The 112,665-nt window shown below is 61.7% G+C and carries 109 protein-coding genes, 1 other RNA gene and 1 riboswitch (1 of these 111 only partly in view); of the genes, 71 read left to right on the top strand and 39 right to left on the bottom strand.

Annotation, left to right across the window (positions count from 1 at the left end; all coding sequences use genetic code 11):
* Together leuS and ACR0BA_RS11235 are read right to left on the bottom strand one after the other, a co-directional pair.
* Nucleotides 1–208, bottom strand: partial view of a leucine--tRNA ligase gene (gene leuS / locus ACR0BA_RS11240; protein ID WP_480727980.1) — the 5' portion only. 2,330 nt of this gene lie to the left of the window's left edge; 208 of the gene's 2,538 nt are visible here — the first part of the coding sequence; the start codon lies at nt 206–208; its stop codon lies beyond the left edge, outside the window.
* Nucleotides 209–280: 72 nt separating this feature from the next.
* A complete protein-coding gene (locus tag ACR0BA_RS11235; protein WP_480727979.1) occupies nt 281–769 on the bottom strand; it encodes a DUF3576 domain-containing protein in 489 nt (162 codons plus the stop codon).
* Nucleotides 770–1,049: 280 nt separating this feature from the next.
* Here ACR0BA_RS11235 and ACR0BA_RS11230 point away from each other — a divergent pair, with 280 nt between their 5' ends.
* Nucleotides 1,050–2,138 carry a porin gene (locus tag ACR0BA_RS11230; protein WP_170439309.1) on the top strand — a complete coding sequence of 363 codons (1,089 nt, stop codon included), beginning with the start codon at nt 1,050–1,052 and terminating at the stop codon, nt 2,136–2,138.
* Between the two features lie 103 nt (nt 2,139–2,241).
* Nucleotides 2,242–2,901 carry a YggS family pyridoxal phosphate-dependent enzyme gene (locus ACR0BA_RS11225; RefSeq protein ID WP_480727977.1) on the top strand — a complete coding sequence of 220 codons (660 nt, stop codon included), beginning with the start codon at nt 2,242–2,244 and terminating at the stop codon, nt 2,899–2,901.
* Here the strand turns inward: ACR0BA_RS11225 and ACR0BA_RS11220 are convergent.
* Together ACR0BA_RS11220 and ribA are read right to left on the bottom strand one after the other, a co-directional pair.
* Nucleotides 2,885–3,385: a L,D-transpeptidase family protein gene (locus tag ACR0BA_RS11220; RefSeq protein WP_480727975.1), complete on the bottom strand. Its 501-nt coding sequence runs from the start codon at nt 3,383–3,385 to the stop codon at nt 2,885–2,887. The two genes, ACR0BA_RS11225 and ACR0BA_RS11220, sit on opposite strands and share 17 nt — an antisense overlap.
* Entirely contained in the window at nt 3,382–4,476 is a 1,095-nt protein-coding gene (gene ribA, locus ACR0BA_RS11215) for a GTP cyclohydrolase II (RefSeq protein ID WP_170364252.1), read from the bottom strand. The genes ACR0BA_RS11220 and ribA overlap by 4 nt, the downstream gene beginning before the upstream one ends.
* Before the next feature lie 162 nt (nt 4,477–4,638).
* Between ribA and ACR0BA_RS11210 the strand changes: the two genes are divergently transcribed.
* From ACR0BA_RS11210 to ACR0BA_RS11190, 5 genes are all read left to right on the top strand, one after another.
* Nucleotides 4,639–5,325 (top strand): response regulator transcription factor, encoded by a 687-nt coding sequence (locus ACR0BA_RS11210; protein ID WP_093964262.1) that lies wholly within the window; start codon nt 4,639–4,641, stop codon nt 5,323–5,325.
* A gap of 193 nt (nt 5,326–5,518) precedes the next feature.
* On the top strand, nt 5,519–6,307 hold the full coding sequence (locus tag ACR0BA_RS11205) for an exodeoxyribonuclease III (RefSeq protein ID WP_170341309.1): 789 nt from the start codon (nt 5,519–5,521) through the stop codon (nt 6,305–6,307).
* A gap of 88 nt (nt 6,308–6,395) precedes the next feature.
* Complete coding sequence (locus ACR0BA_RS11200) at nt 6,396–7,313, top strand: thioredoxin family protein (protein ID WP_170360825.1); 918 nt, start codon at nt 6,396–6,398, stop codon at nt 7,311–7,313.
* A gap of 27 nt (nt 7,314–7,340) precedes the next feature.
* Nucleotides 7,341–7,982 (top strand): LON peptidase substrate-binding domain-containing protein, encoded by a 642-nt coding sequence (locus tag ACR0BA_RS11195; RefSeq protein ID WP_093964265.1) that lies wholly within the window; start codon nt 7,341–7,343, stop codon nt 7,980–7,982.
* Nucleotides 7,979–8,164: a Trm112 family protein gene (locus ACR0BA_RS11190; protein ID WP_093964266.1), complete on the top strand. Its 186-nt coding sequence runs from the start codon at nt 7,979–7,981 to the stop codon at nt 8,162–8,164. Before ACR0BA_RS11195 ends, ACR0BA_RS11190 begins: the two co-directional genes overlap by 4 nt.
* On the opposite strand, the gene ACR0BA_RS11185 is transcribed toward ACR0BA_RS11190, so the two are convergent.
* Nucleotides 8,161–9,423, bottom strand: a complete 1,263-nt coding sequence (locus tag ACR0BA_RS11185) for an FAD-dependent monooxygenase (protein ID WP_480727973.1) — start codon at nt 9,421–9,423, stop codon at nt 8,161–8,163. The genes ACR0BA_RS11190 and ACR0BA_RS11185 overlap by 4 nt on opposite strands.
* A 57-nt stretch (nt 9,424–9,480) precedes the next feature.
* On the opposite strand from ACR0BA_RS11185, the gene ACR0BA_RS11180 reads away from it, so the two are divergent.
* The 4 genes from ACR0BA_RS11180 to ACR0BA_RS11165 all read left to right on the top strand — a co-directional run bounded on the left by ACR0BA_RS11180 (nt 9,481) and on the right by ACR0BA_RS11165 (nt 15,653).
* A complete protein-coding gene (locus tag ACR0BA_RS11180) occupies nt 9,481–10,809 on the top strand; it encodes an amidase (protein WP_480727971.1) in 1,329 nt (442 codons plus the stop codon).
* A 109-nt stretch (nt 10,810–10,918) separates the two neighbouring features.
* Nucleotides 10,919–12,100: an aminotransferase class I/II-fold pyridoxal phosphate-dependent enzyme gene (locus ACR0BA_RS11175; RefSeq protein ID WP_480727970.1), complete on the top strand. Its 1,182-nt coding sequence runs from the start codon at nt 10,919–10,921 to the stop codon at nt 12,098–12,100.
* 13 nt (nt 12,101–12,113) lie between these two features.
* Nucleotides 12,114–15,017, top strand: coding sequence for a DNA translocase FtsK (locus ACR0BA_RS11170; RefSeq protein WP_480727968.1), 2,904 nt, complete (start codon nt 12,114–12,116; stop codon nt 15,015–15,017).
* Between the two features lie 39 nt (nt 15,018–15,056).
* Complete coding sequence (locus tag ACR0BA_RS11165) at nt 15,057–15,653, top strand: LolA family protein (RefSeq protein ID WP_170433996.1); 597 nt, start codon at nt 15,057–15,059, stop codon at nt 15,651–15,653.
* Between the two features lie 12 nt (nt 15,654–15,665).
* Here the strand turns inward: ACR0BA_RS11165 and ACR0BA_RS11160 are convergent, their stop codons facing one another.
* Entirely contained in the window at nt 15,666–16,247 is a 582-nt protein-coding gene (locus ACR0BA_RS11160) for a transglycosylase SLT domain-containing protein (protein ID WP_093964271.1), read from the bottom strand.
* A 187-nt stretch (nt 16,248–16,434) separates the two neighbouring features.
* On the opposite strand from ACR0BA_RS11160, the gene hspQ reads away from it, so the two are divergent.
* On the top strand, nt 16,435–16,761 hold the full coding sequence (gene hspQ / locus ACR0BA_RS11155) for a heat shock protein HspQ (RefSeq protein WP_170341320.1): 327 nt from the start codon (nt 16,435–16,437) through the stop codon (nt 16,759–16,761).
* A gap of 24 nt (nt 16,762–16,785) precedes the next feature.
* On the opposite strand, the gene ACR0BA_RS11150 is transcribed toward hspQ, so the two are convergent.
* From ACR0BA_RS11150 to ACR0BA_RS11140, 3 genes are all read right to left on the bottom strand, one after another.
* Complete coding sequence (locus ACR0BA_RS11150; protein WP_480727967.1) at nt 16,786–18,363, bottom strand: gamma-glutamyltransferase family protein; 1,578 nt, start codon at nt 18,361–18,363, stop codon at nt 16,786–16,788.
* Nucleotides 18,364–18,551: 188 nt separating this feature from the next.
* Complete coding sequence (locus ACR0BA_RS11145) at nt 18,552–19,013, bottom strand: ATP-binding protein (protein WP_480727966.1); 462 nt, start codon at nt 19,011–19,013, stop codon at nt 18,552–18,554.
* Nucleotides 19,014–19,033: 20 nt separating this feature from the next.
* A complete protein-coding gene (locus ACR0BA_RS11140; RefSeq protein ID WP_170342291.1) occupies nt 19,034–19,372 on the bottom strand; it encodes an STAS domain-containing protein in 339 nt (112 codons plus the stop codon).
* Between the two features lie 100 nt (nt 19,373–19,472).
* Between ACR0BA_RS11140 and ACR0BA_RS11135 the strand changes: the two genes are divergently transcribed.
* A complete protein-coding gene (locus ACR0BA_RS11135; protein WP_170600123.1) occupies nt 19,473–20,645 on the top strand; it encodes an acetyl-CoA C-acyltransferase in 1,173 nt (390 codons plus the stop codon).
* Between the two features lie 73 nt (nt 20,646–20,718).
* Nucleotides 20,719–21,174, top strand: coding sequence for a GAF domain-containing protein (locus ACR0BA_RS11130; RefSeq protein ID WP_170342295.1), 456 nt, complete (start codon nt 20,719–20,721; stop codon nt 21,172–21,174).
* A gap of 5 nt (nt 21,175–21,179) precedes the next feature.
* Here ACR0BA_RS11130 and ACR0BA_RS11125 read toward each other — a convergent pair whose 3' ends face one another.
* Together ACR0BA_RS11125 and ACR0BA_RS11120 are read right to left on the bottom strand one after the other, a co-directional pair.
* Nucleotides 21,180–22,076, bottom strand: coding sequence for a cation diffusion facilitator family transporter (locus tag ACR0BA_RS11125; protein WP_480727964.1), 897 nt, complete (start codon nt 22,074–22,076; stop codon nt 21,180–21,182).
* Between the two features lie 50 nt (nt 22,077–22,126).
* Nucleotides 22,127–22,387 carry a DUF1294 domain-containing protein gene (locus tag ACR0BA_RS11120; RefSeq protein WP_480727963.1) on the bottom strand — a complete coding sequence of 87 codons (261 nt, stop codon included), beginning with the start codon at nt 22,385–22,387 and terminating at the stop codon, nt 22,127–22,129.
* 115 nt (nt 22,388–22,502) lie between these two features.
* Between ACR0BA_RS11120 and ACR0BA_RS11115 the strand changes: the two genes are divergently transcribed.
* From ACR0BA_RS11115 to rarD, 10 genes are all read left to right on the top strand, one after another.
* The gene (locus ACR0BA_RS11115) at nt 22,503–23,072 is read left to right on the top strand and encodes a helix-turn-helix domain-containing protein (protein WP_480727961.1); all 570 of its coding nucleotides are present in this window, start codon (nt 22,503–22,505) and stop codon (nt 23,070–23,072) included.
* Entirely contained in the window at nt 23,072–23,695 is a 624-nt protein-coding gene (locus ACR0BA_RS11110) for a LysE family translocator (protein WP_480727960.1), read from the top strand. Before ACR0BA_RS11115 ends, ACR0BA_RS11110 begins: the two co-directional genes overlap by 1 nt.
* A gap of 4 nt (nt 23,696–23,699) precedes the next feature.
* Nucleotides 23,700–24,080, top strand: coding sequence for a GFA family protein (locus ACR0BA_RS11105; protein ID WP_170342302.1), 381 nt, complete (start codon nt 23,700–23,702; stop codon nt 24,078–24,080).
* A gap of 15 nt (nt 24,081–24,095) precedes the next feature.
* Nucleotides 24,096–26,543 carry a GcvT family protein gene (locus ACR0BA_RS11100; protein ID WP_480727959.1) on the top strand — a complete coding sequence of 816 codons (2,448 nt, stop codon included), beginning with the start codon at nt 24,096–24,098 and terminating at the stop codon, nt 26,541–26,543.
* A gap of 15 nt (nt 26,544–26,558) precedes the next feature.
* Nucleotides 26,559–27,035 (top strand): cupin domain-containing protein, encoded by a 477-nt coding sequence (locus tag ACR0BA_RS11095; protein WP_093964282.1) that lies wholly within the window; start codon nt 26,559–26,561, stop codon nt 27,033–27,035.
* A gap of 12 nt (nt 27,036–27,047) precedes the next feature.
* Entirely contained in the window at nt 27,048–28,100 is a 1,053-nt protein-coding gene (locus ACR0BA_RS11090; RefSeq protein ID WP_480727957.1) for an alcohol dehydrogenase family protein, read from the top strand.
* Nucleotides 28,101–28,112: 12 nt separating this feature from the next.
* Entirely contained in the window at nt 28,113–29,006 is an 894-nt protein-coding gene (locus ACR0BA_RS11085) for a homocysteine S-methyltransferase family protein (RefSeq protein ID WP_480727956.1), read from the top strand.
* Between the two features lie 9 nt (nt 29,007–29,015).
* A complete protein-coding gene (locus tag ACR0BA_RS11080; RefSeq protein WP_480727955.1) occupies nt 29,016–29,999 on the top strand; it encodes a GlxA family transcriptional regulator in 984 nt (327 codons plus the stop codon).
* 87 nt (nt 30,000–30,086) lie between these two features.
* Complete coding sequence (locus ACR0BA_RS11075; protein WP_480727954.1) at nt 30,087–32,540, top strand: GcvT family protein; 2,454 nt, start codon at nt 30,087–30,089, stop codon at nt 32,538–32,540.
* Between the two features lie 245 nt (nt 32,541–32,785).
* Nucleotides 32,786–33,691 (top strand): EamA family transporter RarD, encoded by a 906-nt coding sequence (gene rarD, locus ACR0BA_RS11070; protein WP_170457390.1) that lies wholly within the window; start codon nt 32,786–32,788, stop codon nt 33,689–33,691.
* Here rarD and ACR0BA_RS11065 read toward each other — a convergent pair.
* Entirely contained in the window at nt 33,682–34,389 is a 708-nt protein-coding gene (locus ACR0BA_RS11065) for an SGNH/GDSL hydrolase family protein (protein ID WP_342355335.1), read from the bottom strand. The genes rarD and ACR0BA_RS11065 overlap by 10 nt on opposite strands.
* 7 nt (nt 34,390–34,396) lie before the next feature.
* A complete protein-coding gene (locus ACR0BA_RS11060; protein WP_093964288.1) occupies nt 34,397–34,807 on the bottom strand; it encodes a nuclear transport factor 2 family protein in 411 nt (136 codons plus the stop codon).
* Between the two features lie 94 nt (nt 34,808–34,901).
* Here ACR0BA_RS11060 and ACR0BA_RS11055 point away from each other — a divergent pair, with 94 nt between their 5' ends.
* From ACR0BA_RS11055 to ACR0BA_RS11040, 4 genes are all read left to right on the top strand, one after another.
* On the top strand, nt 34,902–35,549 hold the full coding sequence (locus ACR0BA_RS11055; protein ID WP_480727951.1) for an RluA family pseudouridine synthase: 648 nt from the start codon (nt 34,902–34,904) through the stop codon (nt 35,547–35,549).
* A gap of 129 nt (nt 35,550–35,678) precedes the next feature.
* Complete coding sequence (locus tag ACR0BA_RS11050) at nt 35,679–36,350, top strand: YiaD family glycine zipper/OmpA-like lipoprotein (protein WP_170341353.1); 672 nt, start codon at nt 35,679–35,681, stop codon at nt 36,348–36,350.
* A 137-nt stretch (nt 36,351–36,487) separates the two neighbouring features.
* Nucleotides 36,488–37,030 carry an NADPH-dependent FMN reductase gene (locus ACR0BA_RS11045; RefSeq protein WP_170360860.1) on the top strand — a complete coding sequence of 181 codons (543 nt, stop codon included), beginning with the start codon at nt 36,488–36,490 and terminating at the stop codon, nt 37,028–37,030.
* Nucleotides 37,031–37,068: 38 nt separating this feature from the next.
* Nucleotides 37,069–37,881 (top strand): HTD2 family dehydratase, encoded by an 813-nt coding sequence (locus ACR0BA_RS11040; protein WP_480727949.1) that lies wholly within the window; start codon nt 37,069–37,071, stop codon nt 37,879–37,881.
* Here ACR0BA_RS11040 and ACR0BA_RS11035 read toward each other — a convergent pair.
* Complete coding sequence (locus ACR0BA_RS11035; protein ID WP_480727947.1) at nt 37,873–38,907, bottom strand: NAD(P)/FAD-dependent oxidoreductase; 1,035 nt, start codon at nt 38,905–38,907, stop codon at nt 37,873–37,875. The two genes, ACR0BA_RS11040 and ACR0BA_RS11035, sit on opposite strands and share 9 nt — an antisense overlap.
* 55 nt (nt 38,908–38,962) lie before the next feature.
* Here ACR0BA_RS11035 and mnmC2 point away from each other — a divergent pair, with 55 nt between their 5' ends.
* Nucleotides 38,963–39,628, top strand: coding sequence for a tRNA (5-methylaminomethyl-2-thiouridine)(34)-methyltransferase MnmC2 (gene mnmC2 / locus ACR0BA_RS11030; RefSeq protein WP_480727945.1), 666 nt, complete (start codon nt 38,963–38,965; stop codon nt 39,626–39,628).
* A complete protein-coding gene (locus ACR0BA_RS11025; protein WP_170529725.1) occupies nt 39,625–40,494 on the top strand; it encodes a DMT family transporter in 870 nt (289 codons plus the stop codon). The genes mnmC2 and ACR0BA_RS11025 overlap by 4 nt, the downstream gene beginning before the upstream one ends.
* Here ACR0BA_RS11025 and ACR0BA_RS11020 read toward each other — a convergent pair.
* Nucleotides 40,468–42,441, bottom strand: coding sequence for a lytic transglycosylase domain-containing protein (locus ACR0BA_RS11020; RefSeq protein ID WP_480727943.1), 1,974 nt, complete (start codon nt 42,439–42,441; stop codon nt 40,468–40,470). The two genes, ACR0BA_RS11025 and ACR0BA_RS11020, sit on opposite strands and share 27 nt — an antisense overlap.
* A gap of 133 nt (nt 42,442–42,574) precedes the next feature.
* Between ACR0BA_RS11020 and dapA the strand changes: the two genes are divergently transcribed.
* Nucleotides 42,575–43,447 (top strand): 4-hydroxy-tetrahydrodipicolinate synthase, encoded by an 873-nt coding sequence (gene dapA, locus ACR0BA_RS11015; protein ID WP_480727942.1) that lies wholly within the window; start codon nt 42,575–42,577, stop codon nt 43,445–43,447.
* Between the two features lie 74 nt (nt 43,448–43,521).
* On the opposite strand, the gene ACR0BA_RS11010 is transcribed toward dapA, so the two are convergent.
* The 6 genes from ACR0BA_RS11010 to pdxR form a co-directional block, all read right to left on the bottom strand.
* Nucleotides 43,522–44,394 (bottom strand): dimethyl sulfoxide reductase anchor subunit family protein, encoded by an 873-nt coding sequence (locus tag ACR0BA_RS11010; protein WP_480727940.1) that lies wholly within the window; start codon nt 44,392–44,394, stop codon nt 43,522–43,524.
* Between the two features lies 1 nt (nt 44,395).
* Nucleotides 44,396–45,145, bottom strand: coding sequence for a 4Fe-4S dicluster domain-containing protein (locus tag ACR0BA_RS11005; protein WP_170342337.1), 750 nt, complete (start codon nt 45,143–45,145; stop codon nt 44,396–44,398).
* Nucleotides 45,146–45,257: 112 nt separating this feature from the next.
* Complete coding sequence (locus ACR0BA_RS11000; protein ID WP_480727938.1) at nt 45,258–48,077, bottom strand: molybdopterin oxidoreductase family protein; 2,820 nt, start codon at nt 48,075–48,077, stop codon at nt 45,258–45,260.
* 90 nt (nt 48,078–48,167) lie between these two features.
* Nucleotides 48,168–49,175, bottom strand: a complete 1,008-nt coding sequence (gene pta / locus ACR0BA_RS10995) for a phosphate acetyltransferase (protein ID WP_480727936.1) — start codon at nt 49,173–49,175, stop codon at nt 48,168–48,170.
* Between the two features lie 21 nt (nt 49,176–49,196).
* Complete coding sequence (gene xsc, locus ACR0BA_RS10990; RefSeq protein ID WP_480727934.1) at nt 49,197–50,972, bottom strand: sulfoacetaldehyde acetyltransferase; 1,776 nt, start codon at nt 50,970–50,972, stop codon at nt 49,197–49,199.
* A 125-nt stretch (nt 50,973–51,097) separates the two neighbouring features.
* Nucleotides 51,098–52,558, bottom strand: coding sequence for a MocR-like pyridoxine biosynthesis transcription factor PdxR (gene pdxR / locus ACR0BA_RS10985; RefSeq protein WP_480727933.1), 1,461 nt, complete (start codon nt 52,556–52,558; stop codon nt 51,098–51,100).
* 166 nt (nt 52,559–52,724) lie between these two features.
* Here pdxR and ACR0BA_RS10980 point away from each other — a divergent pair, with 166 nt between their 5' ends.
* Nucleotides 52,725–53,000, top strand: coding sequence for an ArsR/SmtB family transcription factor (locus ACR0BA_RS10980; RefSeq protein ID WP_480728241.1), 276 nt, complete (start codon nt 52,725–52,727; stop codon nt 52,998–53,000).
* The gene (locus tag ACR0BA_RS10975) at nt 52,993–54,021 is read left to right on the top strand and encodes a permease (protein ID WP_480727931.1); all 1,029 of its coding nucleotides are present in this window, start codon (nt 52,993–52,995) and stop codon (nt 54,019–54,021) included. The genes ACR0BA_RS10980 and ACR0BA_RS10975 overlap by 8 nt, the downstream gene beginning before the upstream one ends.
* Before the next feature lie 41 nt (nt 54,022–54,062).
* On the opposite strand, the gene ACR0BA_RS10970 is transcribed toward ACR0BA_RS10975, so the two are convergent.
* Both ACR0BA_RS10970 and ACR0BA_RS10965 read right to left on the bottom strand, forming a co-directional pair.
* Nucleotides 54,063–54,452 (bottom strand): hypothetical protein, encoded by a 390-nt coding sequence (locus tag ACR0BA_RS10970; protein ID WP_093964306.1) that lies wholly within the window; start codon nt 54,450–54,452, stop codon nt 54,063–54,065.
* 50 nt (nt 54,453–54,502) lie between these two features.
* On the bottom strand, nt 54,503–55,264 hold the full coding sequence (locus ACR0BA_RS10965) for a DUF1013 domain-containing protein (protein WP_093964307.1): 762 nt from the start codon (nt 55,262–55,264) through the stop codon (nt 54,503–54,505).
* 130 nt (nt 55,265–55,394) lie between these two features.
* Between ACR0BA_RS10965 and ACR0BA_RS10960 the strand changes: the two genes are divergently transcribed.
* Nucleotides 55,395–56,036: a ribonuclease T2 family protein gene (locus ACR0BA_RS10960; RefSeq protein WP_480727929.1), complete on the top strand. Its 642-nt coding sequence runs from the start codon at nt 55,395–55,397 to the stop codon at nt 56,034–56,036.
* On the opposite strand, the gene ACR0BA_RS10955 is transcribed toward ACR0BA_RS10960, so the two are convergent.
* Nucleotides 56,033–56,521, bottom strand: coding sequence for a hypothetical protein (locus tag ACR0BA_RS10955; protein ID WP_170341383.1), 489 nt, complete (start codon nt 56,519–56,521; stop codon nt 56,033–56,035). The two genes, ACR0BA_RS10960 and ACR0BA_RS10955, sit on opposite strands and share 4 nt — an antisense overlap.
* Nucleotides 56,522–56,717: 196 nt before the next feature.
* Between ACR0BA_RS10955 and ACR0BA_RS10950 the strand changes: the two genes are divergently transcribed.
* On the top strand, nt 56,718–57,215 hold the full coding sequence (locus tag ACR0BA_RS10950) for a lactoylglutathione lyase family protein (RefSeq protein WP_093964418.1): 498 nt from the start codon (nt 56,718–56,720) through the stop codon (nt 57,213–57,215).
* Between the two features lie 71 nt (nt 57,216–57,286).
* On the opposite strand, the gene recR is transcribed toward ACR0BA_RS10950, so the two are convergent.
* The 3 genes from recR to ACR0BA_RS10935 form a co-directional block, all read right to left on the bottom strand.
* Entirely contained in the window at nt 57,287–57,880 is a 594-nt protein-coding gene (gene recR / locus ACR0BA_RS10945; protein WP_170341385.1) for a recombination mediator RecR, read from the bottom strand.
* A 46-nt stretch (nt 57,881–57,926) separates the two neighbouring features.
* Complete coding sequence (locus ACR0BA_RS10940; protein WP_005980576.1) at nt 57,927–58,271, bottom strand: YbaB/EbfC family nucleoid-associated protein; 345 nt, start codon at nt 58,269–58,271, stop codon at nt 57,927–57,929.
* A gap of 86 nt (nt 58,272–58,357) precedes the next feature.
* Nucleotides 58,358–60,112, bottom strand: coding sequence for a DNA polymerase III subunit gamma/tau (locus ACR0BA_RS10935; protein WP_480727926.1), 1,755 nt, complete (start codon nt 60,110–60,112; stop codon nt 58,358–58,360).
* Between the two features lie 155 nt (nt 60,113–60,267).
* Here ACR0BA_RS10935 and ACR0BA_RS10930 point away from each other — a divergent pair, with 155 nt between their 5' ends.
* A complete protein-coding gene (locus tag ACR0BA_RS10930; RefSeq protein WP_093964312.1) occupies nt 60,268–60,771 on the top strand; it encodes a protein-tyrosine phosphatase family protein in 504 nt (167 codons plus the stop codon).
* A 3-nt stretch (nt 60,772–60,774) separates the two neighbouring features.
* Here ACR0BA_RS10930 and ACR0BA_RS10925 read toward each other — a convergent pair whose 3' ends face one another.
* Together ACR0BA_RS10925 and ACR0BA_RS10920 are read right to left on the bottom strand one after the other, a co-directional pair.
* Nucleotides 60,775–61,182, bottom strand: a complete 408-nt coding sequence (locus ACR0BA_RS10925; RefSeq protein ID WP_480727925.1) for a hypothetical protein — start codon at nt 61,180–61,182, stop codon at nt 60,775–60,777.
* Between the two features lie 86 nt (nt 61,183–61,268).
* Nucleotides 61,269–61,484, bottom strand: a riboswitch (cobalamin riboswitch).
* Nucleotides 61,485–61,514: 30 nt separating this feature from the next.
* Nucleotides 61,515–62,048 (bottom strand): TetR/AcrR family transcriptional regulator, encoded by a 534-nt coding sequence (locus ACR0BA_RS10920; protein WP_480727923.1) that lies wholly within the window; start codon nt 62,046–62,048, stop codon nt 61,515–61,517.
* Between the two features lie 123 nt (nt 62,049–62,171).
* Here ACR0BA_RS10920 and ACR0BA_RS10915 point away from each other — a divergent pair, with 123 nt between their 5' ends.
* Complete coding sequence (locus tag ACR0BA_RS10915) at nt 62,172–63,029, top strand: alpha/beta hydrolase family protein (RefSeq protein WP_480727922.1); 858 nt, start codon at nt 62,172–62,174, stop codon at nt 63,027–63,029.
* 81 nt (nt 63,030–63,110) lie between these two features.
* Here ACR0BA_RS10915 and ffs read toward each other — a convergent pair.
* Nucleotides 63,111–63,209, bottom strand: an RNA gene (gene ffs, locus ACR0BA_RS10910) — signal recognition particle sRNA small type.
* Between the two features lie 39 nt (nt 63,210–63,248).
* Nucleotides 63,249–65,117 carry a 5'-nucleotidase C-terminal domain-containing protein gene (locus tag ACR0BA_RS10905; protein WP_480727920.1) on the bottom strand — a complete coding sequence of 623 codons (1,869 nt, stop codon included), beginning with the start codon at nt 65,115–65,117 and terminating at the stop codon, nt 63,249–63,251.
* A gap of 173 nt (nt 65,118–65,290) precedes the next feature.
* On the opposite strand from ACR0BA_RS10905, the gene nudC reads away from it, so the two are divergent.
* Both nudC and ACR0BA_RS10895 read left to right on the top strand, forming a co-directional pair.
* Complete coding sequence (gene nudC / locus ACR0BA_RS10900; protein ID WP_480727918.1) at nt 65,291–66,274, top strand: NAD(+) diphosphatase; 984 nt, start codon at nt 65,291–65,293, stop codon at nt 66,272–66,274.
* Nucleotides 66,275–66,312: 38 nt separating this feature from the next.
* On the top strand, nt 66,313–66,780 hold the full coding sequence (locus ACR0BA_RS10895) for an SRPBCC family protein (RefSeq protein WP_480727916.1): 468 nt from the start codon (nt 66,313–66,315) through the stop codon (nt 66,778–66,780).
* A gap of 56 nt (nt 66,781–66,836) precedes the next feature.
* Here ACR0BA_RS10895 and ACR0BA_RS10890 read toward each other — a convergent pair whose 3' ends face one another.
* Nucleotides 66,837–67,670 (bottom strand): prephenate dehydratase, encoded by an 834-nt coding sequence (locus ACR0BA_RS10890; protein ID WP_093964319.1) that lies wholly within the window; start codon nt 67,668–67,670, stop codon nt 66,837–66,839.
* 119 nt (nt 67,671–67,789) lie between these two features.
* On the opposite strand from ACR0BA_RS10890, the gene ACR0BA_RS10885 reads away from it, so the two are divergent.
* The 5 genes from ACR0BA_RS10885 (at nt 67,790) to ACR0BA_RS10865 (ending at nt 74,153) form a co-directional block, all read left to right on the top strand.
* Nucleotides 67,790–68,293, top strand: a complete 504-nt coding sequence (locus tag ACR0BA_RS10885; protein ID WP_170341467.1) for a c-type cytochrome — start codon at nt 67,790–67,792, stop codon at nt 68,291–68,293.
* Nucleotides 68,294–68,465: 172 nt separating this feature from the next.
* On the top strand, nt 68,466–70,376 hold the full coding sequence (locus tag ACR0BA_RS10880; protein ID WP_480727914.1) for an extracellular solute-binding protein: 1,911 nt from the start codon (nt 68,466–68,468) through the stop codon (nt 70,374–70,376).
* Nucleotide 70,377: 1 nt separating this feature from the next.
* Entirely contained in the window at nt 70,378–71,472 is a 1,095-nt protein-coding gene (locus ACR0BA_RS10875; protein ID WP_170341405.1) for a microcin C ABC transporter permease YejB, read from the top strand.
* Nucleotides 71,473–72,579 (top strand): ABC transporter permease, encoded by a 1,107-nt coding sequence (locus ACR0BA_RS10870; protein ID WP_480727912.1) that lies wholly within the window; start codon nt 71,473–71,475, stop codon nt 72,577–72,579.
* A complete protein-coding gene (locus ACR0BA_RS10865; protein WP_480727911.1) occupies nt 72,576–74,153 on the top strand; it encodes an ABC transporter ATP-binding protein in 1,578 nt (525 codons plus the stop codon). The genes ACR0BA_RS10870 and ACR0BA_RS10865 overlap by 4 nt, the downstream gene beginning before the upstream one ends.
* Here ACR0BA_RS10865 and ACR0BA_RS10860 read toward each other — a convergent pair.
* Entirely contained in the window at nt 74,150–76,078 is a 1,929-nt protein-coding gene (locus ACR0BA_RS10860) for an elongation factor G (protein WP_480727910.1), read from the bottom strand. The genes ACR0BA_RS10865 and ACR0BA_RS10860 overlap by 4 nt on opposite strands.
* A 211-nt stretch (nt 76,079–76,289) precedes the next feature.
* Complete coding sequence (gene hemN / locus ACR0BA_RS10855; RefSeq protein WP_170434050.1) at nt 76,290–77,645, bottom strand: oxygen-independent coproporphyrinogen III oxidase; 1,356 nt, start codon at nt 77,643–77,645, stop codon at nt 76,290–76,292.
* Between the two features lie 61 nt (nt 77,646–77,706).
* Between hemN and fnrL the strand changes: the two genes are divergently transcribed.
* Nucleotides 77,707–78,450, top strand: a complete 744-nt coding sequence (fnrL, locus tag ACR0BA_RS10850; protein ID WP_170360914.1) for a transcriptional regulator FnrL — start codon at nt 77,707–77,709, stop codon at nt 78,448–78,450.
* On the opposite strand, the gene ACR0BA_RS10845 is transcribed toward fnrL, so the two are convergent.
* Nucleotides 78,447–79,319, bottom strand: coding sequence for a LysR family transcriptional regulator (locus tag ACR0BA_RS10845; protein ID WP_170588688.1), 873 nt, complete (start codon nt 79,317–79,319; stop codon nt 78,447–78,449). The two genes, fnrL and ACR0BA_RS10845, sit on opposite strands and share 4 nt — an antisense overlap.
* A 98-nt stretch (nt 79,320–79,417) precedes the next feature.
* On the opposite strand from ACR0BA_RS10845, the gene ACR0BA_RS10840 reads away from it, so the two are divergent.
* The gene (locus ACR0BA_RS10840) at nt 79,418–80,740 is read left to right on the top strand and encodes an aminotransferase class I/II-fold pyridoxal phosphate-dependent enzyme (protein WP_480727909.1); all 1,323 of its coding nucleotides are present in this window, start codon (nt 79,418–79,420) and stop codon (nt 80,738–80,740) included.
* Nucleotides 80,741–80,798: 58 nt separating this feature from the next.
* Nucleotides 80,799–81,053 (top strand): GlsB/YeaQ/YmgE family stress response membrane protein, encoded by a 255-nt coding sequence (locus tag ACR0BA_RS10835; protein WP_480727908.1) that lies wholly within the window; start codon nt 80,799–80,801, stop codon nt 81,051–81,053.
* Between the two features lie 51 nt (nt 81,054–81,104).
* Here the strand turns inward: ACR0BA_RS10835 and ACR0BA_RS10830 are convergent, their stop codons facing one another.
* Nucleotides 81,105–81,944 (bottom strand): universal stress protein, encoded by an 840-nt coding sequence (locus tag ACR0BA_RS10830; protein WP_170342393.1) that lies wholly within the window; start codon nt 81,942–81,944, stop codon nt 81,105–81,107.
* 196 nt (nt 81,945–82,140) lie between these two features.
* Between ACR0BA_RS10830 and ccoN the strand changes: the two genes are divergently transcribed.
* From ccoN to ccoP, 4 genes are read left to right on the top strand one after another with little or no spacing between them, the layout of a single operon-like run.
* Nucleotides 82,141–83,748 carry a cytochrome-c oxidase, cbb3-type subunit I gene (gene ccoN / locus ACR0BA_RS10825; protein WP_093964421.1) on the top strand — a complete coding sequence of 536 codons (1,608 nt, stop codon included), beginning with the start codon at nt 82,141–82,143 and terminating at the stop codon, nt 83,746–83,748.
* Between the two features lie 14 nt (nt 83,749–83,762).
* A complete protein-coding gene (gene ccoO / locus ACR0BA_RS10820; protein WP_093964330.1) occupies nt 83,763–84,491 on the top strand; it encodes a cytochrome-c oxidase, cbb3-type subunit II in 729 nt (242 codons plus the stop codon).
* A gap of 11 nt (nt 84,492–84,502) precedes the next feature.
* On the top strand, nt 84,503–84,688 hold the full coding sequence (locus ACR0BA_RS10815) for a cbb3-type cytochrome c oxidase subunit 3 (protein WP_093964331.1): 186 nt from the start codon (nt 84,503–84,505) through the stop codon (nt 84,686–84,688).
* Nucleotides 84,685–85,548 (top strand): cytochrome-c oxidase, cbb3-type subunit III, encoded by an 864-nt coding sequence (gene ccoP, locus ACR0BA_RS10810; protein ID WP_170342399.1) that lies wholly within the window; start codon nt 84,685–84,687, stop codon nt 85,546–85,548. Before ACR0BA_RS10815 ends, ccoP begins: the two co-directional genes overlap by 4 nt.
* A gap of 150 nt (nt 85,549–85,698) precedes the next feature.
* Here ccoP and ACR0BA_RS10805 read toward each other — a convergent pair whose 3' ends face one another.
* Nucleotides 85,699–85,860, bottom strand: a complete 162-nt coding sequence (locus tag ACR0BA_RS10805) for a hypothetical protein (protein WP_170364352.1) — start codon at nt 85,858–85,860, stop codon at nt 85,699–85,701.
* 99 nt (nt 85,861–85,959) lie between these two features.
* On the opposite strand from ACR0BA_RS10805, the gene ACR0BA_RS10800 reads away from it, so the two are divergent.
* The 10 genes from ACR0BA_RS10800 to rplA all read left to right on the top strand — a co-directional run bounded on the left by ACR0BA_RS10800 (nt 85,960) and on the right by rplA (nt 94,668).
* Nucleotides 85,960–86,835 (top strand): LysR family transcriptional regulator, encoded by an 876-nt coding sequence (locus ACR0BA_RS10800; RefSeq protein WP_480727906.1) that lies wholly within the window; start codon nt 85,960–85,962, stop codon nt 86,833–86,835.
* A gap of 101 nt (nt 86,836–86,936) precedes the next feature.
* A complete protein-coding gene (gene ccoG / locus ACR0BA_RS10795) occupies nt 86,937–88,364 on the top strand; it encodes a cytochrome c oxidase accessory protein CcoG (protein WP_480727905.1) in 1,428 nt (475 codons plus the stop codon).
* Nucleotides 88,365–88,367: 3 nt separating this feature from the next.
* Nucleotides 88,368–88,826 (top strand): FixH family protein, encoded by a 459-nt coding sequence (locus ACR0BA_RS10790; protein WP_170364356.1) that lies wholly within the window; start codon nt 88,368–88,370, stop codon nt 88,824–88,826.
* Between the two features lie 4 nt (nt 88,827–88,830).
* Nucleotides 88,831–91,008 (top strand): heavy metal translocating P-type ATPase, encoded by a 2,178-nt coding sequence (locus ACR0BA_RS10785; RefSeq protein WP_480727903.1) that lies wholly within the window; start codon nt 88,831–88,833, stop codon nt 91,006–91,008.
* 5 nt (nt 91,009–91,013) lie between these two features.
* The gene (ccoS, locus tag ACR0BA_RS10780) at nt 91,014–91,172 is read left to right on the top strand and encodes a cbb3-type cytochrome oxidase assembly protein CcoS (protein WP_093964337.1); all 159 of its coding nucleotides are present in this window, start codon (nt 91,014–91,016) and stop codon (nt 91,170–91,172) included.
* A gap of 89 nt (nt 91,173–91,261) precedes the next feature.
* Nucleotides 91,262–91,459 carry a preprotein translocase subunit SecE gene (gene secE, locus ACR0BA_RS10775; RefSeq protein ID WP_093964338.1) on the top strand — a complete coding sequence of 66 codons (198 nt, stop codon included), beginning with the start codon at nt 91,262–91,264 and terminating at the stop codon, nt 91,457–91,459.
* A gap of 247 nt (nt 91,460–91,706) precedes the next feature.
* Entirely contained in the window at nt 91,707–92,240 is a 534-nt protein-coding gene (gene nusG / locus ACR0BA_RS10770; protein WP_093964422.1) for a transcription termination/antitermination protein NusG, read from the top strand.
* A gap of 221 nt (nt 92,241–92,461) precedes the next feature.
* Nucleotides 92,462–93,289: a DUF2189 domain-containing protein gene (locus ACR0BA_RS10765; protein WP_480727901.1), complete on the top strand. Its 828-nt coding sequence runs from the start codon at nt 92,462–92,464 to the stop codon at nt 93,287–93,289.
* Nucleotides 93,290–93,518: 229 nt separating this feature from the next.
* Nucleotides 93,519–93,968 carry a 50S ribosomal protein L11 gene (rplK, locus tag ACR0BA_RS10760; RefSeq protein ID WP_093964340.1) on the top strand — a complete coding sequence of 150 codons (450 nt, stop codon included), beginning with the start codon at nt 93,519–93,521 and terminating at the stop codon, nt 93,966–93,968.
* 1 nt (nt 93,969) lies between these two features.
* Nucleotides 93,970–94,668 carry a 50S ribosomal protein L1 gene (gene rplA, locus ACR0BA_RS10755; protein WP_093964341.1) on the top strand — a complete coding sequence of 233 codons (699 nt, stop codon included), beginning with the start codon at nt 93,970–93,972 and terminating at the stop codon, nt 94,666–94,668.
* Nucleotides 94,669–94,733: 65 nt separating this feature from the next.
* Here the strand turns inward: rplA and ACR0BA_RS10750 are convergent, their stop codons facing one another.
* Entirely contained in the window at nt 94,734–96,005 is a 1,272-nt protein-coding gene (locus ACR0BA_RS10750) for a DUF2254 domain-containing protein (protein WP_480727899.1), read from the bottom strand.
* 332 nt (nt 96,006–96,337) lie between these two features.
* On the opposite strand from ACR0BA_RS10750, the gene rplJ reads away from it, so the two are divergent.
* The 6 genes from rplJ to ACR0BA_RS10720 all read left to right on the top strand — a co-directional run bounded on the left by rplJ (nt 96,338) and on the right by ACR0BA_RS10720 (nt 108,335).
* Nucleotides 96,338–96,856: a 50S ribosomal protein L10 gene (gene rplJ / locus ACR0BA_RS10745; protein ID WP_093964423.1), complete on the top strand. Its 519-nt coding sequence runs from the start codon at nt 96,338–96,340 to the stop codon at nt 96,854–96,856.
* Nucleotides 96,857–96,935: 79 nt separating this feature from the next.
* On the top strand, nt 96,936–97,313 hold the full coding sequence (rplL, locus tag ACR0BA_RS10740) for a 50S ribosomal protein L7/L12 (protein WP_093964343.1): 378 nt from the start codon (nt 96,936–96,938) through the stop codon (nt 97,311–97,313).
* Nucleotides 97,314–97,564: 251 nt separating this feature from the next.
* Nucleotides 97,565–101,701, top strand: a complete 4,137-nt coding sequence (rpoB, locus tag ACR0BA_RS10735) for a DNA-directed RNA polymerase subunit beta (RefSeq protein WP_093964344.1) — start codon at nt 97,565–97,567, stop codon at nt 101,699–101,701.
* A gap of 50 nt (nt 101,702–101,751) precedes the next feature.
* Nucleotides 101,752–105,993, top strand: a complete 4,242-nt coding sequence (gene rpoC / locus ACR0BA_RS10730) for a DNA-directed RNA polymerase subunit beta' (protein WP_170391105.1) — start codon at nt 101,752–101,754, stop codon at nt 105,991–105,993.
* 234 nt (nt 105,994–106,227) lie between these two features.
* A complete protein-coding gene (locus ACR0BA_RS10725) occupies nt 106,228–107,298 on the top strand; it encodes an HlyD family secretion protein (RefSeq protein ID WP_480727897.1) in 1,071 nt (356 codons plus the stop codon).
* Between the two features lie 167 nt (nt 107,299–107,465).
* Nucleotides 107,466–108,335 carry a DMT family transporter gene (locus tag ACR0BA_RS10720; protein ID WP_093964424.1) on the top strand — a complete coding sequence of 290 codons (870 nt, stop codon included), beginning with the start codon at nt 107,466–107,468 and terminating at the stop codon, nt 108,333–108,335.
* Here ACR0BA_RS10720 and ACR0BA_RS10715 read toward each other — a convergent pair.
* Entirely contained in the window at nt 108,320–109,126 is an 807-nt protein-coding gene (locus tag ACR0BA_RS10715; RefSeq protein WP_480727895.1) for a putative rhamnosyl transferase, read from the bottom strand. The two genes, ACR0BA_RS10720 and ACR0BA_RS10715, sit on opposite strands and share 16 nt — an antisense overlap.
* A 374-nt stretch (nt 109,127–109,500) precedes the next feature.
* On the opposite strand from ACR0BA_RS10715, the gene rpsL reads away from it, so the two are divergent.
* The 4 genes from rpsL to ACR0BA_RS10695 all read left to right on the top strand — a co-directional run.
* Nucleotides 109,501–109,872 carry a 30S ribosomal protein S12 gene (gene rpsL, locus ACR0BA_RS10710; RefSeq protein WP_005980675.1) on the top strand — a complete coding sequence of 124 codons (372 nt, stop codon included), beginning with the start codon at nt 109,501–109,503 and terminating at the stop codon, nt 109,870–109,872.
* A gap of 15 nt (nt 109,873–109,887) precedes the next feature.
* Nucleotides 109,888–110,358, top strand: coding sequence for a 30S ribosomal protein S7 (rpsG, locus tag ACR0BA_RS10705; RefSeq protein WP_093964348.1), 471 nt, complete (start codon nt 109,888–109,890; stop codon nt 110,356–110,358).
* Between the two features lie 18 nt (nt 110,359–110,376).
* On the top strand, nt 110,377–112,494 hold the full coding sequence (gene fusA, locus ACR0BA_RS10700; RefSeq protein WP_170360942.1) for an elongation factor G: 2,118 nt from the start codon (nt 110,377–110,379) through the stop codon (nt 112,492–112,494).
* Nucleotides 112,495–112,554: 60 nt separating this feature from the next.
* A partial coding sequence (locus ACR0BA_RS10695) for a GTP-binding protein (protein WP_170744588.1) occupies nt 112,555–112,665 on the top strand: 111 nt, incomplete at its 3' end.

Below are 112,665 nucleotides of genomic sequence, written 5' to 3'. Positions count from 1 at the left end.
GCCCGGTGCTCAGCTTGTGGCGCGCGATCACGTCACCCATGGTGTAGTTGCGCACATGCCCCATGTGGATGCGCCCAGAAGGATAGGGGAACATTTCCAGCACATAGTATTTCGGCTTGTCCGCCGTCCGTTTGGCGGTGAAGATCCCGGCCTTGTCCCAGGCCTCTTGCCATTTTGCTTCGATTTCGTTGGCCGAGTAACGCGACATCATGCGGTCCTTCGTGAATGAAAACGCCGGGCAGGGGCCCGGCGTGGTAATATTGTGATTTTCTGCGGGTTGCTAGAGCTTGTTGTCCGCGATCCGCAGCTGACGCGCCCGCGAAAGAATTGCATCTTCGACCGCACGCGTGGTCGCCGCGCTGACCGGAGCGCCTCCGCTGGTCTGCAGAGCCACCGAAAGGGACCGCGCCGCCAGGGCCGGATCACTGATGTGCACCGTTGCCCGATAGGACCGCCCACCGCCCGGCGGTTTGCCGTAACCCGTTATGATAACGCCGGTAAACGGATCCACCTCCTGCACCGGCAGGAAGCTGAGCACATCCAGCGACGCCGCCCATAGGTACCGGTTGACCTGGGTGACCTGTTCCGAGTTGTTGGGGCCGAACACATCCCAGATGGTCGAACGATTCGGATCGTTGAGCTCGCGGGCTTCACTCGAAGTGCCATCCACATTTAAGTACTTTTCATTCGGAGGCGCGCCACGATTCTGCCCGCACGCAGAAACGGAGGCAGTCAAAACGGTCAAACCCATAATCATTAGCAGGCGCATCGTCGGCAGGTCCTGTTTTCACATGTTTTGCTTTGCTAGGAGATACTCCTAGACAACGTACTGTGCTGCAACAACCCTATTCTTGGCTTACTTACCGGTGCCGCTGAAATATCGGGGCGAATTCGACTGTGGCATCCTTGCACCAATTTGGGGCCAAAGAACCGAAGCTGTCCAAGGCATGCTTGCGCAACAGGGGCAAAAAGAGCGAAACGGTCTGCGTGCTGAGACATATGCAGCAGGTATGTGTCGAGTAGAAATTATTGAAACCGAGGGAAACAAGATGAAAAAAGTTCTCTTCGCATCGACCGCACTGATCGCAACCGCATCGGTTGCCGCGGCCGAAGTTAAGTTCAGCGGTTATGGCCGCTTTGGTATCAGCTACCAAGAAGACAACAGCAAGTCGTACGAAGTAACGTTTACCAACCAAAACACTGGTCAAACGCTGACGACTGCCAGCGGTGCTACCATCACCGGCGTGACCACGACCACGACCACTGGTAAAGCGACTGTGTCCGACACTGTCGAAGAAACCATTCTGGTTTCGCGCTTCCGCCTGAACATCGACGGCATCGCGGAAACCGATGGCGGCGTCCGCTTTGAGGCTCGTGTTCGCCTGCAAGCCGACGACACCAACGATGGTGAAGCTGGTGAGGCCGGTCTGAACGGTGCACGCTTCTCGGTCATCTACGGTGGTCTGCGTGTTGACGCCGGCAACATTGCTGGTGCGTTCGACAACTTGGCAAACTACTACGGTAACGAGCCGGGCCTGGAAAACTTCATCGGCCAGTACTCGGGTGTTGACTACAGCTTTGCTGGTTACTCGTCGACTGGCGCCGGTGTGAACGGTGTGTTCTTCCAGTACGCGGTTGGTGACTTCGCATTTGGTGCGTCGTATGATCAGGGTGCGGACACGTGGACCGCTCCGGGTGGCGTGCTGACCAAGACTGATGGTCGCGATCGCTGGGATATCAGCGCAACCTACACCTTCAGCAACATCACTGCAGCAATTGCTTACGGTCAAACCGAGGCAGCACCTGGTGGTGAGAAAGAAACTCTGACCGTTCTGACTTTGGGCGGCGAATGGGGCGACTTCTCGGGCACTCTGTTTGTGGCTGACGACGACGTTTCGAGCGATGCTCTGAACGGCACTGCATACGGTCTGTCGGCTGCTTACAACTTGGGCGCTGCAACCACCCTGACCTTCGCCTACGGTGACGGTTCGGCTGACGACGACACCCAGCAGTACGGCATTGGCGCCATCTACGACCTGGGCGGCGGTGCATCGCTGCGCGGTGGTATCGGCCAGTCGAAAGCCGGTGACGGCGACAGCAAGCTGCGCGCTGACTTCGGTGCTCAGTTCAACTTCTAAGTTGATCTGAACCGCAAGGTTTGAGGGCGGGTCTTCGGACCCGCCCTTTTCTTTTGTCCCGACATGGTGTTTTTCTGCGGACAAATGGAAACAGAGGGAATCCATGTCGCTGCAAGAAATCACCGCCCGCATCGCCAAGGCCGAAGCCGCAGCCGGCCGCCCCAAGGGCTCGGTCCGGCTGATTGCGGTATCCAAGTTGCAGCCCGACGACCGGGTCGAGGCCGTGTTGAAGCAGAGTCACCGGTGTTTTGGTGAAAACCGGGTGCAGGAGGCCGCCGGCAAGTGGCCCGCCTTCCGTGAAAGCTATCCCGAAATTGATCTGCATCTGATCGGTCCACTGCAAACCAACAAGGCGCGGCAAGCGATGGAGCTGTGCAACGCGATCCACTCGGTCGACCGTCCCAAACTGGCTAAAACCCTTGCGCGGCTGGCGCAAGAGCTGGGGCAGTGTCCTGATCTGTTCATTCAGGTGAATACCGGCGAAGAGGCCCAGAAAGCCGGGGTTATGCCCGCCGAGGCCGATGATTTTGTCGCCGAATGTCGATCACTTGACCTGCCGGTGCGTGGGTTGATGTGCATTCCGCCCGTCGACGAGGAGCCCGCGCTGCATTTCGCTCTGCTGGCCAAGATCGCGCGCCGAAACGGTTTGGAAGGCCTGTCCATGGGGATGAGCAGCGATTTTGAAACCGCGATCGCACTGGGTGCAACGCATGTCCGGGTGGGGTCGGCCATCTTTGGTGATCGGGTCAAACCCGCGGAATGATGATCCGGGTTCCGGGTGCAACGCGCCGCGCGATCCAGTGCAGGTGGTCGCGCCGGAAGGCTACGCAGCCTTCGGTCGGATAGCCCGGTCTGCGCCACTGATGCAGAAAGATCGCTGATCCGCTGCCCGGTGTGGCGACGGGCCAATTCCAATCGGTAATCAGAACCAGATCGTACAGCGGGTCTGCCCGACGCAGGCGTTCGTGACTGCATGGATAGGGCGCCCGAACGTGTTGGTTGTAGTCCTGATCCCCATCGTCATCCGACCACAGATCGCCCGGCCCGATGGGCAAAGCCCACGGGGCGGGAGGCGCAATCCGATCCGGGCGGTACAGCATCCCGACAATGTGGTGGTGCCCTGTGGGGGTGGCCCCGTCGCCCTCGCGCTTGTGGTTGCTAAGGCCACCTTTGCCGAGGGTGCAGGGAAACCTGCGGCCGAAGAACCGCACTCCGGTCGGCGTCACCACCAGATCAAGAGGACTCACAGCAGGTGGCCCGATTTCGAGGCCTTGGTCGCCAGATAGGCCCGGTTGTGGGCAGTTTCCCCGACCTTCAGCGGCACACGCTCGGTAACGGCAATCCCGGTCCGTTCCATCATTGCGATCTTCGCCGGGTTGTTGGTCAGCAACCGGACCGAACTGAACCCGAGCGATTTCAGGATGTCCGATCCAAGGCGGAAATCGCGCTCGTCATCTTCAAACCCAAGCCGGTGGTTGGCTTCGACGGTGTCGAAGCCCTGATCCTGCAGGAAATAGGCGCGCATTTTGTTGGCCAGGCCGATCCCGCGACCTTCCTGGTTGAGATACAGCAGAATCCCATGCCCCTCGGCCCCCATCTGGGCCAGGGCACCGCGCAGTTGCGGGCCGCAGTCGCATTTCAGGCTGCCCATAAGGTCACCGGTAAAGCAGGCCGAATGCAACCGAGCCAAAACAGGTTTCGAGCGATCCGGGCGGCCGATTTCGATGGCATAGTGCTCCTCGCCACCGTCCTCTGGGCGGAAGACGTGCAGACGACCGGCCTCGGACACCTCCATCGGCAGGCGCGCGGCCACCACCTCGTGCAAGGGGCTGCGATCCGCCAGATGCGGCGCGGCGCGTGTGTGGTCGATGCAGGTCAGACCGTGTGTCGCCGCAAAGGCCCGGCCGTTTTCGACCGCAACCACCACCGCGGCCGGCAGAAGGCGGGCGGATTTGGTCAGTGCGATTGCGATGCGATGCAGGTGCGCATTGCCCTGGCGCTGTGTCATCAAGGGCCCCTTCATCGGGGCATTCAGGTCGTCGGACGGGTCTGCAACTGCCTGCACCCACCCCAGATCAGCCTCGGCCGGGATCACGACCCGAGCAAGATCACCGTCATAGGCGCGGGCTTTGAGCGTTTCGGCCCGTCGTCCAGTGATGGCAACCACAGGCGTGTCGCCCAGACCCCTCAGGTCCGCCAGACGCTGCGGGTTGAGTGTCTCTGCGGCGACGGCGACAACGCTGAAATCCCCGTCATCCGTCAGCACGACCGGAACGCCCATCCGAAGGTCGGCACGCGCCCGGGCCAGCAACTCGGTGATGTCTGGAATGAGACTCATTGATGTTATCCTGTAACGTTCGACCCTCGTCCTAGCCCGTTCGAAAGGAAATGTGAAACATTTCCGGCCCACCAGACACGAGGGCGTGAGAGCATTGCAGCAAAACTTGTTGATTGCATTTTCCACGCTCAAGTGTTGCAAAAGGTTTAGGAGGACCGGGACATGGCGCAACTCAAGAAAATCCTGCTGGTCGATGACGATGAAGACCTGCGCGAGGCGCTGAGCGAGCAGTTGGTGATGACCGAGGACTTTGATGTATTCGAAGCCTCCGACGGCCAATCCGCGATGGAGCGGGCGCGCGAAGCCATCTATGACCTTGTGATCCTGGATGTGGGTTTGCCCGACACAGATGGGCGCGAGCTGTGCCGCCTGATGCGCAAGCAGGGGGTCAAAAGCCCGATCCTGATGCTGACCGGCCATGACAGCGATGCCGATACGATCCTGGGGTTGGATGCGGGTGCCAACGACTATGTCTCAAAGCCGTTCAAGTTCCCGGTTCTTTTGGCTCGGATCCGTGCGCAGCTGCGCCAGCACGAACAGTCTGAAGATGCCGTTTTTGTCCTGGGGCCCTATACCTTCAAACCCGCGATGAAGATGTTGATCACCGAGGACGACCGCAAGATTCGGCTGACGGAGAAGGAAACCAACATTCTCAAGTTCCTGTATCGCTCGACCGACGGCGTGGTGGCGCGCGATGTGCTGCTGCACGAGGTCTGGGGCTACAACGCCGGTGTAACCACACATACGCTGGAAACGCACATCTACCGCCTGCGTCAGAAAATCGAGCCCGATCCCTCCAATGCGCGCCTTTTGGTCACAGAATCTGGTGGATATCGACTGGTGTCGTAACCATAGGTGGATTGATGTGGATCAAAGTGATACTCTGCAGGCATCTTTAGGATAATCCCATCCCGTGCATGTCCGGGTCATGACATGTACCTCCCTGTTGGACTGCCGGGCCTTTGGCCCGGCTTTTTTTTCGGATGGCACCCCAGCACCTGCCGCGCTAGTTTGCCCGAGTCGCGACAAGGGAACCCCGATCATGCCTTTCACTCTGGCCACCTGGAACATCAATTCCGTTCGCCTGCGCGAGCCCATCGTGCTGAAGCTGCTGCAGGAAGAAGCGCCGGACGTGCTCTGCCTGCAAGAGTGCAAATCGCCGGTCGACAAGATCCCGACCGAGGGATTCGCGGAACTGGGCTACACCCACATGATCGCCCGCGGTCAGAAGGGCTATAACGGCGTGGCCATCCTGTCGCGCCTGCCGATCACGGATCTGGGCGATCAGGACTTTGCCGGGCTGGGCCATGCCCGGCATGTGGCGGGGCGATTGGAAAACGGGGTGATCATCCACAATTTCTACGTCCCGGCAGGCGGCGACGTTCCCGATCGCGAGGTGAACGAGAAATTTGGCCAGAAGCTGGATTACCTGACCGACATGCGCGACTGGTTCCACGCCGAAAAGCCGCAGAAATCCATTCTGGTCGGCGACCTGAACATCGCCCCGCGCGAGGACGACGTGTGGTCGCACAAACAACTGCTCAAGGTCGTGTCGCACACGCCGATCGAGGTCGCGCAACTGGCCGAGACGCAGGATGCGGGCGGCTGGGTCGATATCACCCGGCAGGACATCCCCGAGGGACAGCTCTACAGCTGGTGGTCCTATCGCGCCCGCGACTGGGATGCGGCTGACAAGGGGCGGCGCCTGGATCACGTCTGGGCGACGCCTGATATCTCGAACGCCGGCCATTCCAGCCGCGTCCTGCGCGACGCGCGCGGCTGGGAGAAGCCCAGCGACCACGCGCCCGTCTTTGCCAGTTTCGATCTTTGATCGGTGCGGGATTCCGCAACTCGGCCCTTGGTTTCCCGGTCGGCTGGTTGCATATAAGGCGCAAGACTGAATCCGGAGAGTGAATGCCATGGAACTTCTGAACGGCGCAGGCAGCCCCGCAGCCACCGATCTGATCAAAGACGGAACCGAGGCCACTTTCATGGCCGATGTCGTCGAGGCATCGCAGGAATTGCCCATTATCGTCGACTTCTGGGCGCCCTGGTGCGGTCCCTGCAAGACCTTGGGTCCGGCCTTGGAAGAGGCCGTGACCGCGGCCAAGGGCGCGGTCAAGATGGTGAAAATCAACGTGGACGAGGCGCAGATGATCGCCTCGCAATTGCGTATCCAGTCGATTCCGACCGTCTATGCCTTCTTCAAGGGGCAGCCGGTTGACGGGTTCCAAGGCGCTTTGCCAGGATCGGAGATCAAGGCCTTTATCGACCGTGTGATCGAGGCCGCCGGGGGCCAGAGCCCGGGCGGCCAGCTGGACGAGGCCGTGGAGGCCGCCGAAGAGATGCTGAATGATGGCGCGGCAGTGGATGCGGCCCAGACCTTTGCCGCCATTCTTGGCGAAGACCCCAAACATGCCGCGGCCTATGGCGGCCTGGTGCGGGCGCATATCGCGATGGGTGACCTTGATCAGGCCGAGGCGATCCTGAACGGCGCTCCGGCCGAGATTTCAACGACGGCCGAGTTGGAAGCTGCCCACGCGCAGCTGGAACTGGCCAAGCAGGCCGCAAATGCCGGGCCGGTGGCCGAGTTGACGGCAGCGGTCGAAGCAGATCCCGACAACCATCAGGTCCGGTTCGACCTGGCGCAGGCGCTCTATGCCAACGGCAAGGCCGCCGAGGCGGTTGACCAGCTTCTGGAGCTGTTCCGCCGCGATCGGGAATGGAATGATGGCGCAGCCAAGGCGCAGCTGTTCACCATCTTCGATGCGCTCAAGGCCAATGACCCGATCGTTTTGAACGGTCGCCGCAAACTCAGCTCGATGATATTTGCCTAACCGCGCATCAGAGCTAGAGTCGGAAACATGATGCATCCCGCCGATCTGCCGGACACGGTGTCCGTGTTTCCTCTGCCCGGGGCGCTGTTGCTGCCCCGGTCACGCCTGCCGCTGCATATTTTCGAGCCCCGCTACCTGCAAATGCTGGATGACGCCTTGAAAACCAAAGAGCGGTTGATCGGCATGGTCCAGCCGAACCCTTGTCAGAACGACGACACCAAATTGCATCGGATCGGATGCGCCGGACGTGTCACGCAGTTTTCCGAGACCGAAGACGGGCGCTATCTGATCACTCTGTCCGGTGTGTCCCGGTTTCGCATCCAATCCGAATTGGATGGTTTCACGCCGTATCGTCGCTGCGCCGTTACCTGGGACGGGTTCGACCGCGATCTGGGCAAAGGGGAAATAGACGATACGTTCGACCGGTCCGGTTTCCTGCGTCTGCTGGGGCGTTACTTTTCCGCCCGCCAACTGTCGACCGATTGGGAGTCACTGAACGAGGCGGATGACGAATTGCTGGTCAATTCCCTGTCTATGCTTCTGGATTTCGACCCTGAGGACAAGCAGGCCCTGCTTGAGGCGCCCTGTCTGCGCACCCGGCGCGAAACGCTTGTCACACTGATCGAATTCTCGCTGCGCGGGGGTTCAAACGAGGAACAATTGCAATGACAGAGACGGAACCGGGATTCGACCGCCACATGCTCGAGGCGCTGATCTGCCCACAGACTCATACCACGCTGGAATATGACGCCGAGCGGCAGGAGTTGGTCTCGAAAGCCGCTGGTCTGGCTTTTCCCATCCGCAACGGGATTCCGGTGATGCTGGTGGATGAGGCGCGCAAGCTCGACTAGATCGGGCGGCCCTGCAGCAGCTTGGGCAGGTCGCCTGTCAAACCGGCGGCCTCGCGCACGAAGCCGCGGCGCAGGCTGGGCAGGGAGTCCACGATGCCCATTCCGATGTCGCGCCCCAGCCGCAGTATCGGATTGTCGTTCGAAAACAGCTTGTTGAACACATCCGTCGCCATTGCCAGGGCCGCCGTGTCAAAGCGGCGCCATTCCTGATAGCGCTCCAGAACCAGCACCGAGCCGATGTCCTCGCCGCGCCGCCCGGCCAGCGTCAGAACCTCGGCCAGCGCGCCGACGTCGCGCAGCCCGGCGTTCAGCCCCTGACCGGCGATCGGGTGCATGCCATGGGCCGCATCACCCACCAGCGCCAGCCGCTCGGCGATGAAGGAATTGGCGATGGTCAGGTTCAGCGGATAGGTGAACCGGTCGCCCTGCAGGCGGATGTTACCCAGAAAATCGCCGAATCTGGGCCGCAGAACTTGAAGGTACTCGGCCTCGTCCAGCGCGTTGATGCGCTGCGCGGTGTCAGAGCGTTCGCTCCAGACGATCGAGCTGCGATTGCCGGTCAGCGGCAGGATCGCCAGCGGGCCGGGGGGCATGAAGAACTGATGTGCGATGCCGTGATGCGGCAGGTCGTGTTCGATGGCGCAGACCAGCGCGGTCTGGCCGTAGTCCCATCCGGTCCGCTTGATCCCGGCGCGGGCGGCGGTGCCGCTGCGGCGGCCGTCACATCCCACCAGAAGCCGACCGGACAGCGCCGATCCGTCATCCAGCGTCACGGTCACGCCACCAGGCCCGGTTTCCTGCGCAACCACGGTTTTGCCATCGACCCGAGTGATCGCCGGTTCTGCCTCCATCGCCGCAAGAAACGCGCGCCGCAGGTGACGGTCCTCGACCATATAGCCCATCGGGCCTTCCTCGATCTCGGCATGGTCGAAATGCATGAAAAACGGCGACGGGCCTGCGCCGGCATGGCCATCGGTGACCTTGATCTCCAACATCGGCTGGGCGTGCTCCGCGACCCGTTCCCAGACGCCGATCGCGGCCAGCAATCGTTGCGAGGCCAGCGCCAGCGCATAGGCGCGCCCGTCGAACGCCGCGGTCTTGCGCACCTTCTCGGCCAGTGCGTCGATCACGGTAACGCTGTGCCCGGTCTGCGCCAGCGCCAGCGCGAGGGCGGGGCCGTTCAGCCCGCCGCCCACGATCAAGATATCGGAAACCTGTGTCATGCGGTGCAATATGCGCGCCCTTTCGGGATTGTCCATGTGCAGTCCTGTCGCTACCGTCGCCGAAACACGAATTTTTCCGACAAGGGGGCAAAGATGCAGGACTGGCTGACCATGACGGCATGTGACCTGGGCCGGGGGATCGGCATGGGGCAGATCGATCCCGAGGAACTGACCGAGGTCTATCTGGCGGCCATCGACGCCCATCCGCACCGCGACCGCATCTATGCCCGTGTCACGCATGACCGCGCCCGCGCCGAAGCCCGCGCGGCCAAGGAACGGGCGGCCCAAGGTCTGCGCCGGTCCCTGCTGGACGGGGTGCCGATCAGCTGGAAGGATCTGTTCGACACCGACGGGATCGGAACCGAGGCCGGATCGGCCCTGCTGCGCGGCCGCGTGCCCGAGCATGACGCAACAGTCCTGCGCAACGCGACGGCCATGGGCGCGGTCTGTCTGGGCAAGACGCATATGAGCGAACTGGCCTTCTCGGGCCTTGGCCTGAACCCCGTCACCGCGACGCCGCCCTGCGTGAATGACGAAAAGGCGGTTCCGGGCGGGTCGTCCTCGGGCGCGGCGGCGTCGGTGGCCTTTGGTCTGGCGGCCTGCGGAATCGGCTCGGACACGGGCGGATCGGTGCGCATTCCGGCCGCGTGGAACGATCTGGTGGGGCTGAAAACCACCTCGGGGCGGTTGAGCCTGGAGGGCGTGGTGCCCCTGTGCCTGCGGTTTGACACGGTTGGCCCGCTGGCGCGGTCCGTCGAGGATGCGGCGCAGATGTTGGTGCTGCTGGAGGGCGGAACGCCTGCCGATCTGCGGGGCGCCAGCCTGAAGGGGCGGCGGTTTGCCGATCTGCAGACAATCGCGCAGGACGATCTGCGCGACGCACCACGCCAGGCCTATGCCGAGGCGCTGGACCGCCTGCGAGATGCCGGGGCCGAGATCGTGCCGCTGGAGGTGCCGGAACTGGCCGAGGCGATGGGCCTGTCCGGTGTCCTTTACACCACCGAAGCCTATGGCCTGTGGCGCGACGTGATCGAGGCCAACCCTGAGGCGATGTATCCCGAGATCCTTGAACGGTTCCGCGCAGGCAAGGGGCATTCCGGCCCGGATTACGTGGCCGCGTGGTCTCGGTTGAAGGCCTGCCGATCGGTCTGGGACGCGGCCACCGCCGGATTCGACGCGGTTCTGGCCCCCACGGCCCCGATCATGCCGCCGGATCTGGACCGGCTGATGAACGACAATGACTACTACGTCACCGAGAACCTTCTGGCCCTGCGCAATACCCGGATCGGCAACCTGATGGGGCTGGCGGCGCTGTCGCTACCCACTTCGACACCGTCCTGCGGGCTGATGATGCTGGGCTATCCGGGCTCGGAAGAGGCGCTTTTGCGGCTGGGTGCGGCGGCCGAGGTGGTTCTGACCTGAATGCCACAATCCCCTGATTCGGAACCTCTTTGTCTGGACGCGCGGGGGTTCGGCCTGTAATCTGCTGGAAAACCGGGGCGCCAATGATCCCGGTATCGAGGCAGCAGTCATGAATTTCCCCGAGCGGTTTTCGAACCTACCGGCTTATGCTTTTCCGCGTCTACGCGCCCTGCTCGACCATCACGCGCCGGGTGGCGATGTCGTGCACATGACGATTGGCGAGCCCAAGCATGACTTTCCGCCCTGGGTGACCGATGTCATCGTGGAAGACGCCGCCGGGTTCCAGACATACCCGCCGAACGAGGGGTCGGACGCGCTGCGCGAGGCCATCGCCGAATGGATCGACCGCCGCTATGGCGTGCGGATGGACCCCGAGACCAACATCATGGCGCTGAACGGCACGCGCGAGGGGTTGTACAACGCCGCCATGGCCCTGTGCCCCGAGCAGAAGAACGGCCGACAGCCGATCGTTTTGTGCCCCAACCCGTTCTACCAAGTCTACATGGTGGCCTCGATCTCGGTCGGGGCGCAGCCGTATTTCGTGCCGGCCACCGCGGCCACCGGGCATCTGCCGGACTATGCCGGCCTGCCAGAGGAAGTGCTGAACCGCACTGTCGTGGCCTATATCTGTTCGCCCGCCAACCCGCAGGGTGCCGTCGCCTCGCGCGACTACTGGGCCGAGCTGATCCGGCTGGCCGAGCGGTACGATTTCCGCATCTTCGCCGATGAGTGCTATTCCGAGATCTACCGCGACACGCCGCCCACCGGCATCCTGACCGTCGCGCAGGAGCTGGGCGCCGACCCCGAGCGGATCACGCTGTTCAACTCGCTGTCGAAACGGTCGAACTTGGCAGGGCTGCGGTCGGGGCTGATAGCGGGCGGGCCGGAAAGCATCAAGCGGGTCAAGCAGTTGCGCGCCTATGCCGGGGCGCCCTTGCCGTCGCCGTTGCAGGCCGCCGCGGCCAGGGTCTGGGCCGATGAGGCGCATGTTCAGGAAAACCGTGCGCTGTATCAGGAAAAATACGCCATCGCCGATCAGGTGTTTGCGGGCGTTCAGAGTTATATGCCGCCCGAGGCGGGGTTCTTTCTTTGGCTGCCTGTCGAAGATGGCGAGCAGGCCGCATTGAAGCTGTGGCAGGAAACCGGGGTTCGGGTCCTGCCGGGCGCATATCTTTCACAAGGGGATCCGGGGCAGAACCCGGGCAAAGGCTTTATCAGGGTCGCGATGGTGGCCCCAAAAACAGAGATGCAGCGCGGGCTGATCACGCTCCGCGACTGCATCTATTCGTGAGGTACGAGGGCACATGGCATCTTACAACGCGCGCAACCGCGACCCATTGTTGGACAGCACCACCCAGGCCGCGATCGAGCGGCGCAGCAAGGAACTGATCGGGATCGCCCTGATCCTGGCCGGCCTGGCCGCCGCGGCGATGATCTGGTCCTACACGCCGGATGATCCGAACTGGATGGTCTCGACCGACGCGCCGGTGCAGAACTGGTTGGGCCGGTTCGGCGCTTCGATCGCCGCACCGTTGTTCATGATCGTGGGCTGGGGCAGCCTTGGCATCGCGCTGGTGCTGGTCGGCTGGGGCGTGCGCTTTACCGGCCATTTCGGCGAGGATCGCGCCGTGGCCCGCTTGATTTTCGCGCCGATCTGGATCGCCGTGCTCTCGGTCTATGCCGCAACCCTGGTGCCCGGTGCCGAATGGCGCGCGACGCACAGCTTTGGTCTTGGCGGTCTGTTCGGCGATACGGTGATGGGCGCGCTGCTGACGCTGTTGCCGCTCTCGTCGCATTTCATGGTCAAGCTGATGTCACTGGCCATGGCGGCCGGCATGCTGGCATTGGGCGTCTTTGTGCTGGGTTTCACCAAATCGGACGTCCGGCGCGGGTTCCGGGCTTTCCTGCTGGGTCTGGTGATGGCCTATGACATGCTGATGACTGCGCTGGGGCAGGGGGCTTCGGCCACGGCCCGTGCGGCGCAGGCGCGCCGGGAAAAGTGGCAGGAACGCAAGGCAACCCAGGCCGCCGGTGCCGAATTCGAGGATGAACTGGCCTATGCCGATCCGGTCTTTGAAGAGCCCGAGATCGCAGCCCCCGAGCCCGTCAAAACGGGCCTGCTTGCGCGCATGCCTGGCCTGATCCGCCGCCCCGAACCGATGCCCGAACCCGAACTGGTCGATCCGGAACCCGTTACCGGATATGACGAGATGCCGGGCGAGGACCGGATCCGCTCGAAGATCTCCGCGGTGATCCAGAACCGCAAGGTCGCCACCGGTGAAATCGCGCCCGAGCCCGATCCGAACCGCCCGCTGACCAAGGGGCGCGGCCGTGGTCCCGACCCGCTGATCCTGACTGCGCCGCGAGCGGGCAACCTTCCGCCCGAACCTCCGCTGACTGCTGCCGGGCTCCCGCCCGAGCCGCCGTTGACAGGTCACCCGGCGCAGCCTTCTGCGGAAATGGAGACGTTCGCGGAAGACCCGGTCTCGGCCTATGCGCCGGAGGATGTCGACGACGATCAGGTGTTCGAGGATGCAGAGGACCCAATCGCCGAGGCACGCCCGGCATTGAAGATCCCGGTTGCCGAACCGCGCAAGCCGGTCGTGGCGCAACCCGTCCGGCGCAACGTCCTGCCGTCGCGACGGGCTCAGGCCGAAGCGCAGCCCAGCCTGTCTTTCGAAGAGCGGCACACGGATTTCGAACTGCCGCCGCTCAGCCTGTTGACGAACCCGTCGGGCATTCAGCGTCATCACCTCAGTGACGAAGCGCTGGAGGAAAACGCGCGGATGCTGGAGAACGTGCTGGATGATTATGGGGTCAAAGGCGAGATCGTCAGTGTCCGCCCCGGCCCTGTCGTCACGATGTACGAGTTGGAACCCGCACCGGGCCTGAAAGCCAGCCGCGTGATCGGGCTGGCCGATGATATCGCCCGGTCTATGTCGGCACTGTCCGCGCGGGTCTCGACCCTGCCCGGACGTTCGGTCATCGGCATCGAACTGCCCAACGAGAACCGCGAGATGGTGGTCCTGCGCGAAATCCTGGCAAGCCGCGATTTCGGCGACGGCACCCATGCGCTACCGCTGGCGCTGGGCAAGGATATCGGCGGAGACTCGGTCGTGGCCAACCTGGCCAAGATGCCCCACCTGCTGATCGCCGGGACGACCGGTTCGGGCAAGTCGGTGGCGATCAACACAATGATCCTGTCGCTGCTGTACAAGCTGACACCGGACGAATGCCGCCTGATCATGATCGACCCCAAGATGCTGGAACTTTCCGTCTATGACGGCATCCCGCATCTGCTGTCGCCGGTCGTGACCGACCCGAAAAAGGCGGTGGTTGCCCTGAAATGGGTCGTCGGCGAAATGGAGGACCGCTATCGCAAGATGTCCAAGATGGGCGTGCGCAACATCGCCGGCTACAACGGCCGGGTGAAGGACGCGCTGTCCAAGGGCGAGATGTTCAGCCGCACGGTCCAGACCGGGTTCGACGACGAAACCGGAGAACCCGTTTTCGAGACGGAAGAGTTCGAACCCAAGGCCATGCCCTATATCGTCGTCATCGTCGACGAGATGGCTGACCTGATGATGGTGGCCGGCAAGGAGATCGAAGCCTGCATCCAGCGTCTGGCGCAGATGGCGCGGGCTTCGGGCATCCACCTGATCATGGCCACGCAGCGGCCCTCGGTGGACGTCATCACCGGCACGATCAAGGCCAATTTCCCGACCCGGATCTCGTTCCAGGTGACGTCGAAAGTCGACAGCCGGACCATCCTGGGCGAGATGGGGGCCGAACAGCTGCTGGGGCAGGGCGACATGCTGTACATGGCTGGCGGCGCCAAGATCACTCGCTGCCACGGGCCGTTCGTGTCGGATGAAGAGGTCGAGGAGGTCGTGAACCACCTCAAGCAGTATGGCCCGCCCGACTATGTCGGCAGCGTGCTGGACGGCCCGTCCGAGGACAAGGCCGACAATATCGACGCGGTTCTGGGGCTGAACACTGGCGGTAACACCAATGGTGAGGATGCCCTGTACGATCAGGCGGTTGCCATCGTGATCAAGGATCGCAAGTGTTCAACCTCGTACATCCAGCGGAAACTTGCCATCGGCTACAACAAGGCTGCACGGCTGGTCGAGCAGATGGAGGACGAAGGCGTTGTTTCGGCAGCAAATCACGTGGGCAAACGCGAAATCCTCGTCCCGGAACAGTAGGATATTTAATAACAAGGGCAGAGCGCATATCTGTGTGTCATGAAACAGATTGCCTTTGCCCTTGCCCTTGCTTTGACTGCCCCTGCAGCCTGGGCCGCCGACAAGCTTCCCTTGTCGCAGATCTCGAACTATCTGAACGGATTGAAGGCCGTTCAGACGACGTTTACCCAAGTCAACGATGACGGATCGCTGAGTACCGGCAAGCTGTGGCTGCAGCGCCCCGGAAAGATGCGGTTCGAATACGATCCGCCCAACAGTGCGGTCGTGTTGGCCAATGCCGGCACGGTGATGGTGTTCGACCCCAAATCAAACCAGCCGCCCGAGCAGTACCCGTTGAAGCGCACACCGCTGTCGCTGGTTCTGGCGCGCAACGTGAACCTGTCGCAGGCCAACATGGTAGTCGGCCACACATTTGATGGCACAGCCACGGTCGTCACCGCGCAGGACCCGAAAAACCCCGAGTCCGGGCGGATCGAGCTGATGTTCACGGCAAATCCGATCGAGTTGAGGAAATGGGTCATCTACGACAACGCCGGGGGTCAAACCACGGTGCTGCTGGGTCCCCTCGACGAAGATGTCAGAATCGACAGCGGCCTGTTTTCGAACAAGGCGCGGCGCGGGTCAGAAAACCGCTGACCCGCGGCTCTTTCAGTAGCGGCAGCTGGACAGCTGCGCCTGGTACATCTGCGCACGTGCGTCCACGTCATTGGCCACGTTCAATAGCCAGGTCTTGCCGTAGTGGCTGCCGCGTGCGTAACCCGCGCGACCTTCGTGATACGCCAGATACTGGTTCCGCGTGTCGCTGGTCGAGATTCCGATCTTCTGGCTGCTTTTGTTCATGTACCAACCGACGAAATCTGACGCGTCACGAATGCGGTCACGCTTGGCGCGCCGCTTCCCGGTTTCGCGCTGGTACTCTTCCCAGGTTCCGTCCAGGGCCTGGCTGAAGCCATAGGCGCTGCTCTGACGGCCCATCGGAATTACTCCCAGAACATATTTGTGGGGCGTCCGCGCGTCGTGACGATAGCGGCTTTCTTGGTAGATGGTTGCCATCTGGACATGAACCGGAACACCCCATTTGCGTTCCGTGCTTTTGAATGCCTTGATCATGTCCGGCCGCTCGCGTGCGATGGCGCAAGCGTCATTGAGGTTGCTGGGCGGACGCTGTGCGCCGCCCCCACAGGATGCCAAAAACAGCACCCCGAAGAGTACGAGAAGTTTTCTGCTCATGTGCCTCGTGCCTTTTTTCTTTATTCTAGCGCAGATTGCAGGCCGAGGAAATCACAATCGTATAAGAAACCCTGCAGCAGGCCGACGACTGTCAGGCATAGGTTCACAGACTGTTTCCGCGAATTTCAGATCAATGATTGGCAATTGCCGGCGGAAAGGTTTAGTAAGTGCCTTGGGGGCTGAAACAATGCTGAAGACACATGCAAAGTACCGCCTGGGCCAGGTGGTTCGTCACAAGAAACATCCCTTCCGAGGGGTGATTTTTGACGTGGATCCGGAATTTGCAAATACCGAGGAATGGTACGAGGCAATTCCCGAAGACAGCCGCCCGATCAAGGATCAGCCGTTCTACCATTTGCTGGCCGAGAACGATCAATCCTTCTATGTGGCTTATGTATCAGAGCAAAATCTGATTGCCGACCAGTCTGGCGAACCTGTTGATCATCCTGATATTCCCAACATGTTCGGGCCGTTTCAGGACGGCAGCTATCCGCTGCACTTCCAACTGAACTGATACGGTGTTGACGCCGTTGCGGCGTCAGTAACCCAAAGCGCAACCGTCCTTTCGGGGGTCGCTGGCGCCCTCCAATACTCCGCTTTGACGGATTCGGATCGCCTGGGCGCCGCCCAGAGGCGTTTCCGTTTCGACGACATTGTGCCCCATTTCCGACAATTGTTGCGCGATCCTGCGATCGTAACTGGGTTCGATCTTCAAGATCGAACCGTCGGCAAAAACGCGGGGTGCGTCGACGGCGTGCTGCAGCCCCAAGTCGAAATCCAGAAGGTTGGAAACCAGGCGCGCGTGGCCTGTCGGCTGATAGGCCCCGCCCATCACGCCGAACGGCATGGCTATCTGCCCGTTTTGCTTCAGTATCGCGGGAATGATTGTGTGCATCGGGCGCTTGCCGCCGCCCAGCTCGTTCGGATGTCCCGGTTCAAGGTTGAAACCACATCCGCGGTTCTGCAGGAGAATGCCAAACTTTTCCGAGGCGATGCCCGATCCGAAGCTGTGGAAGATGGAGTAGATCAGAGAAACAGCCATACGATCCCGGTCGACGACCGTGACATAAACCGTGTCCTTGTGCACCGCTTCGGTCAGCGGGGCGGCGGCGGTCATGGCGCGCCGGGGATCAATCAGCTCGGCCAGCTTTGCCGCCGTTTCCGGCGCCAGAAAATGTTCCATGCGCGACGACTGATCCGGGTCGGCGATGAACCGGTTGCGTGCATCGTAGGCCAGCTTGGTCGCCTCGGCTTCGATATGCGCCCGTTCGGCGCCCCACGGGTCCATGCCTGCAATGTCGAAATGCTTGAGGATGTTGAGAAGCAGGATCGCAGTCGCGCCTTGTCCGTTCGGCGGATGTTCCAGCAGTTCAGCGTTGCGGTAGTCACCTCCGACCGGTGAGGCTTCGATGAACTTTGTGTCGTGAAAGTCCGTGGCCGAATGAACACCGCCTCGGGAATTCAACGCGGCCAGCATGTCATCGGCGATTTCGCCCTCGTAAAAGGCGTCACGTCCCCTTCGGGCCACGCGACGCAGGACTTCTGCCTGACCCGGAGCGCGAAACACCTGACCTGTCGTTGGGGCGCGGCCGTCGATCAGATAGTGATCCCGGGCTGCGCCCTGCAGCGTTTCGGCCCCGATCGACCAGTCATGCGCGACGCGAGGTGCAACCGGAACGCCCGTTTCGGCATAGTGAATTGCAGGTTGAAGAAGGGCCTCGATCCCCAATCGACCCTCGGCCTCTGACAGTTGGCAGAATGCGTCAACAGCCCCGGGGATCGTCACCGCTTCGGGGCCGTCAAGTGGCACCGCAGCCAACCCACGGGCCCGCAGATCTTCGGCCGAGGCGCCAGCGGGCGCCCGCCCGGATCCGTTCAGCGCGCGCACCTTCGTTTCGCCGGCGCGATTGTAAAGAGCGAAACAGTCGCCACCCAGACCTGTCATCTGCGGTTCGCAGATGCCCAGAAGTACGCCCGCGGCAATGGCTGCGTCCATCGCGTTTCCGCCGCGGCCCAGAATGTCCAGCGCCACCTTTGCAGCCAGCGGATGCGAGGTTGCGCACATCCCTTCGGTCGATAAAACCTCGGAACGGCCGGGGGCGTGGAAATCGCGCATGGAATGGGTCTCCTCCTGAACGCGTCGACACTAGGGTGCCGTTGGCTGATGTCCAGTCATTTCAAGGAGAAGGTCCTCGGCGCCGTTCACTGGGTGGGGGCTGTGACACATGGCGCCGAGGGAAGCTATCTGAGCTACCCCTTGTTTCTGCCGGTCGTTTGCGGCGCGACAATGGTCCGATCTGGGCGTTATTGTGGCCGATCCGCTTTTTTTGTGCGCTCAAACCGCAAGAATAGCAGGTTTTGGCCGTTTCTGCGGTCATACCGCACCTCGTCGGCCAATGTGCGGATCAGGAACCAACCGAATCCACCTTCGGGCAGGTTTGAAGTATCGGTTTCCACACTGGCGGGAATACCATCAGGCATCTTCAGGCCGGGCAAGGGGTGCCCGGTGTCAGTGATCTGGACCTCCAGGTAATCTTTGGAGTCCAGCACGGAAACCCGAACCATTCCGGGCGCGCGCTCAGCATAGGCGTGTTCGACAACATTGTTGATCGCCTCGGCCAACACGATCGTGATGTCGGCAGTCTTTTGCCCCGGCAAACCGAGATTCGACAGCCCCGCGTGCAACGAAGCGATGGCGCGGCTGGCCTCGGCTTCGACGGCAGGGAACGCCACTTCGAGTCGGCCGTCTTCGCAGTTGACTGTCACGCCATTTGCCCCCTGACGCTTCACTCCAACTCGGAGGCCAGCGCGTCATCCAAGTTGGGATGCAGTTTGAAAACCGTATCCATCCGCGTCAGCCGAAAAACCTTGGCCACGACAGGCTGCAATCCTGCCAGTTCCAGCCTGCGCCCATTTCCAAGTTGCTTCATGGACGCCACGATCGCGCCCAATCCACTGGAGTCTATGAACTCGACCGCAGACAGGTCCAGGATGATCCGACCGGCGCCATCTGCGGTTTGGGTCCGCATGTCTTCCTTGAACTGTATCGCCATGGCGGCGTCGATGCGGGCGGCGTCGACTGTGATGATCTGCGTCTCGCCTGTCGTTTTGCTGCTCAGTGCCACGTGACTCCCCTCGGATTCCGTCGATCGATCGTAGAAATACGCTAGACGGCATTTCTTACCATTCGGTATCCAAGCACTCGACAAAAGGAGGAGTCGTCACATGAAAGAGGTTGTGATCGCTGGTGCGGCCCGGACGCCGATGGGCGGGTTTCAAGGAATGTTCGACGGCGTGCCTGCGGCGGAACTGGGTGGCGTCGCCATTCGCGCGGCGCTTGAAAACGCCAAGACGCAGACGGTCGACGAGGTTTTGATGGGCTGCGTTCTGCCCGCCGGTCAGGGGCAGGCTCCGGCGCGGCAGGCAGGGTTTGCGGCAGGTCTGGGTGAAGAGGTGCCTGCGACCACGCTGAACAAGATGTGCGGGTCGGGCATGAAGGCGGCGATGATGGCGTTCGATCAGATCGCGCTTGGCCATGCAGACTCGATGGTTGCGGGTGGGATGGAAAGCATGACGAATGCGCCCTACTTGCTGCCCAAGATGCGCGGCGGGGCTCGTATCGGTCACGGCCAGGTGGTGGATCACATGTTCCTGGACGGGTTGGAAGATGCCTATGACAAGGGCCGCCTGATGGGCACTTTTGCCGAAGACTGCGCCGAGGCTTATCAATTCACCCGAGAGGCGCAAGACGAATACGCGTTGAAATCGCTGTCGAATGCGCTCGAAGCGCAGGCCAGCGGGGCCTTCTCGGACGAGATCGCAGCCGTCACGGTCCGAAGCCGCAAAGGTGAAATCATTCAGGATTCGGACGAGCAGCCCAAATCGGCGCGGCCGGAAAAGATACCGACGCTGAAGCCGGCATTCCGCAAGGATGGCACGGTGACGGCGGCCAATTCCTCGTCAATCTCGGATGGCGCAGCGGCGCTGGTTCTTGCTGCGGCTGACACGGCCGAGGCGCGCGGCCTGAATGTACGTGCCCGCATCCTGGGCCACGCGAGCCACGCCCAGGCGCCCGGCCTTTTCACCACGGCTCCGGTCCCGGCCGCGCAGAAGCTGCTGGAACAGATCGGTTGGAGCAAGGACGACGTGGACCTGTGGGAAGTGAACGAGGCGTTTGCCGTTGTTCCGATGGCCTTCATGCACGAAATGGGCCTGCCGCGCGACAAGGTCAACGTCAACGGTGGCGCCTGCGCCCTTGGTCATCCGATCGGTGCCTCAGGTGCACGCATCATGGTGACGCTTCTAAATGCACTCGAGAAGCGTGGCCTGAAGCGCGGAGTGGCCGCGATCTGCATCGGAGGCGGCGAAGGCACCGCAATCGCGATCGAGCGGGTTTGACGCTTTGGCATTTTGCCATTAGCTGAACCGGGCCGCAGAGGTTGCGGCCCGGTTGCACATTGGAAATGACCCCATGAAAGCTGACTACGCGCTCTTGTCCAAAACCATCGAAGCCCTGACGGAAGGTGAAACTGACCAGGTCGCTCTGATGGCCACCGTCGCCTGCGAGGTGCATCACAGCGACGACCGCTTTGACTGGACAGGGTTTTACCGTGTGACCGAGCCGGAGTTGTTGAAGATCGGACCCTATCAAGGCGGGCATGGGTGTTTGGTCATTCCGTTCTCGCGCGGGGTCTGCGGGGCAGCAGCGCGGACCGGAGAGGTTCAGCTGGTCCCGGATGTGGATGCGTTTGAGGGGCACATTGCCTGTGCCTCGTCGACCCGGTCCGAATTGGTTCTGCCGGTGCGGGACTCTGCGGGGCAGGTCATCGGGGTCTTTGATATCGACAGCGATCAGCCCGATGCGTTCGAGCAGGCCGATGCCGATGGGCTGTCGCGTATCCTCGCGCAGGTTTTCGGGCGTCTGTAGAACCTTTATTCCGGTTCGATTCCCGAGGCTTTGAGCTGAGAGTCCGGCTCCACGTGAATGATGGTCCGGGCCTCGGGCAGCTTTTCGGCGATTGCATCTTCGATCGCGTCACAGATGTCGTGGGCGTCACCGACTGTCATGTTGCGATCGACGACCAGATGAAATTCGATGAACACGGCTTTGCCGGCCCGTCGGGTGCGCAGATCGTGGATCTGCAAGGCTCCCTGAGACGAGTTCCGAACGGCGGCCTCGATGATGTCCGTGTCCTCGGTGTGGGCAGCTGAATCCATCAGATCTCCGGCCGAATGGAAAATGACCTTCCAACCTTCGCGCAGAATATTCGCGGCCACCAGAATGGCCAGCAACGGGTCAAGAACGGCCCAGCCTGTGAGCAATACCAGGATCAGTCCCAACAAGACCCCGGCCGAGGTCCAGACGTCGGTCATCAGGTGGCGCCCATTGGCGGTCATGGCCGGCGAGCGCCGTTTCTGACCCGCCGAGATCAAGACGCGGGCCCAGACCAGGTTCAGGACCATGGCCGCTGCGTTCACGGCCAGTCCGATCGGTCCGAGCTGGTCCAGGTGAGGCGCGAACAAGGCGCCCCAGGCTTCCTGAATGATCAGGATTGCGGCAAGAACGATCAGGGTCCCCTCGGCGATGGCCGAGAAGTTCTCGGCCTTGTGATGTCCGAAAGGGTGATTGCTGTCGGCAGGACGCTCTGCCATCCGAATGGCAAACCACGCCAGCAGCGCGCCGACCACGTTGACCAAAGACTCCATTGCGTCGGAATACAGAGCGACCGACCCGGTCAAATGCCATGCCAGGACCTTGAGCAGCAGCACCAGCAGGGACACCGCCACTGACCCGATGGCCAGCGCCTGGGACGAAGTTCTGTCAAACATGTGCAACCATTGCCCGATCGCACTGCCAATTGCCAGTTTCAAACAGAACTTTAGGTGAGGAACAGGTAGATCGCGCCCGCCTGCAGAGCCGCAATGGCATACAGCAGAGTCGTCAGTCGCTTTTTTCGGGTCTTGTGCCCGAATATCCAGCGACCCAACAAAGCTGCGGGGCTGCCGCCCAACAGCGCCAGTCGCAAAAGCCACTTCTCCGGGACACGCCGCCTGCGTCGGATCGCCCGCAGCTTGTCCCAGCCGAACATCAGCAAAGTCAACGCGTTGATGGCCCAGAAATACAGAATGACGATCCACATTCCGCAGCCATAGCGTGGAAGGATCAGGATCGGTAGTGAAAAATCCCTTGGAATTTTCACCGATTCGGGACATCGTGAAAAATGTGACGTAAATTTCATGAATCGGGGGGGTAGCGTGAACGACCAGGCCCATATCGCTGCGACGCTGGGGGCGGACATTCGCGCGCTGCGCAAGGCGCGCGGGCTGACGCTGACCGATATCGCTTCGCGGTTGGACCGGTCGGTGGGCTGGCTCAGCCAGGTCGAGCGCGATTTGTCTGCTCCGTCGATCTCGGATCTGCGCCTGATCGCGGAATGCCTGGGCGTGCCGATGTCGATGCTGTTCGCCCATACCGGCGTTCTGGCCGAGGAACAGGGCTATGTGGTGCGCGCCGGTTCGCGCCGGCCGATGGGGTCGGGCGAGGAAGGGCTGATCGAGGAATTGCTGTCGCCCGACCTGACCGATGATTTCGAGATGGTGCATTCCACCTTTGAGCCCCATTCCCGGATGCAGACCCCGGCCAACCGTCCGACGCAGGAGGTTGGATACATGATCTCGGGCCGTCTCGACCTTACGATCGGAGGCCGAAATTTCACCGTCGGCGTCGGGGACAGCTTTCGGATCAAGCACGAACCCTATCAATGGGCGAACCCTTACGACCAACCCGCCGTGGCCGTCTGGGTGATCGCTCCGCCGGTGTACTGATGAGCTTTGAGGCCTGGACCATTTTCGCGCTGTTCTGGGTGGTGTTCGTGACCACGCCGGGTCCGAATGCGGTGAATTGCATCTCGAACGGGATGAGCCTGCCATTTCCCAAGGCGATGCTTGGGGTTCTGGCGATCCTGACCCAAGCCAGCGCATTTCTGATCCTGTCGGCTCTGGGGGTGACAGCCCTGATCGCGGCCTCGCCAACCGGGTTTTTCGTGGCCAAGCTGATCGGGGCGGGGTTCCTGATCTGGATGGGACTCCGGGGGTGGATGAACGCCGCGCGTCCCGCGCCGGCCAGCCAGCGCCCGGCCCGCCATGTCTACCTCCATGCCTTGGCCGTCGCCACGATCAATCCAAAGAGCGTCGCAGGTTACCTGGCCGCGTTTTCCCAGTTCGTGCAGCCTGATGTGCCGATCTGGCAGCAAATGGCGATCATCATGCCGACGGCGCTGATCATCACGACGCTCAGCTACACCGGGTTCACACTGTTGGGTGCGGTGATGGGGCGGGCGGCGCTGGGCGCCGTGTTCAACGTCTGGGTGCGCCGCATCATGGCCACCTGTTTCATCATCTATGGCGTCCTGCTGGGAACCAGCGCGACACCTGCAGGAAAGGGATAGAGCCATGCAAAAAGGATCGTGCCTTTGCGGTTCGGTGGCCTTCACGATCAACGGAGAGCTGTCACCGCCCTCGGCCTGCCACTGCGGGCAATGCCGTCGGCAGTCAGGGCATTATTGGGCCTCGACCGCGACCCACCAGGACAACCTGACCCTGAACAGCAGTGATACGCTTGGATGGTTTCAGGCTTCGGACACGGCCCGGCGTGGTTTCTGCAAGGCATGCGGAAGCTTTCTGTTCTGGCAGCACAAGGACGAAGACACGATTTCAGTTTCGATGGGGGCTCTGGACCAGCCCACTCAGTTGAAACTGGCCCGCCACATCTTCGTGGCGGACAAGGGCGACTACTACGACATCACGGATGAACTGCCCCAAAGGGCACAATGACAGGGATCTAGAAAAATGAGCGATTTTCCGACCAAGGCCCGCGTGGTCATCATCGGTGGCGGCGTCGTAGGGGCGTCCTCGCTGTACCATTTGGCCAAAAAGGGCTGGACCGACTGCGTTCTGCTGGAAAAGAACGAGCTGACCGCAGGGTCGACCTGGCACGCGGCGGGCAACGTGCCGACCTTCTCGACCTCGTGGGCGATCATGAACATGCAGCGCTATTCGACCGAGCTGTATTCACGTCTTGGCGAAGAGGTCGACTACCCGATGAACTACCACGTGTCCGGCTCGATCCGTCTGGCGCACAGCAAAGAGCGGATGCAGGAGTTCCAGCGGGCCATGTCGATGGGCCGCTACCAGGGAATCCCGATGGAAATGTGGACGCCGGAGCAGGCCAAGGAACGCTACCCGTTCCTGGAAACTCATGATCTTGAGGGCGTTCTGTATGACCCGACCGATGGGGACATCGACCCTGCGCAGCTGACCCAGGCGCTGGCCAAGGGCGCACGCGACATGGGGCAGAAGATCATCCGGTTCTGCCCGGCCACCGGCGTGACCCAGCATGACGACGGCACCTGGACCGTCCACACCGAAAAAGGCGACATCGACTGCGACTATGTCGTCAACGCGGCCGGCTACTACGCGCAGCGCGTGGGCGAATGGTTCAAACCCTTTGGCGGCCGCACCGTGCCCGCGATGGTCATGAGCCACCAGTACCTGCTGACCGACGAGATCCCCGAGGTCGAAGCCTGGTCCAAGGAAAACGGTGGCAAGCTGCCGCTGCTGCGCGACGTGGATATCTCCTACTACCTGCGACAGGAAAAGCACGGCTTCAACCTTGGCCCATACGAGCCCAATTGCAAGGGCCACTGGATGACCGAGGACGACCCGATGCCTGAGGATTTCAGCTTCCAGTTGTGGAACGACGATCTGGACCGGATCGAGGACATCGTCACTGACGCGATGGAGCGGGTGCCGCTGATGGCGACCTCGGGCGTGGGCCGCGTGATCAACGGGCCGATCCCCTATGCGCCCGACGGCCTGCCGCTGATCGGGCCGATGCCCGGCGTCAAGAACGCCTTCGAGGCGCATACCTTCACCTTCGGCATCGCCCAAGGCGGCGGTGCAGGCAAGGTGCTGGCCGAATGGATCGTGGATGGCGCCACCGAATGGGACATGTGGGCCGTCGATCCGCGCCGCTATACCGACTACACCGATCAGGACTACTGCAACCAGAAGGGCATGGAGGTTTATGGCAACGAATACGCCATGCACTTCCCCCGTCACGAATGGCCCGCCGCGCGCGACAAGAAGCTGTCGCCGGTTCACGCTAAGGTCAAGGAACTGGGCGGCGTCATGGGGGCCTACAATGGCTGGGAGCGCGCCAACTGGTTCGCGCAGCCGGGGGACGACACCTCCGACGAAAGCACCCACACCTGGGGCCGGTCCGGCCCGTGGGAGCAGCGGATCAAGGAAGAATGCGAGGCCGTGCGCGACCATTGCGGCGTGCTCGACCTGCCGGGTTTCTCGCGGTTCGTCGTCAAGGGCGAGGGCGCGGCCGAGGCGCTGCGCGGGCTGGTCACCGGCGGCCTGCCCAAGGTGGGGCGGATCAACCTGGTCTACATCGCCGACGATCGCGGCCGCATCCTGACCGAGATGTCCTGCATGCGTCTGGGCGAGGATGACTTCGTGATGATCACCGCCGCCACCGCGCAATGGCACGACCGCGACATCCTTGTGAACGCGATGCCCGCGGGTGTCACGGTCGAGGACGTGACCACCACCCGCGATACGCTGATCGTGACCGGTCCGAAATCGCGCGAGATCCTGTCGGGCCTGACCGATGCCGACCTCTCGCTGGGCTGGCTGACCCATCAGGCCGCCACCGTGGCCGGGCAACCCGCCCACCTGATCCGCGTGTCCTTCGCCGGCGAACTGGGTTGGGAGGTGCATGCGCTGAACGAGCATATGCCCGCGATCTATGATGCGATCCTTGCCGCCGGGGCCAAGCCGTTCGGCATGTATGCGCTGAACAGCCTGCGCATCGAAAAGGGATACCGCGCGTGGAAGGGCGATCTCAGCACCGACTACTCGTTGCTGGAAGGCGGGCTGGAACGCTTCGTCAAGTTCGACAAGCCGCAGGACTTCCCGGGCAAGGCCGCGTTGCTGGCCGAAAAGCAGCGTGGAGTGAAGAAGTCTTTCGTCACGCTGGTCGTCGAGGCCGGTGACTGCGATGCGCCTTACATGTCCTGCATCTGGCAGGGCGATCAGATCGTGGGCGAGACCACGTCGGGCGCCTGGGGCTATCGTGTCGGCAAGTCCGTCGCGCTGGGCATGATCAAGGCCGATCTGGCCAACCCGGGCACCGAGCTCGAGGTGGAAATCTACGGCGAAAAGTGTCGCGCCGTGGTACAGGAGGATCAGCCGCTGTGGGATCCCGTAAACGAGCGGCTGCGCGCCTGACACAAGGAGGCCCATATGCGCCCGCGATATTCCAAGCAGGGACCCGGTGAGGGTCCCAACTATGACTGGGAGAACGACCATACCTTCGTGAAGGTTTCCGGTCAGGACACGGGCGGGGCGTACACCCTGATGGAAGACAACTTGAAGGCCAGCTTCGCGCTTGGCCTTCATCGCCACGACAGCCACGCCGAGACTTTCTATTTTCTCGAGGGCGCCGTGGATTTCTATGTCGACGGAGATTGGCACCTGTGCACGCCGGGCACCACCATGCATGTTCCGCCGGGTGTGCCGCATGCTTGCCGGGTGGCCGACAACAAACCGGCACGGATGCTCATGATCTTTCAACCCTCCGGGTTTGACGGCTTCCTTGCGGAACTGGCAACCATGACCCAGGCAGATTTTGAGGACGAGGCCAAGATGGCCGATCTGAATGCCCGCTACGACATCGTGCCGATGGGGCCGGTTCCACCCCATCCCGACGACCAGACCTGAGAAGCCAGCGAAATGAATGCTCCAAAGTCGATGTGCGGTGTCTATCTGACCGGTCACGGTGGTCCAGAAGTTCTGGAATGGCGTGAGGATATTCCGGTTCCGGTGCCCGGGCCCGGGCAGGTTCTGGTCCGCGTGGTCGCGGCAGGCGTCAACAACACCGACATCAACACGCGGATTGGATGGTATTCCTCGGACGTCACCGGCGCGACGGACGCGGTTGACCAAGAGGTCGAAGCCGGCGGTTGGGGCGGCGCGCTGTCCTTTCCCCGCATTCAAGGCGGAGATCTTTGCGGCATAGTCGAGCAGATCGGGCCGGGTGCCGGCTTCAAACCGGGGCAACGCGTGACCTGCCCGATCAACCTGCCGCGCCCGCGCCCGGGTAACCCGACAGGCTTCATCGCGCTGGGGTCCGAGATCGACGGGGCTTTTGCGCAATACTGCCTGCTCGAGGCGGATGACCTCTACGACGTGACCGCCGCACCGCTGTCGGACGTGGAAATCGCCGCCATCCCTTGTGCGTTCGGGACGGCCGAGAACCTGTTGACCCGCGCGGGCGTAACCGCCGGGCACAAGGTGCTGATCACCGGCGCCTCGGGCGGTGTCGGGCTGGCGGCCGTGCAATTGGCAGCCTTGCGGGGAGCAACCGTGTGGGGGGTGACCAGTGCGGCCAAGGCCGAAGTGGTGCGGGCGCAGGGTGCGGCTGGCACGTTCGACCGCGACGCGCCGCTGCCGCCGGACAGCTTTGACGTGGTGATCGACGTGGTCGGCGGCCCGGTCTTTCCCGGCCTGATCCTGGCACTGAAGCCGGGCGGCCACTATGCCGTCTCGGGCGCCATCGCCGGGCCGATCGTGCAGGCCGACCTGCGCGAAATCTACCTGCGGGACATCACGATCCACGGCTGCACCCATCAGGCTTTCGAGGTCTTCGGTCGGTTGGTCGAGTTGATGAACGCGGGTCGGATCAAGCCGTTGATTTCCAAGACGTACCCGCTGCGCGAGATCGTGCAGGCGCAGACGGACTTTCAATCAAAGACCCTGCCCGGAAAGCTGGTTCTCATACCGTAAGGAGGCAACGAGATGGCAGACATCACGCTGTTGGATGGTTCGATCGGTCAAGAGCTGGTCAAACGTCGTGGCGAACAGCCAACCGCCTTGTGGTCAACCCGCGTAATGATCGACGAGCCCGGGTTGGTCGGAAAGATCCATCGGGAATATTTCGACTGCGGGGCAACCGTCGCGACAACAAACACCTACGCCGTGCACCGCTCTCGCCTCGTACGAGCGGGGATCGAGGACCAGCTGGAGCAACTCATCGATGCGGCTCTGACACAGGCCGAACTGGCGCGCGATGGGCGGGCGGGGCGTATCGCCGGCGCGCTGGGTCCCTTGCTGGCCACCTATCGCCCCGATCTGAACCCCGATCCCGACGAGGCCGCGCAGAAATTCGCGGAACTGGTGCGATTGATGCAGATCCGGGTGGACCTGTTTCTGATCGAAACCGTCTCGTCCGTGACCGAGGCCGAAGGCGCCCTGCGTGGAACCGAAGGCTGTGGCAAGCCGGTTTGGCTGGCCCTGTCGGTCATGGACGAGGACGGTACGCGGCTGAGGTCGGGCGAACCGCTGGGCGCGATCGCGCCACTGGTCGAACGCTTCGATCCCCAGGCGGTTCTGATCAATTGCACCCGGCCCGAGGCGGTGCCCGCGGCGCTTGAGATCCTTGCTACACTTCAAAGACCTTTCGGTGCCTACGCGAATGGCTTCACCCGGATTTCTGACGGCTTCCTGAAAGACGCTCCGACAGTCGACGCGCTGGAAGCGCGCCACGATCTCGACCCGTCGGCCTATGCCGCACATGCCATGAGTTGGGTTGACCAAGGGGCCACCATCATCGGTGGATGCTGCGAAGTGGGCCCTGAGCACATCGAAGCTTTGGCCAATGCCTTGCGCTCGGCCGGGCACAGGATCGTGTGAGTGGCGGGGATGGCGGAGAAACCGGACCCTGGAAAACCCGACAGCGTCAAGGCGCAATGGCATTTTGACATCATCACCGCGCCGGGCTTCGTTCTGCTGGAACTGGCGTCGGTGGTGGATGTGCTGCGTCTCGCCAATCGGGTTTGTCCGCACCCGCCGTTCACTTATGCCTATCGGTCGCTCAAGGGGGGGACCATCGTCAGCAGCAGCGGCGCCAGCATTCCGACCCAGCCCGTTACGCGCCAACCGGACGCCGACTATCTGTTCGTGATCGGCAACACCGACCCGGACCAGCCCGAGCTGTCGCTGGGCCGGGTTGTGTCCGACTATACCTATCGCGGTGCGCAGGTCTTTTTGCTGGCCGAGGCCGCCAGCCGATACATCGACGAACACGGAACGCCCGACATGGCAACACATTGGGAAAACGCGTCGATCTTCCGCGAACGCGGTGCCCGGTTCGAGGCTAAGCTTTCGATCGCGACCGAGCAGGGCCCGGTCGTGACCTGCGCGGGAATGGGGGCCACGACCGATATTGCTTTGGCGGTGATCGGGCGTCACATCTCGGGGCCGGCCAAGATGACGGTGGCTGACATCATGCTGCACGAACACATCCGCGACTTTTCGTCGTTGCAGCCGTTTTCGGGCGCCAAGACGACAACGACCGGGGACGCCCGGCTGGATCAGTGCATCAAGTTGATGCAGGCCAATATCGAAGATCCGTTACCCATCAATCAACTGGTCGAAGAGCTTGGAATGTCGAACCGCTCGCTGGAGCGCAAATTCAAGACATTCTTCGGCACCACGCCGAACGGGTTCTATCGGGAGATGCGGTTGGCCAAGGCCAACAACCTGCTTTTGAATACCACTATGAGCGTACGTGAAATCGGCCTTGCCTGCGGCTTTCCCAACGGGTTCTCATCCGTTTACAAAAGCTTTTTCGGGATCACGCCATTCGCTCTGCGCCGCCAGAAACGCCAATCGGCGCTGCGGTGATTTTTGTGCCGTAGTTGACGTTTTTGCTGCATTCTTTGTCGCCTGTTCGTGACACTCTTATGCCGACTCGAGATTGGAGACTTCGGAATGGTTGATCTTCCCAGCAAGGCCCGCGTGGTGATCATCGGTGGCGGTGTGATCGGATGTTCGGTGGCCTATCACCTGACCAAGAAGGGCTGGAGCGACGTTGTTCTGCTGGAGCGCAAGCAGCTGACCAGCGGCACGACCTGGCACGCGGCTGGCCTGATCGCCCAACTGCGCGCCACCGCGAACATGACCAAATTGGCGAAATACAGCCAGGAACTCTATGGCGCGCTCGAGGAGGAAACCGGCGTCGCCACCGGCTTCAAACGCTGCGGCTCGATCACCGTGGCGCTTACGGATGAGCGCAAGGAAGAGATCTACCGCCAGGCCGCCATGGCCCGCGCCTTCGGGGTCGAGGTCGAAGAGATCTCGAACGAGCGGGTGGCCGAGCTTTATCCGCATCTGAATCTGGATGGGGTCAAGGGCGCCGTCTATCTGCCGCTGGACGGCCAGGGCGACCCGGCCAATATCGCGCTGGCGCTGGCCAAGGGTGCCCGTCAGCGCGGCGCCGTCGTCAAGGAACGGGTCAAGGTCACCGAGATCGCAAAGCAGGGCCGCAAAGTTACCGGCGTCGACTGGGTGGCGGATGATGGCAGCGCCTCGGGCCATATCGAGTGTGACATGGTGGTCAACTGCGCCGGCATGTGGGGGCATCAGGTGGGGCGCATGGCGGGCGTGAACGTTCCGCTGCATGCCTGCGAGCATTTCTACATCGTGACAGAGGGCATCGACGGCCTGACCCAGCTTCCGGTTCTGCGGGTGCCGGACGAATGCGCGTATTACAAGGAGGACGCCGGGAAAATCCTGCTGGGCGCCTTCGAGCCGAATGCCAAGCCCTGGGCCATGAACGGAATTCCCGATAGTTTCGAGTTCGACCAACTGCCCGAGGATTTCGACCATTTCGAACCGATCCTCGAGGCCGCCTGCAACCGGATGCCGATGCTGGCCGAGGCCGGGATTCATACCTTCTTCAACGGCCCTGAGTCCTTCACGCCCGACGACGCCTATCACCTTGGGCTTGCGCCCGAGATGGACAATGTCTGGGTCGCGGCCGGGTTCAACTCGATCGGGATCCAGTCTGCGGGCGGCGCGGGCATGGCGCTGGCCGAATGGATGGACAGCGGCGAGAAACCCTTTGACCTGGGCGACGTGGACGTCAGCCGGATGCAGCCCTTCCAGGGCAACAAGCAGTATCTGTTCGAGCGGTCCAAGGAAACGCTGGGCCTGCTCTATGCCGACCACTACCCCTACCGGCAAAAGGCCACGGCGCGCGGCGTGCGCCGGACGCCGTTCCACCATCACCTGAAAGAAAACGGGGCCGTCTTTGGCGAGCTGGCAGGCTGGGAGCGCGCGAACTGGTTTGCCAACGAGGGGCAGGAACGCGAATACCGCTACAGCTGGAAACGCCAGAACTGGTTCGAGAACTCGGCCGCCGAACACCGCGCGGTGCGCGAGAACGTGGGCATGTATGACATGTCTTCCTTCGGAAAGATCCGGGTCGAAGGCCCCGATGCCCAGGCTTTCATGAACTATATCGGTGGCGGCGACTACGCGGTTCCAAACGGCAAGATCGTCTACACCCAATTCTTGAACCGGCATGGCGGGATCGAGGCAGACGTGACCGTGACCCGCCTTTCCGAGACCGCCTATCTGGTCGTGACCCCGGCGGCGACGCGACTGGCCGACCAGACGTGGATGATGCGTCATTCGGGCAATTTCAATGTGGTCATCACCGATGTCACGGCAGGCGAAGGCGTTCTGGCGGTGATGGGGCCCAACGCGCGGACCTTGCTTGAAAAAGTTTCGCCCAACGACTTCTCGAACGCGGCAAACCCATTTGGCACCGCGCAGGAAATCGAGATCGGAATGGGCTTGGCACGCGTTCACCGCGTGACCTATGTGGGCGAACTTGGGTGGGAGATCTACGTGTCGTCGGATATGGCCGGGCACGTTTTCGAAACGCTGCACGAGGCCGGGCAAGACATGGGCCTGAAGCTGTGCGGTATGCACATGATGGACAGCTGCCGGATCGAAAAGGGCTTCCGTCACTTCGGTCATGACATTACCTGCGAAGATCACGTTGTGGACGCCGGTCTCGGCTTTGCCGTCAAGGTGGACAAAGGATGTGATTTCATTGGCCGAGATGCGGTGATTGCCCGCAAGGACAGCGGCCCCCACAGCCGCCTGGTGCAATTCAAGCTGACCGACCCTGAACCGCTGCTGTTCCACAACGAACCGATTATCCGCGATGGCGAATATGTGGGTTACATCAGCTCAGGAAACTATGGCCACACTTTGGGTGGCGCGATCGGCATGGGTTATGTCCCCTGCAAGGGCGAAAGCGCGGCCGACGTGCTGTCCTCGACATACGAGATTGACGTCTGTGGAGTTAAGGTCCGCGCCGAGGCGTCGCTCAAACCCATGTACGATCCGAAATCCGAACGTGTGAAGGTCTGATGGCGGGTTGGGGGCGTTGCTCCCATGCAATTGCATAGCGCCGGACGGAGGTTCTTGACGAGGCCTCTGTCTGGCCACGACTTTAGCGAAAAACAAAGCAGAGCCGAACATGGTTCTGCCGGTCGCACACCGGACGATAGGGCCGCCGACTCATCACAATTCGTTATGGGCGTCTTCAAGCTTTTCTGAGTTTCAATGGCAAAGGACTTTGCCTAAAGACGGGAGGTATCAGCTGGAGACCATTCATGGCCGAGCGCCCGACCCAAACCCAGAACACGGATTCGCCAAAAGGCCTTGCGCTGGCTGTTACGGCGTACGTTCTTTGGGGTTTTCTGCCGCTCTACATGAAGGCAATGGCGCATATCGGTCCCGTCGAAATCGTGGCGCATCGCATCATCTGGTCGGTACCGGTGGCCGGGCTGTTGCTGGTCGCGCTGGGGCGAACGGGTGATCTGAAGGCGGCGCTGCGCGATCCGCGCATGTTGGGAATGGCATGCCTGACGGCGGCCCTGATTTCAGTGAACTGGGCTATCTACGTCTGGGCGATCGCCAGTGGCAACGCTCTGGACGCGGCGCTGGGGTATTATATCAACCCGCTGTTCAGCATAGCGCTGGGAGCGATCCTGCTGCGCGAGTCCCTGACCCGAACACAGTTGATTGCTGTGGGGCTTGCCGCCTTGGGCGTTCTGGTTCTGGTGGTCGAGGCCGGCCGTCTGCCATGGGCGGCGCTGGGGTTGATGGTCAGCTGGGGATTTTATGCGTTCTTCAAGCGCTCGTTGCCCATCGGACCAAACCAGGGATTCCTGCTTGAAGTTCTGATTTTGCTGGTTCCCGCGCTGGCTTACGTGACCTGGTTGGGCGTGCAGGGCACCGGACATTTTGGAGGTGCCGCATCGGATACCATGCTATTGGCCGGGGCGGGTATCGTGACCGCCGTTCCGCTGCTGGTCTATGCCAACGGGGCCAAGCTGGTGCGACTTTCGACCATGGGCATCCTGCAGTACATCGCGCCGACCATGATATTCATCACGGCGATCACGCTGTTTGGTGAGCAGATCGACCGCGGGCGTATGATTGCCTTTCCGCTGATCTGGGCCGCACTGGTAGTCTATTCAGTGCCCATGATCCGTCAGGTGCGCGGTCAGACCTGATCGAGGATCAATCGCGCGGCCTGCTCGGCCCAAAGGCGATAGGCTTTGGGGCTTGGGTGATAGCCGTCCACAGCGGCCAAGGCCGGATCGTCGGGCAGGTGCAGCGCCAGATGCCGGGCCTTGGGGAAGCTCGCGATCACCTCTCTCAGCCCTTCGTCAAGGCGCGCGGATTGCCGACCCAGAACCCATGCCAAGGGCTGTGGCAAGGCCGGAAACCGATCCATCCGCGGGACGCCCGTCACGATCACAGTCCGCACGCCCAGATCGACGGTAAGCACGCGCATCAACTCGGCCTGCTGCCGTTTGAACCGGTTGCAGGTCACGGCTCGAGTGACGTCGTTGACGCCCAAGGCCGTAACAGCCGCGTCAAACTGGCCTTCTGTCCTGCGCAGGTCTTCGATCGCGTTACCGGTCGTGTGGCCGGTCGTTGCGACAAGGCGCCACTCAACGCTGAACTGGCGGCTGAGCAGTTTCACCAGCTGGCCCGACAGCGCCTGTTCCTGAGTGCCAGCCCCAACGCCTGCGGCTGAACTGTCGCCGGTGATCAGCAGGCGCAGTCTCGGCCCGCGGCCTTGCCGGCCCTCACGCGCACCAGCAGGTTCGGGCAGCTGCACGGCCCTTCGTCGCACCATCAGAGCCTGTGCCGCCAGCACCGGCAGCAGCGGAACTCTCAGAAGCTGATCGGCGGCAATGGGCACGGGTGGCTCAGCTCAAAGCGTTCCGAAATTCCAGGAACCGGGGGTCTTTCATGACGCGCGCCATCATGGCCTCGCGCAGGGCGCCAACGGTCTTGTAGGGACGCATGGCGACTTCGAATGTCTGAATCAGCCCGTCATCGTTGAGCGTGATCAGGTCAACGCCAACCGCGTCCAGTTCACCCACCTTGCATTGAAACTCCAATGCCCAGTCTTTGCCATCGCCCATGATCCGGCGGTAGCGAAACTCGGAAAAAACCTGTCCAACATGACCCAATACCGCCGCCACCGGGGCGCGGCCTGTCCAGGTGCTGTAGTAGGTCGGCGGAAGGAACTGCACGTCTTCGGCCAGCAATTCATGGATCAGGCTCTCGTCGCCCTTGGCGACCACTTCCTGCATTCGTTCGATCGTCGGGTGCATGTCATCTCCTCTGCCTGGCGCGAGAGTTGCCGAGAAGCCTTCTCATCGCAAGGACGACGTTGCGAGAGGCGGCGCCCTGCGATAGGCAGCCCGCATGAGCGATACCTATGATCCCCCCAAAACGCCGCTTGACGTGCTGCACGAGGATGCGCAGGTGATCGTGGTGAACAAGCCGGCGGGCCTGCTGTCGGTGCCCGGCCGTGGAGAGCACCTGGCCGATTGTCTGCTGGTCCGTGTCCAGGCCGCATTCCCGCAGGCCTTGCTGGTCCACCGGTTGGACCGCGATACCTCAGGCGTCATGATCTTTGCCCAGACCCCGCACGCCCAACGATATCTGGGACAGCAATTCGAAAACCGGCAGACACGAAAAACCTACGTCGCCCGTGTGTGGGGCCGGGTGGAACCAAAGACCGGCACGGTAGACTTGCCGTTGATCGTGGATTGGCCCAACAGGCCGCGCCAGATGGTGTGCCACGAGACTGGAAAGCCGGCGGTCACGGATTGGCGGGTCGTCCGGTACGACGGGGACACCACCCGCGTTCGCCTATTTCCAAAAACCGGTCGCTCGCACCAGTTGCGGGTCCATATGCAGGCACTGGGCCATCCGATCCTGGGCGACCCGTTCTATGCCGAAGGACCAGCGCGCGATTTCGCCAGGCTGATGCTTCATTCCGAGGAATTGCGCGTCAAACACCCCGAGGATGGCATATCGATGAAATTTCGCGCTCTGCCGGATTTCTGAGCGCCTTGAGGGCGGCGGGTATTCGCCGATCTCACGTTTTTGTCGCTTGAGCCTGTTTGTGTCAGGCGTGCTATAATCACGTCAAACACGTAACCCGGAAAAACGGGTGCAGGAGCAGAAGGTGAACCCATGAAAATTTCCAGATTCTTGCTGCCGGTCGGGCTGAGCGCCGCATTTGTGCTGGGGGCCTGTACCGACCCCGGTACGTTGCGGGTTCAGGACGACCCGAACCAGAACGCCAAGCAGGGAGCGTTGCTGGGCGGTCTGATTGGCGCCGGTGTTGGCGCCATCGCCAATGACTCGAACCCTGGGCTGGGTGCCGTTGCCGGTGCGGCCATCGGTGCTGCCGGCGGCGGGTTGATCGGCAACCAGTTGGACCGGCAGGCAGCCGAACTGCGTCAGCAACTGGCCAATGACGGTATCACGATCGTCAACGCCGGAGACCGGCTAATCGTCACGGTTCCGAATGACATCACCTTCGACACCGACAGCGCCACGGTCCGGCCTGCGCTGAGAGCGGATCTGGTCCGCGTGGGGCAAAACCTGGTGAACTATCCCAACTCGAACGTACAGATCATCGGGCACACCGACAGCGATGGTGAGGCCGGCTACAATCAGATCCTGTCCGAACGCCGCGCCAATGCGGTGGCGGATGTTCTGCAGGCCAATGGCGTCAGCTATGCGCGCATTGCCACGATCGGCCGCGGTGAAAACCAACCGATCGCCTCGAACCTGACGCCCGAGGGCAAGGCGCAGAACCGCCGGGTCGAGATCGTGATCGTGCCAAGCGGCAACGCCTGAGCCGATCATCAGCCAACTGCCGGGGGCCGCCGCGAGCGGCCCCTTTCTTTTTTGCACATTGACTGCGCGTCAGGCGGGCTATGGTTTGCGGTCGGGATGACTAAACTGCAGCCGAAACACATGACGGAGATATCCTGATGTCCGAACCGATCCTTCTGGGCCTGTCCGGCTCGTTGCGGCAGAACGCCACCAATCGACGCCTGATCCGTGAAGCGGCGCGCCTGTTCGGCGCGGGAACGTTCATCGAAGCTGATCTGAATCTGCCACTCTATGATGGAGATGCTGAGGAGGCCGAGGGGATCCCGGCCGAAGTTCAGATCCTGGCGGATCAGATCGCCGGTGCCCATGCGGTGGTCATTTCCACTCCGGAATACAACAAGGGGCCGTCAGGCGTTCTGAAGAACGCGCTGGACTGGGTCAGCCGGACCAAGGGCAATCCCTGGGCCGACAAACCGGTTGCGGTGATGTCCGCAGCGGCGGGCCGGGCCGGAGGCGAACGGGCGCAGATGATCCTGCGGTCTTTCATGGTGCCGTTTCAGCCGCGCATCCTGCAGGGCCCCGAAATTCATCTGGCCGACAGCTCGAACGAGTTCGACGATGCAGGTCGATTGCGCAGCGACCGGTACGAACGGACGCTGGGCCAGTTGATGGAGAAGCTGCGGGCCGAAGCAGGTTTCTGAGCCTTGTCGGGCTGGCCGAGCCTGCTTAGGGTGCGGCCATGACGGATCAAGTTTCCTCGGAAATTCAGCACGACGTGATGGACCCTGCCCGGGCGGCGGCGTTTCAGGTGGCGTTGGGGCAGGCACCTTCGATCGGGATGGGCACGTCGCTGCCGCCGTTCTTTCACCAGCTGTATTTCTGGTCGCCGCGCCCGCCCGAGGGCTTGGGGCGCGACGGCCATCCCGTGGTGGGCGAAGGGCTCGTCCCCGACCTCGGTCTTCCGCGTCGGATGTGGGCCGGTGGGCGATTACGGTTCGCCGCTCCGCTGATTGCTGGCACACCAGCCGAACGCCGCTCGACCTTGAGCAATGTGAGCACCAAAACTGGACGGACCGGGCCCTTGGGGTTTGTGACCCTCAAGCACGAAATCTGGCAGGACGATACGCTGTGCCTGACCGAATGGCAGGACCTTGTTTATCGCGAGGATCCGTCGGCCGATGCACCAAAACCAGAGGCCTCGGTTGCCCGGACGGACGAAACAGACCTGCGCCAGGTCGCGTTCGACACCACGCTGCTGTTTCGGTACTCGGCGCTGACTTTCAATGGCCACCGCATCCACTATGACCTTGACTATGCCCGCGATGTCGAAGGCTATGCCGGGCTGGTGGTTCATGGACCGCTTCTGGCGCAGCATCTGATGCTGCTCGCCACTGATCTCATGGGGCCGCTGGCCGAGTTTTCCTTTCGCGCGTCCTCTCCGCTGATGCATTTCGAGCCTGCCACGCTGTGCCGAAACGGGAACGATTTTTGGGTCCGCGGTCCTGACGGTCGGCAGTGCATGCAGGCCGTGGCCCTTCCACGGTCACAGTGACGCCTCGGGGCGGAAGCCTTCGGGGATCGAATCCTGTCCGTCCAGTACAAGGTCTGCCATGATCTCGGCCACCTTTGGGGCCATGCCGAACCCGATCTTGAAGCCGCCATTGGCAATGAACTGGCCCTTTTGCAGCGGGTGTGCGCCCAGCATTGGCGCTCGGCTCTTGCTGCGGGGGCGGACTCCGGCCCAACGCTCGATCACCTCCGCGCCGTGTAGAACAGGAACCGCCTGCAACGCGCGCTGGATCACATCGTCAAGCGCAGCATCGGTGCCGGTCGGGTCGTCATAGTCCCGCTCGGACGTCGAGCCGATGGCCAGTGTCCCGTCGGCGTGGGGCACGAAATGGATCGACTCCGCAAACAGCTGCGGCACCTGGCCCGCGTCGAACCGCAGCAGTGCCGCCTGTCCCTTGACCCCGTTTCCGACCGCCTTGCCGAAAGCATCGGACAGCTCCAACAGGCCGGACACCCCGGTCGCATGAATGACTGCCCCGGTGTCTGGGGCCTCGGGCACGACCTCAACCCCCATCACGGCCAGCGCGGCCACCAGCGCGGCGCAGGCCCGGCGTGGATGCATGCGTGCACTCAACGTATCGTGGATGACGAATCCCGTTGCGCTGGGCGGGCACCATGATCCGACCGAGCGCGCCTCGACCACGGTCCATTCAGCCCGACCCTGCCAAAGGTCGCGGGCCGAGGCCGCACGCTGATGCGCCAGGTCGAGGCTCTTTGGGTCGTTGATGGGCTGGATCCGCCCCAGACGCGCATAGCCGGGCGAAACGCCGCCGGTGACCTCCACCTGTCGCCAAAACGGTTCGGCCATCAGCAGGCTTTCAAATTGAAATGCTTTCTTGTCGTTCCAGTTTTCCGGAACGTGCGGGGCAAGGGCACCCACCAGCCCGCCGCTGGACCCTGAACCAGCGCCGTAGGGATCGACGACCCGGACCCTGGCGCCACGTCGCGCACAAGTCCAGGCTATGGACAGGCCAAATATACCAGCCCCGCGGATCGTCACATCGACCATTGCCAATCCCCTTTTCCTTGTTCAGTGTCGCGCCGCTTAGCTACAGGAATTCCCGATGGCAGACCAGCGCGCCAAATTGTCGTGGAGGGATGAGACAGTCCCTGTTTCTGATCGTTTCGACGACCCCTATTTCAGCCTTCAGAACGGACTGGAGGAGACCCGTCATGTCTTTTTGCAAGGCAACGATCTGCCCGCTCGCTTTGCCCCCGGTTTTCACATCGCCGAGCTGGGGTTCGGAACCGGACTGAACATGCTGACCGCTTGGTCGGAATGGGAGAAGTCCGGACAATCGGGTCCGCTGACGTTCACCAGTTTCGAAGCCTTTCCGATGGCCCCTGCCGATATGAAGCGCGCGCTTGCGGCCTTTCCCGAGCTGGCGCCCTGGGCCGGCCGGTTCCTTGACCGATGGCGGGGTGGCGGCTGTGATTTGGACACGCTGCGTCTGACCGTGATTGAAGGTGATGCCCGCCAGACCCTGCCCCTTTGGGACGGGCTTGCCGATGCCTGGTTCCTGGATGGGTTCTCGCCCGCCAAGAACCCCGAGCTGTGGCAGCCGGAACTGATGCGGCAAGTGGCGGCCCATACCGCGCCCGAAGGGACGGCTGCCACCTATACCGCAGCCGGGTTCGTGCGGCGTGGGTTGCAGGATGCCGGGTTTTCGGTATCCCGCGCGCCGGGATACGGCCGCAAACGGCACATGACGCAGGCAACCAAGGCATGACCCAGACAAACAACGTGCGGGCGGGTATTGCGCTGATGATCGCGGCCACGATCGTGTTTGCGTTGCAGGACGGCATCTCGCGCCATCTGGCCGGCACGTACAACACCTACATGGTGGTCATGCTGCGATACTGGTTCTTTGCGGCTTTCGTGATTGCCTTGGCGGCGCGTGCACCCGGTGGTCTGGCGGCCGCGGCCCGGACCCGGCAACCGGGCCTGCAGATCCTGCGCGGCCTGCTGCTTGCCGGCGAGATCTGCGTCGCCGTCTACGGCTTTACCATTCTCGGCCTTATCGAAAGCCAGGCGGTGTTCATCTGTTATCCGCTTCTGGTCGCCGCGCTCAGCGGGCCGGTGCTGGGCGAGAAGGTCGGCTGGCGGCGCTGGTCGGCCATCGGGGTCGGATGCGTTGGCGTGCTCATCATTCTGCAGCCCGGCATGGGCGTTTTCAATCCGTGGGCAGTGATCCCTCTGATCTCGGCGCTGATGTTTGCGTTCTATGGTCTGCTGACCCGCTATGCCGCGCGTCAGGACAGTACCGCAACCAGCTTCTTCTGGACCGGGATCGTCGGAGCATTGGTCATGACCTGCATCGGCCTGTGGTTCTGGGAGCCGATGGTGACGCGGGATTGGTTCTGGATGGGGCTGCTGTGCATTACCGGCGTTTTGGGGCATTGGCTGCTGATCAAGTGCTACGAGATGGCAGAGGCCAGCGCCGTACAGCCCTTTGCCTATTTCCACCTGATGTGGAGCGCAATTCTGGGCATCACGATCTTTGACGAGACCCTGCGCCCCGCGGTGGTCGCCGGGGCGGGGCTGGTGGTGGCGGCGGGTCTGTTTACCCTATGGCGCGAACGCAGACAGGGTTGATCCGAGCAACTCCTGCGAGAAGGGGATCGGCAGCGCGGGTTTGCCCAGCCTTGCGCGGTAGACAGGCAGGCTCTCGGTCACCCGCATCACATAGTTGCGGGTCTCGTTGAAGGGGATCGTCTCGATCCAGTCGACGATATCCACCGCGCCGGTTCGCGGGTCGCCGTAGCGGTCCATCCATGATTTCGGGCGATTGGGGCCGGCATTGTAACCTGCGGCCATCATCACGACGTTGCCGTTGAATTCGGCAGCCAGCCCGGCCAGATAGTTTGCCCCCAGTTTGGCGTTGTAGCGCCAATCCGAGGTCAAACGTCCCGTCTGATGGCCGCTGAGAATGCCCAGTTCCTGCGCGACCAGCTTGGCGGTCGCAGGCATCACCTGCATCAGGCCGCGCGCCCCGGCACCGCTGATCACGACCGGGTCGAATTCGCTTTCGCGGCGGGCGATGGCCAGGGTCATTTCCTTGGCCATTGGCAATCCGATATCCGCAACGGGATGCACCGGGTAATACGCCGCGGGCAATACGACTCCATTCGTCGCGGCCCGTTTGGCGATCATCACCGCCAGATGCGGCTCCTTCAACTCGACCGCCAGATCACCCAGCTGGCCGGCCTGCACCGGATCCAGGCTCTCGACCAGGTGCGTCAGGAACCGTTCGCCCAATTCCGGCTCGCCAGCTCGTATCAGCAGCAGCCCCGCCTCAAGCACACTGGACTTGGCGAACTCGGCTTGTTTCCAATGGGGCGCCCGGCGCGGGTTGGCCAGGTCGCTGTCAAATGGCCGTCCGATCTGTTCTGCAGCCAGCAGGCCATAGAACGAGGTCTGGTAGTCGGCGCCGATTGCATAAGCCTCGTAGGCTTTCTCGGCGTTTCCGGTTGCGGCGTAGGCCCGGCCCAACCAATACCCGCCCCGACCCATCGAGATCGGAGACTTCACAGCCCCCAGAAAGTTCTGGAAATGCCGAACGGCTGTGGCCGGGTCGTTCAGCTTGCGCAAAGCCAGGAAACCCGACAGCCACTCGAGGTCGGCATAACCATACCCCATCTCGGGTGTCATGTGGTGATTGGCGGCGATGGCATAGGCCCGGTTCGCATCACCCCGGCGCATTTCCAGCCGAGCCAGCCTGCGTCGCCCTTCGGCCCACTTGTCGGGTTCGCCCAGTGCCTGCGGGCTGGTCGAGCGCGCCAGCATCAGGTCAATGGCGCTGTCGTCCAGCTCTTTGCGGTCCCGCCATACGAACCGGTCAAAGGCCAGCCCCGGATCATCGGCAAGCGCCTTCGGAACGGAGGCAACCTTGCCATCCACGCCGGGTTGGCGCTTTTGCAGGGCGATCCGCGCTTCGGCCAGTTTGCGATAGTCTTCGCTGACCAGCGGCAGCATCTGTGCCGAGCTGATCAGATGACCATCCCACAGCATCCGGTCCAGACGAGCCTCGTGATGCGGTTTCAGCAGTGACCCGAAGTTCTGAACGTAGTCCTGCTGCAGGCCCGAGCCCATCGGCATCGTCCGCCAGGCAGTGACGATATCCGCCTCGGCCTCACCGGTTCGGCCCTTGGCCTTCAGTGCCACGGCATAGTTCAGAGCTCCTTCGGCGGTCTGCGGGGGGGTGTCCTTGTAGAACTTCAGCACCCGGTCCGGGTCCGCGCCGGTAAAGGACGGCTCGCTTTTGCGGCGCAGCCAGGCAAGGCCCGGCCAATCGGGCCGCCGATCCAGAAAGACCAGAACATCGCCCGAGCTGCCGAACCCTTGGCGCAGCCAGTGCCACACGATGATGTCGCGCGCGACCGAACCGCGGGTGCCGGCCACGCGCAACGCGGCGTTCCAGTCGCCTTTGCGCATTTCGGACATTGCGGCCCGAAGATCGGACACCGCATCGGCCCGCACGGCCTGAGTTTGAAGCGTCAAAGCTAGAATCATCGTCGCGATCAGCGACAGAATCCGTGTCATCCCTTGCATTTCCCGACCAACCGAGGATACAGCCATTCAGGATAAACCTTGCGCCGCCGGGATCAACTCAAGAAACCTAAATTCGTGTCGGCCCGCGACGCACATCACACGATTGAACCTCAAGGAGCGTTCCATGTTCAAAGGCTCGATGCCAGCTCTCGTCACCCCGTTCCGCAACGGCGAGTTGGACCTGGATACGCTCAAACAATTGGTGGAATGGCAGATTGCCGAAGGGTCGACCGGTCTGGTGCCCGTCGGCACGACCGGCGAAAGCCCGACGCTGAGCCACGAGGAACACGAAACCGTAGTGGCCGAGGTGGTCAAGGCCGCCGCGGGGCGCGTGCCGGTCATCGCCGGGGCCGGGTCGAACAACACGGTCGAAGCCATCCGGTTCGTGCGATTCGCACAGAAAGTGGGTGCGGATGCGGCATTGGTCGTCACGCCCTACTACAACAAGCCGACTCAGAAAGGCCTGTTGTCCCATTTTCGGGCGCTGCATGACTGTGCGGATATTCCGATCATCATCTACAACATCCCGGGCCGCTCGGTCATCGACATGAACCCGGACACCATGGGTGCGCTGGCGCAGCTGCCTCGGATCATCGGTGTCAAGGACGCCACGGGCGATCTCGCCCGCGTCAGCCAGCAGCGCGCTGCCTGCGGCAAAGACTTCTGCCAGCTTTCTGGTGAGGACGCGACGGCCCTGGGTTTCAACGCCCATGGTGGCGTTGGCTGTATCTCGGTCACCGCAAACGTGGCCCCAAAGCTGTGCGCCGAGTTCCAGCAGGCGACCCTGTCGGGCGACTATGCGACGGCGCTGGAGTATCAGGATCGGTTGATGCCGCTGCACGAGGCCATATTCATCGAACCGGGCCTGGTGGGTGCGAAATACGGGCTCAGCAAACTGGGACGCTGCACCGAAGAAGTGCGGTCGCCGCTGACGACGCTGGAAGACAGCACAAAGGCCGCGATTGATGCCGCGATGGAGCATGCGGGCCTGATCTGATCAGGCGTGTTCCAAAAGAAAAAGGGCGGTGTCCGGGAGAACCGGCACCGCCCTTTGCTTGCCTGCAGAGCGACTTAGCGCTTGCCGTAGTACAGCCCGACCACATGTTCGGCCTGGGCAAAGAACAGCCAGCGCGAAGTCGCGATACCCGCCATATGAGACAGCACCGCCAGCGCTCCGACCAGGTGGTTGAACGGCAGGATCAACAGACCGACGGGAACCACGAAGGCCAAGGCAAAGGAAATGGCCCGCAGCTTGTCTGCGTGTTTGCGTCCGACAACGTGAACGAATTCGCGCAGCAGATAGTTGGTTCCTGTATGCGGCGGTTCAAACGCGCGGACAGAACCCCTGTCGCCAAGGCCAGTTGCCGTACCAAGGTTGGTTCCCGAGTTGGCCAAGGCCTGATCGCCCGAACGCCAGTACAGAATTTGAACCAGCGCGGCGATCAACAGCAGCGGGATCGCAAATGCGGTCTGCCCCGCCAGAAGCGCGCCACCGGCCGCGCTGAAGCTCAGAAACATCACAGGCGTCAGTGTCAGGTTCCACCGTGGGATCGTCTTGAGTTGCGTGTAGATCATCGAGGTCGTGAATACGGTCGCCAATGAGAGCAGCGAACCGATCAGACCCAGACCGGACCAGCGTTGGTCCAGAAAGATCACGCCGATCGCATAGAGCCCCATGACCAACAGGGCCAGAACTGCGCACCAGCCCTCGCGGCTGAGCCAGCTTGTCTTCCATTGGGTGAACGCCTTGAGCGCGCGCTCGGGGTGGCCGAGGTGAAAGGTCGAGGCCATGAGCCCACCCACGGACAGCGCATAGGCGATGGCGAAGAACACGAAGGCCACCAAGCCCGAGACATTCGGAAAGCCGAGGCCCAAGAAGAACAGCAGGCCGAAGCCCAGCCCCGACAGAGTGGTGAACAGGATGACGGAAGGTGCGGGATGCATGTCAGAGCTTCTCCAATGCCTTGTCCAGCCAGCCAAGGAAGCCCTTCGGCTCGTCAGCGACCGGCGCCAGCAGGGGCGCCAGGATGTCGATCTGCTCTTCGACCGTATCCTTGGGGCGGGGTGGCAGGTATTTGTTGACCGGTTTGGTGCCCATTTCGGGCATCAGATCCATTCCGCCGCGCTCGACCACCAGTTGGCTGACCTCGCTGTCGGGGTCGCCCAGATCACCGAAATGGCGGGCCCCCGCGGGGCAGGTCCGCACGCAGGCGGGAACGCGGTCTTCCTCGGGCAGGTTGTCGTTGTAGATGCGATCGACGCACAGGGTGCATTTCTTCATGACCCCCTCTGCTGCGTCCAGTTCGCGCGCGCCATAGGGGCAGGCCCAGGCACACAGGCCGCAGCCGATGCAGTCGCTTTCGTTGACCAACACGATCCCGTCCTCGACCCGCTTGTAACTGGCGCCGGTGGGGCATACGGTGACGCAGGGCGCATCCTCGCAATGCAGGCAGGATTTCGGGAAATGGATCAGCTGGGCGGCACCTTCGGTCGGCTGCACCTCGTAGGAGTGCACCCGGTTCAGGAATGTGCCCGAGGGGTCCGCGCCATAGGCGTCCTGATCGGACAGGGGGGCGCCGTAGTTCTCGGTGTTCCAGCCCTTGCAGGAGATCACGCAGGCATGACAGCCGACGCAGGTATCCAGGTCAATGACCAGGCCCATTTTTCGCTCAGTGGATTGGGGAAGTTGGGTCATGGCGTCTGCTCTTTGTCGAGGGCCGGGGCCGAAAGGGGGGCAGCCCCCTCCTGAGCCGCTCGGCTCAATTCATCCCCGGAGTATTGCGGGCCAAATGGAGTGTGGGGCAGCGTCATTTGCCAACCTTCCATGCGAGATCCTTGGGGCCGGTGCCGACCGGAGATTTGATTGGCGGGAATTCCGGTTGGCTTTGGGCGTCTGCCGGTGCTTCGGCTTTTTCGATCTTGACCTTGAGGTCAAACCACGCGGCCTGTCCGGTGATCGGGTCGGAATTGGCCCAGCGAAGACCGTCGCCCTTGGGTGGCAGCAGTTCGTGGATCAGGTGGTTGAGCAGAAAACCCTTGGTCGCCTCGGGTGCGTCGGGCTGCAACGCCCATGCCCCTTTGCGTTTACCGATGGCGTTCCATGTCCAGACGGTGTTGTCGTTCAACGCAGCCATTTCCATCACCGGCACAGTGATTTCTCCGTGCGGAGAACTGACTTTGGCCCAATCCCCGTCCTTCAGTCCGTGTTCGCGCATCAGCTTGGTGGGAACATATAGCGGGTTGCGCCCGTGCAGTTGCCGCAACCAGGCATTCTGCGTGCCCCAGCTGTGATACATCGCCATGGGGCGCTGGGTCAGGGCGTTTACGGTGAAGCCTTCGTTTCCGGTCTGGTCGGTCTCGTACCAGATCGGAAGCGGGTCCATGGTTTCCGTGATGCGGCCGCGCAGGTGGTCGGGGGGCTGGCGGTCACCATGGCCTTCGGCGGCCAGCTGGAACTTGCGCATCGGTTCGGAATAGAGCTGGAACAGGTAGGGTTGCGGGCTGTCATACAGGCCCATTCCCACTGCCCAGTCCTGATAGGCGGCGTTCCAGGGTTTGTAGAACAGGGCCTCGTCCGGGATGTGTTCCAGGTAGAAGCCGCCATTCTCGATATAGCGGTCCAGTTGGTTCGGGTTCACGTCGCCTCGACCCACCTGCGAGCCATCTGCGCCGCGGAATCCAGCCAGTGGGCCGATGCCTGGCTTGCGCTGATGGTTGACCATGTAGTCAGCGTAGTCCGTATACTTGGCCGAGCCGTCCTCATCGGTGAAACCCGGCAGACCCAGCTTGTTGGCCAGCTGGATCAGCACCGTCTGAAATCCGCGCACGTCGCGATCGGGTTCGATCACCGGCCAGCGGATCGCATCTGCGGCGCCGTCGGCCTCGCAGATCGGGCGGTCGAGGAGCGAGATGCAGTCATGCCGCTCCAGATAGGTGGTGTCGGGCAGGATCAGGTCGGCATAGGCCACCATTTCCGAGGAATAGGCATCGGAGTAGATGATCCGCGGAATCACGTAGTCTCCGTTGTCATCCTTGTCCGTCAGCATCTCGATCACGCCCTTAGTGTTCATGGTCGAGTTCCAGGACATGTTGGCCATGTACATGAACAGCGTGTCGATCTTGTAGGGATCGCCCGCGTGAGCGTTCGAGATCACCATGTGCATCAGCCCGTGGCTGGACATCGGGTTTTCCCAGGTAAAGGCCTTGTCGATGCGCGCCGGGCTGCCATCGGCCTTCAGGGCCAGATCTTCGGGGCCGCGCACGAAACCCAGATGCGGGCCGTCCAGGGGCGAGTTTGGCGTGACCTTGCAATGGGGGGTCGGGTGCGCTTCGACCGGCTTCGGATAGGGCGGCTTGAAGCGGAACCCACCCGGAACTTCGACCGTGCCAAGCAGGATCTGCAGCACGTGCAGCGCGCGGCAGGTCTGGAATCCGTTGGCATGGGCCGAAACGCCGCGCATCGCGTGCATGGCTACCGGCCGGCCGATCATCTTGCTGTGCTTTTCGCCCCGGAAGTCAGTCCATTCCTGGTCCAGCTCGAAGGCCTCGTCAAAGGCGACGCGCGCCAGTTCACCGGCGATGGCGCGGATCCGGCTGGCGGGTATGCCGCATTCTTCGGCCACCGCTTCGGGGGCGTATTCGTCGCTGAGGTATTTTTCCGCCATCAGGTGAAAGACCGGCCGGTGGGTGATGCCGTCCATTTCATAGGTGGCGGTCAGGTCCGGCCGGACGCCCGGTTTGTCGAAGGCCGTCGGTTGCCCCGTGACCCGGTCAATCACCAACGGCTTGCCGTCCGCGTCCCGCAGAAACAGGCCCTTTTCAGGACCTTCGGCGGCATTCATCAGGACAGGGGCGTTGGTATAGCGGCTCAGGTAATCCAGGTCGATCCTGCCGGCTTTCATCAACACATGGATCAGCGACAGGATGAACAGCCCGTCGGTCCCGGGCGTGATGCCGACCCAGTCATCGGCCACTGCGTTGTAGCCGGTGCGGATCGGGTTCACCCCGATCACGCGGGCACCGCGCGCCTTGATCTTGCCGATACCCATCTTGATCGGGTTGCTGTCATGGTCTTCTGCCACGCCGAACAGCATGAACAGCTTGGTGCGGTCCCAATCGGGCTGGCCGAATTCCCAGAACGCGCCGCCCATCGTGTAGATGCCGCCGGCCGCCATGTTGACCGAGCAGAAACCGCCATGGGCCGCATAGTTGCAGGTGCCGAAATTCTGGGCCCAGAAGCTGGTAAAGGATTGCGACTGGTCGCGGCCGGTGAAAAAGGCCAACTTCTCGGGGTTGTCCTCGCGCAGCGGCTTGAGCCAGCCGACCGCGATGTCCAACGCTTCGTCCCAGCTGATTTCCTCGAACTCACCCGACCCGCGCGGACCCACCCGCTTGAGCGGAGCGCGCAGGCGTGACGGGGCGTTGACCTGCATGATACCCGCGCTGCCTTTGGCGCATAGAACCCCCTTGTTCACCGGGTGGTCACGGTTGCCCTCGATGTAAGCGACCTTGCCATCCTTCATGTGGACATTGATCCCGCACCGGCAGGCACACATGTAGCAGGTTGTCTTGCGAACCTCGTCCGAGACCTTGGGGGACGTGTCGAGGATTGGCTGCTGATGGGTCATTTGCGGATCCAGTCATTTGCGTCGGGACGAACTTGTCACTTTCAGCCCGGATTTAGAATACTGTTCTGACGATGGCGCCAGATTTGATGGTCATGTTCCCAATGCCTGCAGTACGGTCACGGCGATCATCTGTTCGACATCCTCGGCGCTGCAGCCGCGGGACAGATCATTCGCCGGTCGGGCCAGACCCTGCAGCACCGGGCCGATCGCCATGTATCCACCGATCCTCTGGGTGATCTTGTAGCTGATGTTCCCCGCGTCCAGATTGGGAAAGATCATGACGTTGGCCTTTCCGGCCACTGTCGATCCTGGAGCCTTTTTCTGGCCGACGGGGGGGTGAAAAGCCGCGTCGAATTGCAGCTCGCCGTCGACATGCAGCTCGGGATGCTGTTCGCGCAAAAGACGTGTTGCCTCGGTGACCTTGTCGACACCGGGATGTCTTGCGCTGCCTTTGGTCGAAAAGCTCAGCATCGCCAGCGACGGCTGTTCCCGCAGGATGGCCCGGGCCGACTGGGCCGAGGCGGCTGCGATATGGGCCAGCTCCGATGCGGTCGGATCAATCACGAGCCCGCAATCGGAAAACAGCATCGCGCGCGCATCAGGTCCGCCCTGGTCCGGCGGGTACATCAGGAAAAACGAGGACACCAATCCGGCATCCGGGGCCAGGCCGATCACCTGAATCGCCGTGCGAACTACATCACCGGTCGTGTGGACAGCGCCACCGACCGTTCCCGTGGCGCGCCCTGTCCGGACCAGCATGGCCGCGTAGACCAAGGGCGTTTCGGCGGCGGACCGGGCCGACACCGCATCCACGCCCTTGTGCCGGCGCAGATCGTGGTAGATGTCCGCGAACTCCTCCGTCAGCGGCGACTCGGTCGGGTCATGGATGGAAAGGCCATCGCCCGGTGCGGCGCCCTGCGCCAGCAACTCGGCTTCGATTTCTGCCCGCGGACCGACAAGGATGATGTCGGACAGCCCTGCGGACCGGGCGGCAAGCGCCCCCGCAACGATGCGGGGATCACTGCCTTCGCTCAGAGCAACGACTGGCCGGATTGCCGGAGCTTGCTGACGCAACAACTCGATGGGTGTCAGGGTCATCCGCTCCAGCTCCGTTCCCGCTCAGACCTGCTGCGGCACCATGTCGTCGGCGGAAATGCCGGCCACGGCCACAGGCTTTTTCATCGCGTCGCGGCGGAACGGTTCACCCAGTTCCTGGTTGATCAGGGCTTCGATCAGGGTGGTGATGCCATTCTTCTGGTCTTCGATGGCCTGATTCAGGGCGGCGGTCAGCTCGTCCATGGTGCGGGCGACGACACCCTTCAGGCCGCAGGCTTGGGCGATGCCGGCATAGGACACTTTGGTGTCCAGTTCGGTGCCCACGAAATTGTCGTCGAACCACAGGGTCGAGTTGCGCTTTTCCGCGCCCCACTGGTAGTTGCGGAACACGATCTGGGTCACGGCAGGCCATTCCTCACGCCCGATCGCGGTCAGTTCGTTCACCGCGATGCCGAATGCGCCGTCACCGGCAAAGCCCACGACCGGAACGTCCGGGCAGCCGATCTTGGCACCGACGATGGCCGGCAGGCCATAGCCGCAGGGGCCGAACAGGCCCGGCGCCAGGTATTTGCGGCCCGCCTCAAAGGACGGGTAGGCGTTGCCGATGGCGCAGTTGTTGCCGATGTCCGAGCTGATGATGGCTTCTTTCGGCAGCGCGGCCTGAATGGCGCGCCATGCCATGCGGGGGCTCATCCAGTCGGGTTTGGCCGCGCGCGCGCGCTCGTTCCAGCTGGTACCGGGATCGTCGTCCTCGTGGTCCATGCTGCTGAGCTTCTGGGCCCAACGCGACTTCTTCTCGGCAATCTTGGCCTTGCGCTCGGCGCGGCCTTCGTCTCCGGCCGTGTCGCTCAGCTGCGCCAGGATGCCATTTGCCACCTTGGCCGCGTCGCCGACGATACCGACCGAGACCTTCTTGGTCAGGCCGATCCGGTCGGGGTTGATGTCGACCTGGATGATCTTGGCGTTGGCCGGCCAGTATTCCATGCCATAGCCCGGCAGGGTCGAGAACGGGTTCAGGCGCGTGCCGAGGCACAGGACCACGTCGGCTTCCTTGATCAACTCCATCGCTGCCTTGGACCCGTTGTAGCCCAGCGGGCCGGCAAACAGCGGATGGCTGCCGGGGAAGGCATCGTTGTGTTGGTAGCCGACGCAAACCGGCGCATCCAGACGCTCGGCCAGGGCCTTCGAGGCCTCGATGCCGCCTTTGGCCAGCACCACGCCCGCTCCGTTCAGGATCACGGGGTTCTTGGCGTTCGACAGCAGTTCGGCGGCCTTTGCGACAGCGGTTTCACCGCCTGCGGGACGCTCGAAATCGACGACCGCGGGCAGTTCGACGTCAATGACCTGGGTCCACATGTCACGCGGGATGTTGATCTGGGCCGGGGCGCTGGCGCGCTTGGCCTTCATGATCACGCGGTTCAGAACCTCGGTGACGCGGGATGGATCGCGGACCTCTTCCTGATACGCGACCATGTCTTCGAACAGTTTCATCTGCTCGACTTCCTGGAACCCACCCTGACCGATGGTCTTGTTTGCCGCCTGCGGGGTGACCAGCAGCAGCGGTGTGTGGTTCCAGTAAGCGGTTTTGACGGCAGTGACGAAGTTGGTGATGCCGGGGCCGTTCTGCGCGATCATCATCGACATCTTGCCGGTGGCGCGGGTGTAGCCGTCGGCCATCATGCCGGCGCTGCCTTCATGAGCGCAGTCCCAGAACATGATCCCGGCCTTGGGGAACAGGTCCGAGATCGGCATCATGGCCGAGCCGATGATCCCGAACGCGTGTTCGATGCCGTGCATCTGCAGAACCTTAACAAAGGCCTCTTCTGTCGTCATTTTCATTTGGACGCTCTCCAAGCAATGGTGGAAACGGTCAGGCGATACGCCTTGGCTTGCCATTGGTTTTGGCGCAACGGGGGCATCTGGGTTAGGGCCAGACACGGCGCCGGAGTAGGTCCAGTGTGGCTTCAGTAGGCCCGGATCGCGGCCGCAACCCGTTCGATTCCCGCGGGTATCCGGTCAGCCGAAATCGAGGAATACCCCAGGCGGTAATAGTTCCTGGGCCGATCCGGCCCCGAGAAGAACGCAGCGCCGGGCTCGATATGAACACTCTGATTCTGCAGCGTTTTCGCGAGTTCCGCCGTGTCGACATGGTCCGGTGCCTTCATCCACATCGACGATCCACCAAAGACGCCGCGCCCGGCCACGGTCAACCCGTTCGCCTCGATCGCGTCCTCGATCGTCTTGCGCCGCTGCATCAGAGCCTTGGACATACGCCGTATCTGAGCATCATAATGCCCGAGCGACAGGAAATAGGCCGCCGTTCGCTGGATATGGCCGGGTGGGTGTCGGAAAACGAGCGACCGCAGCGCACGAGCCTCGCGGATGAACGGTTCGGATCCGACCATGTACCCCAGCCGCAACCCCGGGAACAACGACTTGGAAAAGCTGCCCACGTAGACCACACGCCCGTCCTTGTCCAAAGACTTGAGCGCCGGGGACGGGGCACCCAGAAAGGCCATCTCGAACTCATAGTCATCTTCGACGATCATCGCGTCCAGTTCGCGGGCGCGTTTCAACAGGTCGTGACGCCGGGCGACGGGCATTGTCGCAGTTGTCGGACATTGGTGGCTGGGCGTGGTGTAGATCACATCGGTGCCGTCCGGGATGGACTCGGGCGGCAACCCATCCTTGTCCACCCGCAATGGTGTCATCGAGGCATCCGAGCAGCGCATAAGTTCGTGCAGAGCGTAGTAGCTGGGATCCTCGATCGCAGCCATTCGCCCATGGCCCAGAAGAATGCGCGAGGTCAGCCAAAGGGCGTTCTGAGCGCCCAGCGTGATCAGAATTTCCTCGGGCCGAGCGGCGATACCGCGGCGGGGCAACGTGTGGCGAGCGATGAACTCGATCAGCAATGGATCGTCCTGATCCACGTAGTCGCCGGTCAGCGAGTCGAAATCCTTGTGGCCAAGGGCCCGAACGGCGCAGAGGCGCCAGTTCGCATGATCAAACAGGGTGCGGTCGGCCTGGCCGTAGATGAACGGATAGCTGTATTCCCGCCAATCCGGTGGCTTGGCCAGAAAATCACCGTCGGAAAAACGGCGGGCCAGTGCGGCGTCCCAGTTGACGGTTTCTTCGCTGCGCTGAACCGGTGTGTATTTCGGCGGCACTGGCGCGTTCTGCGACACGTAGTACCCGGACCGGCCTTTGGCCGTCAGATAGTCATTTGCCAGCAACTCGGTATAGGCCAGCGTCACGGTGATGCGGCTGACACCCAGATGCGCGGCCAGTTTGCGCGACGACGGCAGTTTCTCACCGACATGAAAGCGGCCTGACAGGATGCCCTCGGCAATCATCTGCTGGATCTGCGCCTGCAGAGTGCCCTGACCGCCCGGTTTCAGAAAGAAGGTTTCGACCGAAATTCCCATACCTCGTTATATGTTGGACTTAAATGCAGGGCAATCTGGACTTATTCAGGATCAACGGAAATTTACCCATACGGTTGACACGGGCATAGCTCATCACTAAAAAACTATAAATCTAGTTTAATGGAGATAACCAAGTGTGGAAAAAGCTGCTGCAGGGTTTTCCGCGATGGGGTCCGAGGCGCGATTGCAGGTGCTCAAGACCCTTGTGCGGGCTGGACAGGCCGGCCTGACGGTCGGAGAAATCCAAAGCCGGACGGGGATGGCACCGTCCACCCTGGCTCATCACCTGCGTTTCTTGGCGGCAGGCGGCGTGGTCGAGCAGGAGAAATCCGGGCGGACCACAATCAACCGTGCATGTTTCGATGAATTGAGATCACTGGCGCAGTTCATCCTCAGCGAATGCTGCGCGGATGAATCCAGAAAGGTTGCCAACGATGGCTGAATTGACCCAATCCCCGAAGGCCGTTGGTCAAACCTTGTCCGGTCTGCTGAAGACACCTTGGGCCCTGATCGTGGCGATCCTTGTGCTTGTGGCCATTCTGGACCCAGGCAATTGGGTGAACGTCACGACTTTTGCAGCCAAGGCTCTGGTGCACACCGGTCAGTACATCCTGTTTGCAGTGCTGTTGCTGTCCTACCTCAAGGCCAGCGGGGCCGAGACTATGGTTGCCCGGGCCTTCGAGGGCCGCGAAACCCGGATGATCCTGCTGGCCGCATTGTTTGGCGGGTTGGCTCCGTTCTGCTCTTGCGAGGTGATCCCGTTCATTGCAGGCCTGCTTGCGTTGGGTGCGCCCTTGTCAGCGGTGATGGCCTTCTGGCTAAGCTCGCCGTTGATTGACCCGCCCACGCTTTTGATTACGGCGGGCGCTTTGGGCTGGCCGTTTGCGATCGGCAAAGCCGTTGCAGCCGTGGCACTGGGATTGTTCGGCGGGTTCGCGGTGCGTTTTCTCATGCGTCAGGGTGCCTTTGCCCAACCTCTGCGCCACTATGAACCGGCCGGATGCTGTGGCTGCGGTCCGAAGAAAGACACGCTGCTTTGGCGCTTTTGGCAAGAGCCCGAACGCCGCGCCCGGTTCCGTCGGGAATTCGTGCAGAACGGCCTGTTCCTGCTGAAGTGGCTCGCTCTGGCCTATGTGCTCGAGGCGCTGCTGATCAGCTATGTTCCGGCTGATCTGATCGCGCGGCTGGTCGGTGGCGACGGTGCCTTGCCGATCGTGATCGCCGCCTTTGTCGGGATGCCGGCCTACCTGAATTCGTATGTCGCGCCGCCGCTTTTGGCCGGCCTAATGGAGCAGGGGATGAGCGCGGGCGCCGCGATGTCGTTCATGATCGCCGGGGCCGTCAGTTCCATTCCGGCCATGGCGGCTGTCTGGTCTCTGGTCAAACCCCGTGTGTTCGCAGCCTACATCGGGCTTGGGATCAGCGGAGCTATTGCAGCCGGGATCCTGTTCCAGCTTTTGTAAGAAGAAAACCGCCCGGAGTATTCTCCGGGCGGTTCTGCAAATCAGCTTGCGCCGCAGTTGCTTGGCAATTTGAACCGATAGCGCGGTTCGCCGCTGTCCACGTAAACCCGCTTTTCTACACAGGCCGTGGTTCCGACACTGCGCGCGATCGGCGCCTCGGTCGCGGTGATTGAAGTTGCCGATCCGTCCGGCAATCGAACCGACGCGATGACCCCGTTCTTGAGATCACCATTGATTGGTGTGGCCGACAGCACGGGAACGGTCAGAAACGCTTCGTGTTCGTGTTTCCCATCGCCGCTGAACAGCAGCAGACCGGCAGCTACGGCGATAACGGCCACGCCGCCCAGAATGGCCAGTCCCTTTGTTTTTGCGAAAGCGTAAATCGAAACCGCCCGGTGCGGCCCGAAGATAGACGATAGAATGTTCAGCATGGTCCAGTTCCAAAAAGGCCCCGGTCCATCGGACCGGGGCCAGCACAGTGTCAGTTGCGCAGATCGTCCTCGTCGTCTTCTTCGGCGCCGCCCTTGGGCAGGTTGAAGAAGCTGTCGGCATCCACCACTGCTTCGTCTTCTTTTTCCTCGTCGCCGTCATCGGACAGCGAGAAGGTTTCCAGCCCCTCGATCGCCGTGGGGATCTTGGGAGCGGCATCCATTTCCAGCGACTGTTCGGTCGAGACCAGCTTGCGGCGCTCGTCATCGCTCATGACGCCACCTTCGGCGGCCTTCTTCGCAGCGGCTTTCTGGACGGCGGCATCCAGTTCCGACTGTTTGCACAGGCCCAGCGCGACCGGGTCGATCGGCTGCATATTGGCGATGTTCCAGTGGGTGCGCTCGCGGATCGACTGGATCGTGGGCTTGGTGGTTCCAACCAGTTTGGCGATCTGGCCATCGGTCAGCTCCGGGTGGAACTTGACCAGCCACAGGATCGAGTTCGGTCGGTCCTGACGCTTGGACAGCGGCGTGTAGCGCGGACCGCGGCGCTTTTCCTCGCCGGCGGCGGCCGGGTTGAACTTGAGCTTCAGCTTGTGCAGCGGATCTTTCTCGGCCTTGTCGATCTCTTCCTGAGTCAGCTGGTTGTTGGCGATCGGGTCGAACCCCTTGACACCTGCCGCCACATCGCCATCAGCGATGCCTTGCACTTCCAACTCGTGCATGCCCACGAAATCCGCGATCTGCTTGAAGCTGATCGTGGTATTGTCCACCAGCCAAACGGCGGTTGCCTTGGCCATCAGGGGTTTTGCCATCAGCCCGTCTCCTTTGAATACATCTGTCCCGTCGCCGGAATTCGGCGGCCCCGTGGTCTTGGGGCAGGTTTCCGTTGTCGGGGAACTTGGCCCGTATATAGTCGTGCAGATGCAAGAAGGGAAGAGGCGAATGCGCTGGGCGTTGTTGGGGCCGCTGGTGTGGATTTTGGGCGCGACGGCCGCGCTGGCCGATGGCGAGAAGTCGGGCGTGTTCGACTATTACGTCCTGTCGCTGAGCTGGTCGCCCAACTGGTGCGCCCGCGAAGGCGACGCGCGCGGATCCGACCAGTGCGATGCGCGCCACGATCACGGCTGGATCCTGCACGGATTGTGGCCGCAATATCACCAGGGCTGGCCGTCCTATTGCCCGACAGCCAAAGCACCGCCGTCCCGCGCGATGACCCGACAGATGGAAGATATTCAAGGCAGTTCGGGCCTGGCCTGGCACCAGTGGAAGAAACACGGCACCTGTTCGGGCCTGTCTGCGGTGGACTATTACGAGCTGTCCCGGCAGGCTTATGAGCGCATTACCCGACCGCCGGTGTTTCGCAAATTGGACAAAGCCGTGAAACTGCCGGCGCGCGTGGTCGAGGATGCCTTCCTCAGTGCCAATCCAAGGCTCGAGCCGGACATGATCACCGTCACTTGCAAGCACGGTTACATCGAAGAAGTGCGCGTCTGTCTGTCACGTGATCTGGACCCGGTGCCCTGTGGGCGGGACGTGATCCGGGACTGCACCGCTTCGGATGCGTTGTTCGATCCGATTCGCTAGAGCTTCTTGTTCTGGCAGTCCCGCGCATAGTCCAATGCCTTGGCGGTGCCCTTCAGATCGATCGCCAAAACCCGCTCGCCTGCGGGGTTGTAGATCGTCATCGTCTTGTTCTGGGCGATGGCTGCAACAAAGTTCCGGTCGGTGAAGAACACGGTCGCACCGGGCACCCGATCCTGCTTGAACCCGATGGCTGTGGCGTCAAAGCTCTTGCCGTCCAGCTCGAACCGGATCGGATAGGATTTGCCGGGCTCGATGTTGCCCCACCCCTTGTGGAAAACGGTGAAATAGCCCCGATTGTCCAGCGCATCGTAGCCCAGGCGCACCACGGACAGGTCCTGATACACCGTCTGGATCAGACAGCCGTTGCCCAGATTGGGGTCCATCATGATGTTCCAGCCTTCGACGAACCCCTTGTCGACCAGTTGCTGTGACCACGCGGAAGTGGCGGTGAAGGCGGCGAAGGTCAGGGCGAGAAGGCGTTTCATGGCGGGTTCCGATATCAAATGGGTCAGGCTAGGGCATAGTACACGGTGCGGGGTCGACGGAAAGATCATTCTAGGCCTCGGCAGCAGTGCATGATGATCTATGTGCATGGAACAACACGGCTTTGCCTTGTGGGGCGGGCGCTTGAAACAAGGACGTTGCAAAATACGTCTTGCCCAATAGACCAAGGAGCAAGCCATGCCTCAACATCCAAGAACATTCTCTCACATCGGGTTGTCCGTCCCGAACGTGGACGAAGCCGTGAAATTCTATTCCGAGGTTTTGGGATTTTACGTGATCATGCCGCCAACCGACGTGGTCGAGGATGACACGGACATCGGCGTGATGTGCACGGACGTGTTTGGCCCGAATTGGAAAAAACTGCGTATCGCGCATCTGGCGACCGCCGATCGTATCGGGATCGAGCTTTTTGAGTTTGATGGAAACTACGCGCCGGAAAACAACATCGACTTTCGCAGGAACGGGACGTTCCATTTCTGCGTCCAGGATCCTGATGTCGAAGGCTTGGTGGAAAAAATCGTGGCGGCCGGCGGGAAACAACGCATGCCTATCCGATACTACTACCCCGGCGAGAAACCCTACCGCATGGTCTATGTCGAGGATCCGTTCGGGATAGTCTTCGAGATCTACAGCCATTCCTATGAATTGACCTACTCGTCGGGTGCCTACACCTGACCGATGGGTAAAGTGGTACCTTGCAATCGAGGAGGGGCGAGAGCGTGCTGCTTGCAGGCAGCACGCGGCGGCTACAGTTCTTTCCGCGCCCGCAGCGCTGCGGTGATGGTCCCGTCATCCAGATAGTCCAGCTCGCCCCCGATCGGCACGCCCTGCGCCAGCGAGGTCAGGCGGACCTGTCCTTCCAACTGATCTGCAATGTAATGGGCCGTGGTCTGCCCGTCGACGGTGGCGTTCAGGGCCAGGATTACTTCCGTGATGTTTTCGGCGGTGACGCGGTCGCGCAGGCGGGGGATGCGCAGGTCTTCCGGGCCGACGCCGTCCAGCGCCGAGAGCGTTCCGCCCAGCACATGGTAGCGGCCTTTGAACACGCCCGCGCGTTCCATCGCCCACAGGTCGGCCACGTCTTCGACCACGCACAGCTCACCGGTGGCGCGGTCTTCGGAATTGCAGATGTCGCAGATGTCGGTGGTGCCCACGTTGCCGCAGTTCAGGCATTCGCGTGCGGTGGCGGCGACCTGCTGCATGGCGTCCGACAACGGCGTCAGCAGCAGGGCGCGTTTGCGGATCAGGTGCAGCACCGCCCGCCGGGCCGAGCGCGGTCCCAGCCCCGGCAGCTTGGCCATCAGATCGATCAGGGCGTCGATGTCACTGTTCGAACTCATGGCCTGTCCTGCGTGGCTTTGGCGGCGGGGGTTTGAGGGGCGAAGATCAGAACGGCAGCTTGATGTCCGCCGGCAGGCCCATGCTTTCGGTCAGCTTGGCCATTTCTTCCTGCGACCGCTCGGCGGCTTTGGTCTGCGCGTCCTTGATGGCGGCCAGGATCAGGTCCTCGACCACTTCCTTGTCGTCGCTGTTGAAAATCGAGGGGTCGATGTCCAGACCTTTCAGTTCGCCCTTGGCCGAGGCCGTGGCCTTGACCAGGCCCGCGCCGGATTCGCCGACGACCATGATGGTGTTCAGCTCTTCCTGCATCTGCGCCATCTTGGTCTGCAGTTCCTGCGCGGATTTCATCATCTTGGCCATGTCGCCCAGACCGCCGAGTCCTTTGAGCATCTGTATGTCTCCTGTCATTCGATTTGCGGCCTAAATACGGGCCGTCTGCGTCCTTCACAAGGGCAGCGCGCCTTCTGCGCGGATGATCAGTCTTCCTCGAACGGGTCCCATTCGTTTTCGACCTCGGGCAGGGCTTCGGTTTCGACCTTGGCCGCACGGTTCTCGGGTGTTTCAATCCGGGTGATGCGGGCCTTGGGGAACTGTGTCAGAACCGCCTGAACCAAAGGGTGTTCTTCGGCCTTGGCCTTCAGCGCCAGCTCGGCCGCGTCGCGCAGTTCGGCGATGGTGGGCGCGTCCCCGTCCGAGACGATCGAGACCGCCCAGCGATTGCCGGTCCAGCGCTGCAGCGCGGACCCGAGCCGCGCGGCCAGGTCGGTGGGCGCCTTTTCGGTGGGCGTGAACTCGATCCGGCCCGGCTGGTACGAGACGAGGCGGACGCCGTTCTCGACCTCGACCAGCAGCTTCACGTCACGGTTGGAGCGGATCAGCTCGACCACATGCTCAAACGTTGGATAACGCGCCAGCGCGGTCTGCACGTCTTGGGCCAACGCCGCCGTGGGCGCGCCGCCCACACCGCGCGGGGTGGGCGCATGGGCCGAGGCCGTCGCGGTCACGGGCGGGGCGGTGTTGCCGGCAACCGGAACGCCGCCCCCCGGCCCGCCGACGGGCGGCGGAGGGCTGTCCTGAAGGCGCTTGATCAACTCTTCCGGGCTGGGCAGATCGGCCACATGGGTCAGGCGGATCACCGCCATTTCCGCGGCCATCATGGCGTTGGGGGCGGCCGAGACTTCCTCTAGTGCCTTCAGCAGCATCTGCCACATCCGGGTCAGCGCCCGCATCGGCAGCGCCTCGGCCATCTGCTGGCCGCGGGTGCGTTCATCGGGCGATACGGTGGGATCTTCGGCTGCGTCGGGGGTGATCTTTACCACCGAGACCCAATGCGTGATTTCGGCCAGATCGCGCAACACCGCCAGCGGGTCGGCGCCCTCGGCATATTGCGCGCCCAGTTCGGTCAGGGCCCCGGCCGCATCGCCGCGCAGGATCATGTCCATCAGGTCCAGCACGCGGCCCCGGTCGGCCAGTCCCAGCATCGCGCGCACCTGGTCGGCGGTGGTTTCGCCGGCACCATGGCTGATTGCCTGATCCAGCAGCGAGGTCGCATCCCGGGCCGAGCCTTCGGCGGCGCGGGTGATCAGTGCCAGCGCGTCATCCGAGATTTCCGCGCCCTCGGCGGTGGCGATCTTGCGCAGCAGGCCGATCATCACTTCGGGCTCGATCCGGCGCAGGTCGAACCGTTGGCAGCGCGACAGCACGGTGACCGGAACCTTGCGGATCTCGGTCGTGGCGAAGATGAATTTCACATGCTCGGGCGGTTCCTCCAGCGTTTTCAACAGCGCGTTGAAGGCGCTGGTCGACAGCATGTGGACTTCGTCGATGATGTAGATCTTGTACCGCGCGCTGGCGGCGCGATAGCGCACGCTGTCGATGATCTCTCGGATGTCGTTCACGCCGGTGCGGCTGGCGGCGTCCATTTCCAGCACGTCCACATGGCGACCTTCCATGATGGCCACGCAATGCTCGCACTGGCCGCAGGGTTCGGTCGTTGGGCCGCCATTGCCGTCGGGTCCGATGCAGTTCATGCCCTTGGCGATGATCCGGGCCGTGGTCGTCTTGCCGGTGCCGCGGATGCCGGTCATGATGAAGGCCTGCGCGATCCGGTCCGCCTCGAACGCGTTTTTCAGCGTGCGCACCATGGCATCCTGACCGACCAGGTCGGCAAAGGTTTCCGGGCGGTATTTTCGGGCGAGAACCTGATAGGCGGGGCTGGACTGTGTGGTCATGTCTGCTCTGACGGATTCGTACTGACGATGCAGGGTAGAGTTCCAGGTGCCCCGCGTCCACAGCACCGGTGCAGGTTTTTCGCTTTGGCGAGCGCGCGGTGTGAGGCATACTGCGCGGATCAAGTTCAATCAGCCAGTTTCGGGGGGAACGTCTGATGACAAATCTTGTGGTTCATGCATTGCAGGTGGGCGGCGGTACGCTGGCCCTGACCTCGGTTCCCGGCGGTGGCGGCGACTATGAGGGAGACCTGGACCTGATTTCAGCCTGGGCGCCGGGGCTGGTGATTTCGATGACAACCCTTGCCGAACTGGTTTCTGTGGGTGCGGGCGAATTGGGCTGTGACATTCATCGGCGCGCCTGTCGGTGGGCGCATCTTCCGGTCGCCGACTTCTCGGCGCCGTCGACCGAGATATCCGGCCGATGGCCCGAAGTCAGCGCCGCCGCCCGCCATGCGCTGTCGGGCGGCGGGCGGGTACTGGTCCACTGCCGGGGCGGTTGTGGGCGGTCTGGCATGGTTGTTCTGCGCTTGATGATCGAGAGCGGCGAGCAGCCGGAACAGGCCCTGAAACGCCTGCGGGCCGTACGCCCCTGCGCGGTTGAGACTGATGCTCAGATGGACTGGGCCGTCGCCCCAGCGCGCGAGGCACTGGCGACCTGACATTCAGGCGGTTGCGCGGAACTCGCGCTCGGCCCTGACCACGGGCATGATCGCCGTGGCCTGCAGCATCGCACAGGGTCGATCACTGATGACCTGCGCAGGCAGGGCGTCGCTCTGGTCGTCAAACAGCATGTCGGCGTAGGTATCAAGGCAGCCGGACGGTGTGTCGGCGGCCGCTCCGCAATACACGCGGATCCGTTCGGGACGTGCATCGAACCGCGCCGTGCAGCCATGTTCGCAATGGGCCAGTTCGCTGCTGCCTTCCACTTGGAAGTCGGGGGATGTTGCCGCCTGCGCCGTCGCCATTGCCTGCGCGATGGCCCGTGCCATGCGCGCCAGTGCCGGGCAGCTCTTTCCGGTGCGCTGGCAGATTGTTGCCGCGAATTCATGGGTATCGGTCTTCCAAATCATGTTGCGCCCTCCGCGCGCTGGGCGGGGTGGATTTGGACAGACGCCGGTTTCAAGGCCAGACCCTGCCCGGACACCCCGTCCGAGTTTCGGTTTCACGTTTGATGGCAGGTCTCCTGACTTGCGGGTCTTTGCTTTGCCGACCTTCCCAACCTTGCGGTCAGTGGTTTTTCGGCATCGCTCTCCGCCTACAGTTGCGGGGGCAGTCGCGGCCTTGGTCCGCTCCGGAGTTCCGGGTTGGACCGCACCGTGTTCCCTTTTCATCCCGGACCGAAACGGCACGGGAACCATCCCCTCATCGCTAGCGGTGTACCCGGGATCGAGTCAAGACGGTTTCAGCCCGGTTGCCGGAGTGAGTCCCAAGGGAACAGATCAGGCAGTCTGCGCAGCACATTCGAATCCCTGCGGGCACGGGCCAATTGCCAGCCGCCCTGCATTACGATGAACAGGGTGTCCGCAGCATTTTCAGGGTCGGAAACTCCGAACCGCGCGGCGTGATTTCGAACTTCGATGATCCAGCTTTCATACAGACGGTCGGCATGTTCCCGAAACGCGCGGTTGTCGGGGCTTTCGAAAAGGGTGGCGGCGATCGGGCAGGTCTCCCATTGGACCGAGGTGTCGAACAGCTTCGCGATTTTGTGGCACAGAGTGGTGACCCCGTCGCGAAAATCCGCGGCGTCGTTGAATGCCGCAGCGATCATGCTCAACATCCCGTCCGAGGCCCAACTGGCCGCCGCCAGGGCCAGATCCGGCTTGCCCTTTGGAAAATGGTGATAAAGCGAACCCTTGGGGGCTTGCGCTTCGGCCAGCAATTCCGCCAGACCGACACCGTTATAGCCCGAGCGCTGGAACAGTCGGGCGGCAGTCACGATCAGGCGATCTTTGGTGTTTGGTGGACGTTGGGTCATGCAGGCCAAATATTGACAGGCCTAGACCAATTGGTCCAGACACAAAGTATTAGACCGATCGGTCCAGAGTGTTTGGAGGCAAAGATGTTGGATTCGCAGCACGCGGTTGACGTGGAAGACTTTAAGTTTCCGTCGGGCCAGACCCAGCTGGCGGCGCGGCTTTACACTCCGGCGGTCGAGCCGCAAACCGTTGTTGTGCTGAACGGCGCAACAGGAGTGCCACGTGACTACTATCAGCACTTTGCTCGCTGGCTGGCCGCCGAGCGCGGTATGGCTTGCCTGACATATGATTACCGGGATTTCGAGCATTCGCTGACCGGGCGGCTGAAAGACTCGAAGGCCACGATGGCGGACTGGGCGCTGATCGACATGCCCGCAGCGCGTGCCGAGATGCGCCGTCGCTATCCGCGGGCAAAACTGTGGGTGATCGGGCATTCGGTCGGTGGAATGCTGGGTCCGCTGCAACCGGAAATCGAACAGATCGACCGGATGATCTGTGTGTGCGCAGGTTTGGTGACGGTGGCCGATCACCCGTGGCCCTACAAGGGCTTGGCGACTTTGTTCTGGTATGGCCATGTGCCACCTCTGGTGCATCTGCTGGGGTTCCTGCCAGGGAAACTACTGGGATTCGGAGCCGACTTGCCGGCTGGCGTCTATTGGCAATGGCGCAAGTGGTGCACATCGCCCACCAGCTATCTGCCCGAATTGGGAGACACGCTTCCCCAGGCGGATTGGAGCCGGGCGAACGCCGCGGCGGATATCATTGCGTTCGAGGATGACCAGACAGTGCCACCGCCCGCCGTCTGGCGGCTGGCTGAACTCTATGGTCCGACCGCCCGTCGGCACTTGTTGGATCCCAAGGATTTCGGGCTGTCCGAAATCGGTCATATCGGCGCCTTCGCCCGGCGCAGCAGTGCCGTTTGGCCGCGATTGATCGCCTGACCCGCCCGCAAGCGCGGTTTTCAGGAACAACGACGAAATGCAGAGGTTGGATTGACCGGGCCGAATACGCGGCGCGGCGTCAAGTGAGAGGTTGGACATCGACCCAAGCGGGGCTCGTTGTGGCTGCTTCCTTCCGGACCTGACCAGGTTGGCGAGGCGCTTGCCCGCGCCAACCTCTCGACCGCCGATATAGGCATCACGCACCCGCTTGGCAACCCGTCACAAAGACAGGCGTACCCTAAGAAACCCGCGCGCGTCCTGCCCGTCGGTGGTGGCTGCAAAGTGGTCGAGCTCGCGCAGGTAGTTTGCAGCGCGTGGCCCGGTCTTCAGAATCACGGACCGGCCCGCCTGCGGAACAAAGGAAAAGCTTTGGGCGGTGTTTTCCACCGGATCCGGACCCAATCGTCCCGCCAGGTAGTCGCGCAAGATTCCCTGGAGGCTCAGCGGCGGCACCGGGATCAGGCGGGCCGGGTCTGGGACGGGAAAGTTGCCGCCGCCATTGGCTCGGTAGCTGTTTGATGCAACGACGAATTGTTCATCCGGATCGACGGGGCGGCCCTGAAAGGCAAGATCGCGCAGGCGGGAATGGGACGTGTCGATCAACTGGCCGCCTAAATCATATCGCGCGGGCTGGGTCAAATCGAACCTGTAGGTCACCCCATGCAGCACGTCGAAATTGTGCCCGGTGCCCTCGGGGTCGATCAGAACCTGCTCGTCGCTGTTGCCAAGTTGGGAAAACTGGGCAGCCGACATCTCCAGCCACTCGGCGATCTGGCGGCCATCCAGCAGCATGGCGGCCAGTTGGTTTGGAAACACATGCAAGTCCGAGACATGCCTTACGGTGACATCGCCAGCCGGGACTTCGGTGTAATGCCGTGGTCCGGCCCGGCCTCCGAATTTCGAAGGTGCGGCTGCGGACAGAACAGGGAGGGTTTCAAAGGTCGTTCCGGCCAGAACCGATCGCAGGGCTGCCGCCTGTGCTGCGGCGACCAAGTTCAGCCCCTGATCCACCCCGCAAAAGGTGAAATAGCTGTGTAGGGTACGATTGATCCGGCCCACCGGCTGGGCAGCGGCTTTGCGGGTCGCCTTATGGGCGGCGGCAAAAAGTTCGACCATCTCAGGGTCTTCAGGAACGACCCGAGCGCCGGTTTCAGCCCCGCCCGGGCAGATCGCGCGCAGATGCGCGCTGTGACCAGCAATTCTCACTTCTCCCGTGGCGTTCACGGCAAGCGTCAGGTCGATCACCCCCAAATGCGACCCCGCTGATCCGGGCATGACCAAGGGTCTGGCCAGCTGCGGGTTACCATCGCTTGGGTCGGGCAGTGTCAGGTGCGTGTGTCCGGCCACGATTGCATCAATACCGTCCAGAGCAGAAAGCTGTGCGACCACATTCTCCGACATCGGTGCGGCGTCGGGCTCGCCTAGGCCGGAATGTGCAAGAGCCACAATCAGGGCACAGCCCTGACGACGCAAATTCTCGGCCATCCGGCGCGCCGTAGCGACGGCATCCTCGGCTACGACCTGGCCTTGCAATTGTGGTGCTTCCCACTTCACCGTCTGCGGCGGCAGGATCGAGAAAACGCCAATTCGGACAGCAATGCTTTGGCCGTTGATGTGGACATGACGGGTCAGGATGGCCTGTTTCTGCCAAGGCGCGACCCCGGTCAGACACTGCATGTTGCTGCACAAAACCGGGCAAGGTGCCCGAGAAACGATCCGGCCCAGAGCTGGGAGACCAAAGCCGAAGTCGTGGTTCCCCAGCGCAATTGCGTCGTAGCCCAAGCGCCCAAAGGCGGACATCAAAGGGTGGGTCGTGTCGGTCTGTTCGGCCGCCCAGTCACCCAGAAGTGTCCCCTGAAGGGAATCGCCGTTGTCGAACAGCAGGACAGTTACATTCGCCTCTTCCGCCTCTTGACGTGCAGAGCGGATCAAACTGACGGTTCGGGTGAAGCCTACACTTGGTTCCGGCCGGTCCGCATAATAGTCGAAACTGGTCAGATTCATGTGCAGATCGGTCGTTGCAAGAATCCGGATGTGCGCGGTTTTTAAGTGGGGATGTACCTGAAGCAGGGAGGATTTCAGAGCCAATTTTCTTCTTTTAGGTGCTGTTGTGCATACGTTTTCACTGAAAGGTAGAATACAGGCAATCGTCCGGGCTTCCATGCGTCCTTTGCGACAACGATGCTTTTTGCGAGTGTGGATTCCCATTGCGCCAGTGCCCAAGTCGTGGCAGCCCTTGTGCAAATTCCAAAGGGACAGGCATGAAACGGGCGGAAAGCGTGACATTTGGCGGCTCTGGACTGGACCGGGCGGCGCAGATCCGTACCGATGCCAGAGCTTTGGAGGAAGCACGGTCCGATACTACGGCGCGGTGCATCCTTATGTGGCGGGGCAAACCGTTGGTCATGGGCGAAGCGCTGGACCAGTTGGCCTTGGTTCCGATAGACCACGATCTGGTTGAGAACGGACCCGGCGGGGCGATTGACCAACCGATCTTGCTGGGGCGCAGTGATGCGGGTGCGCCGCTGTTTGCAATGGACATTTCGAATTGGTCTGCCGACGGGTTGGACCTGTCGGGCGTTGGAGCGTTCGTGGACCGAACCGAACAGCAGCATCCGGGGCTGCCCGTGGGCCACGTGTTCGCCGAGCTTCGTCGGATCATGACCCGGCTGTCGGCCCGGGATGCCGAATTGGCAGCCACCGCCAAAGCCGTGATCGGCTGGCACGAGACGCACAGGTTCTGCGCGCGCTGCGGCAACCCGACCAACATTTCACAGGCGGGGTGGCAACGACTGTGCCCGGCCTGTGGCGGTCAGCACTTTCCACGGACCGATCCGGTGGTGATCATGTTGGTCACGCATGGCGATTCCGTCCTGATGGGCAGATCTCCGGGGTGGCCCGACGGCATGTATTCACTGTTGGCCGGTTTCGTCGAGCCGGGCGAGACCCTCGAAGCCGCCGTTCGGCGTGAGGTCATGGAGGAGGCCGGCGTTCCGGTCGGACACGTCAGCTATCTGGCAAGTCAACCCTGGCCATTTCCGTCGTCGCTGATGTTCGGGTGTGCAGCGCAGGCGCTGTCCCGCGAGATCACGATCGACCCGGTCGAGATCGAGGACGCGATGTGGGTCACCAAGTCCGAGATGATGCAGGCTTTTGCAGGCGAGCACCCCAAGCTTCTGCCGGCGCGGAAGGGGGCAATCGCGCATTTTCTTTTGCGTAACTGGCTTGCAGATACGCTGGACTGACGAAACACTGACACCCTGACTGAGCAGAAAAGGCCGACATGCAGGTTTCAGCACGCGAAGATATCCAGGCGCCGATCGATGCGGTGTTCGACATGGTCGCGGACTTCGAACGGTTCGAGCGCATGGCGATGCGCCGCGGTGTCGAGGTTCGACGCACCATCGAGATGCCGGGTCACTGGGTCGGGTCGTGCTGGGAAGCCGATATCATGATCCGTGGCAAGCCCCGCCACGTCGCGATCGAGGTGGCCGAGTTCGATCGCCCCACAGTCATGCGGTTTCGATCGACCAGCAAGGGGATGAACGGCCTGACCACGATTGATCTTCTGTCGCTGTCGCAAAAGCAGACGCGGCTGAGCATCGAGATGTCACTGGCCGCCAAGACCTTGCCTGCGCGTCTGCTTCTGCAGTCGTTGAAGCTGGGCAAGGCCAGATTCCGGCGCCAGTTCCAGATGCGACTGAGCGATTTTGCGCGCGAAATGGAAGAACGCTATCTGCACGGGGCTTGAGAGCCGGCGTTTGACTGGCGGTGAGCAGTCCCAAGCTGCCTGCGCGTGGGAGCAGACTAACCGCGTGGTCGAGCAGCGGGGTACACGCCCAGCACTTCCACATTCGTGGTGAAATGCTGCAGTTCATCCATCGCGAGCTGCACGTTGCGGTCTTCCGGGTGGCCGACGATGTCGGCGTAGAACTGAGTCGCCGTGAACGAGCCATCAACCATGTAGCTTTCCAGCTTGGTCATGTTGATGCCGTTGGTGGCAAAACCGCCCATGGCCTTGTACAGCGCCGCCGGAATGTTCCGGACCTGGAACACGAAGCTGGTGATCATCCCGTGCTCGCCACGGCGGCTGCGGTCGTCCTCGCGGGACATCACCAGAAAGCGGGTCGTGTTGTCGTCGCTGTCTTCGATGTGGCGCGCCAGCAGTTCAAGGCCATAGATTTCGCCAGCCAGTTCGCTGGCCAGGGCCGCCGAATGTTTCTCACCCGCTTCCGATACCTCACGCGCCGCACGGGCGTTGTCAGGGCTGACCCGCCCGCGGATGCCATGGGCCTTCAGGAAGCTTGCGCATTGCGGCAACAGCACCAGATGCGAATGGGCTTCAGTGATATCTTCGAGTTTTGCGCCCGGCACGCCCAGCAAGTTGATGTGAACCCGCACGAAGGCCTCGTCCACAATGTGCAGCCCGCTATGCGGCAGCAGGCGGTGGATATCGGCCACCCGTCCATAGGTGCTGTTCTCGACCGGCAGCATGGCCAGATCGGCCTCGCCCGAGCGCACCGATTCGATTACGTCCTCGAACGTTCGGCAGGGTAGGGCCTCCATATCCGGACGCGCATTGCGACAGGCTTCGTGACTGTAGGCGCCGGGTTCCCCCTGAAAGGCGATGCGTTTGGTCATTTGGTCGATTCCGTGCAACAAGTTCCAGAATTGGGCGTTTCGTCGCGGTGTCTATACCTTGCCTCTTGCAAGGGGAAGCCTTAGACACCCCGAAGACAGCTGAAATGGACTCGCGATCAATGTTCGACACGATGACAGTTACCAAGGCCGCAGCCGGCCTGTTCGGTGCCTTCCTTGTACTCCTCCTGGCAAAATGGGGGGGCGATGTTCTCTACCATGTCGGCGGGCACGGCGAAGCCGCCTATGTTATTGAAACCGAAAGCTCGGGCGAAAGCGCTGACGGCGAAGAAGTGGTCTTTGCCGACCTGCTGGCCGCAGCTGACCCGGAAAAGGGCGCGAAGGTTTTCCGCAAGTGTTCGGCTTGCCACAAGCTGGAAGAAGGCGCCAATGGCACCGGTCCTTACCTGTATGGCGTCGTGGACCGCCCGGTCGCAGCGGCTGCGGGCTTCGGCTATTCGGCGGCGATGCAGTCGCATGGCGGCAACTGGACCCCGGAAGAGCTGGATGCGTTCATTGCAAACCCCAAAGGCTATATCCAAGGCACTTCGATGAGCTTTGCCGGTCTCAAAAAGGCTCAGGAACGCGCAGACCTGATCGCGTACCTGCAGACGATTGGCGGCTGATCTGCCCATCCAGACACCGAAATGCGAAAGCCGCTGCCTTGTGCAGCGGCTTTTTTTATCTGAGCGAAACTTCACAAAGCGCTCACGCATTCTAAACTTGCAAGTGTCAGTGCTGGGCTTTTAGCTTGCGCACAAGGACATGGACAGAAGACAACATCGAAGGATGACCCGTATGATTTCCCATCTGCCTGGCGCGCGCGAAGAAGGTTTTCGTCATTGGGTCGCGGCATTGGGCATTTCGGCGGCGTTGGTTCTGGGGCAGGCTGGGCCAGTCCGGGCCGACGAGGACCAGATCATTCGCAGCCATGGCTACTCGTACTTCGGCAATCTCGACTACTCCGCCGACTACACGCACCTGAACTATGCCAATCCGGATGCACCCAAGGGCGGCGAGCTGTCATTGGCCGCATCGGGCACGTTTGATTCCCTGAACCCATATTCGCGCAAAGGTCGCCCCGGAGCGTTGACGACACTGCAATACGATCGGCTGATGGACAGCACCGATGACAGTGTCGGTCAGTACTACGGCGTATTGGCCGAGAGCCTCGAGTATGACGCCGACCGCAACTGGGTCATTTTCCACCTGCGCCCCGAAGCGACGTTCTGGGATGGCACGCCTGTCACCGCCGAGGATGTGGTCTATAGCCACCGCCTGTTCATCGAACAGGGCCTGCCGTCGTACGCACAGGCCGTCGGGCGGATGGTGACCGGCGCCGAGGCACTGGATACGCATACAGTCAAGTTCACGTTCAATCCCGAATTGACGGCCCGCAGCCGGATCGAAACCGTCGGCGCGACGCCCGTATTCTCGAAAGCGTGGTTCGAGGCCGATCCGTCCCGTCGCCTCGACGAGCCGCGCCTGGAAGTCGCCGTTGGATCTGGGCCTTACAAATTGGACAGCTACGATATCAACCGGCGCATCGTCTACAAACGCCGGGACGACTACTGGGGCAAGGACTTGCCGTTCAACAAGGGCCGGTACAACTATGATACCATCCGAGTCGAGTATTTCGCGGACCAGACAGCCGCCTTTGAAGGCTTCAAGGCAGGCGAATACACGCTGCGGATCGAAAGCGATCCCAAACTGTGGGCGACCGGCTATGACTTCCCCAAGTTGAAAGAGGGCTACGTTGTCAAGGACGCGATCGCGAATGGCAGCCCGCCGACCCCGTCGGGCTTTGTGTTCAACCTCGCGCGTCCGCAATTTGCGGACAAGAATGTTCGAAAGGCACTGGCGCTGGCATTCAACTTTGAATGGGCCAATGAGTCTCTGCTTTTCGGGCTGAACTCGCCCCGCGATTCGTTCATCGAAGGCACGCCGCTTGAAGCGATGGATACACCGCAGGGGGCAGAGCTGGCATTTCTGCAAGCTTTGGGTGACGTGGTTCCACCCGAACTGTTGTCCGAACCGGTGACGACCGTTCACGAGTCCAACCCGGCGCGCCTGAACGATCGGCGCAACCTGCGCAAAGCCTCGAAACTGTTGGACGAAGCCGGATGGCCTGTGGGCGACGGCAACTTGCGCCGCAATGCTCAGGGTCAGACCCTTCGGGTGAACATCCCCTATCCGTCCAACCTGCCGACATCGACAGCCACGATGATCGAGACCTTTGTCCAAAACCTCCAGGCGCTGGGCGTGGATGCGTCGGCCGAAAAAGTCGACCCGGCGCAGTACACCCTGCGCAGCCGCGAGCGTGACTATGACATGGTTTATTCGACACGCTATGGCGCGTTCCTGTCCACTGGTGGCGGCCTCAGTCAGATGTATGGCTCGAAAGAGGCCGAGTTCAGCCTGTTCAACCCGGCAGGCCTTGCCAGCCCGTTGGTGGACGCCATCATCGAGGCATCTTTCGCGACCAACAATCAAACCGATCAGGATGCAGCGCTTATGGCCTTGGATCGCGCCTTGCGCTATGAGTTCTTCATCATACCGGATGGGTATATCGCGGAATACTGGACAGCCTACTACAACATGTACGAATACCCCGATCAGTTGCCGCCCTATGCGCTGGGATACCTTGATCTGTGGTGGATCAATCCCGAGAAGGAAGCGGCCCTGAAAGCAGAAGGCGCGCTGCGTTAACATGGGCGCATATATTCTTCGACGCCTGTTGCTGGTCATTCCGACCCTTCTGGGCATCATGATCGTCAACTTCACGCTGGTGCAGTTCGTGCCCGGCGGTCCGGTCGAGCAGATCATCGCCCAGATCGAAGGGCAGGGCGATGTATTCGCGGGTTTTGCGGGGTCCGGTGACGCGGGTGCCGGGGCCGAACCCGGCGGTGGCGTTTTCGATGACAAATACGTGGGCGCCCGCGGCCTACCGCCGGAATTCATCGCCGAACTGGAGAAAGAATTCGGCTTCGACAAACCGCCGGTCGAGCGGTTCCTGAACATGATGGGCAACTATCTGACGCTGGATTTCGGCGAGAGCTACTTCCGCTCGGTCTCGGTGATCGACCTGGTGCTCGAGAAGATGCCGGTCTCGATCTCGCTGGGCCTGTGGTCGACGCTGATCGCCTATCTGGTCTCGATCCCGCTGGGCATCCGCAAGGCGGTCAAGGATGGTTCACGCTTTGACACATGGACCAGCGCGACCATCATCGTGGCCTATGCGATCCCCGGCTTCCTGTTTGCGATCCTGCTGCTGGTGCTGTTTGCGGGCGGCTCCTACTGGCAGATCTTCCCGCTGCGCGGGCTGACCTCGGACAATTGGGAGGACCTCAGCCTGCTGGGCAAAGTGGCCGACTACTTCTGGCACATCGCCCTGCCGACCATCGCACTTACGATTTCCGCGTTTGCCACGCTGACGCTGCTGACCAAGAATTCGTTTCTGGACGAGATCAAAAAGCAATACGTCATGACCGCTCGCGCCAAGGGGCTGAGCGAGCAGCGCGTTTTGTACGGCCACGTATTCCGCAACGCGATGCTGATCGTGATCGCCGGCTTCCCGGCGGTGTTCATCGGCGTGTTCTTCGGCGGGTCGATCATCATCGAGACGATCTTCTCGCTGGATGGCCTCGGTCGTCTGGGCTTTGAGGCCGCAGTGGCGCGCGATTATCCGGTAATCTTCGGGACGCTGTTCATTTTCGGTCTGCTCGGTCTGGTCGTCGGTATCATCAGCGACCTGATGTATGTGCTGGTCGATCCGCGCATCGATTTCGAGAAACGTGAGGGGTAAATGGCACTTTCTCCTCTGAACCAGCGCCGCTGGCGCAATTTCTGCCGCAACCGCCGGGCCTTCTGGTCGCTGATCATCTTTTCGGTGCTGTTCGGTCTGTCGCTGTTCGCGGAATTCATCGCCAATGACAAACCGATCCTTGTGAAGTATCGGGGCGAGCTCTATGCGCCCATCTTCAACTTCTACGCCGAGACCGAGTTCGGCGGCGACTTCCAGACCGAGGCGATCTACCGCGACCCCGAGGTCCGCTGCCTGATCGACAGCGGCGGACTGGATGACTGTTTCGATGACCCCGAAGGCATCATCGAGCAGATTGAGGCGGGAACGTTCCAGGCCGAGGGTTTCGAGCGTGGCTGGGCCATCTGGCCGCCGATCCCCTATTCTTTCAACACCAGCGTCGATCGTCCCGGCGCCGCGCCCCTGCCGCCCAACGGGCAGAACCTGCTGGGCACCGACGATACCAAACGTGACGTGCTGGCGCGCGTCATCTACGGATTCCGCCTGTCGATCCTGTTCACCCTGATCGTCACCGGCGCGGCCAGCCTGATCGGTATATTTGCCGGCGCGCTGCAGGGCTTTTTCGGCGGCTGGCTGGACCTGATCTTCCAGCGCATCATCGAGATCTGGTCGGCGACGCCCTCGCTTTACGTCATTATCATCATGTTCGCGGTGCTGGGGCGAAGTTTCTGGCTGCTGGTGTTCCTCATGATCCTGTTCTCTTGGACAGGTCTGGTGGGCGTGGTGCGGGCCGAGTTCCTGCGCGCCCGCAACCTGGAATATGTGCGCGCGGCCAAGGCGCTGGGCGTGGGCAACCTGACCATCATGTTCCGCCACATGCTGCCCAACGCGATGGTGGCCACGCTGACCTTCATGCCCTTCATCGTTACCGGCACGATCGGGGGGCTGGCCAGCCTCGATTTTCTGGGCTTCGGTTTGCCGTCCTCGGCGCCCTCGCTGGGCGAGTTGACACTGCAGGCCAAGCAGAACCTGCAGGCGCCATGGCTGGCCTTCACTGCCTTTTTCACCTTTGCCATCATGCTGTCGCTGCTGGTCTTCATCTTCGAAGGCGTGCGTGACGCGTTCGACCCGCGAAAGACCTTCTCATGAGCTTGCTGGATGTGAAAAACCTCAAGGTCTCGTTCCGTCAGGACGGGCAGGTGACCACGGCGGTTCGGGGCGTGTCGTTCCATGTCGATCGCGGGGAAACCGTGGCGCTGGTGGGTGAATCCGGGTCGGGAAAATCGGTCACCGCGCTGTCCACCGTGTCGCTGCTGGGCGACAGCGCGATCGTCGAAGGGTCGGTTACCTATGACGGTCAAGAGATGATCGGCGCATCCGAGCAGCGCCTGATGGAGGTGCGCGGCAACGACATCAGCTTCATCTTCCAGGAGCCGATGACCTCGCTGAACCCGCTGCACACGATCCAGAGGCAGATGGCGGAATCGCTGGCCCTGCACCAGGGTCTGACGGGCGACGCGGCGCGCGCCCGGATCGTCGAATTGTTGAACAAGGTCGGTATCCGCGACCCCGAGGAACGGCTGGACGCCTATCCCCATCAGCTGTCCGGCGGACAGCGGCAGCGGGTGATGATCGCCATGGCGCTGGCCAACAAGCCCGACATCCTGATCGCGGACGAGCCGACCACTGCGCTGGACGTGACGATTCAGGCGCAGATCCTCGAACTGCTGGCCGAACTGCAGAAATCGGAAAACATGGGGATGCTGTTCATCACCCATGATCTGGGCATCGTGCGACGCATCGCTGACCGGGTCTGCGTGATGAAGGATGGCGAGATCGTCGAGACCGGCCCCGTGGCCGAGATCTTCGACAACCCTCAGCACCCCTATACCCGCAAGCTGCTGGCGGCCGAACCCACGGGCATACCCGACCCGATCGACCCCGCCGCCGAAGAAGTGGCCCGGACCGAGCATCTGAAGGTCTGGTTTCCGATCCAGCGCGGGTTCCTGAAGCGCACGGTCGGCTATGTGAAGGCGGTGAACGACGCCACACTCAGCGTGCGGGCGGGCGAAACCGTTGGGATCGTGGGCGAAAGCGGCTCGGGCAAGACCACGCTGGCGCTGGCGATCATGCGGCTGATCGCCTCCGAGGGCGGGATCACCTTCCGCGGGCAGGATGTGCGCCGCTGGTCCACGCGCGAGCTGCGCCGCTTGCGCAAGGACATGCAGATCGTGTTTCAGGACCCGTTCGGCAGCCTCAGCCCGCGGATGACCTGCCAGCAGATCATTGCCGAGGGTCTGGCGATCCACAAGGTCGACCCGCACCGGGCCCCGCGCGAACTGGTGGCCGAGGTGATGACCGAGGTGGGTCTGGACCCGGCGGCCATGGACCGCTATCCGCACGAGTTTTCGGGCGGGCAACGCCAGCGCATCGCGATTGCCCGCGCCATGGTGCTGCGGCCCAAGCTGCTGGTGCTGGATGAACCCACCAGTGCGCTGGACATGACGGTGCAGGTGCAGATCGTCGAATTGCTGCGCGACCTGCAGAAGAAATACGGGCTGGCCTACCTGTTCATCAGCCACGACCTGAAGGTGGTGCGGGCGATGTCACACAAGGTGATCGTCATGCGCAACGGAGACGTGGTCGAGATGGGCGCTGCCGAAGATCTTTTCGTCAACGCCCAGGATGACTATACCCGCGAACTGATCGCTGCGGCGGGCTAGGCGTTGGCCGCTTCGCGCGCCGCCGATTTCGGCACCGGGCCGCGCAGCTCTTCATAGTGGTCGAACTGCAGCTTGACCCAGCCGGTGCCGCGTGTGGCGCTGGCCAGTGTGCGGTGTAGTTCGTCCTCGGCCACGGCGGGCAGTTGGGCGTTGAATATCTCCCAGCCCGGCGCGTTCGGGTTGCCCTCGAACCCCAGTACCTGCCCCTGAAGCGAGCTGATCGTGGGCACCAGATCGCCCACGAAGGCCGACGGAACATGGATCTCGGCGTTCAGGATCGGCTGCAAAACAACCGGCTTGGCCTGTGGCAAGGCTTCGCGCACGGCGTTCTTGCCTGCCGTCCGGAAGGCAAAATCGGAACTGTCTACGTTGTGATGCTTGCCGTCATGCAGGGTGACCTTCACATCCACCACCGGAAAGCCCTCGGGGCCCTGCGCCAATGCATCGACCGCGCCTTGTTCGACCGAGGGGATATAGTTCTTGGGCACGGCGCCGCCCTTGACCACCTCGTCGAATTGAAATCCCGATCCGCGCGGCAGCGGCGCGACCGAGATCACCACATCGGCGAACTGCCCCGCTCCGCCGGATTGCTTGCGGTGGCGGTGTCGGTGTTCGACCGTGGCGCGGATGGTCTCGCGATACGCGGTCTCGACCGGAGAGGTTTCGATCTCGATCCCGAAATCCTCGGCCAGCTTGGCGACCACCCGCCGCATGTGCTGCGGCCCTTGGGAACCGAGAACGGCGTGGCCGCTCAGCTCGTCCTGTTCCAGCGTCAGGCCCGGGTCGATCTCGACCAGCCGGGACAGCGCGTTGGACAGGCGCACGTCGTCGCGTTCATGGGCCGGCGAAACCACCTGCCGATAGGCGACCGGATGCGCCGTGGCCCAGTCCGGCAGCGGCGTGGAGCCGCTGCTGTCATAGATATTGCCGGGGTTGAGGTGATCGGATTTCACCGCCAGCCCGATCTCGCCGGCCTTCAGCCCGTCGATCTGGGTCTTGGCGTCCAGCGCGGTCAGGTTGCCAACGGTTTCGCCGCCCAGCGGGTCATGCGCCTTGATCCCGTCGCCCAGCCCCCGCAGGACGGTGATCTTGCCGATGTGCTTCTTGACGTCGGCAAAACCTGCGATGGCGCTGGCGGCCTCTGGCGCCGCGTCGCGGTCGGCGGCGATGTCGAACTCGGGCGCCTCGTGCCGCAGGGCCTTCATCAGGCGGGTCAGCCCGTTGCCATGGCTGGCCGCGCCCAGACAGGCCGGGATCAACTGATGGTTCTGCAGGACCTGCGCGGCCAGGTCATAGACCTCGGCGCTGGGCGGTTGCTTGTCCTCGATCAGCTGCTCAAGCAGGTGGTCGTCGAAATCCGACAAGGTTTCGAGCAGTTCGGTGCGGGCTTCGGCCTCGCGATCGGCCACCGATTGCGGCAGTTCGATCAGCGCCGAGGGCTGACCTTCCTGATATTTCCACGCGCGCTCCGAGATCAGGTCGACGGCGCCGACGATGGTTTCGCCTTCACGGATCGGCACCTGTCGCAGGGTGATGTGATGGCTGCAATAGGTCTGCAGCGCGGCGATGATGTCGCGGATGCGGCCGTTGGGGTTGTCCATCCGGTTGATGAACAGAAAGCAGGGAATGCCCGCCTCCTCGACCAGCCGCAGATAGGGGGCACACAGAACCGCCGCGTCCGGGTCCGGCGGGACCACCACCACGGCCGCGTCGGAAATGGCCATGGCGGGTCCGGCATAGGCCAGCGCATCGCCCCCGCCATCCACGTCGATCGCGCACCACGGTTCGTCCAGATAAGAAAAACCGTGCAGATGCACGGTTCCGGACAGGTCGAATGTGGTGGGCCGGCCATCAAGGCGACTGATGGCCTCGACCAGTGTTGTCTTGCCCGATTGGCTGGGGCCGAGGACGGTAAAAACGCGCATGGGTGCTGTCCCTTCGTCAAGTTGCAGAGTGGTTGCACGAAAGGAGCTGTCGAACGCGGATGCGCCGGCGAGTCTGTCTGAATGATGGCCTGCCTCGGCGTCGGGCGGCCTGCCGCCCGCCTTCCGAGTGTGGGGAAAACCCCCCGCGCGCGTCAACCCCCCGCTTTTTTGCATTGTGGCGACTGGCCGGCTTGCGGCCTGTCGCCCGTCGTCAGATCGCCGAACTGTGGCCTGCCTTGCTCAGGTCATAAGCGTCGAAGGTCCGGGCGATCATCCGAGCCAAGGCGCGCGCTTCGGGCGGGATGAACAGCCCGTCATCGGTGATTTGCAACAACCCGTCGAAGGCGTCATTGGCGCGCTGGTACATCGCCTTCAGCTCGGCCGCCGAGATGTCGTGGTCGCGCAGGATCTCGGCCGTTTCGATGCGGAAGTCGCACATCAGGGCCTCGATCAGGCGGGCGCGCAGAATGTCCTGATCCTTGAACAGATGCCCGCGCGAGGTCGAGAACCGGCCATCGCGCACCGCTTTGGTATGGGCCGACGTGGCCGGTGCATTCTGCGCATAGCCCTGCGGGAAGCGCGAGATCGAACTGGCGCCGACGCCAATCAGAACCTCGGCCTGGTCGTCGGTATAGCCCTGGAAGTTGCGTTTCAGCCGCCCGGCCTTCAGCGCGTGGGTCAGCCCGTCATCCTTGGTGGCGAAATGATCGATGCCGATTTCTTCGTAATTGTCCCACAGGAACAGACGGCGCGCGGTGTCGAACAGATCAAGCCGCTGTTCCGGCGTCGGAAGGGCGTCGGACGGGATCAGCTGCTGGCGTTTCGCCATCCACGGCACATGCGCGTAGCCATACAGGGCCACCCGGTCGGGGTTGAGGGACAGCAGCTTCTGCACGCTTTCGGTCATCCGCGCCTTGGTCTGGTGCGGCAGTCCGTACAGGATGTCGGCGTTCAGGCTGGGCACACCGCGCTCGCGGATCATGTCGATCGCCTCGCGGGTGGTGTCATAGCTCTGGATGCGCCCGATGGTCTTCTGGATCTCGTCGTCGAAATCCTGAACCCCGATCGAGGCGCGGTTCATCCCGGCTTCGGCCAGCGCATCCAGTCGAGCGGCATCCACCTCGTTGGGGTCGATCTCGACCGAGAATTCCGCGTTGGGTCCAAGTGGGACGATGCCCAGAATATGTGCAGCCAGTTCACGCATCAGGTCGGGGTTCAGCAGCGTGGGCGTACCCCCGCCCCAGTGCAGGCGCGACAGGGTCACCCCGCTGGGCAGGCGCGCGGCCAGCAAGTCCAGCTCGGCCTTGAGGACATCGACATAGGCGATGACGGGGTTGTCGGTCTGGGTGCCCTGAGTGCGGCAGGCGCAGAACCAGCACAGCCGGCGACAGAACGGCACATGGACATAGAGCGAGATCGAACTGCCCGGCCGGATGGCGGAAATCCAGTCGCTGAACATGTCGGGCCCCACGTCATTGCTGAAGTGGGGGGCGGTCGGATAGCTGGTATAACGCGGTACCTTCGCGTCAAATAGTCCGAGCTTTGCCAATTGAGGTTTTACTATCATGACGACACCGGTATAGGCTCGACGACCAGAAAACCTTGACCGAGATCAAGTGGACGCGCGCATGACACTTAATACCCTCGTTGACCACTCCAATTGCGAAGATTGCCCAATTCGGCATCGAGCCGTCTGCGCGCGCTGCGATGCGGACGAGTTGGTCGCGTTGGAAGAAATCAAGTATTACCGCAGCTTCGAGGCCGGTCAGACGATCATCTGGTCGGGCGATCAGATGAATTTCGTAGGCTCGGTTGTGTCCGGGATCGCGTCTCTGACCCAAACCATGGAGGACGGGCGCACCCAGATGGTGGGCCTGCTGCTGCCCAGCGACTTCGTAGGGCGGCCGGGGCGCGACTCGGCGCCTTATGACGTTCAAGCGACCACTGACGTGGTCATGTGCTGTTTCCGCAAGAAACCGTTCGAGGACCTCATGGGCAGCACGCCGCATATTGCCCACCGCTTGCTGCAGATGACGTTGGACGAGTTGGACGCGGCGCGTGAATGGATGCTTGTTCTTGGCCGCAAGACCGCGCGAGAGAAGATTGCCAGCCTGCTGTCGATCATCGCGCGCCGGGATGCGTCTGCCAGCCAGAAGGGCTCATCCGGCCCCATCGTCTTCGACCTGCCGCTGACCCGCGAGGCGATGGCCGACTACCTTGGTCTGACGCTCGAGACCGTCAGCCGTCAGATTTCTGCGCTGAAAAAGGATGAAGTGATCCTGCTGCAGGGCAAGCGCCACGTGACCGTTCCGGATATCGGCCGCCTGATGGAAGAGGCCGGGGATGATTCGGACGGTGGATTTCTGGTCTAAGCGGTTTTTCTGAGCCACTCGACGACGCGCCCGACCGGTGTCTGCGATCGGACGGCACGTGGCGACCACAGCTTGAGCCTGTCGGGAAGAGTGACCACCGTTTCGAACGGAGCCACCAGTCGACCGCTGTCCAGATGCGGCTGAACCAGCGCCTTGTGTCCCATCAACACACCCGCACCGTTCAGCGCTTCTTCGACGGCCAGCGCGTACAAAGAGAAGACCGGCCCGCGGGGTGTGAACGCCCATCCGGGTCGCGCCGCGGCCACCCAGGTTTGCCAATCGTCGAACCAGGTAGAGTCGGACAGGCAGGTCACATTCGCCAAGTCCTCGGGCGTAGTCAGGCGACGCGCCAAGGCCGGCGCGCAAATCGGAAAGATGGCGTCTTCGGCGATGGGGTCCCCCAAATCTCCGCCAAAAAACAGGTAGATGTCGAAGGGCGCGCGCTTGAGGTTGGGCGGGGTTTCCTCGGCCGTGAGCGAAACTTCGATTTCCGGCTCTGCGGCTCGAAGTTCGGGCAACCTTGGCGACAGCCACAGCTGTGCAATCGATGGCAGCGTCACGATATGCACCACCTGCGGCTGTGCCTGGGCGCGCATGGCCAATGTGGCTTGTCCCAAGGTGTCGAAGGCCTTGGTCAGGTCCGGCAATGCCTTCTGTCCCAGCGCGGTCAGGGCAACGCCTCTTGCGGTGCGCTCGAATAGGGGCGCACCCAGTTCGTCTTCCAACGTTTTGACATGGGCTGATACCGCCCCTGCGCTGACGCCAAGTTCCGTAGCCGCGGCCGAGAATCCTCCCAGGCGGGCTGCGGCCTCGAACGCACGCAGCGCGTTCAGGGGCAGGGGCTTGGGGCGCGGTGGAGCAACGGGCATGGATTTAGGCTCAATTTTTCTGACCCTAATTTTTCGCAAAACTGATTTGCGCGCAAGTCAGGATCTTTGCATCGTTGGCCGCAAAGACGGAGGATCAGATGCAGCACCTTGCTCACCGTGCCTGGGTTCCGGGCCACTGCGAAAACCTTGTTCAGACCATCGCCCGGAAGCTTTCCAACAGCAGCTCGGAAGCGATCGAGGCCCGGATCGACGCGCTGATCGCGCGAAACTCGGATATTCACGATGCCGAGTGTTTCAATCTGAACCCGGCGACAAATGTCATGAATCCGAGGGCCGAGGCAGCACTGGCCGCGGGTCTGGGCAGTCGTCCATCTTTGGGCTATCCGGGCGACAAATACGAGATGGGTCTCGAGGCCATCGAGGAGATCGAGGTGATCGCGGCCGAGCTTGCGGCCCGCGTGTTCAACGCGCGATACGCCGAAATCCGAGTGGCATCCGGCGCCTTGGCTAATCTGTATGGCTTCATGGCTCTGACACGGCCGGGCGATACGATCATCGCGCCTCCGGCCGCGATCGGCGGGCACGTGACCCACCATGAGGGTGGCTGCGCGGGGCTTTATGGTCTGCAAACGGTCGATGCGCCAGTGGATGCGGACGGGTACAGTCTGGATCTGGCCGCGCTGCGCGACATGGCCAGAACGCACCGGCCCTGGTTGATCACCGTTGGTGGCTCGCTGAACCTGTTCCCGCATCCTGTGTCGGCCGTGCGCGAAATTGCCGACGAAATCGGGGCCAAGGTTCTATTCGATGCGGCCCACCAATGCGGGATCATTGCCAGCGGGGCTTGGGCGAACCCGTTGGATGAAGGCGCGCATCTGATGACGATGAGCACGTACAAAAGCCTCGGCGGCCCGGCGGGTGGGCTGATCGTCACCAACGACGCCGAAATCGCGGAACGGCTGGACGCCATAGCATTTCCTGGAATGACGGCCAATTTCGATGCTGCGAAATCGGCGGCTCTGGCAATCTCGTTGCTGGACTGGGTCGACTTCGGGCCGGCCTATGGACAAGCAATGATCGATCTTGCGCAGGCAATGGCCAGCGAGATGGAAGATCAGGGATTGCCAGTGTTCAAAGGGGCTAGTGGAGCCACCGCCTCGCACCAATTCGCGCTGAAGGCCGCAGACTATGGGGGCGGGCAGGCGGTTTCAAAACACCTGCGGCGGGCTGGATTCCTGGCATGTGGTATCGGTTTGCCGATCGCCTCGGTTGCGGGTGACATGAACGGATTGCGGATCGGAACGCCCGAGTTGGTCCGGCGGGGCGTGACCCCCGAACATGCCGGAGAACTTGTGGCCCTGTTCGCCGAGGCGCTGTCGGCCGATGATCCCGCATCGGTCGCGCCCAAGGTGCGGGATCTACGATCCGGGTTCCAAGGGATGCACTACGTTCGTGCGTGACCCAACGGCCCGGCCGTGTTCTAATGCCTTTGCGTGAAACAATATTCAGGAGCAAGGCATGGAATTCAGTAGCCTATTGGCAATGCTGTTTGTCGGCGCGATCGCGGGCTGGTTGTCGGGCAGGATCATGAAGGGCCGCGGCTTTGGCGTGATCGGGAACATCATCGTCGGGATCGTTGGCGCTTTTCTCGCCGGAACGATTTTTCCCGCGCTCGGGTTTTCCGTCGGCGGCGGTATGATGTCGTCGATCTTCTTTGCAACGATCGGAGCCGTGATCCTTCTGTTCCTGATCGGTTTGGTCAAAAAGGTCTGACGAAATAACCGCCCCGTCTGGGGCGGATATTTCTTTTGCCGTGCCCGCAGTTCAGTGGGCCAGGAAAACCGGAACCGAGGACTGTTCCAACATGTTCCGGGTCGCGCCACCCAGAATAGCCTCGCGGAACCGCGAGTGACCATAGGCGCCCATCACGATCATGTCGGCTTCGACGTCTGCGGCGTGACGGTTCAGAATGTCGGACACACGCGTCATCGTCTTGCTCAGCACGTCGATTTCGCATTTCACGCCATGGCGAGACAGCATTTGCGACAGCATACCGCCCGGGTCCGAGCGATCAGGGCCGTGACGCGGCGGATCGATCACAACGATCCGGGTCAGCTCGGCCGCTCGCAGGAACGGCAGCGCGCGCCGAATGGCATTCATCGCCTCGACACTCTCATTCCAGCCGATCAGCACTGTCCGAGGGCTGGCGAACGGTTTCGCGTCATCCGGGACCACCAGAACCGGGGCGTGACCCTCGAACATGGCGGCTTCGATGATCGGTTCGGCCTCGGCGCCGCGATCTTTGCCATAGGGCTGCGGCAGAACGACAAGGTCCGAGAAACGGGCCCGATGCGCGACGTGCCGACCCAGGTCGGCGATCTGCGCCACGCCGTTTTCAGCGGACCAGCGTACGCCTGACTTGCCCAGGAAATCCTCGGCAAAGGCAAGCACTTCATCGGCCTCGGCATTTGCACGCTTCAAGGTCTCCTGAAGGATCAGGGCGTTTGCGCCCGCGTAGTAGTAGCCGGTCTGGCTACGGTCGACACCGAGGCACAGCGCTTCGGCATGGCCGTCCTGCGCTTCGGCCAGGGCGACCAACTGGGCCAGAGCCGGCTTGGCAAACTTGGTTTCCGTCATGACGGTGAGAAGAGATTTATAAGCCATTTCGACCTCGTGTTTCGGGTTCTGAAACCTGTGCGACCAGGTAACCCATTCATTTGCTTATGCCTGTCACAGTTTTCAGGCTATTGTCTTGATGCAGATCAAAGCAGCATTGGTTGTGCATGGATCATACAGCAACCAGTCAACGAAAGCTCTATGCGGCACAAGAATCGCCCGGAGCATGGCAAAGGGACGCAATATGTCGAATTACATCAAGCTGATCGCGCTTGGTCTGGTCGTGCTGTTCGCAGCGATCGGATCCAACTATGCGCGGGATTTGGCGTATCAGGTGCACGCGATACTGGTGATGCTCATCGCCGGTGGCCTGTTCATCTGGACGCTGCGAAACACGGATGAGCCGGATATTCTTGTCGATCGTTCGGGTGAGTACATGGATGGCGTGATCCGCTATGGCGTGATCGCAACCGCCTTTTGGGGTGTCGTAGGGTTCCTGGTGGGAACTTTCATCGCGTTCCAGCTGGCCTTTCCGGTGCTGAACTTCGAATGGGCGCAGGGGCTTCTGAACTTTGGCCGGTTGCGCCCGCTGCACACATCAGCGGTCATTTTCGCGTTTGGCGGCAACGCCCTGATCGCCACATCCTTCTATGTCGTGCAGCGCACAAGCGCCGCGCGTCTGTGGGGCGGCAACCTGGCCTGGTTCGTGTTCTGGGGCTATCAGCTGTTCATCGTTCTTGCCGCGACCGGCTATGTGTTGGGCGGGACCCAGTCCAAGGAATATGCCGAGCCTGAATGGTATGTAGACCTGTGGCTGACCATCGTCTGGGTGGCCTATCTGGCCGTGTTCCTGGGGACGATCGTCAAGCGGAAAGAGCCTCACATCTATGTGGCGAACTGGTTCTACCTGGCGTTCATCGTCACCGTAGCGATGCTGCACCTGGTCAACAACATGACCATTCCGGTCAGCATCTGGGGTTCGAAATCGGTCATCGTCTGGTCTGGTGTGCAGGATGCCATGATCCAGTGGTGGTATGGGCACAACGCCGTGGGCTTTTTCCTGACTGCGGGCTTCCTGGGCATGATGTACTACTTCATTCCCAAGCAGGCCGAACGCCCGGTCTTCAGCTACAAACTGTCGATCATCCACTTCTGGGCGCTGATCTTCCTGTATATCTGGGCTGGTCCGCACCACCTGCATTATACCGCGCTGCCTGACTGGGCCTCGACGCTGGGCATGGTGTTCTCGGTCGTGCTGTGGATGCCTTCGTGGGGTGGCATGATCAACGGTCTGATGACCCTGTCGGGCGCTTGGGACAAGCTGCGTACCGACCCGGTCATCCGCATGATGGTGATCTCGGTCGGTTTCTACGGCATGTCCACCTTCGAAGGTCCGATGATGTCGATCCGCGCGGTGAACTCGCTGTCGCACTACACCGACTGGACCATTGGTCACGTACATTCCGGCGCGCTGGGCTGGAACGGCATGATCACCTTTGGTGCGCTGTACTTCCTGGTGCCGGTTCTTTGGAAGCGCGAGCGTCTGTACTCGCTGCAGATGGTCAGCTGGCACTTCTGGCTCGCCACCATCGGCATCGTGCTCTACGCCGCGTCGATGTGGGTCACCGGTATCATGGAAGGCCTGATGTGGCGCGAGGTGGATGCCAACGGCTTCCTGGTGAACTCGTTCGCCGACACCGTGGCGGCCAAGTTCCCGATGTATGTGGTGCGTGCGCTGGGCGGTGTTCTGTTCGTCGCTGGTGCGCTGATCATGTGCTACAACCTGTGGATGACCGTCCGGCGGGCCCCGGCCAAAGAGGCCAGCCTGACCGTCGCGGTCCCGGCTGAATAAGGAGGGCCGGAGCAATGGCAATTCTCGACAAACACAAGATCCTCGAGACCAACGCGACCCTCCTGCTGATCTTCAGCTTCCTGGTCGTGACCATCGGTGGCATCGTTCAGATCACTCCGCTGTTCTACCTTGAGAATACAATCGAGAAGGTGGAGGGCATGCGCCCCTACACCCCTCTCGAGATGGCGGGGCGTGAGATCTACATCCGCGAAGGCTGTTATGTCTGCCACAGTCAGATGATCCGCCCGATGCGGGACGAGGTCGAGCGCTATGGCCACTACTCGCTGGCGGCTGAGTCGATGTATGACCACCCGTTCCAGTGGGGGTCCAAGCGCACCGGGCCGGATCTGGCCCGTGTGGGTGGCCGCTACTCGGATCAATGGCACGTGGACCATCTGCGTGATCCGCAATCGGTGGTGCCGGAATCCGTGATGCCGAAATACGGCTTCCTGGAAAACCGCAAGATCGACGGCCGGTATATCGGTGACATCATGGCCACCAATGCGGTTTTGGGCACGCCTTACACGGATGAGATGCTGGAAAACGCAGTTGCCGATTTCCGGGCGCAGGCCGATCCGGACAGCGACTATGACGGGCTGCTGGAGCGTTATGGCGAAAACGTCAACGTGCGCAACTTCGATGGTCAGCCGGAACTGACTGAAGCCGATGCGTTGGTTGCATATCTGCAGATGCTGGGAACGCTGGTCGACTTCTCGACCTTCACCCCGGATGCAAGCCGCTAAAGGAGGGTGTGATGGAAGAATACACGATCCTGAGGCAATTCGCGGATAGCTGGATGCTGCTGCTGTTGTTCGCCTTCTTTGTCGGCATCGTCATCTGGGTGTTCCGCCCCGGTGCCAGCAAGGAATACAAGGACACCGCAAACATCCCGTTCCGGCATCAAGACAAACCCGCCACATCCGAGGAGGCGCGGAAATGAGCAAGACACCTGAAAAACAGCCGGGTGATCCCAAGACGACCGGTCACAGCTGGGATGGCATCGAGGAATTCGACAATCCGATGCCGCGTTGGTGGTTGTGGACCTTCTACGCGACCATCTTCTGGGGTGTGATCTACACGATCATGTATCCGGCGTGGCCGCTGGTGCAATCCGCAACCGCCGGTGTGCTTGGCTGGTCCTCGCGTGAGTTGGTGCAGAAGGAGATGGTTTCGTTTGAAGAGGCCAACGCTCCGTGGAACGCCAAGCTGGTCGAGACACCGCTGGATGATATCGCCAAGGATGCCGAGCTGCAGCAATATGCGGTCAACGCCGGTGGCGCCGTGTTCCGCACCTGGTGCGCTCAGTGCCACGGTTCGGGCGCGCAGGGCGCAAAGGGTTTCCCGAACCTTCTGGACGACGCCTGGCTGTGGGGCGGCACCTTGGACGACATCGTCACCACGGTCAGCTACGGCATTCGCAACGAAGAAAGCGACGACGCGCGCTACTCCGAAATGCCGGCATTCGGCGAGATCCTCGAGCCCGAGGAAATCACCCAGGTCGTGCAATATGTGATGTCGCTGACCAACGCCCAAACCGACGATGCTGCGGCGCAGGCGGGCAAGGTTGTCTACGAGGACAACTGCGCGGCCTGTCACGGCGAAGACGGAAAGGGCGATATCGCGCAGGGCGCACCGAACCTGACGGATGCGATCTGGCTGTATGGCGGCGATGAGAAAACGCTGACCGAAACGGTGACCTACAGCCGGTTTGGCGTCATGCCCCCCTGGGACACGCGTCTGACCGAGGCGCAGATCCGCGCCGTGTCGGCCTATGTCCACCAGTTGGGTGGCGGTCAATAAGATCCGAGAACACCTTCGGGCGGCGTGCCGCCCGAAGGCCTAGGTGCCGGCTGTTCCATCTGTTCGCGCGTTTCCTGAACAGCCGGCACCGCATTTTCCGAAAATAGTGCTGACAATGGCCCCGGTCCAGCGCGGGCACGCAATCTGATCCTAAAGGTTGCGCGGATCCAACTCGCGGCTCTTGCTGACCCACCAGTGTCCGGCGGGCAGCCATCTTTTCCTTTTTGGCGCATTCGGTTTGGGCGCGTCGCGCAGCTTGGGTGCGTTCAACCGCGTGGCGGTCATGAAGGAAGCAGCGTAGATGTTCAGCATGGTCTTTCTCCTGATGCGATGAACTCGGGTTCCAGCATCGGCTCTTGACCGGATATTTGCGACTCAATTACCGTGTTCAGATGTAAGCAGAGGTTACATATGGACTGGCTGAACCTTCCGCCACTATCGGCGCTACGGGCTTTCTCTGCTTTTGCTGAGCACAGAAATATCGTCAAAGCTGGCGATGCGTTGAATGTAAGTCATGCCGCCATAAGCCAGCAGTTGCGGGCGCTTGAGGCGCATATGGGCGTGACCCTGTTGGACCGGTCGGGCAAGACTCTGGTCCTGACGTCGGATGGCGAACACCTGGCCCGCAGCGTTCAGCTGGGGTTTGGCGCCATCCATGCGGCGGTCTCGGACTTGGTGCGCGCGGGAGAGGATCGGCCGGTACACGTCTCGCTGACCTCCTCATTTGCTGCTTCATGGCTGATGCCGCGGCTGCCGATTTTCCGGTCGGATCACCCGGGGATCGATCTGACCTTGGATCCGTCACCGGAACTGGTCGATCTGCGCCCCGGCGGGGTGGATGTCGCGATTCGATACGGGGCAGGCGGTTGGCCGGGTGTCCGGTCCGAGATGTTGTTGAAAACCCCGATGGTCATCGTTGCCGCGCCCAGTCTTCTGGGTTCCAGGTCCGAGTGGCCGCCGGCTGATCTGGCCCGTTTGCCGTGGCTGGAAGAGGTGGGCACGACCGAAGCCAGCACATGGCTGGCACAACATGGGGCGGCCATGGACCCAGGCGCCGGGCGGACCAGTCTGCCGGGCAATCTGGTCCTTGAGGGCGTGCGCGCGGGGCAGGGTGTCACGGTGACGGTGCGACATTTCGTCGAACGTGATATCGTGGCCGGAAGACTAGTTGAACTTCATGTCGCACCGGACGCCCGAGGCTACCACATCGTGACGGCGCAAACGCCGCAGAGAAAGGCGGTGAAGACGTTCGTCGGGTGGCTGAAACGCCAAGCGAACCAGGTGTGACAAAAGGTGTCTGCGCGATGCGCTTTTGACCCATGTCAAAGTTGTCCGGTGTATGATCTGGAACAAGTCGCCCGACAAACAGCAAGATCCGGAGCCATGCCGTGAGCGATCACACCCCAGCCCCCAGCCTTTACGCCGCAAGGGAACCGATCTTTCCACGGCGCGTTTCCGGCAAGTTTCGGAACCTCAAATGGATCATAATGGCCGTCACGCTTGGCATCTATTATGTGACGCCGTGGATCCGGTGGGATCGGGGGCCCAGCCTCCCGGATCAGGCGGTGCTGCTGGATCTTGCGAACCGCCGCTTTTACTTCTTCTGGATCGAGATCTGGCCACACGAATTCTACTTTGTGGCCGGTCTGCTGATCATGGCCGGCTTGGGCCTGTTCCTGTTCACGTCGGCCTTGGGGCGGGTGTGGTGCGGCTATGCCTGCCCACAGACGGTTTGGACCGACCTTTTCATTCTGGTCGAGCGCTGGATCGAAGGCGATCGAAACGCCCGCCTGCGCCTTCATCGTCAGAAGAAGCTGGATTTCCGCAAGGCCCGCCTGCGATTGACCAAATGGGTGGTCTGGTTCCTGATCGGTCTGGCGACCGGCGGCGCCTGGGTATTCTATTTCGCGGATGCGCCGACCCTTGCGCGGGACCTTGTGACTGGCAACGCTCATCCGGTCGCCTATACCACCATGCTGGTTCTGACCGGCACGACCTTTTTCTTCGGCGGGTTCGCGCGAGAGCAGATCTGCATCTATGCCTGTCCGTGGCCGCGAATTCAGGCGGCGATGATGGACGAGGACACTCTGGTGGTCGGCTACCGAGAGTGGCGGGGCGAGCCGCGCGGCAAGGGCAAACGGACGGCCGACTCTGAACTGGGCGACTGCATCGACTGCATGGCCTGCGTCAATGTCTGCCCGGTGGGGATCGACATCCGTGATGGCCAACAGCTGGAGTGCATAACCTGCGCGCTGTGCATCGATGCCTGCGACGACATGATGGCCAAGATCGGCAAGCCGCGCGGTCTGATCGACTATATGGCGCTCAGCGACGAAACGCGTGAACGCGCGGGCCACCCCCCAAAAAATGTGTGGAAGCACATCCTGCGGCCCCGGACGATCATGTATACCGCGCTTTGGTCGCTGGTGGGTTTTGGCCTGCTGTTTGCGCTGTTCATCCGGTCGGATATCGATCTGACGGTGGCGCCAGTGCGCAATCCGACATTCGTGACCATGTCCGACGGTTCGATCCGCAACACCTACGACGTGCGGTTGCGGAACAAGCATGGCGAAGACCGCCTGTTCAAACTGTCTCTGGTCGGTGATCCAAGTCTGCAGGTTCAGATTGAAGGAACGGAACTGGATACGGTAAACGTAACTGCGGACACGGCGCAGTTGACCCGGGTCTACATCGTCGCCGCGAAAGACACAGCGCCCGCATCGGCGGAAACGACACCGGTCCGGATCTGGGTCGAAGACCTGCAAAGCGGCGAGCGCGCCTACAAGGACACTACGTTCAACGGGCGGGGGAACTGAAACATGGCCGAGCGCAAATTCACCGGAAAGCACGCTCTTGCGGTTTTTGTCGGGGCCTTCGGGGTCATCATCGCCGTCAATCTGGTGCTGGCCTACAAAGCAGTCGCGACATTTCCCGGGCTCGAGGTCAAAAACTCATACGTTGCCAGTCAGGAGTTCAATGAAAAGCTGCAGGAGCAGCAGTCTCTGGGCTGGGATGCAGACGTGGAAACCAAGGGCGGCCTGCTGATCCTTCGCATCACGGATGCGCAAGGCGTGCCTGTGCGGGTGGCCGAACTGCAGGCCGTGGTCGGCCGCGCAACTCATATGCGCGAGGATTTTTCGCCGGACTTCACCTTTGACGGTGTGGCGTATTCCACCCCGGCGACACTTGGAAAAGGCAACTGGAATGTCCGTATCGTCGCGCGCGATGCGGACGGCGCGGAATTCAGTCGGCGCATTCCGTTGTACATCAAGGGTTAGGCTGATGTCGTCGCAGGTGACATCCGGGACCGCAGCCTGTCCGGGCTGCATCGCGGCTCCGGCGGAACCGGCCAGGCCGGTACCGGTCGACGTTCAGATCGCGCTGTCACTGCCGGGCATTCATTGCTCGGCCTGTATTGCCAATGTCGAACGTGCGTTGAACGCGCACCCCGGCGTACAGGACGCGCGGGTCAACCTGACGCTCAAGCGCGCTCTGATCAAGGCGGGGCCCGAGGTTCGGGCAACGGACCTGATCCCGGTCCTCGATCGGGCCGGGTACGAGGCGCATGAGCTGGATCCGGGTGCCCTGTCAGCCACGCAATCGGACAAGGCCGGACGGGACCTTTTGATGCGGCTCGCGGTCGCCGGCTTTGCATCCATGAACGTGATGCTGCTGTCAGTGTCCGTATGGTCCGGCGCCACCGACGCGACGCGCGACATGTTTCACTGGATTTCGGCGGCCATCGCCCTTCCGACCATCGCGTTCTCGGCCCAACCGTTTTTTGCCAACGCGTGGAGCGCGCTGCGTGTTCGCCGCCTGAACATGGACGTGCCGATCGTTCTGGCAATCCTGCTGGCCTTGGTCACTTCGCTTTGGGAAACGGCGCTGAGCGGTGAGCACGCCTATTTCGATGCGGCTTTGACGCTGACGTTCTTTCTGCTGGCGGGGCGCTATCTGGATTACCGCACCCGTGCCGCGGCCCGCTCGGCCGCGGAAGAGCTGACAGCCCTCGAGGTGCCGCGCGCCATCCGTCTTGTTGACGGGGCCGAGCGCGAGGTCGCTGTTGCCGAACTGGCCGTCGGTGACCTGATCCTGGTGCGACCAGGGGGGCGGATGCCGGTGGACGGCAAGATCGCGACCGGTGAATCCGAGTTGGACCGGTCTTTGCTGACCGGTGAAACCCTGCCGGTATTCGCCCAGCCGGGAACACAGGTCAGCGCGGGTGAGGTCAACCTGACCGGGCCGCTGACCATTCAGGCAACGGCGGTGGGCGAAGAGACTTCGCTGCACCGCATGGCCGATCTTGTGGCCATCGCGGAATCCGGGCGGTCGCGCTATACGTCCTTGGCGGACAAGGCGGCCAAGCTTTATGCCCCCGGGGTTCATATCCTGTCCGCACTCAGTTTCGTTGGCTGGTACATCTATTCTGGCGATCTGCGCACAGCGCTGAACATCGCCGCCGCGGTGCTGATCATCACCTGCCCCTGTGCTTTGGGGTTGGCGGTTCCTGCGGTCACCACCGCAGCCTCAGGGAGGCTGTTCCGCAAGGGGATGCTGATCAAGGACGCCACGGCGTTAGAGCGGTTGGCCGAGGTCGACACCGTGGTGTTCGACAAGACCGGAACGCTCACATCAGGCGCGCCCCAACTGGTCAACGGTGGCGAACACACATGCCGTGAGATCGAGATCGCTCTGGCCTTGGCACAGGCTTCGGCGCATCCGCTGGCGGTCGCCCTGACCCGGGCCGCTCGGGCCGAGGGGTATACCCCGGCCGAGGTTGAAAACGTCACCGAAATTCCCGGTCACGGGACCGAGGGCCAGTTTCAGGGGCAACTCGTGCGGCTGGGCCGAGCCGAATGGGTGGGCGCGACGGAAGGTGATCACACCGCGGCCTGGTTGGCAGTGGGGGGCGATCGCCCGGTCGAGTTCCGCTTTGCCGACTCTTTGCGCCCCGGCGCCGCCGCCGCGGTTGCGGCTTTGCGTGATGCGGGCAAGGACGTCATCCTCATGTCCGGGGACACGACCAACGCCGTGAAAGCTCTGGCCGAGAAGCTGGGGATCGAGACCTGGATCGCGCGGGCACTGCCGCAGGACAAGGCGCGACACATTCAGAAGCTGGCAGACCAAGGCCGCCGGGTTTTGATGGTCGGTGACGGGTTGAACGACACAGCCGCGCTGGCGGCGGCCCATGCCTCGATCTCTCCGGCTTCGGCACTGGATGCGGCCCGTGTGGCTTCGGACATCGTTCTGCTGGGCAATGACCTGTCGCCGATCGCCGATGCCTGCCATACTGCTGTCCGGGCGACGCAGCGCATCCGCGAGAATTTTCAGATTGCGACGATCTACAATGTCATCGCGGTGCCTTTGGCCGTTGCCGGCCTTGCGACGCCCTTGATCGCGGCCTTGGCGATGTCCACATCGTCGATTACCGTATCCCTGAACGCTCTGCGCCTGAGGTGATCCTTATGGAAGTTCTGGCCTATTTGATACCGATTTCGCTGCTGTTGGGCGGTGTTGGGCTGGTGGCGTTCATCTACACGGTCCGCAGCAACCAATATGACGACCCCGAAGGCGATGCCCGACGGATTCTGAGCAACGAGTGGGATGATCGCCCCAAGTCCTGACCGGGTGCAATCGTGATGCCGACGGCCCTTGAAATTGCCGCAATGCCCGGCTATGTCCGGCCCATCCGCTAGCAGAGAGACCAAGCCTAATGGCCACCACAAACCCGATCCAGTTCATTCAGCAAGTCCGTGCCGAAGTTGCGAAGGTCGTCTGGCCGACGCGGCGCGAGGTTCTGCTGACCACGGTCATGGTGTTCATCATGGCGGCTCTGACTGCCGTGTTCTTTGCTCTGGTGGATCTGGGCATTCGCGGCGGTCTGCAACTGATCCTGGGTATGTTCAGCTAAAGCCGGCTGCCGGGTCCCGTCGGATCGCGCCGAGGTGCGCCCGCTTCGGGCGCCCGACCGGCACTGCCCCCTTGCACAGCAGGCAATGTCAGAGTAGTTCACGCGGGACCTTTCGGGATGGGCGTGCGGCGATTCGGACTGCGCGCCGCTTTTTATTCCGGAACACGCGGCCTGACCGCGACAAAATTTCAATTCAGGTGCGTCCGCCCGACGCGGCGCGCCAAAGGCAAACAAGGACGACAGGTTCATGGCGAAACGGTGGTACTCGGTCAGCGTTCTTTCGAATTTCGAAAAGAAGATCGCAGAGCAGATCCGCACGTCGGTGGCCGAGCACGGCCTTGAGGACGAGATCGACGAGGTTCTGGTTCCCACCGAAGAAGTGATCGAGGTGCGCCGGGGCAAGAAGGTCACGACTGAACGCCGTTTCATGCCCGGCTACGTACTGGTGCACATGGAAATGTCGGATCAGGGCTATCACCTGATCAACTCGATCAACCGGGTCACCGGTTTCCTGGGTCCGCAGGGCCGCCCGATGCCGATGCGCGACGCCGAGGTGAACCAGATTCTCAACCGTGTTCAGGAAGGTGAAGAAGCACCCAAGCTGATGATCAGCTTCGAGGTTGGCGAGAAGGTCAAAGTCAACGACGGCCCGTTCGAGGATTTCGACGGTATGGTCGAGGGCGTGGACGACGAGAACCAGAAGCTGAAGGTTACCGTCTCGATCTTCGGGCGCGAAACTCCGGTCGAGCTGGACTTTACGCAGGTCACCAAGCAGAGCTGATCTTTCCTGCAGGAACTGATCGTGCAGAAATCGAACGCGCCGCCGTAACAGGCGGCGCAACTGTTTCTGGTGGTTGCCGGTAAGGTTACGCCACAGCCTTGGCCGCTTGCCCTAACTCCTTGCCTGATGCACACTTGTGCTTGGTACAGGTATGACCGTTGCGCAGCCGGGCTCGTGGGCCAGAGGATTTGCGCGCAGTGATGCTTTGGGAGGACTCTGTCATGACATCCAAGGCTGCAGGCCCCACGCCACCCGACGAGCTGACCCTGCCTCAGCGGACGATCCCTGTGGTCAACACGGTCACCGCCGCCGACATCACCGACTCGCTGAAGGCCGGGTTTTCCGACTTTCTGGCGCGTCCCATAATGAGCGGATTTTTCGGACTGTTCTATGCCGTTTTCGGGTTTCTGCTGGTCTGGAGCCTGGTCTGGCTTGGCAAGATTTGGATGATCATTCCCGCCGTCGTGGGATTTCCGCTGGTCGCCCCTTTCGCCGCTGCAGGCCTCTATGAGATGTCGCGTCGACTTCAGGCCGGAGAGGATTTTGGCTGGTCGGAAATACTGACGGTCATGGCCAATCAGCGTAAGCGGGAGATGGGCTGGATGGCCTTCGTTACGCTGTTCGTTTTCTGGGTATGGATCTACCAGGTTCGGCTTTGGTTGGCGATCATCCTGCAGAATGCCTCGTTTTCGGATTTCGACGGTTTCCTGAACACCGTGTTCTTTACCCCCCAAGGCTGGGCTTTCCTGGCAGTTGGCACCTGCGTCGGCGCGTTTCTGTCCGCCGTTCTGTTTTCGGTGACTGTTGTTGCCATGCCCTTGCTGCTGGATCGCGACACCGATTTCGTAACGGCCATGCTTACATCGCTCCGTGTTGTCGCTGAAAGTCCTGTGGTCATGCTTGGCTGGGCGGCCATCATCTCGGTCACGATGCTGTTGTCGCTGGTGCCGGCGTTCCTTGGGCTTGTCTTTACGTTGCCGATCCTTGGGCATACCACTTGGCACCTCTACCAGCGCGCCGTTCAGCCGGAGGCGTCTGCCGGTCCATAGCGGGGGCGGAGCCTGCATGCCGACGAACGCCTTGGGAAGGCGGCTTCGCCAGCCATCCTGTTTTCATTGGCATGCTCTTGCCAACCCATTCGTTCCCCTGTAAACGCCGCCCCTATCGTCTTCGGGCGAGATTCTCTCGTGGGAGATCGCAGGGATCGCGATTCCGGATCGGACCACGCAACATAAAACCGGATGGGACGCGTCCCATTCACGTTGAAAGGAAAACCAAATGGCCAAGAAGCTTGCTGGTACGATGAAGCTGCAGGTTCCTGCAGGTCAGGCGAACCCGTCGCCGCCAGTTGGTCCGGCGCTGGGTCAGCGCGGCATCAACATCATGGAATTCTGCAAGGCGTTCAACGCCAAGACCGCAGACATGGAGCCCGGCGCTCCGTGCCCGACCGTGATCACCTACTATCAGGACAAGTCCTTCACCATGGACATCAAGACGCCGCCCGCGTCTTACTACCTGAAGAAGGCGGCCGGTCTGAAGCCGGTCGGCAAGCGTAACCGCCCCCGTGGCGCGGAGAACCCCGGCCGTGAGACCGTGGCAACCGTGACCACCAAGCAGGTGCGCGAGATCGCCGAAGCCAAAATGAAGGATCTGAACGCCAACGACGTCGAAGGCGCAATGAAGATCATCCTGGGCTCGGCCCGTTCCATGGGCATCGAGGTGAAGTAAGATGGCAAAACTCGGTAAACGTACCCGCGCAGCGCGCGAAGCCGTCGCCGGCAAGGAAAACCTGTCGGTCGAAGAGGCAGTTGCACTGGTCAAGGCCAACGCAACGTCGAAGTTTGACGAAACCATCGAAATCGCCATGAACCTGGGCGTCGACACCCGTCACGCAGACCAGATGGTGCGCGGTGTCGTCGGTCTGCCGAACGGCACCGGCAAGGACATGCGCGTTGCTGTCTTCGCGCGCGGCCCCAAGGCTGACGAGGCGAAAGAAGCCGGTGCGGACATCGTCGGCGCCGAGGACCTGATGGAAAGCATCCAGGCCGGCAACATCGACTTTGACCGTTGCATCGCAACCCCGGACATGATGCCGATCGTCGGTCGTCTGGGTAAGGTTCTGGGCCCCCGCAACCTGATGCCAAACCCCAAGGTCGGCACCGTGACCATGGACGTGAAAGCGGCCGTGGAAGCAGCCAAGGGCGGTGAAGTTCAGTTCAAAGCGGAAAAAGGTGGTGTCGTACACGCAGGCGTTGGCAAGGCGTCGTTCGACGAAGCCAAGCTGGCGGAAAACGTCCGCGCCTTCATCTCGGCCGTTGCCAAGGCGAAGCCGTCGGGCGCCAAGGGCACCTATATGAAGAAAATCGCGCTGAGCTCGACCATGGGCCCCGGCGTGACCGTGGATGTGGCGCAAGCTTCGGGCGAATAAGCTGACACTTTCTTTCGGAAATTCGAACCCCGGGCGGTCATGCTGCCCGGGGTTTTCCTTTGCTCTCAGATAGCAGGTTCGACTGTGACCTGATTGGGTATTTCGCGCACGCGTGCCTTGTCGGCCTCCAGCCTGAGGTCGCGCTCGGCAACGGTCAATGCCTGGTTCGCAGCCGCGTGGGCCGCGGTTGTCATTGCACCGTCTTGAGTCTGCGTCAGTCGGGTCAGCGCGCTGAGAATGGCCTCGTGGACTTCGACCTTGTCACCGGCATCCCGGGAAATGGCCGCATAAGCGTCACGCAGGAATGTGTCGATCGCGATCTCGGGGGCATGGATTCTCGGGAATTGCGGGTCGGCGGGCTGGGTGGGCCGCGAGCCAAGTGGGAGGAGAACCCGCAGCAACCTCTCGACCATCTGAATTGCAGTCATCGGGTCGTTGATACCCGGTGAGAGCGCGCGCTGCGCGATTTCGGACAGGGTTTGAATGCCAAAGCGGGGGTCTTGATTGAAGCTGCGCTCGGTCCCGATCACGAAGGCTTCCCGGATGGTTTCGCCATCCATTTTCCGGGTCGCTCTGGCCAGGGGTTGGCCTTCGGTCACGAACTGCCCCGGCAGCGCCATGATCCAGATTTCGCAGTCATTCTCTTCGGCGCAGGAATTCAGCATACCGACATCCACGTGGCGCACGTTCCCTGTCGAACTGGCCCGCACGTCGTGACCGGTTTGCGGAACATCCGCGGCGGCATGATACGGAACGGCGCCGAGGCACGGCAGTTCCATGGCTCGGGCCATGGTGTCCCTGGCGTTGTTTTCGATCTTGCGTGCCGTTTCGGAGATGCTGCCATAGCTGGGCAATTGGTCGATCCAGAGCAAGAGCGCCAGCGTCACCAAAAAGATCACCACCAAGGTGAACGCGAGCGCAACGGCGATGGATTGCTGGGTGTAAACCCCGGTTTCGACAAGGATCAGCGATACGAGCGCGAAGATGAATGCGCCGAGAAACGTGGCCAGCACATTTTGCGAGACACTGTCTTCTTCGATCACCTGCTGGGCGCGCGGGGAGGACTGGTTCGAGGCCCATCGCTGTGCCGCGACCATGATCGACAGCGAAAAGGTCGTGACCGCCAGCATGGACGACGCCAGAATGCCGAGGATCTTTGCCACGGCCTCGGTGCTCAGCCGTTGTGCGAGAAAGTCGGGGACGAAGCCGCCGAGGTAGGTGCCAATCCCCGCGCTGACCACGGCGAGAGCGGCGATCAGGCTGGTTCGAACCCATAATTGGCGAGAAATCTGACGAAACAGGAATTGCGGCTTGGAAATGGATTTCAACTTGATCATCCGTTGATCCTGTTCGGGTTTGCGGTCATTGTCTACCGGCTTGGGGTTCGGGCCAATTTACCCCTTGGAAACCCCGGCCATCTGCCCTAAAGAGGGCTGCGGAATAAAGCGTGCGATTCGTCGTGCGCTTTATTTCGTTTCGTCCAAGACGGTGGGTGGGTCCTTCCGGCCCCTTAATTCCCTGCCTGAGACGGGTAAGACCAAAGAATTTCGAGGGTCCTGACCCTCGGGCGCATTTTGGCCAATCCCGTAACAACGGACCTGAACGCCGGGGCGCAGCCCTCGGCAAATATGAGCCGGGGTGAAATATCGCCCCTAACTTGGAGAGAACTGTGGATAGAGCCCAGAAAGAGAAAGTGGTCGAGGAACTCGGCCAAATCTTCGAAAGCTCTGGCGTCGTAGTGGTTGCTCACTACGCCGGTCTGACAGTTGCCGAGATGCAGGACCTTCGCGCACGTGCTCGTGACGCGGGCGGCTCCGTGCGTGTTGCCAAGAACAGGCTCGCCAAAATCGCCCTCGACGGTAAGCCATGTGCGAGCATTGCTGACCTGCTGACGGGTATGACTGTTCTGACCTATTCCGAGGACCCCGTGGCAGCAGCCAAGGTGGCCGAGGACTTCGCCAAGGAGAACCAGAAGTTCGAGATCCTTGGCGGTGCAATGGGCGAGAACGCTCTGGACCGGGCTGGTGTCACAGCCGTGTCGAAAATGCCGTCGCGTGAAGAGCTTATTGCTTCGATCGTGGGCTGCATCGGCGCGCCTGCTTCGAACATCGCCGGTGCAATTGGCGCACCTGCAAGCAACATCGCAAGCATCCTTTCCACCATCGAAGAGAAGGCGGAAGCTGCGTAAGCGGTTGGCACTGAATGATCTGCGTGGGGCACATGCCCTGACGTTGGAACACACACTGTAAACGGAAAGAGCTGATACAATGGCTGATCTGAAGAAACTGGCAGAAGAGATCGTTGGTCTGACCCTGCTGGAAGCACAAGAACTGAAAACCATCCTCAAGGACGAGTACGGCATCGAGCCCGCAGCTGGCGGCGCCGTCATGGTCGCAGGCGCAGCTGGCGATGCCGGCGGTGCAGCTGAGGAAGAGAAAACCGAATTCGACGTCGTTCTGAAGAACGCCGGCGCTTCGAAAATCAACGTCATCAAAGAAGTTCGCGGCATCACCGGCCTGGGCCTGAAAGAAGCCAAGGAACTGGTCGAAGCCGGCGGCAAGATCAAAGAAGGCGTGGACAAGGCAGAAGCCGAAGAGATCAAGGGCAAGCTGGAAGCAGCTGGCGCCGAGGTCGAGCTGGCCTAAGCCTGTCTTTCGGTGCATCGCGGATGCGCCGTGGAACTTGGCTGGGCCCGGAGAAATCCGGGTCCAGCCGAACCTGTCTTAGAAAGGGCCTCATGTGCTGGGGCGTTTTCTAAGACGCGGTTCGCGGATCGGGAGGCTACCATTCGGGACGGTGGCCACGAATTGATCCGGACGTGTCGTCTCGTATGTGCAAGGCGCCGGGGCCCGACGGTGTTTTTGCCCGCTGAGAACATCGAAAGGTGACATCTGACATGGCTCAATCGTTCCTTGGCCAGAAACGTCTTCGGAAATACTACGGCAAAATCCGCGAAGTCCTGGAAATGCCGAACCTCATCGAGGTCCAGAAATCCTCCTATGATCTATTCCTGCGCTCTGGCGATGCCGACCAGCCGACCGACGGCGAAGGTATCAATGGCGTGTTCCAATCGGTCTTTCCGATCAAGGATTTCAACGAAACTTCCGTGCTGGAATTCGTGAAATACGAGCTGGAAAAGCCGAAATACGACGTTGAAGAGTGCATGCAGCGCGATATGACCTACAGCGCGCCGCTGAAGGTCACTCTGCGCCTGATCGTGTTTGATGTCGACGAAGACACCGGGGCCAAATCGGTCAAGGACATCAAGGAACAGGACGTGTTCATGGGCGACATGCCCCTGATGACGCCGAACGGCACCTTCATCGTGAACGGCACCGAGCGCGTGATCGTGTCCCAGATGCACCGGTCGCCCGGTGTGTTCTTCGACCACGACAAGGGCAAGACTCACTCCTCGGGCAAGCTGCTGTTTGCCTGCCGCATTATCCCGTACCGCGGCAGCTGGCTGGACTTCGAGTTCGACGCCAAGGACATCGTCTACGCCCGCATCGACCGTCGCCGCAAACTGCCGGTGACCACGCTGCTCTATGCCCTGGGCCTGGACCAGGAGGCGATCATGGACGCGTATTACGACACCGTGTCCTACAAGCTGAACAAGAAGAAGGGCTGGGTCACCCCGTTCTTCCCCGAACGTGTGCGCGGCACCCGTCCCACCTATGACCTGATCGACGCAAAAAGCGGTGAAGTGATTGCCGAAGCCGGCAAGAAGGTCACCCCGCGCGCGGTCAAGCAGCTGATTGACGAGGGCAAGGTCACCGATCTTCTGGTGCCGTTCGACCACATCGTCGGCAAGTTCGTCGCCAAGGACATCATCAACGAAGAAACCGGTGCGATCTATGTCGAAGCCGGTGATGAGCTGACGCTGGAATATGACAAGGATGGCGAGCTGATCGGCGGCACCGTGAAGGAGCTGATCGATGCCGGCATCACCGATATTCCGGTTCTGGACATCGACAACATCAACGTCGGTCCGTACATCCGCAACACCATGGCGCAGGACAAGAACATGGGCCGCGAAAGCGCGCTGATGGACATCTACCGCGTCATGCGCCCGGGCGAGCCGCCCACCGTCGAGGCTGCGTCGGCTCTGTTCGACACCCTGTTCTTCGACAGCGAGCGCTATGACCTGTCGGCCGTTGGCCGCGTGAAGATGAACATGCGCCTGGCTCTGGATGCGCCGGACACGCTGCGCACCTTGCGACGCGAAGACATCGTGGCCTGCATCAAAGCGCTGGTCGAACTGCGTGATGGCAAAGGTGACATCGACGATATCGACCACCTGGGCAACCGTCGTGTGCGCTCGGTCGGCGAACTGATGGAAAACCAGTACCGCGTCGGCCTGCTGCGCATGGAACGCGCCATCAAAGAGCGTATGTCGTCGGTCGAGATCGACACCGTCATGCCGCAGGACCTGATCAACGCGAAACCGGCGGCGGCCGCCGTGCGTGAATTCTTCGGCAGTTCGCAGCTGTCGCAGTTCATGGACCAGACCAACCCGCTGTCGGAAGTCACCCACAAACGCCGCCTGTCGGCGCTTGGCCCGGGTGGTCTGACGCGCGAGCGTGCGGGCTTTGAGGTGCGCGACGTGCACCCGACCCACTATGGCCGGATGTGCCCGATCGAAACGCCGGAAGGTCCGAACATTGGTCTGATCAACTCGCTGGCCACCTTTGCCCGCGTGAACAAGTACGGTTTCATCGAAACCCCCTATCGCGTCGTGAAAGACGGGCAGGTGACCGACGAGGTCCACTATATGTCCGCGACCGAGGAAATGCGTCACACCGTGGCGCAGGCCAACGCGACGCTGGATACGGATGGCAAGTTCATCAACGATCTGGTCTCGACCCGTCAGGCCGGTGACTACACGCTTGCCCCGCGCGAGAATGTTGACTTGATCGACGTGTCGCCGAAGCAGCTGGTCTCGGTTGCGGCCTCGCTGATCCCGTTCCTTGAAAATGACGACGCCAACCGGGCTCTGATGGGCTCGAACATGCAACGTCAGGCGGTTCCGCTGCTGCGGGCCGAGGCACCGCTGGTCGGTACCGGGATCGAGGAAAAGGTTGCGATCGACTCGGGTGCTGCGATCCAGGCGAAGCGTGCCGGTATCATCGACCAGGTCGATGCCCAGCGTATCGTTATCCGTGCCACCGAAGATCTGGAACTGGGCGACGCTGGCGTTGACATCTATCGTCTGCGCAAATTCCAGCGGTCGAACCAGAACACCTGCATTAACCAGCGTCCGCTGATCAAGGTGGGTGACACCGTCCAGAAGGGCGAAGTCATTGCCGATGGTCCGTCGACCGATATGGGTGAACTGGCCTTGGGTAAGAACGTGGTCGTCGCGTTCATGCCGTGGAACGGTTACAACTACGAAGACTCGATCCTGATCTCGGAACGTATCGCACGTGACGACGTCTTTACCTCGGTCCATATCGAGGAATTCGAAGTCGCCGCCCGTGACACCAAGCTGGGTCCGGAAGAGATCACCCGCGACATCCCGAACGTCGGTGAAGAAGCGCTGCGCAACCTCGACGAGGCGGGCATCGTTTACATCGGTGCGGATGTTGAGCCGGGCGATATTCTGGTCGGCAAGATCACTCCGAAGGGCGAAAGCCCGATGACCCCGGAAGAAAAGCTGCTGCGCGCCATCTTTGGTGAAAAGGCATCTGACGTGCGCGATACCTCGCTGCGCGTGAAACCGGGCGATTACGGTACGGTCGTCGAAGTCCGCGTCTTCAACCGTCACGGCGTCGAGAAAGACGAGCGTGCGCTGCAGATCGAGCGTGAGGAAGTCGAACGTCTGGCCCGTGACCGGGACGACGAACTGGCGATCCTCGACCGCAACATCTATGCGCGTCTCAAGTCGATGATCCTGGGCAAAACCGCCGTCAAGGGGCCGAAAGGCGTCAAGGCGGGGTCGGAGATCACCGAAGAGCTGCTCGAATCGCTTACCCGCGGTCAGTGGTGGCAGCTGGCGCTGGAAGACGAGAAGGACGCTCAGATCGTCGAAGCTCTGAACGAGCAGTATGAGGTGCAGAAGCGCGCCCTGGATGCCCGTTTCGAGGACAAGGTCGAGAAGGTCCGCCGTGGCGACGACCTGCCGCCGGGCGTGATGAAGATGGTCAAGGTCTTCATCGCCGTGAAGCGCAAGCTGCAGCCGGGCGACAAGATGGCCGGCCGTCACGGGAACAAGGGTGTGATCTCGAAGGTCGTGCCGATGGAGGACATGCCGTTCCTTGCGGATGGTACTCCGGTCGACTTCTGTCTGAACCCTCTGGGCGTGCCGTCGCGTATGAACGTCGGTCAGATCCTTGAAACCCACATGGGTTGGGCCGCGCGCGGTCTGGGTCTGAAGATCGACGAGGCGCTGCAAGAATACCGCCGCTCGGGCGACCTGACGCCGGTCCGTGACGCGATGAAACACGCCTATGGCGAGGATGTCTACGAAGAGGGCATCAGCGGCATGGACGAGGATCAGCTGATCGAAGCGGCCAGCAACGTGACCCGCGGTGTTCCGATCGCAACCCCGGTCTTTGACGGCGCCAAAGAGGCCGACGTCAACGACGCGCTGATCCGCGCCGGTTTCTCGGAAAGCGGTCAGTCGATCCTGTTCGACGGTCGCACCGGCGAGCAGTTCGCGCGTCCGGTGACCGTAGGCATCAAGTACCTGCTGAAACTGCACCACCTGGTGGACGACAAGATCCACGCGCGTTCGACCGGGCCGTACAGCCTGGTGACCCAGCAGCCGCTGGGCGGCAAGGCGCAGTTCGGTGGTCAGCGCTTTGGTGAGATGGAGGTCTGGGCTCTGGAAGCTTACGGCGCCGCCTACACCCTGCAGGAGATGCTCACCGTGAAATCGGATGACGTCGCCGGTCGGACCAAGGTCTATGAGTCGATCGTCAAGGGCGAGGATAACTTCGAGGCGGGCGTACCGGAATCGTTCAACGTTCTGGTTAAAGAAGTCCGTGGCCTCGGCCTGAATATGGAACTCCTGGATGCGGAGGTTGAGGAGTAAGGGCGCTGCCCTTTCTCCCGTCCCCCCTTCCGCAAGATTTGAGGTAACAAATGAACCAGGAAATCACCAACAACCCGTTCAACCCGCTGACGCCCCCGAAGGTCTTCGACGAGATCAAGGTCTCGCTGGCGTCGCCCGAGCGGATCCTGTCTTGGTCCTATGGCGAGATCAAGAAACCCGAAACCATCAATTACCGGACGTTCAAGCCCGAACGTGACGGCCTGTTCTGCGCCCGTATCTTTGGCCCGATCAAAGACTACGAATGTCTGTGCGGCAAGTATAAGCGGATGAAGTATCGCGGCGTCGTCTGCGAGAAATGCGGTGTGGAAGTCACCCTACAGAAGGTCCGCCGCGAGCGTATGGGCCACATCGAACTGGCCGCGCCCGTCGCGCATATCTGGTTCCTGAAATCGCTGCCGTCCCGCATCGGTCTGATGCTGGACATGACGCTGCGCGATCTGGAACGGGTTCTGTACTTTGAAAACTACGTCGTCATCGAGCCCGGTCTGACGGACCTGACCTACGGCCAGATGCTGACCGAAGAAGAGTACATGGACGCGCAGGATGCCTATGGCATGGACGCGTTCACCGCGAATATCGGTGCCGAAGCCATCCGTGAGATGCTGGCTCAGATCGATCTGGAAGCCGAAGCCGAGCAACTGCGCGCTGATCTGGCCGAAGCCACCGGCGAGCTGAAGCCCAAGAAGATCATCAAGCGTCTGAAGGTTGTTGAATCCTTCCTCGAGTCCGGCAACCGGCCCGAGTGGATGGTGATGACCGTGATTCCGGTCATTCCGCCGGAACTGCGTCCGCTGGTTCCGCTGGATGGTGGCCGTTTTGCGACTTCGGATCTGAACGATCTGTATCGCCGTGTCATCAACCGGAACAACCGTCTGAAGCGCCTGATCGAACTGCGTGCACCTGACATCATCGTCCGCAACGAAAAGCGGATGCTGCAGGAATCTGTTGATGCTCTGTTTGACAACGGCCGTCGTGGCCGCGTGATCACCGGCGCCAACAAGCGTCCGCTGAAATCGCTGTCGGACATGCTGAAAGGCAAGCAGGGCCGCTTCCGTCAGAACCTTCTGGGCAAGCGCGTCGACTTCTCGGGCCGTTCGGTCATCGTGACCGGTCCGGAACTCAAGCTGCACCAGTGTGGTCTGCCCAAGAAGATGGCGCTGGAATTGTTCAAGCCGTTCATCTACTCGCGCCTTGAAGCCAAGGGTCTGTCTTCGACCGTGAAGCAGGCGAAGAAGCTGGTCGAGAAAGAGCGTCCCGAAGTGTGGGATATCCTCGACGAGGTGATCCGCGAACACCCAGTCATGTTGAACCGTGCGCCGACACTGCACCGTCTTGGCATTCAGGCGTTCGAGCCGGTCCTGATCGAAGGTAAAGCCATCCAGCTGCACCCGCTGGTCTGTTCGGCCTTCAACGCCGACTTCGACGGTGACCAGATGGCCGTTCACGTCCCGCTGAGCCTTGAGGCGCAGCTGGAAGCGCGTGTTCTGATGATGTCGACGAACAACGTTCTGTCGCCTGCAAACGGCGCTCCGATCATCGTTCCGTCGCAGGACATGATCCTGGGTCTCTACTACGTGACCCTGGAACGCGAAGGCATGCCCGGCGAAGGCAAGGTCTTTGGTTCGATCGACGAAGTCCAGCACGCGCTGGACGCGGGCGAGGTGCACCTGCACTCGAAAATCACCGCGCGGATCACCCAGATCGACGAAGAAGGCAACGAGGTTCAGAAGCGTTTTGAAACCACGCCGGGCCGTGTTCGCTTGGGGGCTCTGCTGCCCAAGAACAACAAGGCACCGTTTGAACTGGTCAACCGCCTGTTGCGGAAGAAAGAAGTGCAGCAGGTGATCGACACCGTCTACCGCTACTGCGGTCAGAAAGAGTCGGTGATTTTCTGCGACCAGATCATGTCGATGGGCTTCAAGGAAGCTTTCAAGGCCGGTATCTCGTTCGGCAAGGACGACATGGTGATCCCCGAGGACAAGTGGGGCATCGTGGACGAAACCCGCGAACAGGTGAAAGACTTCGAACAGCAGTACATGGACGGCCTGATCACTCAGGGCGAAAAGTACAACAAGGTTGTCGATGCCTGGTCGAAGTGTAACGACCGCGTAACCGAAGCCATGATGCGCACCATCTCGGCCGTGGCCAAGGATGAGGGCGGCGCTGACAAAGAGCCGAACTCGGTCTACATGATGGCGCACTCCGGTGCGCGTGGCTCGGTGACCCAGATGAAGCAGCTGGGCGGCATGCGCGGCCTGATGGCCAAGCCGAACGGCGACATCATCGAGACGCCGATCATCTCGAACTTCAAGGAAGGTCTGACCGTTCTTGAATACTTCAACTCAACCCACGGTGCCCGTAAGGGTCTGTCGGATACCGCTCTGAAGACGGCGAACTCGGGCTACCTGACCCGTCGTCTTGTTGACGTGGCGCAGGATTGCATCGTGCGCGAGGTTGATTGTGGAACCGACCGTGCGATCACGGCCGAAGCTGCGGTCAATGACGGTGAAGTCGTCGCATCGCTGGCGGAACGCGTTCTGGGCCGTGTGGCCGCAGATGACGTTCTGCGTCCGGGAACCGACGAGGTCATCGTCGCCGCCGGACAGCTGATCGACGAACGCATGGCCGATACGATCGACGAGGCCGGTGTTGCCTCGATGCGCATCCGCTCACCTCTGACCTGTGAGTCCGAGGAAGGTGTCTGTGCAACCTGCTACGGTCGTGACCTTGCACGCGGGACCATGGTGAACACCGGTGAGGCTGTCGGCATCATCGCCGCGCAGTCGATCGGTGAACCGGGTACGCAGCTGACGATGCGGACCTTCCACATCGGTGGTGTTGCGCAAGGTGGTCAGCAGTCGTTCCAGGAAGCGAACCAGGACGGTGTCGTTGCCTTTGAGAACCCGCAGATTCTGGTCAATGCCGCCGGCGAAAGTCTGGTCATGGGCCGGAACATGAAGCTGGTGATCAAGGATGAGCACGGCGAAGAGCGCGCCAGCTTCAAGCTGGGCTACGGTTCGAAGCTGTTCGTCAAGGAAGGCACCAAGGTCAAGCGCGGCGACAAGCTGTTCGAGTGGGACCCCTACACCCTGCCGATCATTGCCGAGAAAGCCGGTACCGCAAAATACGTCGACCTGGTTTCGGGCATTGCTGTCCGCGACGAGACCGACGATGCAACCGGCATGACCCAGAAGATCGTGATCGACTGGCGCGCGGCCCCTAAAGGCAGCGATCTGAAGCCCGAGATTATTCTAGTGGACGACAACGGCGAGCCGGTCCGCAACGATGCGGGCAACCCGGTTCACTATCCGATGTCTGTGGACGCGATCCTGTCGGTCGAAGACGGTCAGAAGATCGAAGCCGGTGACGTTGTTGCGCGTATCCCGCGTGAAGGCGCCAAGACCAAGGACATCACCGGTGGTCTGCCGCGTGTGGCCGAACTGTTCGAAGCGCGTCGTCCGAAAGATCACGCAATCATCGCGGAAGCCGATGGTTACGTGCGCTTTGGCCGCGACTACAAGAACAAGCGCCGCATCAGCATCGAGCCGGTCGATGAGTCGCTGGAGACGATCGAGTACATGGTGCCCAAGGGCAAGCACATCCCGGTGCAGGAAGGCGACTTCGTGCAGAAGGGTGACTACATCATGGACGGCAACCCTGCTCCGCACGACATCCTGTCGATCATGGGTGTCGAGGCGCTGGCCGATTACATGATCAACGAGGTGCAAGAGGTCTACCGCCTGCAGGGCGTGAAGATCAACGACAAGCACATCGAGGTCATCGTGCGCCAGATGCTGCAGAAGTGGGAGATCCTGGACTCGGGCGACACCACCTTGCTGAAGGGTGAACATGTCGACAAGCAGGAGTTCGACGCGGCCAACGAAAAGACCATCGCCCGCGGTGGTCGTCCGGCCCAGGGCGAGCCGATCCTTCTGGGGATCACCAAGGCATCGCTGCAAACGCGTTCGTTCATCTCGGCGGCGTCGTTCCAGGAAACCACCCGCGTGCTGACCGAAGCTTCGGTTCAGGGCAAGAAGGACAAGCTGGTTGGCCTGAAAGAGAACGTCATCGTCGGCCGTCTGATCCCGGCCGGTACCGGTGGTGCGACACAGCGTGTCCGCCAGATCGCGCAGCAGCGTGACAATGTCGTCATTGAGGCACGTCGCGAAGAGGCCGAGGCCGCAGCCGCGCTGGCCGCTCCGATGATGGATGATGACATGGTCGGCGATGAGCTGGACTCGCTGGTGGAAACTCCGGAAAGCCGCGAATAATATCGGCGACGAGAAACTCAGAAAGGCCCTGCGGTTCCGCGGGGCCTTTTTTGTTTCGGCCGGTGCCGGAAGCGGCCAGGGTTCGATCCAAACACTGTGATTTCAAATGGAACTGCTGCATACTCAAAAATCAGAATGTGGTAATGGAATTGCTCCCGTCATCACTGTTTGGAACTCAACACGGGTCTTGATCGGATGCTCATAGTCCTTGGATTGTATTTTGGCGTGATTTGGATGGTCTTTTCCAAGTTCAGCCTGCTGCCTTGGAATGGCTTCTGGAAGACCGTGTCATACGGTGGGGCCGCCGTCGTCGCGTTGGTTGTCATAGGCGCTCTGACCCACACGGCGCCTACGGGGCCTGTGTCGGTTCTGGGCGTTCAAACCAGCATTGTGCCCAATGTCTCCGGAACGGTCGTCGAAGTTGCCGTTGAGCCGAACCAGAAGGTCAACGAAGGCGATCTCTTGTTCAGAATCGATCCCGAATTCTACGTGCTCGAGGTAGCGCGGCTGGAGGCATCTCTGGAAGCCGCCCGGTCTGCAGCGGACCAATTGACCACGGATCTGGCGGCTGCCGAAGCCGATATCGCTTCATTGACCGCGCAACTTGTTTTTGGGCAGCAGCGGCGGGATGACATCGTTCAACTGGAAGAGCGTGGCGCATCCACCACCTTCAAACTGCAGGAAGCGGTTGCAACGATCGAACAGCTCACCGCAAGCATTCGTGCAGCAGAAGCCCGAAAAGCGGGGCTGGAGCGCCGGATCGCAGCTCAGATCGACGGTGAGGATGTGGCGGTCGTGGAGGCCGAACAGGCGCTTGCGCAGGCCGAATGGAACCTCAAGCAGACGGAAGTCTTTGCGCCGGGCGACGGGATCGTCAGTGCGGTCACGCTGCGCCCGGGCAATCGCGCGACAACCTTCCAGGGTGCATTGACCTTCATAGATCCTACGAACCACGCGTTGGTGGCCTCGCTGCCCCAATCCAGCCGATCCAATGTCGGCCTTGGCGATGAAATCCGCGTGGCGCTGCGAACCCAGCCGGGATCCGAGATCACGGGAACTATTTCAGGGTTTCCGCCGGCCCTGTCTGAGGGCGCACTGGATCTCCGGTCCGGTTTACCTTCAATGCGCGAACTTGTCGGGATCACTAGCTTTCCGGTCCTCATCGAACTTCTTGGCGATGTACCTCTGGAAACACTTCAATTCGGCGCGTCGGGCACCGCGCTTGTGATGACTGACAAGGCCGGGCCGATTTCGCCACTTGCAGAGATACTGTTCTGGGTCACCCAGAAGCTGAACTACCTGTAGGCGCAACACGCGGACCCGCCCCATCAAAGTGAACAGGTACAGCTACGATCCGTTGAACCTCGGGTCTGCGATCGGACCAAACAAAATCGAATTGGCCGGATCACAAGTTGACAATCTGCTCAGGTGAGATGCCAATGCCGGGACCAGATTGAAACCGGGCCATGGCAATGACACCGAACGTCAAAGGCGCCCTGCTGATGATGGGCAGCATGGCCGCATTCACTGTGAACGATACGCTGGTCAAGGCGGCCGGTCAGGAGGTGCCACTGTTCCAGTTGGTGGCACTGCGTGGGTTGTTGGCGACGATCCTGGTTTTTGCGCTGGCGCGGCATCTGGGGGCATTGCATCTGCGGTTTGGGCGGCACGACCGCTGGTTGGTGGCTTTTCGCTGCGTGGCGGAATTGTCGGCGACGTTCTTCTTCCTCACGGCTTTGATGCACATGCCGCTGGCCAATGTGACCGCGGTTCTGCAGGCCCTGCCGCTGACCGTCACCCTGGGTGCGGCCCTGTTCTTTTCGGAACAGATCGGGTGGCGGCGGATCATGGCCATTGCATTGGGGTTTGCAGGCATGCTGCTGATCGTGCGACCGGGTCCGGACGGATTCAGCATCTATGCCATGTATGCCCTGATTGCCGTCATCTGCGTGACGGCTCGGGATTTGATCACCCGCCGAATGTCGCCCGAGGTACCGTCGATGGTCGTTACTTTGGCAACCTCATTGACGATTACCACCGGTGCGGCAATTGCCTCGGTTTTTCAGGGTTGGGTGCCGATGACGGCCGGGTCGGGGATGTTGATTGCCTCGGCAGCGGTTTTCGTCCTGCTCGGGTATCTCTTCAGCGTAATGGTGATGCGCGTTGGCGAGGTTAGCTTTGTCGCACCGTTCCGATACTCGAGCCTGATCTGGGCCTTGGGTCTGGGCTGGGCGGTTTTCGGAGATTGGCCCGACCGGATCACCATGCTGGGCGCTGCTCTGGTGGTCAGCGCGGGGCTGTTCACCCTCTTTCGTGAGCGGGCGCTTCAGGCGTCCGAATAGACGCGTCGGACCACCGTTTGATCAATTGCAAACCGGGTTTCGAACTGCTTTGCCAGAGCGGGGGTCAACGGTTCCAGCTTGGCCTTGCTTGTGCGGGTGTTGGGTGAATCGTTGAACCCGTTGAGACTGCGCACCCACATCGGCGGTTCGTTCTGGCTGATGACTGGCATGAAGTTGCCGATCTTGTGGTGGGCAAAGTTCATGATCGTCAGCTCACACCCGCCGCGCACATACATCCCAAAACCAACACCCAGCAGCGACCGGTGAACCGGCGTGGCCTGGATTCCGCTGGCGTCGATCCGGGCAAGGAAGCCGTGATTGAAATCGATGGCAACCATCTTGTTGCGCCGTACCAGTCCTTCGGCGTCCTGAACCGCGCGGCGCAGTAATTCGACGAAATCCACCGCAACCGCATCGTCGTCATCGTGGCGGAATTGCAGGCATGGCAGGTCAGGGTTCAAGCGTGCCCGGTTCAGGACGTCCTTCATGACAGAGCGATGCCGGCCGGGTTCCCGCGAGACGATTTGCACTTGTTTCATACCCGATGTCAGGTCGTTCAGACGATCACGGGCGACCCGAGGCAGGCAGGTCCCCGTCACGATCACAAACTGAAACCGCGGATCGGTTTGGGCGCGCAGGGCGGGCAGGGCGCCGGTCTCGAACAGGCGGAACCGCTCGTCCAGACGTCGGGGGTCGTACAAGTGGCGCCGGCGCGCTTCGATCGACTCGTGCATGGTCTGGAACCCGCCGATGGCCGGGTAGGAGAAACGGCACAGACCAATGACTTGCATCTTCACTTCCGGTAGGAATACACCAGTGCGGACTATGCCCCGAGGGATGTGACACCGCAACCGATGTCGCATCCGCCGCGACGCACGGCTGCGAGGCGGGCGGGCATCTGCCGGGGCTGTTGACAGTCGGGCCGACTCCCCCTATACGCCCGTCATCTCGGTACCGGGGGCCGCCCCAAAACCGATTTCAGTATTGAACTGGTCAAGGCCCGGACAATTTAGCAGTTCGCGCCCTCTGATAACCAACCGCGACGTTCACCTCGGAATGGGAACGCTCGCGGGTTTTGCGCTTGTGGACGCATTGGCGCAGCGAAGTTAGCCGCACGCAACGCGCGTGCATGTCATGTGTGTTGCAAAACGGGGAAGAAACCGGAATGCCAACTATTCAACAGCTGATCCGCAAACCGCGGCAGCCCAAAGTAAAACGCTCGAAGTCCATGCACCTGGAGCAGTGCCCGCAGAAGCGCGGCGTCTGCACCCGCGTGTACACCACCACGCCGAAGAAGCCGAACTCGGCTATGCGTAAGGTTGCCAAGGTGCGCCTGACCAACGGTTACGAAGTCATTTCGTACATCCCGGGTGAAAGCCACAACCTGCAAGAACACTCGGTTGTTCTGATCCGTGGCGGCCGTGTGAAAGACCTTCCGGGTGTCCGCTACCACATCCTGCGTGGTGTTCTGGATACCCAGGGCGTCAAAGACCGTAAGCAACGTCGTTCGAAGTACGGCGCGAAGCGTCCCAAGTAAGAAGGAGAGGCTGATATGTCACGTCGTCACGCCGCCGAAAAACGCGAAGTCCTGCCTGACGCCAAATTTGGCGACAAGGTCCTGACCAAATTCATGAACAACCTGATGATCGACGGCAAGAAGTCGGTCGCAGAGCGTATCGTCTACAACGCCTTCGACCGCGTTGAGAGCAAGATCAAACGCGCTCCTGTCGAGGTGTTCCACGAAGCACTCGACAACATCAAGCCGTCGGTCGAGGTTCGCTCGCGCCGGGTTGGTGGTGCAACCTACCAGGTTCCGGTCGAAGTGCGCCCCGAGCGCCGCGAAGCTCTGGCCATCCGCTGGCTGATCACCGCCGCGCGCGGCCGCAACGAAAACACCATGGAAGAACGCCTCGCCGGCGAACTGCTGGACGCCGTACAGTCCCGCGGTACTGCCGTTAAGAAGCGCGAAGACACCCACAAGATGGCCGAGGCGAACAAAGCCTTCAGCCACTATCGTTGGTAATCCCAGAGGCTTATCCAAATGGCACGCGAATATCCGCTCGAACTATACCGTAACTTCGGTATCATGGCGCACATCGATGCAGGCAAGACCACCTGCTCGGAGCGTATCCTGTATTACACCGGCAAATCCCACAACATCGGTGAGGTGCACGATGGTGCAGCCACCATGGACTGGATGGAGCAGGAGCAGGAACGCGGCATCACCATCACTTCGGCTGCGACCACCACCTTCTGGGAGCGCACCGAGGACGGTCAGACTGCCGATACCCCCAAGCACCGCCTGAACATCATCGACACCCCCGGCCACGTTGACTTCACCATCGAAGTCGAGCGTTCGCTGGCGGTTCTCGACGGTGCCGTCTGCGTTCTGGACGCAAACGCCGGTGTTGAACCCCAGACCGAAACCGTGTGGCGTCAGGCTGACCGCTACAAAGTTCCGCGCATGGTCTTCGTCAACAAGATGGACAAGATCGGCGCCGACTTCTTCAACTGCGTTCGCATGATCGAAGACCGCACCGGCGCGCGCGCCGTCCCTGTTGGTATCCCGATCGGTGCAGAGAACGAGCTGGAAGGCCTGATCGACCTGGTCACCATGGAAGAATGGCTGTGGCAGGGCGAAGACCTGGGCGCAAGCTGGGTCAAAGCTCCGATCCGCGACAGCCTGAAGGACATGGCTGAAGAATGGCGCGGCAAGATGATCGAAGCGGCCGTCGAAGAAGACGACGACGCGATGATGGAATACCTGGAAGGCAACGAGCCCGACATTCCGACTCTGCGCAAACTGCTGCGCAAGGGCACTCTGGCGCTGCACTTCGTGCCGGTTCTGGGTGGTTCGGCGTTCAAGAACAAAGGTGTTCAGCCGCTGCTCAACGCCGTGATCGACTATCTGCCCAGCCCGCTGGACGTTGTCGACTACATGGGCTTCAAACCCGGTGACGAGGAAGAAGTCCGCAACATCGCGCGTCGCGCTGACGATGACATGGCCTTCTCGGGCCTGGCGTTCAAAATCATGAACGACCCCTTCGTTGGCTCGCTGACCTTCACCCGGATCTACTCGGGCGTTCTGAACAAGGGCGACTCGATCCTGAACTCGACCAAAGGCAAGAAAGAGCGCATCGGTCGTATGATGATGATGCACTCGAACAACCGGGAAGAGATCGAAGAGGCGTTCGCAGGCGACATCATCGCTCTGGCGGGTCTGAAAGACACCACCACCGGTGACACCCTGTGCGATCCGAAGGATCCCGTGGTTCTGGAAACCATGACCTTCCCCGATCCGGTGATCGAGATCGCGGTCGAGCCCAAAACCAAGGGCGACCAGGAAAAGATGTCTCAGGGTCTGGCCCGTCTGGCCGCCGAAGACCCGTCCTTCCGCGTGGAAACCGACCTGGAATCGGGTCAGACCATCATGAAGGGCATGGGCGAACTTCACCTGGACATCCTGGTCGACCGTCTGAAGCGCGAGTTCAAGGTCGAAGCCAACATCGGTGCGCCGCAGGTGGCCTATCGTGAGACCATCTCGATGCCGATCGAACACACCTACACCCACAAGAAACAGTCGGGTGGTTCGGGTCAGTTTGCTGAGGTCAAGCTCGAGATCACTCCGACCGAACCGGGCGAAGGTTATTCGTTCGAAAGCCGCATCGTTGGTGGTGCCGTTCCGAAGGAATACATCCCGGGTGTCGAAAAAGGCATCCAGTCCGTCATGGACAGCGGCCCGCTGGCCGGCTTCCCCGTGATCGACTTCAAGGTTGCCCTGCTGGACGGTAAATTCCACGACGTCGACTCGAGCGTTCTGGCGTTCGAAATCGCGGCGCGGATGTGCATGCGCGAAGGTCTGAAAAAGGCCGGCGCGAAACTGTTGGAACCGATCATGAAGGTCGAAGTGATCACCCCGGAAGAGTACACCGGCGGTATCATCGGCGACCTGACTTCGCGTCGGGGCCAGGTGTCTGGACAAGAGCCGCGCGGCAACGCGATTGCGATCGACGCATTCGTGCCGCTGGCCAACATGTTCGGCTACATCAACACTCTGCGTTCGATGTCGTCGGGCCGCGCCCAGTTCACCATGCAGTTCGACCACTATGATCCGGTTCCGCAGAACATCGCGGAAGAGATCCAGGCAAAATACGCATAACCGAAAAATAGAGGGAGCCTGCTGCCCGGGCTCCCTTCATTTCCGAAAAAGGAGGCCATCATGGCAAAGGAAAAGTTTGAGCGTACAAAACCGCACGTCAACATTGGCACGATTGGCCACGTTGACCACGGCAAGACGACGCTGACCGCAGCAATCACCAAGTATTTCGGC

The organism is Ruegeria sp. CI5 (genome assembly GCF_056536885.1).
The sequence above is the reverse complement of the archived record's forward strand: the minus strand, read 5'-3'. Positions and strand labels throughout refer to the sequence as shown.

Bases quoted from the DNA above. Each gene is read 5' to 3' on its own strand.
- ACR0BA_RS11185 (WP_480727973.1), bottom strand. From the start codon at position 9,423: ATGGACAATCCCGAAAGGGCGCGCATATTGCACCGCATGACACAGGTT.
- mnmC2 (WP_480727945.1), top strand. From the start codon at position 38,963: ATGGCAGACCAGCGCGCCAAATTGTCGTGGAGGGATGAGACAGTCCCT.
- ACR0BA_RS11235 (WP_480727979.1), bottom strand. From the start codon at position 769: ATGCGCCTGCTAATGATTATGGGTTTGACCGTTTTGACTGCCTCCGTT.
- ACR0BA_RS11190 (WP_093964266.1), top strand. From the start codon at position 7,979: ATGACAGAGACGGAACCGGGATTCGACCGCCACATGCTCGAGGCGCTG.
- ACR0BA_RS11005 (WP_170342337.1), bottom strand. From the start codon at position 45,145: ATGACCCAACTTCCCCAATCCACTGAGCGAAAAATGGGCCTGGTCATT.
- ccoP (WP_170342399.1), top strand. From the start codon at position 84,685: ATGAGCAAGACACCTGAAAAACAGCCGGGTGATCCCAAGACGACCGGT.
- ACR0BA_RS11180 (WP_480727971.1), top strand. From the start codon at position 9,481: ATGCAGGACTGGCTGACCATGACGGCATGTGACCTGGGCCGGGGGATC.
- ACR0BA_RS10915 (WP_480727922.1), top strand. From the start codon at position 62,172: ATGTTGGATTCGCAGCACGCGGTTGACGTGGAAGACTTTAAGTTTCCG.
- ACR0BA_RS11055 (WP_480727951.1), top strand. From the start codon at position 34,902: ATGAGCGATACCTATGATCCCCCCAAAACGCCGCTTGACGTGCTGCAC.
- ACR0BA_RS10975 (WP_480727931.1), top strand. From the start codon at position 52,993: ATGGCTGAATTGACCCAATCCCCGAAGGCCGTTGGTCAAACCTTGTCC.
- ACR0BA_RS11080 (WP_480727955.1), top strand. From the start codon at position 29,016: ATGGCGGAGAAACCGGACCCTGGAAAACCCGACAGCGTCAAGGCGCAA.
- ACR0BA_RS11045 (WP_170360860.1), top strand. From the start codon at position 36,488: ATGTCCGAACCGATCCTTCTGGGCCTGTCCGGCTCGTTGCGGCAGAAC.
- ACR0BA_RS11020 (WP_480727943.1), bottom strand. From the start codon at position 42,441: ATGACACGGATTCTGTCGCTGATCGCGACGATGATTCTAGCTTTGACG.
- nusG (WP_093964422.1), top strand. From the start codon at position 91,707: ATGGCGAAACGGTGGTACTCGGTCAGCGTTCTTTCGAATTTCGAAAAG.
- ACR0BA_RS10805 (WP_170364352.1), bottom strand. From the start codon at position 85,860: ATGCTGAACATCTACGCTGCTTCCTTCATGACCGCCACGCGGTTGAAC.
- ACR0BA_RS11135 (WP_170600123.1), top strand. From the start codon at position 19,473: ATGAAAGAGGTTGTGATCGCTGGTGCGGCCCGGACGCCGATGGGCGGG.
- rpoC (WP_170391105.1), top strand. From the start codon at position 101,752: ATGAACCAGGAAATCACCAACAACCCGTTCAACCCGCTGACGCCCCCG.
- ACR0BA_RS11035 (WP_480727947.1), bottom strand. From the start codon at position 38,907: ATGGTCGATGTGACGATCCGCGGGGCTGGTATATTTGGCCTGTCCATA.
- ACR0BA_RS11105 (WP_170342302.1), top strand. From the start codon at position 23,700: ATGCAAAAAGGATCGTGCCTTTGCGGTTCGGTGGCCTTCACGATCAAC.
- ACR0BA_RS10725 (WP_480727897.1), top strand. From the start codon at position 106,228: ATGGTCTTTTCCAAGTTCAGCCTGCTGCCTTGGAATGGCTTCTGGAAG.
- fusA (WP_170360942.1), top strand. From the start codon at position 110,377: ATGGCACGCGAATATCCGCTCGAACTATACCGTAACTTCGGTATCATG.
- ACR0BA_RS10720 (WP_093964424.1), top strand. From the start codon at position 107,466: ATGACACCGAACGTCAAAGGCGCCCTGCTGATGATGGGCAGCATGGCC.
- ACR0BA_RS11085 (WP_480727956.1), top strand. From the start codon at position 28,113: ATGGCAGACATCACGCTGTTGGATGGTTCGATCGGTCAAGAGCTGGTC.
- ccoO (WP_093964330.1), top strand. From the start codon at position 83,763: ATGGCAATTCTCGACAAACACAAGATCCTCGAGACCAACGCGACCCTC.
- ACR0BA_RS10875 (WP_170341405.1), top strand. From the start codon at position 70,378: ATGGGCGCATATATTCTTCGACGCCTGTTGCTGGTCATTCCGACCCTT.
- ACR0BA_RS10925 (WP_480727925.1), bottom strand. From the start codon at position 61,182: ATGATTTGGAAGACCGATACCCATGAATTCGCGGCAACAATCTGCCAG.
- ccoS (WP_093964337.1), top strand. From the start codon at position 91,014: ATGGAAGTTCTGGCCTATTTGATACCGATTTCGCTGCTGTTGGGCGGT.
- ACR0BA_RS10750 (WP_480727899.1), bottom strand. From the start codon at position 96,005: ATGATCAAGTTGAAATCCATTTCCAAGCCGCAATTCCTGTTTCGTCAG.
- ACR0BA_RS11230 (WP_170439309.1), top strand. From the start codon at position 1,050: ATGAAAAAAGTTCTCTTCGCATCGACCGCACTGATCGCAACCGCATCG.
- ACR0BA_RS11225 (WP_480727977.1), top strand. From the start codon at position 2,242: ATGTCGCTGCAAGAAATCACCGCCCGCATCGCCAAGGCCGAAGCCGCA.
- ACR0BA_RS11150 (WP_480727967.1), bottom strand. From the start codon at position 18,363: ATGCGCGATTTCCACGCCCCCGGCCGTTCCGAGGTTTTATCGACCGAA.
- ACR0BA_RS10840 (WP_480727909.1), top strand. From the start codon at position 79,418: ATGCAGCACCTTGCTCACCGTGCCTGGGTTCCGGGCCACTGCGAAAAC.
- ACR0BA_RS10715 (WP_480727895.1), bottom strand. From the start codon at position 109,126: ATGCAAGTCATTGGTCTGTGCCGTTTCTCCTACCCGGCCATCGGCGGG.
- ACR0BA_RS10800 (WP_480727906.1), top strand. From the start codon at position 85,960: ATGGACTGGCTGAACCTTCCGCCACTATCGGCGCTACGGGCTTTCTCT.
- ACR0BA_RS10880 (WP_480727914.1), top strand. From the start codon at position 68,466: ATGATTTCCCATCTGCCTGGCGCGCGCGAAGAAGGTTTTCGTCATTGG.
- ACR0BA_RS10970 (WP_093964306.1), bottom strand. From the start codon at position 54,452: ATGCTGAACATTCTATCGTCTATCTTCGGGCCGCACCGGGCGGTTTCG.
- rpsL (WP_005980675.1), top strand. From the start codon at position 109,501: ATGCCAACTATTCAACAGCTGATCCGCAAACCGCGGCAGCCCAAAGTA.
- nudC (WP_480727918.1), top strand. From the start codon at position 65,291: ATGAAACGGGCGGAAAGCGTGACATTTGGCGGCTCTGGACTGGACCGG.
- ACR0BA_RS11165 (WP_170433996.1), top strand. From the start codon at position 15,057: ATGAAACAGATTGCCTTTGCCCTTGCCCTTGCTTTGACTGCCCCTGCA.
- hemN (WP_170434050.1), bottom strand. From the start codon at position 77,645: ATGATAGTAAAACCTCAATTGGCAAAGCTCGGACTATTTGACGCGAAG.
- ACR0BA_RS11010 (WP_480727940.1), bottom strand. From the start codon at position 44,394: ATGCATCCCGCACCTTCCGTCATCCTGTTCACCACTCTGTCGGGGCTG.
- ACR0BA_RS10785 (WP_480727903.1), top strand. From the start codon at position 88,831: ATGTCGTCGCAGGTGACATCCGGGACCGCAGCCTGTCCGGGCTGCATC.
- ACR0BA_RS10815 (WP_093964331.1), top strand. From the start codon at position 84,503: ATGGAAGAATACACGATCCTGAGGCAATTCGCGGATAGCTGGATGCTG.
- ACR0BA_RS11125 (WP_480727964.1), bottom strand. From the start codon at position 22,076: ATGTTTGACAGAACTTCGTCCCAGGCGCTGGCCATCGGGTCAGTGGCG.
- pdxR (WP_480727933.1), bottom strand. From the start codon at position 52,558: ATGGGAATTTCGGTCGAAACCTTCTTTCTGAAACCGGGCGGTCAGGGC.
- ACR0BA_RS10830 (WP_170342393.1), bottom strand. From the start codon at position 81,944: ATGGCTTATAAATCTCTTCTCACCGTCATGACGGAAACCAAGTTTGCC.
- ACR0BA_RS10895 (WP_480727916.1), top strand. From the start codon at position 66,313: ATGCAGGTTTCAGCACGCGAAGATATCCAGGCGCCGATCGATGCGGTG.
- dapA (WP_480727942.1), top strand. From the start codon at position 42,575: ATGTTCAAAGGCTCGATGCCAGCTCTCGTCACCCCGTTCCGCAACGGC.
- rarD (WP_170457390.1), top strand. From the start codon at position 32,786: ATGGCCGAGCGCCCGACCCAAACCCAGAACACGGATTCGCCAAAAGGC.
- ACR0BA_RS10860 (WP_480727910.1), bottom strand. From the start codon at position 76,078: ATGCGCGTTTTTACCGTCCTCGGCCCCAGCCAATCGGGCAAGACAACA.
- ACR0BA_RS10930 (WP_093964312.1), top strand. From the start codon at position 60,268: ATGACAAATCTTGTGGTTCATGCATTGCAGGTGGGCGGCGGTACGCTG.
- xsc (WP_480727934.1), bottom strand. From the start codon at position 50,972: ATGAAAATGACGACAGAAGAGGCCTTTGTTAAGGTTCTGCAGATGCAC.
- rpoB (WP_093964344.1), top strand. From the start codon at position 97,565: ATGGCTCAATCGTTCCTTGGCCAGAAACGTCTTCGGAAATACTACGGC.
- ACR0BA_RS10870 (WP_480727912.1), top strand. From the start codon at position 71,473: ATGGCACTTTCTCCTCTGAACCAGCGCCGCTGGCGCAATTTCTGCCGC.
- rplK (WP_093964340.1), top strand. From the start codon at position 93,519: ATGGCCAAGAAGCTTGCTGGTACGATGAAGCTGCAGGTTCCTGCAGGT.
- recR (WP_170341385.1), bottom strand. From the start codon at position 57,880: ATGAGTTCGAACAGTGACATCGACGCCCTGATCGATCTGATGGCCAAG.
- ACR0BA_RS10960 (WP_480727929.1), top strand. From the start codon at position 55,395: ATGCGCTGGGCGTTGTTGGGGCCGCTGGTGTGGATTTTGGGCGCGACG.
- ACR0BA_RS10790 (WP_170364356.1), top strand. From the start codon at position 88,368: ATGGCCGAGCGCAAATTCACCGGAAAGCACGCTCTTGCGGTTTTTGTC.
- rplA (WP_093964341.1), top strand. From the start codon at position 93,970: ATGGCAAAACTCGGTAAACGTACCCGCGCAGCGCGCGAAGCCGTCGCC.
- pta (WP_480727936.1), bottom strand. From the start codon at position 49,175: ATGACCCTGACACCCATCGAGTTGTTGCGTCAGCAAGCTCCGGCAATC.
- ACR0BA_RS11205 (WP_170341309.1), top strand. From the start codon at position 5,519: ATGCCTTTCACTCTGGCCACCTGGAACATCAATTCCGTTCGCCTGCGC.
- secE (WP_093964338.1), top strand. From the start codon at position 91,262: ATGGCCACCACAAACCCGATCCAGTTCATTCAGCAAGTCCGTGCCGAA.
- ACR0BA_RS11195 (WP_093964265.1), top strand. From the start codon at position 7,341: ATGATGCATCCCGCCGATCTGCCGGACACGGTGTCCGTGTTTCCTCTG.
- ACR0BA_RS10965 (WP_093964307.1), bottom strand. From the start codon at position 55,264: ATGGCAAAACCCCTGATGGCCAAGGCAACCGCCGTTTGGCTGGTGGAC.
- rplL (WP_093964343.1), top strand. From the start codon at position 96,936: ATGGCTGATCTGAAGAAACTGGCAGAAGAGATCGTTGGTCTGACCCTG.
- ribA (WP_170364252.1), bottom strand. From the start codon at position 4,476: ATGAGTCTCATTCCAGACATCACCGAGTTGCTGGCCCGGGCGCGTGCC.
- ACR0BA_RS10765 (WP_480727901.1), top strand. From the start codon at position 92,462: ATGACATCCAAGGCTGCAGGCCCCACGCCACCCGACGAGCTGACCCTG.
- ACR0BA_RS11025 (WP_170529725.1), top strand. From the start codon at position 39,625: ATGACCCAGACAAACAACGTGCGGGCGGGTATTGCGCTGATGATCGCG.
- ACR0BA_RS11210 (WP_093964262.1), top strand. From the start codon at position 4,639: ATGGCGCAACTCAAGAAAATCCTGCTGGTCGATGACGATGAAGACCTG.
- ACR0BA_RS11120 (WP_480727963.1), bottom strand. From the start codon at position 22,387: ATGTGGATCGTCATTCTGTATTTCTGGGCCATCAACGCGTTGACTTTG.
- ACR0BA_RS10865 (WP_480727911.1), top strand. From the start codon at position 72,576: ATGAGCTTGCTGGATGTGAAAAACCTCAAGGTCTCGTTCCGTCAGGAC.
- hspQ (WP_170341320.1), top strand. From the start codon at position 16,435: ATGCTGAAGACACATGCAAAGTACCGCCTGGGCCAGGTGGTTCGTCAC.
- ACR0BA_RS10890 (WP_093964319.1), bottom strand. From the start codon at position 67,670: ATGACCAAACGCATCGCCTTTCAGGGGGAACCCGGCGCCTACAGTCAC.
- ACR0BA_RS11130 (WP_170342295.1), top strand. From the start codon at position 20,719: ATGAAAGCTGACTACGCGCTCTTGTCCAAAACCATCGAAGCCCTGACG.
- ACR0BA_RS10950 (WP_093964418.1), top strand. From the start codon at position 56,718: ATGCCTCAACATCCAAGAACATTCTCTCACATCGGGTTGTCCGTCCCG.
- fnrL (WP_170360914.1), top strand. From the start codon at position 77,707: ATGACACTTAATACCCTCGTTGACCACTCCAATTGCGAAGATTGCCCA.
- ACR0BA_RS11095 (WP_093964282.1), top strand. From the start codon at position 26,559: ATGCGCCCGCGATATTCCAAGCAGGGACCCGGTGAGGGTCCCAACTAT.
- ACR0BA_RS11170 (WP_480727968.1), top strand. From the start codon at position 12,114: ATGGCATCTTACAACGCGCGCAACCGCGACCCATTGTTGGACAGCACC.
- ACR0BA_RS11075 (WP_480727954.1), top strand. From the start codon at position 30,087: ATGGTTGATCTTCCCAGCAAGGCCCGCGTGGTGATCATCGGTGGCGGT.
- ACR0BA_RS11200 (WP_170360825.1), top strand. From the start codon at position 6,396: ATGGAACTTCTGAACGGCGCAGGCAGCCCCGCAGCCACCGATCTGATC.
- ACR0BA_RS10835 (WP_480727908.1), top strand. From the start codon at position 80,799: ATGGAATTCAGTAGCCTATTGGCAATGCTGTTTGTCGGCGCGATCGCG.
- ACR0BA_RS10845 (WP_170588688.1), bottom strand. From the start codon at position 79,319: ATGCCCGTTGCTCCACCGCGCCCCAAGCCCCTGCCCCTGAACGCGCTG.
- ACR0BA_RS11100 (WP_480727959.1), top strand. From the start codon at position 24,096: ATGAGCGATTTTCCGACCAAGGCCCGCGTGGTCATCATCGGTGGCGGC.
- ACR0BA_RS10980 (WP_480728241.1), top strand. From the start codon at position 52,725: ATGGGGTCCGAGGCGCGATTGCAGGTGCTCAAGACCCTTGTGCGGGCT.
- ACR0BA_RS10955 (WP_170341383.1), bottom strand. From the start codon at position 56,521: ATGAAACGCCTTCTCGCCCTGACCTTCGCCGCCTTCACCGCCACTTCC.
- ACR0BA_RS10935 (WP_480727926.1), bottom strand. From the start codon at position 60,112: ATGACCACACAGTCCAGCCCCGCCTATCAGGTTCTCGCCCGAAAATAC.
- ACR0BA_RS11060 (WP_093964288.1), bottom strand. From the start codon at position 34,807: ATGCACCCGACGATCGAACGAATGCAGGAAGTGGTCGCCAAGGGCGAC.
- ACR0BA_RS11175 (WP_480727970.1), top strand. From the start codon at position 10,919: ATGAATTTCCCCGAGCGGTTTTCGAACCTACCGGCTTATGCTTTTCCG.
- ACR0BA_RS10885 (WP_170341467.1), top strand. From the start codon at position 67,790: ATGTTCGACACGATGACAGTTACCAAGGCCGCAGCCGGCCTGTTCGGT.
- ACR0BA_RS11040 (WP_480727949.1), top strand. From the start codon at position 37,069: ATGACGGATCAAGTTTCCTCGGAAATTCAGCACGACGTGATGGACCCT.
- ACR0BA_RS10940 (WP_005980576.1), bottom strand. From the start codon at position 58,271: ATGCTCAAAGGACTCGGCGGTCTGGGCGACATGGCCAAGATGATGAAA.
- ccoN (WP_093964421.1), top strand. From the start codon at position 82,141: ATGTCGAATTACATCAAGCTGATCGCGCTTGGTCTGGTCGTGCTGTTC.
- ACR0BA_RS11050 (WP_170341353.1), top strand. From the start codon at position 35,679: ATGAAAATTTCCAGATTCTTGCTGCCGGTCGGGCTGAGCGCCGCATTT.
- ACR0BA_RS11000 (WP_480727938.1), bottom strand. From the start codon at position 48,077: ATGACCCATCAGCAGCCAATCCTCGACACGTCCCCCAAGGTCTCGGAC.
- ACR0BA_RS11110 (WP_480727960.1), top strand. From the start codon at position 23,072: ATGAGCTTTGAGGCCTGGACCATTTTCGCGCTGTTCTGGGTGGTGTTC.
- rpsG (WP_093964348.1), top strand. From the start codon at position 109,888: ATGTCACGTCGTCACGCCGCCGAAAAACGCGAAGTCCTGCCTGACGCC.
- ACR0BA_RS11160 (WP_093964271.1), bottom strand. From the start codon at position 16,247: ATGAGCAGAAAACTTCTCGTACTCTTCGGGGTGCTGTTTTTGGCATCC.
- ACR0BA_RS11090 (WP_480727957.1), top strand. From the start codon at position 27,048: ATGAATGCTCCAAAGTCGATGTGCGGTGTCTATCTGACCGGTCACGGT.